This window comes from Cupriavidus laharis (assembly GCF_914271435.1).
GTDB lineage: Bacteria > Pseudomonadota > Gammaproteobacteria > Burkholderiales > Burkholderiaceae > Cupriavidus > Cupriavidus laharis.
The window spans coordinates 1-110350 of sequence record NZ_CAJZAI010000009.1 but is presented as its reverse complement, the minus strand read 5'-3'; the positions used below and the strand labels follow the sequence as shown (position 1 = coordinate 110350).

Here is a 110350-nt window from a genome sequence, read left to right as displayed (position 1 = left end):
ACAGCTATGGCGGCATCGTGCTGCACGACGTGATCAGCCTGCGCCATGCCGAGAAGGCGCTGGAAGCCGGCGTGGACGGCCTGATCCTGGTGGCGGCAGGCGCCGGCGGCCATGCCGGCACACTGTCGCCGTTCGCACTGGTGGGCGAGGTACGCAAGATCTTCGACGGCCCGATCGCACTGTCGGGCTCAATTGCCACCGGCGACGCGGTGCTGGCCGCGCAGGCCATGGGGGCCGACTTCGCCTACGTGGGCACGCGCTTCATCGCCTCGCAGGAAGCGCACGCCAGCGAGTCGTACAAGCAGTCGATCACCGACTCGGCCGCCGCGGACATCATCTACACCAACCTGTTCACGGGCGTGCATGGCAACTACATCCGCGAAAGCATCCTGGGTGCCGGCCTCGACCCGGAAAACCTGCCGGTGGCCGACAAGACCAAGATGGATTTTTCGAGCGGCAGCTCCAAGGCCAAGGCGTGGAAGGACATCTGGGGCGCCGGGCAAGGCGTGGGCCAGATCCACGACATCCCGCCCGCCGGCGAGATCATCGCGCGCATGAAGGCCGAGTACGACGCCGCCAAGGCGCGACTGGGCATCGCGCGCTAAGCCTGATTCCTGCCGTTGCAGTCCCAGCGCCGCGACTCCCCTCCCCCGAACCTCGCTGCCGCGGTCGAACTGAGCCGCCGGCAGCGGCTGCTGCGTGCGATGTGGGTAACGTTCGGGGCGTTGAGCCTGCTGCTCGGGATCATCGGCATCTTCCTGCCGGTGCTGCCCACCACGCCGTTCGTGCTGCTGGCCGCGGCCTGCTTCGCGCGCGGCTCGGAGCGTTTCCACGGCTGGCTGATCGAGCATCCGCGCTTCGGCCCGCTGGTCAGCGACTGGCAGCGCCATCACAGCATTCCGCTGCGCGCCAAGTGCCTGGCGCTGGTGATGATGTGGACGTCGATGGGCGCCACGGCGTGGCTGATGCGCGCGCGGCCGCTGGCGTCGGCGGCGCTGATTGCATGCGCGGCGGCGGTGAGCATCTGGATGCTGCGGTTGCCCACACGGCCGCCGGGCGGGCACGGCAACTAGTCCGCCGCGTCAGTCCGCTAGTCGTAGCGGCGCGCGTCCTCGATCAGCTTGCCGTCCTGCGGCAATGAGCCCGTCGGCACGAACGCCACCTCGCCGCGCAGGCGCATCACTTCCCGCAACGACTCCGCCACGGCCTGCTTCAGTCCGTCGTCGTCGCGCGCGGTATCGCAATGCAGCGTCATCACGTCCGCGCCCATGGTGCCGGTCACGACCAGCCGCGCGGCGCGGATTTCCGGATGGCGGCGCAGCACGTCGGCCACCTGGCCCGGATGCACGAACATGCCCTTGACCTTGGTAGTCTGGTCTGCGCGCCCCAGCCAGCCCTTGAGGCGGATATTGGTGCGCCCGCATGGGCTGGCACGGCGCGAGGAATCGGTGACGATGGCCGACAGGTCGCCAGTGCCGAAGCGGATCAGCGGATAGTCGCCGTTGCCGAGCACGGTCACCACCACCTCGCCCGTCTCCCCTTCCGGCATCGGCCGCGTGCCCCCTGGCTCGACGATCTCGACCAGCACGCCTTCGTCCACGACCCAGCCGTCGCCGCCTTCGGTTTCATAGGCGATGAGACCGAGATCGGCCGTGCCGTACATCTGCTGCACGCGAATGCCGCGCTCCTGGAACCAGCCGCGCAGCGATGGCGGCAGCGCCTCGCCCGACACCAGCGCCTTGGACAGGCTGTGGCACGGCGTGCCCATTTCCGCGCCGCGTTCCAGCAGCAGCTTGAGGAAGGACGGCGTGCCCGCATAGGCGGACGGCTGGAGGCTGGCCAGCGCCTGTACCTGTGACTCCGTTTGGCCGACACCCGCCGGAAATACGCAGCAGCCCAGCCTGTGCGCGCCGGTTTCCATCATCATCCCGGCCGGCGTGAAGTGGTAGGAGAACGTGTTGTAGACCAGCTCGCCCGAGCGGAACCCTGCCGCGAACATGGCGCGCGCGATGCGCCACCAGTCGGCGTCGTGGCCGTCCGGTTCGTGGATCGGACCCGGCGACTGGAAGACATGGCGCAGGCCGCCGATTGGCGTGGCGTTGAGCCCGCCGAGCGGGGGCATGGCCTTTTGCCGCACGGTCAGGTCCGATTTGCGCGTGACCGGCAGCGCGGCCAGTGCTTCGCGCGAGGTCAGTGCGGCCGGGTCCACGTCACGCAGCGCCTCGGCGAAGTACGGCGCATGTGCGCGGGCATGCGCGACCTGGCGCGACAGCGCGGCAAGCAGCGCCTGCTCACGGACGTCCGGCGCACGGGTTTCGAGCGAATCGAAGTATTCGGGCATGGTTTGGAATTTCAATCGGTAGCGTGTCAACCTGGTGATGGTCGAAATCGACCACCGTCATTCCCGCGCAGGCGGGAATCCAGCGTCTTTCACGTTCCCCTTGCGGTGGAAAAGTCACTGGGTCCCCGCCTGCGCGGGGACGACGAGCAAACGGGCCTATGCCAGCCAGCGCTTCCTTCGGCGATAGCTCTTCACATCCCGGAACGACTTGCGCTCCCCGCCGTCAGCATCGTTGGCGGCCACGCCAAGGTAGAACTCCTTGACGTCCTCGTTGGTGCGCAGCGACTCGGCGTCGCCATCCATCACCACGCGGCCGTTCTCGAGGATGTAGCCGTAGTCGGCATAGCGCAGCGCCACCATGGTGTTCTGCTCGGCCAGCAGGAAGCTGACCTTCTCGCGCGTGTTCAGGTCGCGCACGATCTCGAAGATCTCCTCGACGATCTGCGGCGCCAGGCCCATCGACGGCTCGTCCAGCAGGATCATCGCGGGCTTGGCCATCATGGCCCGGCCGATCGCGCACATCTGCTGCTCGCCGCCCGAGGTGTAGCCCGCCTGCGACTTGCGGCGCGTCTTCAGGCGCGGGAAGTAGGCGTAGATCTTCTCGAGTTCGTCGCGCGTCTCGCCACGCGACAGGCCGCGCGTGTAGGCACCGGTCAGCAGGTTCTCCTCGATGGTGAGGTGGGCGAAGCAGTGACGGCCCTCCATCACCTGGATCACGCCGCGCCTGACCAGGTCGTTCGGCGTGAGCTGGTCGACACGGTCGCCGCGATATTCGATCGAGCCCTTGGTGACGTCGCCGCGCTCCGCGTGCAGCAGGTTGGAGATGGCCTTGAGCGTCGTGGTCTTGCCGGCGCCGTTGGCCCCCAGCAGGGCCACGATCTTGCCCTCCGGCACTTCGAGCGACACGCCCTTGAGCACCAGGATCACGTGATCGTAGATGACTTCGATGTTGTTGACGGAGAGGAGGGTCATGGTACGGCTCGTGTTGGCATTGCGGTAACTCGGGACTTCACGTTGCATTCGGTTGTCTCCCCTCTCCCGCAAGCGGGTGAGGGGAGACAACCGTCAGAACACAGACAGCATCACGACTTCATGCACCCCGGCGTGATCCCCTTCTCCTTCGCATACTGCGCGGCGGTCGCCTTGAACAGCGGGTGGATCAGGTTCTTGTTGCCTTCGATCCAGTCGGACACCACGACCCACTTGGTGCCATCCCATTGCTGGATCTTCACCTTGCCCGAGCCCTCGTGGTTCTCGCAGCTCGTCTTGATCTCCGGCAGCAGGCCGGTGGCGCCAAGCTGCTGCAGGCGCGCGTTGGTCAGGTTCAGGTTCTCGAACGCCCAGCGCATCTGGTCGCCGGTCATCGGCTTGCCCTTGCCGAACTTCGCCTGCGCCACGCGGATGGCTTCCACGGTCACGACGGCAGCCGAAACGCCACGGTTGTAGAGCACGGAACCGACCTTGTTCTTGTCCTGCATATTGCCCTTGCCCGCGCCGTACACCACCTTGTCGATATCGGCGATCAGCGGCACACTGCGGCCGGCCACGTTCCAGGTGGCGCTCATATAGCCCTTGGAAGCCTCGCCGGCCGGCACGGTGTCTTCTTCCGAACCCGCCCACCAGGAGCCGATCATCTTGTCACGCGGGAAGCCCACCTTTTGCGCGGCCTTCAGCGCGGTCTGGTTCATCACGCCCCAGCCCCAGAAGATCACGTAGTCCGGGTTCTCCTGGCGGATCTTCAGCCACTGCGCGCCCTGTTCATTGCCGGGATGCGCGACCGGGATCTCGACCAGGTTGAACTTGCCGAGCTTCGCTTCGGCCTGCAGCGCCACGATCGGCTCCTTGCCATAGGCGGAGTCGTGATACAGGTAGACGATCTTCTTGCCGGCCAGCGAGCCGCCGCTCTTGCCCGCGAGGTACTTCACGATGGCCGACACCTGCATCTGGTACGTCGTCACGAGCGGGAAGGCATAGGGGAAGACCGAGCCGTCCACCGCATCCGTGCGGCCGTAGCCCATCATCACGAGCGGCACCTTGTCGGAGGCGGTCTTGTCGACCAGCGCGTAGGAGATGCCCGTCGACATCGCGTGGTAGGCGGTGCCCTTGGTGGTGGCGTTCTTCGACTTCAGGCGCTCATAGCACTCCACGCCCTTGGCGTTGTTGTACTCGGTCTCGCATTCTTCCCAGCTCAGCTTGACGCCGTTGACGCCGCCATCCTTCAGGTTGACGTAGTTCAGGTAGTCGATGAAGCCGCCATACCAGGACTGCCCGTTGGCGCCATACGGGCCCACACGGTAGCTGGGCAGCGCCACGAACTGCTCGTTGGCCTGCGCCAGCGCGGTTGCCGCCGGCGCCATCAGCGCGGCCGCGGCACTCACGGCCAGCACGGCACGCTGCACATTGCGAATCAGGGTTGTCATGACAGTCTCCTTCACCTTGGCAGGTGCGTTTGTTATGGGGTACCCGTTTGATCGAAAAGCTACACCAGAAAGCGGTTGATACGATTAGTGCGGGAACGGCCACAGCCTCAGCTTCTCCTTGGCGATCTGCCAGAGCCGCGCGAGTCCGTGCGGCTCCACGATCAGGAAGAAGATGATCAGGCCGCCGAACACCATCAGCTGGATGTGCGACACCGTGGCATTCGTGAACGGCAGGTGCAGCAGCGATGCGAGCGGCGGCAGCACGTTGTCCAGGAAGATCGGCAGCAGCAGGATGAACGCCGCACCCAGGAAAGAACCCAGGATGCTGCCCACGCCGCCGATGATGATCATGAACAGCACGCGGAACGACAGGTCCAGCGAGAAGCCGTCCGGTTCGACCGAGCCGAGGTAGCAGAACGCGTACAGCGCACCGGCCACGCCGCAGTAGAACGAGCTCACCGCAAAGGCCAGCAGCTTGGTGCGCATCAGCGGGATGCCGATCACCTCGGCCGCCACGTCCATGTCGCGCACCGACATCCACGCACGGCCGGTAGCCGAACGCACGAGGTTCTTGGCGATCAGTGCGAGCACCGTGACGAGGGTCAGCACGAACAGGTACTTCTTCACCGGTGTGTCGATCGCGATGCCGAACAAGTCCAACCGCTGCGCCGTGATCACGCCCGACGAGCTGTTGTTGGAGAACCAGGGGAACTTGGTCAGCGCCCACACCACGAAAAACTGCGCAGCCAGCGTCGCCACCGCCAGGTAGAAGCCCTTGATGCGCAGCGACGGCAGGCCGAACGCCACCCCGACCACGGCGGCAGACAGGCCTGCGAGAATGAACGTGAGCAGCACCGGGAGCCCTTCGATGCGCAACTGGAAGTTATAGGCGGCATAGGCACCCACTGCCATGAAGGCCGCCGTGCCCAGCGACAACTGCCCGGCATAGCCCGTCAGGATGTTCAGGCCCAGCGCGGCCAGCGCAAAGATCAGGAACGGGATCAGGATGGCCGAGAACCAGTATTCCGACCCGACGAACGGAATCACCAGGAAGGCCACCGCCATCAGCACAGCAAAGCCGATGCGGTCCTGGCGGATGGGGAAGATCTGGCTGTCGGCAACGTAGCTCGTCTTGAACTGGCCGGCTTCACGATAGAACATCTTTGTCTCCTTCCTGCTCGTCGCTCCCGCGAAGGCGGGAGCCCAGCGGCTTTGATGCGTTGGCGGTAAAAGTCACTGGGTTCCCGCCTTCGCGGGAACGACGGGCTTAAACGCGGTCGATATGCTTTTCACCAAACAAGCCTTCGGGCCTGACCAGCAGGAACAGCAGCGCGAAGACATACGGGAACCAGCCTTCGATGCCGCCGAAGTTGCCGCCGAACGCCGACTGGAACACCGGCGGGATGTAGATCTCGGCAAGCTTCTCCGACGCGCCGATGATCAGGCCGCCAACGATGGCGCCCGGCACCGAAGTAAAGCCACCGAGGATCAGCACCGGCAGCGCCTTCAGCGCGGTCAGCGTCAGTGCGAACTGCACGCCATTGCGCGAGCCCCACAGCATGCCGGCCACCAGCGCGACAAAGCCCGCCACGCCCCACACGATCGCCCAGATGTGCTGCAGCGGAATGCCCAGCGACAGCGCGGCCTGGTGGTCGTCGGCGACGGCACGCAGCGCGCGGCCCACCTTGGTGTACTGGAAGAACAGGGCCAGCGAGCCTACCAGCACGCCCGCGATCGCGGCGGCGGCGATATCGAACTTGGAGAGGACAATGTTGAAACGCGTCAGGATCGCCTCGATCGGCTCGTCGACGATGCCGAGGTTGATCGGGCGCACTTCGTTGCCGAACAACAGCGGCCCCAGCCCTTCCAGGAAGAACGACAGGCCGATGGTGGCCATGAACAGCGTGATGGGCGGCTGGTTGACCAGCTTGCGCAGCACGAAGCGCTCGGTGCTCATGCCCACGATGATCATCACAACGAAGGCGCCGATCACGGCGGCCCACATCGGCAAGCCCTTGTCCATCAGGCCCACCACGGCCAGCGCGGCGAAGTAGACCATCGCGCCCTGCGCGAAGTTGAACACGCCCGAGGCCTTGTAGATCAGCACGAAGCCCAGCGCCACCAGCGAGTACATCAGGCCCGACAGCAGGCCGCCGAGCAGGATTTCAATGAAGAACGTCATGGTTCATTCCCACCATCGGTTTCAACTTCGTCGTCCCCGCGAAAGCGGGGACCCAGCGTCTCTTGCTTTCGCCTTTCGGGAAGGGAACGCGAAAGACGCTGGATTCCCGCCTACGCGGGAATGACGGTGGCTAATCAGTGCGACGTGCCCAAATACGCCTTGATCACGTCCGGATTCCCCTTCACCTCGTCCGGCGTGCCATCACCGATCTTCTTGCCGTAATCCAGCACCACCACGCGGTCCGAGATATCCATCACCACGCCCATGTCGTGCTCGATCAGCACGATGGTGGTGCCGAACTGCCGGTTCACGTCCAGAATGAAGCGGCACATGTCCTGCTTCTCTTCCACGTTCATGCCGGCCATCGGTTCGTCCAGCAGCAGCATCGACGGCTCGGCCGCGAGCGCGCGCGCCAGTTCCACGCGCTTTTGCAGGCCGTACGGCAGGCGCCCGACCGGCGTCTTGCGGATCGACTGGATCTCCAGGAAGTCAATCACCTCTTCCACCTTCTGCCGGTGCCGCATCTCCTCGTTGCGCGCCGGGCCCCACCACAGCGCATGCGCCAGGAAGCCGGTGCGGAACTGCGTGTTGCGGCCGGTCATGATGTTGTCCAGCACCGTCATGCCCTTGAACAGCGCGATGTTCTGGAACGTACGGGCAATGCCTTGCCGCGCGGCGGCGGTCGGATGCATCTGGCGGCGTTCCTCGCCGCGGAACACGATGCGCCCCTGCTGCGGGTGGTACACGCCGTTGATCACGTTCAGCATCGAGCTCTTGCCCGCGCCGTTCGGTCCGATGATGGCGCGGATCTCGTGCTCGCACACATCGAACGAGATATCGGTCAGCGCCTTCACGCCGCCGAACGACAGCGAGATGTGCTGCAGGTCCAGGATCACCTCGCCGCCGGTGCGTGCCTGCTCATGCGTCTGCTGCGATTGCTGCGCACCGGTCTGCAGGCCCATGTCGGCCAGCGGCGCGCCAGGCGCCATCGGGCCGCTCGGCGCAATGGCCCCGCCGCCGGGAATGGCACCTGATGCATCCGTGCGCGCCATGCCGCTCCATTCGGGTTGTCCGCCGCGCTGCCCCGCGGGCACGCGGTCCGTTCCTTGCCAGGCCACTTGCGTCATGCTCTTGCTCCCCTGCTCACGCCGCACGTGCCGACGGCGGCAGGCGTTTGGCATCCACCAGCTTCAGCGTGGCCGACACGCTGCCCTCGCGACCGTCCTCGAACTTGACGCGCGTCTCGATGAACTGCTCGGTCTTGCCCGCATACAGCGCATCGACCAGCACGCCATACTTTTCCGCGATGAAGCCGCGCCGCACCTTGCGCGTGCGCGTCAGCTCGTCATCATCCGGGTCCAGCTCCTTGTGCAGGATCAGGAAGCGCGCGACCTGCGAGCCGGCCAGCATGGCATCGTTGGCCAGGTCGGCATTCACCTGCTCGACGCATTCGCCGATCATCGCGATCACGTCGGGCTGGCCAGCCAGGTCGATGTAGCCCGCATACGGCAGGTGGCGGCGCTCTGCCCAGTTGCCCACCGCATCGAAGTCGATGTTGATGAACGCGCAGACCTGGTCGCGGCCGGTACCGAAGGCCACCGCTTCCTTGATGTACGGGAAGAACTTGAGCTTGTTCTCGATGTACTTGGGCGCGAACATCGAGCCGTCGGCAAGCTTGCCCACATCCTTGGCACGGTCGATGATCTTCAGGTGGCCGTCGGCGTCGATCACGCCGGCGTCGCCTGTCATGAAGTAACCCTCGTCGTTGATGGCCTCTCGCGTGGCATCGTCGCGCTTGTAGTAGGACTTGAGCAGCCCCACGCCGCGCACCAGCACCTCGCCGTTCTCGGCGATGCGGATTTCCATGCCCGGCGCTGCAGGGCCAACGGAATCGAACTTCACATGGCCGTCCGGCTGCAGGCAGACATAGGCGCAGGTCTCGGTCTGGCCATAGAACTGCTTGAGGTTCACGCCGATCGAGCGGTAGAAGCGGAACAGGTCCGGGCCGATGGCCTCGCCCGCGGTATAGCCCACGCGGATGCGGCTCATGCCGAGCACGTTGCGCAGCGGACCGTAGACCAGCAGCTCGCCAGCAGCATGGCGCACGCGGTCGGCCAGGCCCACCGGCTTGCCGTCGAGGATGTCGGCACCGCAGCGCCGCGCCACGCCCATGGCCCAGTGGAACAGCTTGCGCTTGACCCAGCCCGCGTCTTCCATGCGGATCATCACCTGCGTCAGCAGGCCTTCATAGATGCGCGGCGGCGCGAAGTAGTAGGTCGGGCCGATCTCGCGCAGGTCCGTCATCACGGTTTCGCGCGATTCCGGGCAGTTCACGGTGAAGCCCGCCACCATGGCCTGCGCGTAAGAGAACAGGTTGTCGCCGACCCACGCCATCGGCAGGTAGGACAGTACATCGTCCTTCGCCGTCAGGCCATCGAAGCGGCATCCGTTCTGCGCGGAGCCGATCAGGCCACGGTGCGCGTGGCACACGCCCTTGGGCTTGCCGGTGGTGCCCGACGTGTAGAGGATGATGGCCGTGTCCTCGGGCGAGCCCGCGGCAATCGCCTCGTCGTAGAAGCCCGGATGCGCCTGGTCATATTCGCGGCCGATCTCCTGCAGGCGCTGGTACGACATCAGCGACGGATGATCGTAGTCGCGCAGCCCGCGCGGGTCTTCGTAGATGACGTGGTGCACGCGGCGGCCGGATTCGGCAAGCTGCGCTTCGACTTCGAGCAGCTTGTCCACCTGCTCCTGGTCTTCGACGATGGCGAAGTCGATCTCCGCATCGTTGAGCACATAGACCATTTCATTGGCAATGGCGTCCTGGTACAGCGGCACCGGCACGCCGCCCAGTGCCTGGGCCGCGGTCATGGCCCAGTACAGGCGCGGGCGGTTGTCGCCGACCACCGCCAGGTTCATGCCGCGCGTGAAGCCCAAAGCAGCGAGCCCGCATGCGAGCGCCCGAACCTCCTGTGCCGCCTGTGACCAACTGTATGTCTGCCAGATGCCGAGATCCTTTTCGCGATAGGCCGGATGCGCCGGGCGTAGCCGGGCGTGCTCCAGCAGCAGTCGCGGGAAGGTCGTCGCCGACGATTCCTGCATCGCTGTCTCCTGTCCCTCCGCCGTGGGGATCCACGCGCGGTGTCAAGCGCCGGTCCGGGTCGTTATACTTGGCCTGTTTTGCCTGGCGGCAGTCATGCCGCAGCGCATCAAGCCCGTCGTGCCTTGTTTGCTGACTTGTCTTGCGGCACTTGCCGGCTCCGTGGTGATCGTAAGATAGCCGATGCCTTCCCCCCGGGTTGTCACGCCGGTGACAATTCCGGGTTAATCCCTACAGGATCCTTTTCAGGCCATGCTGAACGATTTCGTCGACCGCTGCGTATGGGCCGCGGACCTCAGTCCGGAGCAGCGTGATCGCGTCCGCCGCGCGATGTTCGTGCACGAGTACACGCAGGGCGACTACGTCTGCCACAAGGGCGACATGGCCGAGCACTGGATGGGCGTGCTCGAAGGCATCGTCAAGATCACTACCGTGTCGCCATCCGGCAAGTCCGTCACCTTCACCGGCGTGCCGACCGGCGGCTGGTTCGGCGAAGGCGCGGTGCTCAAGTCGGAGATCCGCAAGTACGACGTGATGGCGTTGCGCCGCTCGACCATCGCGTTCCTGCCGCGCGAGACGTTTCTGTGGTTGCTGGATACCAGCCTGCCGTTCACGCGCTTCCTGCTCACGCAGTTCAACGAGCGGCTCGGCCAGTTCATCGCCGCGGTGGAGTACGAGCGCCTGCTCGACATCGACTCGCGCGTGGCCCGCGCGGTGTCGTCGCTGTTCAATGAGCATCTCTATCCTGGCATCGGCAAAACGCTGGAGATCTCTCAGGAAGAAATTGGCCTGCTCGCCGGCATCTCGCGCCAGCGCGCCAACCAGGCGCTCAAGGTGCTCGAACAGCAGGGCCTGGTGCGGGTGGACTATGGCGTAATCGAAGTGCTGGACCTGGACGGGCTCCGCCAGTACGGCGAGTGACACCATGCCAGCGCGCTCCGCGATCGATGACGCCACGCTGCGGGCCTATCGCGAGACCGAGTATCGCGTGCATGGCGAGGCGCCGCTCACCCTGAAGGTCGATCAGCGCAGCGCGCCGCTGGCTGCGTTGCATGCGCGCCTGCATGTGGCATCGAGCGCGTTCATCACCGCGGCGAATCCATTCAGCCAGCCATGCGATGCATCGCACAACGACGCGCGGCAGCAGGCGTTGGCCGATGAACTCGCGCAACTCGGCTTTTCGGCCATCCCGGGCATCGGCCAGCATCCGGACAACGGCTGGCCGGGCGAGCCCAGCTTCCTGGTACTTGGTATATCGCTCGACACTGCCAGCGCACTTGGCACGAAATATGGCCAGAACGCCATCGTCTGGAGCGGTGCCGATGCCGTGCCGCGGCTGATCCTGCTGCACTGAACGTGCGCCGTGCCTTCCCTCTTGCCTGCCGCCTGCTGAGCTGCGCAGCCGCATTGGGAGCCGCCTCGTGCGCGCCGCTGCCGCCGGCGCCATCCACCACACCGGCCGTTCCGGCTGCCGCCATGATCGACGTGGTGGCGCGCGACTGGCACACCGATATCTGCCTGCGCAGCGAGGACGCGGACCCGGGCGTGCGCAGCCTCGCCAGCGGATTCGAGGATGTGCGCTATCTCTGCTTCAGCTTCGGCGACCGGTCCTACGTGGTCCGGCGCAATCATGGGATCGGAACCATGTTGCTGGCGCTGGTGCCAGGGCGCGGCGTCGTGCTGATGACAGCGCTGCGCGCGCCGCCAGCCGATGCATTTGGAACCGAGCATGTGGTCCGCCTGGCAGTCGGCAAGGCCGGGCTTGAAGGATTGCGGGCCTATTTGCGCAATGCCGTGCAAAGGAATGCGGACGGCAGCGCCATATCGCTTGGCGCCGGCCCCTATGAAGGCGGCGCTTACCTGTCGGCAACGGCCGCCTATAGCCTGCTCTACACGTGCAATACGTGGACGGCCGACGCGTTGCGCCACGCCGGGCTGCCGCTGGCACCGATCGCGGCGTTTGCGGAGGACGTCATGGTGCAGGTGAGGCGGATCGCCGTGGAGCAGTCAGCTTCGGGGCGGGCGCCCTGAACGCTGCCGGATGACTAGTAGCACGGCGCCTGCGGACACGTGACCGTGGTACCTGACGACGGTCTCGCCGCCGCGTTGTTGGCGGGAGGATTGGGGTCGCTGCTGCTGACAGAAACGCAGCCAGCGAGCGACAGGGTCAGGAGCAGGACAGCCAGACAGGTTCTTTGCATTGCCGTCTCCGGTGGTGAGTTCCGCATTGAGAGTTATAGCTGAAACGGCACCAAAGGCTGTCCCGCCGATTACGCGGACATCAATCGTCGTGATGGTGGCGGCCATGGCCATGACCATAGCCATGGCCACGGCCGTGGCCATACCATTCGTTGCGGCCCCACCAGCGCCGGCCGTCCCAGTAGCGGTCGCCGTGCCAGCCGATCACCATGGCGGGCGCGACCACGACCGGCGCCGGACCGTAGGCCACAGGCGGGGGACCGTAGACGACGGGCGGCGGTGGCGCCACATAAACCGGTGGCGGTGGCGCCACGTAGACGGGGGCCGGGGCCGGTGCTACATAGACCGGCGCGGGCACCCCAATACTGACGCCGACATCGACCCGGGCCATGGCCGGGCTGGCTGCCGCCAGCGACAGCGCGCCAAGCGTAAGGGCAGCAAAAACGGGGCGGATCATCTCATTCCTCTTTAGTCTTGAATCCATGATTCACTCTAACGCGGCAGTCGCGTAACGGGTGACGGGGAATTGTTTCTGCATATGAATCCGTGTAAGCGGCTTTCGCGCCGCGCCGCCGGGGCCCGAATTCACGTCAAAAACAAACCGGCCGCCTGAATGGCGGCCGGCGATTACTGCACATGGAGCGTTGCGTCACAGCAACGCGCGTGAGCCGTAAGAATTACTTGCTGTAGACGTACACCCCACGACCAGTCTTGCGGCCCAGGTAACCAGCAGCCACCATCTCGCGCATCAGCATGGCCGGGCGGTATTTCGGATCGGCAAATTCCGTGTACAGCACTTCCATCACGGCCAGCATGGTGTCCAGGCCGATCATGTCGGCCAGCGCCAGCGGCCCGATCGGGTGATTGCAGCCGAGCTTCATGCCTTCATCGATTTCTTCCGGCGACGCCAGGCCTTCGCCCAGCACGCAGAAGGCCTCGTTGATCATCGGGCACAGGATGCGGTTGACCACGAAGCCCGGGCTGTTCTTCACGGTGATCGGGTACTTGCCCAGTTCCTTGGCCAGCGCCTCGACGTCGGCGTGGGCGGCGTCGCTGGTCTGCAGGCCGCGGATCAGTTCCACCAGGGCCATCACCGGCACCGGATTGAAGAAGTGCATGCCGATGAAGCGGTCGGCGCGGCTGGTCACGGCGGCCAGCTTGGTGATCGAGATCGACGAGGTGTTCGAAGCGATGATCACGTTCTCGCCAACGATGCCGTCGATCTGCTTGAGAATCTTGACCTTCAGGTCATAGTTCTCGGTGGCGGCCTCGATCACGATGTCGGTCTTCTTCAGGTCCTCATATGCGGTGGAGCCGTGGATGCGCGCGAGCGCGGCGGCCTTGTCGGCTTCGCTGATCTTGTCCTTCTTGATCAGGCGGTCCAGGCTGCCGGCGACGGTGGCGATGCCCTTCTGCACCGCTGCGTCGCTGATGTCCACCATCACCACGTCCAGGCCGACTACCGCGCAGGCCTGTGCGATGCCATTGCCCATGGTGCCGGCACCGACGATGCCCACTGTCCTGATTGCCATCTCTTTCTTCCTCGTTTCTGGTTAGGTATTCGTTGTCCGTGGCCGCTCATTCAGCCTGCTCGCGCAGCGCAGCGATGATGCGCTCGGCGTGGCCCTTGAGCAGGTCCGGGTCCTGCATGTCGCGTGCATGGCCGCGCAGCGTCTGGTCGGCATAGCGCGGCACGATATGGAAATGCACGTGCGGCACGGTCTGGCCGGCCGCGGCGCCGTTGAACTGGCCGATGGAAATCCCGTCCGGCCGGAAGGCCTGGCGCACCGCGCGCGCCACGCGCTGGGTGGCGCGGATGGCGGCCTGGGCGCCGGCCTCCGACAGGTCGAACAGGTTGACCGCGGCTTCCTTGGGCACTACAAGGGTATGGCCGTCGGATTGCGGCATGATGTCCATGAAGGCGATGGTGTCGTCGTCCTCATAGACCTTGATGCACGGCATTTCGCCACGCAGGATCTTCGCAAAAACGTTGTTCGTGTCGTACTGGCTGTTCATGATCGGTTGCGGCGGTCGTTCCGGAGTCCGGCGGAGCCTTCGAGTTTAACGCACGGGGGCCGCCGTGGCCGTGACAGCCACCCGCCGCCGCCCGATTTCAGGCCCGGTTTCCTGTCTCTTGTTTCACATATTGCGGCGGTACTGGCCCCCCACCTCGAACAGCGCGTGCGTAATCTGCCCGAGGGAGCACACGCGCACCGCGTCCATCAGCACCGCGAACACGTTCTCGTTGTCGATCACGGCCTGGCGCAGCCGCTGCAGCATGGCGGGCGCCTCGTCCGCATGCGCCTGCTGGAACGCGGCCAGGCGGTCGAGCTGGCTCTGCTTCTCGGCTTCGCTGGAGCGCGCCAGTTCCAGCTTTCGTGGAATCGGGTCGCCTTCCGGATTGCGGAACGTGTTCACGCCGATGATCGGCAGCGTGCCGTCGTGCTTGCGCTGCTCGTAGTACAGCGACTCCTCCTGGATCTTGCCGCGCTGGTAGCCGGTTTCCATCGCGCCAAGCACGCCGCCGCGCTCGGCGATGCGCTCGAACTCCTGCAGCACGGCTTCTTCCACCAGGTCGGTCAGTTCCTCGATCAGGAAACTGCCCTGGTTGGGGTTCTCGCATTTGGCCACACCCCATTCGCGGTTGATGATCAGCTGGATCGCCAGCGCGCGGCGCACCGATTCGCCGGTAGGCGTGGTGATGGCTTCGTCGTACGCATTGGTGTGGAGCGAGTTGCAGTTGTCGTAGATCGCGATCAGCGCCTGCAGCGTGGTGCGGACATCGTTGAAGTCGATCTCCTGCGCGTGCAGCGAACGGCCCGAGGTCTGGATGTGGTACTTGAGCTTCTGGCTGCGCTCGTTGGCGCCGTACTTGTCGCGCATCGTCACCGCCCAGATGCGGCGCGCGACGCGGCCCAGCACGCTGTACTCCGGGTCCATGCCGTTCGAGAAGAAGAACGACAGGTTGGGCGCGAAATCGTCGATATGCATGCCGCGCGCGAGGTACGCCTCCACGTAGGTGAAGCCGTTGGCGAGCGTGAAGGCGAGCTGCGAGATCGGGTTCGCGCCGGCCTCGGCGATGTGGTAGCCCGAGATCGACACCGAGTAGAAGTTGCGCACCTGGTGATGCACGAAGTACTCGGCGATGTCGCCCATCACCTTGAGCGAGAACTCGGTCGAGAAGATGCAGGTGTTCTGGCCCTGGTCTTCCTTGAGGATATCGGCCTGCACCGTGCCGCGCACGTTCTGCAGCACCCACGTGCGGACCTTCGCCTCTTCATCGGCGGTCGGCTCGCGGCCGTTGTCCGCGCGGAACTTGTCGAGCTGCTGGTCGATGGCGGTGTTCATGAACATCGCCAGGATGGTCGGCGCCGGGCCGTTGATGGTCATCGATACCGAGGTGCTCGGGCTGGTCAGGTCGAAGCCGTCGTACAGCACCTTCATGTCGTCGAGCGTGGCGATCGATACGCCGGAATTGCCGACCTTGCCGTAGATATCCGGTCGCAGGTGCGGGTCTTCGCCATACAGCGTGACCGAATCGAACGCCGTGGACAGGCGCTTGGCCTCCATGCCCTCCGATACCAGCTTGAAGCGCCGGTTGGTGCGGAAGGCATCGCCCTCGCCGGCAAACATGCGGGTCGGGTCTTCGTTCTCGCGCTTGAACGCGAACACGCCGGCGGTGTAAGGGAAGCTGCCGGGCACGTTCTCGCGCATCAGCCACTTCAGGATCTCGCCATCGTCCTCGAAACGCGGCAGCACCACCTTGTGCACCTTGGTGCCGGACAGCGTGGTGGTCACCAGCCGCGTGCGCAGTTCCTTGTCGCGGATCTTCACCACATAGTCGTCGCCGCTATAGGCCTGCTGCATCTGCGGCCACATGGCCAGCAGCTTGCGCTCCAGCGCGCCGAGCGCGGCGTCGCGCTCCGCGGCGAGGTTGTCCAGCGCAGCCACGCCCTCGCCCTGCGCTTGCGCGAGCATGCGGCTGCACGCGCGCAACTGCTGGCGCTCGCGCGCGATGCGGCTCTGTTCCGCCACGCGCTGATGGTAGCCGCGCAGCGTATCGGCCAGCTCCGCGAGGTAGCGGCTGCGCTGCGGCGGCACGATGACGTTCTGCCCCGTGGAAATGCGGCCGGTCAGCGCCGGCAGCGTGCCCGCTTGCAGCCTCAGTCCCTTCGCGGCCAGCGCCTCGCGCAGGCCCTGGTACAGCATGGTCACGCCGTCATCGTTGAAGCGCGAAGCCTGCGTGCCGTACACGGGCATGTCCTCGGGCTTGCCATGCCATTGCTCGCGGTTACGTTGCACCTGCTTGGCCACGTCGCGCCAGGCATCCTGCGCGCCCTTACGATCGAACTTATTGATCGCGACGAAGTCGGCGAAGTCGAGCATGTCGATCTTCTCGAGCTGGCTCGCGGCGCCGAATTCGGGCGTCATCACATAGAGCGACAGGTCCACGTGCGGCACGATGGCGGCATCGCCCTGGCCGATGCCGGAAGTCTCCACCACCACCAGGTCGAACCCGGCCACCTTGCACGCAGCGATGACATCGGGCAGCGCCTGCGAGATCTCGCTGCCTGCCTCGCGCGTGGCCAGCGAGCGCATGAAGATGTTCGGGTGGTTGATCGCATTCATGCGGATGCGGTCGCCCAGCAGCGCGCCGCCGGACTTGCGCCGCGACGGGTCGATCGAGATCACCGCGATGCGCAGCGTGTCCTGCTGGTCCAGGCGGATGCGGCGGATCAGTTCGTCGGTCAGCGACGACTTGCCGGCGCCGCCGGTACCGGTGATGCCGAGCACGGCCACCCTGGCCTTGCCAGCCTGCGCATGCAGGTCCGCCACCAGCCCCGGATCGGCCTTGCCGTTCTCCAGCGCGGTAATGAGTTGCGCCAGCGCGCGGCGATCGCCAGCAGTCACGGTGTCGAGCATCGTCGGTGCATAGCGGCTCAGGTCGATATCGCAGCGCTGCACCATGTCGGCAATCATGCCGGCCAGGCCCATGCGCTGGCCGTCCTCCGGGCTGAAGATGCGAGCGACGCCGTAGGCCTGCAGCTCGCGGATCTCGTCCGGCACGATCACGCCGCCGCCGCCGCCGAAGACCTGAATGTGCTCGCCTCCCTTCTCGCGCAGCAGATCGACCATGTACTTGAAGTACTCGACATGCCCGCCCTGGTAGCTGGAAATGGCAATGCCCTGCGCGTCTTCCTGCAGCGCGGCGGTCACCACCTCGTTGACTGAGCGGTTGTGGCCAAGGTGGATCACCTCGCAGCCCTGGGACTGCAGGATGCGCCGCATGATGTTGATCGAGGCGTCGTGGCCGTCGAACAGCGAAGCCGCCGTGACGAAACGCACCTTGTTGACGGGGCCGCGCGCCGGGGCCTGAGGCGCGTCGCGACGGACATCGCGCACATCGGAAAGGTCGGTCATTGTCTCCACCGCTCGCTGGTATGGGCTGGCGGCCGCTTGCCGGCCTTGTGCGCCGATCTGGTGTCGGCTGGGCCGTGCATGCGGGCGTGGTCCCCGGCTGGCACGACGGGGGCCAGTCGATTATATGGCGTTGACGTTTCCGTAACCTCAATCCGCTAGCGTGCCACGGACCAATCACATCACCACGCACGCTTAATAACGTCTTGCGTTATTAACGCAATGCGTTATCATGCCCATGATTACGTCGTTCAGTTGCCGGGACACGGCCTTGCTCTTCACCGGCATCAGGGTTGCCCGGTTCGCAAATATCGAGCGGGTCGCCATCCGCAAGCTGCAGCAAATCCATGCTGCGGACAGCCTGAGCTTCCTGCGCGTTCCCCCGAACAACCGCCTGGAAGCACTCGGCGGGGACCGCGCCGACCAGTTCAGCATACGGATCAACGATCAGTGGCGCATCTGCTTCCGGTTCGCCAATGGCTACGCAAGCGACGTAGAGATCGTCGACTATCACTAAGCACCATTAGGAGCAGGCAATGACTCGTGAAGTACCTCTTGCCACCCCAGGCGAGATTCTCCAGGCAGATTGGCTTGAGCCGCTCGGCCTGTCTCAGTACGCGCTGGCAAAGGCCATCGACGTACCGCCACGTCGCATCAACGAGATCGTCAAAGGCGAACGCGCGATCACCGCGGACACGGCGGTGCGCCTGGCGGCTTTCTTCGGCACCGATGCGCAAAGCTGGATGAACTTGCAGACTTACTACGACACCGAGATGGCGAAGGAAAGGATCGGTGCCGCCAAGCTGGCGGAGATTCGGCGCCACACGGTTGCAGGCCAAGCTACATAGTGACGAAGGCCGCCCGGGGCGGCCTTCGCTATGCCGGTCGGCGTCATCACCGCACACTCAGCCGCGGACATTCCCCGAACGCGTCCGTCTTCCACTCGCCCCAGCGGTGCGCCAGCGCCCGCAGCCATCCACCCAGTCGCCGCCATGACAGTGGCGCCGACACGGCAGCCAGCGTGAAGCGGGCCGCCCCACCCTCGCCCGACAGCCAGAAACGCTCGCCCTCGGCCAAGGCAAACACCTCGCCCGGCTGCAGCCAGACATCGGCCACGCTGCCTTCCACCGTGACCCACAGCCGGCCCTCCATCACCTTCACGCTTTGCCCGTAGCCGGCGCGCAGGCTCACCGGCTGCCCCGGCTCATCCAGTTCAAACACCCTCAGTTCACGCATGTCACCACTCCTTGTCTGCCCGGCGGCACCCATCTCCGCCACGCTTCCATTATTCGCATCCGTGGCTACAATCCCATGTACAGTTGTGAACAGTTTTTGATGAACTGTTCAGCAGTTTTCCCTGACAGTTTGCGCGCCGCCTCATGAAGCTGATTCTCGACCCCGCCACCGGCATTCCGCTGACCGAGCAGATCATTGAAGGCGTGAAGGCATGGATCTGTTCGAGCGAGTCGCGCCCGGGCGCGCGCCTGCCGTCGATCCGGCAACTCGCGGCCGACAACGGCATCAGCCGCTTCCCGGTGATCGAGGCCTATGACCGGCTGGTGTCGCAAGGCCTGCTGGATTCGCGCCAGGGGTCGGGCTTCTATGTAGCAGACAGCCCGCTGGCGAGTCGTTCGGCACGTGGCTGGTCGGACCCGAGCCTGGCGGAGGATCTGTCCGACCATATCCTCGAGCAGTTCAACCACCCCAGCAGCACGCTCAAGCTGGCCGGCGGCTTCGTGCCCGAGACCTGGCGCGACGTGGAGGGACTGACCCAGGCGATCCGCGCGGTCTCTCGCAACGAGATCGACAGCGTGATCCACTACGCCACGCCGCTGGGCCACCCCGAACTGCGCCGGCAAGTGCTGCACCGCGTGCGCCAGCTCGGCATCGCGGCGGAACTGCCGCAGGTGCTGATCACCACAGGTGCCAGCCAGGCACTGGACCTCGTGGTGCGCCATCTGCTCAAGCCCGGCGATACGGTGTTCGTCGAAGACCCCGGCTACTACAACCTGTTCGGCCTGCTGCGCCTGCATGGCGTGCAGCTGGTGGGCGTGCCGCACACGCCGTCCGGCCCCGACCCCGACGCCACCGAAGCGCTGCTGCGCCAGCACAAGCCCAAGCTGTTCTTCACGAACAGCGTGCTGCAGAACCCGACGGGCTCGACCCTTGCGCCGCCGGTCGCGTTCCGGCTGCTGGAGCTGGCGCGCCGCCATGGCTTCCGCTTCGTCGAGGACGACATCTTCTCGGACTTCCAGACACACTTCACCGACCGGCTGGCCACGCTGGACCAGCTCGAGCATGTGATCTACATCGGCGGGTTTTCCAAGACGGTGTCGGCCTCGCTGCGCATCGGCTACCTGGTCGCCGACAAGGCGCTGGTAAAGGATCTTGTCGATGTGAAGGTGCTGACCAGCGTGGCCGGTTCGCACTTCGCGGAAGCGGTCACCGCCGCGCTGCTGGAGCGCGGCGGCTATCGCAAGTACGTGGAACGGCTGCGCCTGCGCGTGAGGGAGGCGTCGGCCAACGCGGTGCGCCAGCTCGCGGCGTGCGGCTGGGAAATATTCTGCGAGCCGGCGGGCGGCAACTTCCTGTGGGCGCGCCCGCCCGGCATTGACGATTCACGCGAACTGGTCACGCTGGGCGAGCAGTTCGGTGTGACGCTGGCACCCGGCAACTACTTCCGGCCGGGCGGCGAGACCTCTGCGTGGATCCGCATCAATACCGCCTATGCCAACGAGCCCCGCGCCGTGGCCTTCCTGCGCGAGGCCGCTTCCCGGGGCTGAAGCTCAGCCGCCGTGGTTGTGCAGCACGGCGTTGCGCCGCGCATAGAGGAAATAGATCGCCAGGCCGATCACCAGCCACACCAGGAATGCGGTCCACGTCAACGCCTGCAGGTGCGCCATCAGGAACAGGCAGAAGCCGGCCGACAGCAGCGGCACCACGGGCACGCCGGGGCAGCGGAACGCGCGCGGCAGGTCCGGGCGCGTGCGGCGCAGCACCAGCACGGCAATCGAGATCAGCGTGAAGGCCGCCAGCGTGCCGATATTGATGAGTTCGGCCAGCACGTTGAGTGGCACAAAGCCGGCAATGGCGGCAAACACGATGCCCACGGTCCAGGTGGCGAAATACGGCGTGGCATGCACGGGGTGCACCGACGAGAGCCGCTCGGGCAGCAGGCCGTCGCGCGACATCGCGAAGATGATGCGGGTCTGGCCGTAGGTCATCACCAGGATCACCGTGGTCATGCCGAGGATGGCGCCAAGATCGACAAAGCCCGCCACCCAGTTCTGTCCCGCAAACTGCAGCGCCAGCGACACCGGGTGGTCGACACCCGCGAATTTGGCGAAGGGCACGATGCCGGTCATGATCGCCGCCACCACCACGTACAGCACCGTGCAGACCGCCAGCGAGCCGATGATGCCGACGGGCAGGTCACGGCTGGGGTTGCGCACCTCTTCGGCGGCCGAGGTCACGGCGTCGAAGCCGATGAAGGCAAAGAACACGAGCGCCGCCGCATTGAACACGCCGCTCATGCCGAACGGCGCGAACGGCTGCCAATTGACCGGCTTCACGTGCCACACGCCGACAGCGATAAACAGCAGCACCACGCTGACCTTGATCGCCACCATCACATTGTTCAGCCGCGCCGATTCGCGCACGCCGTACGACACCACCCATGTGATCGCCAGCACGATCAGCACGGCCGGCAGGTTCACCATGGTCTCGACGCCGGGCACGGCACCCGGCGCCGCCGTGAGCGCCGCCGGCAGCTTCAGGCCGAAACCGGCCACGAGCGACTGGAAGTAGCCCGACCAGCCGACCGACACCGCCGACGTGGCCAGCCCGTATTCGAGCAGCAGGTCCCAGCCGATCATCCACGCGATGATCTCGCCAAGCGTGGCGTAGCTGTAGGTATAGATCGATCCCGATACGGGAATGGCCGAGGCAAATTCGGCATAGCAGAGTGCGGCAAACCCGCACGCCATGGCGGCGATCACGAACGACACCGTCAGCGCGGGCCCGGCAGTCAGCGCGCCGGTGCCGGTCAGCACGAAGATGCCGGTGCCGATGATGGCGCCGATGCCCATCATCACGAGATCCATCGGGCCGAGCACCTTCTTCAGGCCGTCATCGTGCGCCACGGCGAGCATGGCGTCGATATTCTTGGTGCGGAACAGACTCATCAGAACAACTCCTGCGGCAGCCGTCTTGTGAACGACCTCGCCTTTCCTGGAAAGGGCAGGAGTTTACTCCGGTGAGACTAGCGCCTTCGTCACTTTTGGGCGGGTACCGGTGCCGAACCTGGCCCCGGCACCGCTCTCTCTTACTTCGCCACAGGCATCGTGAACTCGGCGCCCTTCGCGATCGAGTCCGGCCAGCGCTGCATCACGCTCTTGTAGCGCGTATAGAAACGCACACCCTCTTCGCCGTACGCGTGATGGTCGCCGAACAGCGAGCGCTTCCAGCCGCCGAACGAGTGCCACGCCATCGGCACCGGGATCGGCACATTGATGCCCACCATGCCCACCTGGATCTGCCGTGCGAACGCGCGCGCGATGCCGCCGTCGCTGGTGTAGCAAGACACGCCGTTGCCATACTCGTGCGCGTTGATCAGCGCCACCGCCTCGGCAAAGTCATGCACGCGCACCACCGACAGCACCGGGCCGAAGATCTCTTCCTTGTAGATCGTCATGTCCGGCGTGACGTGGTCGAACAGCGTGCCGCCGACGTAGAAGCCGTTCTCGTGGCCTGCGACCTTGTGGCCACGACCGTCCGTCACGAGCTTCGCGCCTTCCTGCACGCCCTTCTCGATATAGCCTTCGACCTTCTCCTTGTGCGCGCCGGTCACCAGCGGACCCATCTCGGCGTCGGCCTCCATGCCGTTGCGGACCTTCAGCGTCGCGGCGCGCTCGGCCAGGCGCGGCACGAGCTTGTCTGCCACGTTGCCCACCGCCACTGCGACGGAGATCGCCATGCAGCGCTCGCCAGCAGAGCCGTAGGCGGCGCCTACCAGCGCATCCACCGCTTGATCGAGGTCCGCGTCGGGCATCACCACCAGGTGGTTCTTCGCGCCACCCAGCGCCTGCACGCGCTTGCCGTGCTTCGTGCCTTCTGTGTAGATGTACTCCGCAATCGGCGTCGAGCCCACGAACGACAGCGCCTGCACGTCCGGGTGCGCAAGCAGCGCATCGACGGCGACCTTGTCGCCCTGCACGACGTTGAACACGCCGTCGGGCAAGCCTGCCTGCTTGAGCAGGTCCGCGATCAGCAGGCTCGGCGACGGGTCGCGCTCACTTGGCTTCAGCACGAAGGTATTGCCGCACGCGAGCGCCACCGGGAACATCCACATTGGCACCATCACCGGGAAGTTGAACGGCGTGATGCCGGCCACCACGCCCAGCGGCTGGCGCAGGTTCCAGTTGTCGATGCCGCCGCCGACGTTATCGGTGAAATCGGTCTTGAGCAGGTTCGGGATGCCGCAGGCAAACTCCACCACCTCGATGCCGCGCGTGACCTCTCCCCTGGCGTCGCTGAACACCTTGCCGTGCTCGCGCGTGATCAGCGCGGCCAGGTCGTCGTGGTGCTTGTCGAGCAGCTCCTTGAACTTGAACAGGATGCGCGCGCGGCGCAGCGGCGGCGTGTCGGCCCAGGCCGGGAACGCGGCCTTCGCGGCGGCGACGGCATCGGCCACGTCCTGCGCCGCGCCCAGCGTCACACGTGCGGCCACCTCACCGGTGGCAGGGTTGAATACGTCGGCAAAGCGCGCGGACGCGCCTTGCCGGACGGTGCCACCGATGTAGTGGTGGATTTCGGCGATCTGCCGGTTCTCTGCAATATTCACTTTCGACGTCCTTCGTTACTGCACTTCCTGCAGGGCCTGCTTGACGGTATCAAACAGCTCGGCAATCTGCGCCTCGCTGATGATCAGCGGTGGCGAGAACGCCAGGATGTCGCCGGTGTAGCGCACCAGCACGCCACGCTCCAGGCACTTGAGGAAGGCCTCGTACGCACGCGCGCCGGGCTGGCCGGGGCGCGGCTCCAGTTCGATGCCGGCCACCATGCCAAGGTTGCGGATGTCCTTCACATGAGGCGCTTCGCGTACGCTGTGCACGGCGGCCTCGAACACCGGCGACAGCTCGGCGGCGCGGCCGAACAGGTTCTCGCGCTGGTACAGGTCCAACGTAGCGACCGCTGCGGCGGCGGCCAGCGGGTGGCCCGAATAGGTATAGCCATGCGCGAGTTCGATCGCGCCCGGCGCGGCCGCGTTGATTACGGTGTCATGCACTTCGCGGCGCACGGCCACGGCCCCCATCGGCACGGCGGCATTGTTGATGGCCTTGGCCATGGTGATCAGGTCCGGCGTGACCTTGAAGCGCTCCGCCGCCGTGGCGGTACCCAGGCGGCCGAAGGCGGTGATGACCTCGTCGAAGATCAGCAGGATGCCGTGCTTGCTGGTGATCGCGCGCAGCTTGTCCAGGTAGCCGACCGGCGGCACCAGCACACCGGCGGAGCCAGCCAGCGGCTCGACGATGACCGCGGCAATGGTGGACGGGTCATGCAGCGCGACGATGCGCTCCAGCTCGTCCGCCAGGTGTGCGCCCCATTGCGGCTGGCCCTTCGAAAATGCCGCTTCTGCAATGTTCAGTGTGGCCGGCAAGTGATCGGTGCCGGGCATCAGGTTGGCCGAGAATGCCTTGCGGTTCGGCCCGATGCCGCCCACCGCCATGCCGCCGAAGCCCACGCCGTGGTAGCCGCGTTCGCGCCCGATGAAACGGGTGCGCTGGCCTTCGCCGCGCGCGCGGTGGTACGCCAGCGCGATCTTCAGCGCGGTGTCGACCGACTCCGAACCGGAGTTCGTGAAGAAGATGCGGTCCAGCCCCTGCGGCATGATGGCCGCCACCTTGGTGGCCGCTTCGAACGACAGCGGATGGCCCATCTGGAATGGCGGCGCGTAATCGAGCGTCGCGGCCTGGCGCGCTACAGCCTCGGCGATTTCCTTGCGGCAGTGGCCGGCAGCCACGCACCAGAGGCCCGCGCAACCGTCCAGGATCTGGCGTCCGTCGTGGGTGGTGTAGTACATGCCGCTGGCCGAGGCCAGCAGGCGCGGCGCCGCCTTGTACTGGCGGTTCGCGGTAAAGGGCATCCACAGGGCATCGAGATCGGGAATCACGGTCTTGGCGGCGTCCATACGTCCTCCTCTGGGCAGTCGGGTTGGCGCGCGCTGTCACGGCGGATTGCGTGCAGCGGCATGGATGTCGGCCACTCTACCGGCGGCGCAAAGGCGACAAAATATACAGTCCGGACAACGTCGCCTTACCGTACAGTTTAGACAAGTGAAACCGTACAGGATTGTGCCAGTGCAGCAGCGGGCCCCGGGCAGTCTGGCAGAGCCGGCCATGCGGCACCGTACGGCCTCACACATTGCACTGCGTCATTTCTGGTATCACCGTCAGCGCCCGGGCTTGACGCATTCGCGCAGCCGCTAAACTGTACAGGTCGGAACCCGTCTGAAGTGCCGCATGCTGACCCTGGACCTTACCCGCAGCCGCCGTGGCGGCGAAACCCTGACCGAACAGATCGTGGCCGGCATCGCCGCGCTGGTGGATCGCCGCGCGCTGCGCGCCGGCTCGGCGCTGCCGTCTGTACGCCGCTTTGCGCAGCAGCACGGCATCAGCACTTTTACGGTTGCCGAGGCCTACGGCAGGCTCACCGCGCTCGGCTACCTGGCCGCGCGCCCCGGGTCCGGCTACACCGTCGCCCACCGCCACGCGCCGGCCGGCGGCATGCGCGCGCCGCAGTGGGAAGCGCCCGGGCTCAATGCGGCGTGGCTGTTGTCGGATGTGTTCGCCGATCATTCGGTACCGATCAAGGCCGGCGCAGGCTGGCTGCCGGGCGACTGGCTCAACGAAGAAGGCCTGCACCAGGCCATGCGCGCGGCGGCGCGAGTGCCGGCCGCCCAAGTGTCGGGCTACGGCCATCCTTATGGCTATGCGCCGCTGCGCGAACATATTGCCGCGGGCCTTGGCGAGTACGGCATTCCGGTGCAGGCGCAACAGGTGGTACTGACGCAGGGCGCCACGCAGGCGCTCGACCTGGTGGTGCGCACGCTGCTGCGCACCGGCGATACCGTACTGGTCGAAGCACCCTGCTACTGCAACCTGCTGCAGATCCTGCGGCTCGCCGGGCTGCGTGTAGTGGGTGTGCTGCGCACTGCGGCCGGGCTCGACACCGATGCGCTCGAAGACGCTATCCGCACGCACGCGCCGCGTGCACTCTTCGTCAACACCGTGCTGCAGAACCCCACCGGTGCCAGCCTGACCAGCATGAATGCGTTCCGCGTGCTGCAACTGGCCGAGCAGCACCGCCTGCTGGTGGTGGAAGACGACATCTACCGCGAACTGGCGCCGGCGGGCTCGCCGATGCTGGCCGCCATGGACGGGCTATCGCAGGTGGTCTATGTCAACGGGTTTTCCAAGACCATCACGCCGTCGCTGCGGGTTGGCTACCTGGCCGCCAGCGCGGATCTGGCCAAAGCCTTCGCGCGAACCAAGATGGCGGTCGGCCTGACATCTTCGGAAGTGACGGAGCGGCTGGTGTATTCCGTGCTCACCAGCGGCCACTATGGCCGGCATGTGGCGGCGCTGGCCGAACGGCTGCGCGCGCAGCAGGACCGCGTGACGGAGAAGATGGAAGCCCACGGCCTGGAAGTGCTGCTGCGGCCGGAAGGCGGGATGTTCGCGTGGGCCCGTGTGCGCGACGCACTGCCCGATGGCGTGCCGATGACGGGCAACCGGCTGGCCACACTGGCGCTCGAACACGGCATCTGGCTGGCGCCCGGATCCTACTTCGAGCCCGATGAAACCGATTCGCCGTGGATCCGCTTCAATGTGGCGACTGGCGATGCGCCACAGTTGTGGGAGTTCTTTGACAGCCTTGCCGGCCAGCCGCGTGCGGTACGCGCCGCCTGAACCGGCCGCTGCCGGTAGTCAGCTCCAGAGGCGCTCGACCACCCATCCGGCTGTGGCGCAGACGCCAATCCAGACCGCCATGCAGACGGCGATGAAGCGGTAGGTCATATCGGAATCGACAACAGAAGTGAGACGGGGGCGTGAACAATTCGTGAAATTATACATGCACTCATGAATGTATGTTTGCGGCGTCGATGACCGCATGGCGAAAGGGGCATCTGATCCGAGGCGGCGCCCTTTCTCCATCTGCTACGCTTGCAATCACGCTTCCGGGCTTGCCCGAACCGATTCCACTACACGCCGATGCACACCGAGAATCTTTCCTCCTGGACCCACAGCCACGTCTTCGACACTGGCAACCATGCCGCCGAGCGCGGCACGCGGCTGGTGATGCTGATCACGGCCGTCACCATGGTCGTGGAGATCGCTGCCGGCTGGTGGTTCAACTCCATGGCGCTGCTGGCCGACGGCTGGCACATGAGTTCGCACGCGTTCGCGATCGGCCTGACGGCCTTTGCCTACGCTGCCGCCCGCCGCTACGCATCGGATGCGAGCTTTGCCTTCGGCACCTGGAAGATCGAAGTGCTGGCGGGCTTTGCCAGCGCGGTGTTCCTGCTGGGCGTGGCCGCGCTGATGGCGCTCGGCTCCGTGGAGCGGCTGTTCAGCCCGCAGGCCATCCACTATCGCGAAGCCATGGCCGTTACGGCGCTCGGGCTGCTGGTGAACCTGGGTTGCGCGCTGATCCTCGGCGGTGCGCATCATGGCCATGACCACCACGGGCACGCGCATGATCATCATGACGGCCATCACCACGCCCATGGGCATGGCCACCATCACGACATCAACCTGCGCTCCGCCTACCTGCACGTGCTGGCGGATGCCGCGACATCGGTGCTGGCCATCGTCGCGCTGGCCGGCGGCTGGTGGCTGGGCTGGAGCTGGCTGGACCCGGTGATGGGCCTGGTCGGCGCGGCACTGGTGGGCCGCTGGGCGCTTGGGCTGCTGCGCCAGAGCGGCACCGTGCTGCTGGACCGCGAGATGGACCACCCGGTGGTCGATGAAGTGCGCGAGGTACTGGTCGAATTCGAGCACGCCGGCAACGACCGCGACGCCACGCGCGTGACCGACCTGCATGTCTGGCGCGTGGGCAAGCAGCAGTTCGCCTGCATCGTCTGCCTCGTCACACATGACGTCACGCTGACTCCGCTGCGCGTGCGCGAGGCGCTGTCCGTGCATGAAGAGCTTGTGCACGTGACGGTGGAGATCAGCGTCTGCTGCGACGACGACGGACAAGCCATGCCGGCGGCGCGGCACGCCTGAGCGGGAACTGCGGCGGGAAATACTGTTGAGGTTTCTCCCTTCTCCCGCGCAAGTGGGAGAAGGGAGAAACCATTGAGCGCCTTCGACCGCCTTCAGGACAACAACACAATCGCCCCTGTAGTCGCCCGCGCCTCCGCCATGGCATGCGCCTTCGCAACATCCTCCAGCGGGAAGCGCGCGCCAATCTCGATCTTCACATGGCCGGCGGCCACGGCATCGAACAGGTCCTTCGCATTGGCCTTGAAGGTATCGGGATCGGCGTTGTGCGGGAATACCGAAGGTCGCGTCAGGAACAGGCAGCCCTTCTTGTTCAGCAGCTCGGGTTCGATCGCCGGCGCCGGACCAGACGCGGCGCCGTACAGCACCACCAGGCCGAACTGCTGTGCGCAATCGAGCGAGCCGAGGAAGGTGTCTTTGCCGACCGCGTCATACACCACGCGTACGCCGCGCCCGCCGGTGGCGTCGCGCACCGCCTTGACCCAATCGCCGTTGCGGTAGTCGATCGCCACGTCGCAGCCCATCCGGCGCGCCAGGTCACACTTCTCCGGCGAGCCCGCGGTGCCGATCACATAGGCGCCGAGCGCCTTGGCCCAGCTGCTCAGGATCTGGCCGACGCCGCCCGCGGCGGCATGCACGAGCACGGTATCGCCCGGCTTCACCGCATGGGTATGGCGCACCAGGTATTGCGCGGTCATGCCCTTGAAGATGACGGCGGCCGCCTGCTCGTCGCTGATGCTGTCCGGCACGCGCACCAGCTTTGCCGCCGGCACGTTGCGATAGTCGGCATAGGCGCCAAGGCCCGCATTCATGTAGGCCACGCGGTCGCCTGGCACAAGCCCGCTCACGCCTGCCCCCACCGCCTCGACCACGCCGGCGGCCTCGTGGCCGAGCCCGGTGCCCGCCGGCAGGGGATATATACCGCGGCGCTGGTAGATATCGATGAAGTTGAAGCCCATGGCGGTCTGGCGCACCAGTACTTCGCCTTCGGCGGGCGGCGCCAGCTCGATGCGCTCGAGCTGCATCGCTTCGGGTGGGCCAAATTCGTGAACGCGTATGACGCGGGCGGTCGGCATGCCGGGTCTCCTCATATTGGGAAGGCCCGATTATTTCCCGTTTTGCGAAAACTTGCCGGCGCTCACACGTGCGGCTTCAGGTCAGCTCGCAGCACATGCACAGCGGCGGCGTGTCGGTATGCCTGTGGAATTCTTTCGAAGACAGCACCTCGGCCGGCAAGCTGGAGACAGCGACCAGCGAGAAGCCATAGCGTGCGAAATAGCTCGGACAGGTGGGCGTCAGCAGCACGGCACGCTTGACGCCATTGGCACGCGCCCGCATCAGCACCGCGCGCACCACATGGGTGGCAACGCCCCGGTCGCGGAATTCGGGCAGCACCGCGACCGAGCAGATCACCACGGTCTCGCCAAAACGCTCGCCGGCGCCGCAGCCAACGATTTGCGATTCATGTACGGCAACGTGGAAGTGCTCCAGCAAACGAAGCACATTATCGGTCGGCAGGTCGCAGCGTTCCAGCACCGCGCCGACCGCAGGCGCATCCGGGGGCAGTGCCGCCCGGATTCGCAATTCTCTGATCATCTGGAGCCTCTTGTTCTTGCGTCACTTGATTGCGACAACACACGGAAGCCCTGCATGGTTGTCATGTGCCGCTACGTAAAGTGCGCGCCGTGCGTCGACACGCAGCTGCGCCATCACAGTACCTCAAACCGCGAGGTTGTTCCAGACAGAAAAACGTAGGCAGCGCACACCAGCACCGGTTGCACCGTGACAGACGGCGCTCCCAAACGGGTGAGATGCGCAAGGGGAAGACAGGAATGCGTGTGCCGCGTCACGACACCGCGAGAACCCGGCGCAAGGGGTGCGCGGAGGGAGACTGGAGGCGGGGATACGGAATCGAACCGTCGTAAACGGCTTTGCAGGCCGTCGCATCACCACTCTGCCACCCCGCCGTGGACGAACAAATCGTGCTGCGGGGCGCAGTGTAGCGGGAAACCGGAAAGTCTGCAGGAGCCGTGCTCGCGGCGCGGCTACTCGATGTCGCCCATGCCGGACTGGATGTAGTTCTGTATGCCGACCTTGCCGATCAGTTCGATCTGCGATTCGATCCAGTCGATATGTTCTTCGGTCGCTTCCAGGATGTCGACGACGACTTCGCGCGATACGTAGTCGCCCACCGATTCGAAGTACTTGATCGCATCCTTGCAGCTGGCCTGTGAAGTCTGTTCCAGCTTGAGGTCGCAGGCCAGCATTTCCTCGGTGTTTTCGCCCAGCAGCAATTTGTCGAGATCCTGGAGATTCGGCAGGCCATCGAGCAACAGGATGCGCTCGATCAGCTTGTCGGCATGCTTCATTTCCTCGATCGATTCCTCGTATTCATGCTTGCCGAGCGCATTGATGCCCCAGTGCCGATACATGCGCGCGTGCAGGAAATACTGGTTGATCGCGGTCAGTTCGTGCCTGAGCTGGGTATTGAGGAGCTGGATGACCTTCTTGTCTGTTTTCATGGCATATTCCCTTCCCCCCGGCTGCTGGAAACCTTGTCTCTCCCATTTTCCGTCGCGCCCGGCTGTTGCCGGTGTGTTTTCATGGTAGCCCCGATTGGTGCGACATCAAGCGATACGGCAAAATGCGACGGAAAATCGCCGCTTTATGCAAGTGATATCGCGAATGCGTATGGTTTTGATTTTCACCGTGATTATCAGTCACGCATAAAAAATGCGAAAAATGCCATGACTGCCAAATCGCGGACAGCGAGGCACAAAGAGGGGCACGCCAATGACCAGACTCAGAGTGAACTGTTTCACGCTATCCCTCGACGGCTACGGTGCCGGCCCGGACCAGAGCCTCGACAACGCGCTGGGCGCCGGTGGCGAGGCGCTGCATGAATGGGCGGTCGCGACACGCCGCTTCCAGGCCATGTTGGGTCGTGAAGGCGGCAGCACCGGCATCGACAACGACTTTGTCGAACGCAGCTTCGACAACGTTGGCGCCTGGATCCTCGGCCGCAACATGTTCGGCCCCGTGCGCGGGCCCTGGCCCGACGAGAACTGGAAAGGCTGGTGGGGCGACAACCCGCCCTACCATGTGCCGGTGTTCGTACTGACGCACCACGCGCGGCCTTCGATCGAGATGGACGGCGGCACCACTTTCCATTTCGTCACGGACGGCATCCATGCGGCACTGGCGCGCGCACGCGAAGCCTCGCAGGGCCGCGACGTGCGGCTGGGCGGCGGCGTGGCGACGATCCGCCAGTACCTGCAGGCCGGCCTGATCGACGAAATGCACCTTGCCATCGTACCGAAGCTGCTCGGCAGCGGCGAAGCGCTGCTGGCCGGCCTGGACCTGCCGGCGCTGGGCTATGCCTGCGGCGAGCATGTGAGCACGCCAGCGGCACTGCACGCCGTACTGGAAAAACTGGCGTAGGGCCGAACCATCTTGACCAGCATCTGCACCGCCACTGCGGTGCAGATACCGGCTCGAGATTGATGAAGAACAGCCCGTGCCAAGAGAAGTTGTCGGCGAGGCCGATGCACAGGCGTGCATCGAAGTGCACCGTGGGATGTCCACTCGTTCTACTTGCAAATAGTATATTTGTTTATATACTATCAAGAACGAAACTGTGGACTCCCATGGACCAGCCCCACCCCACCATCGACCTCGGCACCATGCAAGCCGCCGCGACCCGCGCCTGCGCCTTGCTCAAGGTGCTCGCCAATCCGGACCGCTTGCTGCTGATGTGCCGGCTATCCCAAGGCGAACTGTCTGTCGGCGAGCTGGAAGAGCAGCTTGGCATCCGGCAGCCGACGCTGTCCCAGCAGCTCGGCGTGCTGCGCGAGAACGGCCTGGTGGCAACACGCCGCGACGGCAAGAACATCTATTACTCGGTGGCGAGCGGCCAGGCGCTTGCCGTCATGGCCGTCCTCTACGAACAGTTCTGCGCCAACCCCGACCAGGAGCCGGCATGCTGATCGACCTTGCCAACTTCACGCCCGGGCTGTCGCTGGCCGGCGGGCTCGTCATCGGCGTTGCAGCCGCAGTGCTGGTGCTGTTCAACGGCCGCATTGCGGGCATCAGCGGGATCCTCGGCGGCCTGCTGAGCCTGCCGCGCAAGGACATGGCGTGGCGCCTGGCCTTCCTTGCCGGCCTCATTGGCGCCCCGGTTATCGCGAGCTTGCTTGGCAAACCCGCGACTGCCGACATCCAGGCGAGCTGGAACGAGATCATGGTCGCCGGTTTCCTCGTCGGCCTCGGCACGCGCTACGCCAGCGGCTGCACCAGCGGCCACGGCGTGTGCGGTATCTCCCGTGGCTCGATTCGTTCGCTGGTCGCGACCCTGACGTTCATGGCCGCCGGCTTCCTGACCGTCCTCGTGCAAAGACACCTGATCGGAGGCTGACATGACTGCCGTGACCGCTTTGCTTGCAGGCATGCTCTTCGGCATTGGCCTGATGGTTTCCGGCATGGCCAATCCGGCCAAGGTGCAGGGCTTCCTGGACCTGGCGGGCAACTGGGACCCATCGCTGGCCTTCGTGATGGCCGGTGCCATCGCCATCGGCTCGGTCGCGTTCCTGATCGCCAGGCGCCGCAAGCGCTCGTTGCTCGGGCTGCCTATGCAGCTGCCGGCCAGCACGGCCGTGACGCTGCGCCTGGTGCTTGGCAGCGCCGCGTTCGGGGTCGGCTGGGGCCTGGCGGGCTTTTGCCCGGGCCCGGCACTGGTGGCGCTGGGAGCGGGCTACCCGAAAGCCATTGGCTTCGTGGCCGCCATGGTGGCCGGCATGGCCGTGTTCGAGATCGTCGAGAGGACGCCATCGAGCACACGGCGAGTCTGAGCGCGGCGACGCTCCATCCCTTACCGGAAGTTGTTCCAGATCAAGAGCGGACGGCCGGCGAGGCGCAATATCGGTTTGGCAACCTCGCCTCAGGCGCCAGGTTCATCGAGCTGCGGGACCATCCGCATTTCACTCCACACCCGATTTCACACAGGCAAGGAGCCTGCCATGCAAGCAAATGTTGGAACCATTGATCGAGTACTCCGGATTGTCATCGGACTGGCCTTGATCGTCCTGGCCGCAACGGGGCACATCGGCGTCTGGGGATGGATCGGCATCGTACCGCTCGTGACGGGCATCGTGCGCGTCTGCCCTGCCTACAGCATCCTGGGCGTGAAGACATGCCCGGCATCCAGGCGCGATGCCAAGTAACTACGCATCGCCCCGCAAGCAGAACACTGTGAAGGATTTTGCATGCGCCTTGCGCCATGCACCGGGGAAGGAGGATTCATGAGCGGACTGCCCGATTTCAAAAGCGTGGTCAAGGATGTGTCGGCACAAATGCGCAGTCTGCGCGAAAGCCAGCCGGAGCTGATGACGGCCTTCAGCCAGCTGGCCGCGGCCGGCACCAGGGACGGTGCGCTAAGCAAGAAGACGCGCGAACTGGTGGCGCTCGGCATTGCCGTGGCGAGCCGCTGCGACGACTGCATCGGATTCCACGTGCAGGCGCTGGTCAGGCTGGGTACCACGCGTGCCGAACTGGAAGACGTGCTGGGAACCGCCGTCTATATGGGCGGCGGGCCATCGATGATGTACGCGACGCACGCGCTTGCTGCGTTCGACACGTTCTCGGTGTAGCCGCGCCTGCAAGCGGGCCAGCCTCGCCTCCGGGCACAAGACAACAGGGGCCACACGCTGGTGTGGCCCCTGTTGCAGACGGCAAATCCATGAAGAAGTGCCACCGGAAGCGGCAAAGGTTGCGCCGCGATCGCCGGCAACTCAGTCAGGGGGAGCTGGAAGTGGGCCGCCCCGGCTTTATTCCACCGTCACCGACTTAGCCAGGTTCCGCGGCTTGTCCACATCCGTACCCCGCGCACACGCCGTGTGATACGCCAGCAACTGCAGCGGCACCACGTGCAGGATCGGCGACAGGTCGCCATAGTGCTCGGGCATACGGATCACCTGGATGCCGTCCGTCGACTGGATGTGCGTGTCGCTGTCGGCGAACACATAGAGCCGCCCGCCACGCGCGCGCACTTCCTGGATGTTGGACTTGAGCTTTTCGAGCAGCGTGTCATTCGGCGCCACGGTGACCACCGGCATCGCTTCGGTCACCAGCGCGAGCGGGCCGTGCTTGAGTTCGCCGGCCGGATAAGCCTCGGCGTGGATGTACGAGATTTCCTTGAGCTTGAGCGCGCCTTCAAGCGCGATCGGGTAGTGCATGCCGCGGCCCAGGAACAGCGCGTTCTCGCGGCGGGCGAACTCTTCCGACCACGCAATGATCTGCGGCTCCAGCGCCAGCACGCCATGCAGCGCGGCGGGCAGGTGGCGCAGGTTGGCCATGTCCTTGGCCTCGGCTTCTTCGGACAGGAAGCCGCGCACCTTGGCCAGCGCCAGCGTCAGCATGTACAGCGCGGCGAGCTGGGTGGTGAAGGCCTTGGTCGACGCCACGCCGATTTCCGTGCCCGCGCGCGTAAGGAAGCGCATCTCGGTTTCACGAACCATGGCACTGGTGGCTACGTTGCAGACCGCCAGCGTGTGGGTATGGCCCAGCGCGCGCGCATGGCGCAGTGCGGCCATGGTGTCGGCGGTCTCGCCGGATTGCGAGATCACCACCACGAGGGCGCGCGGATTCGGCACGGTCTCGCGGTAGCGGTACTCGCTGGCGACTTCGACCTGCGTGGGGATCTTCGCAATGCTTTCGAGCCAGTACTTGGCCGTGCAGCCGGAGTAGTAGCTGGTGCCGCAGGCAAGGATCAGCACGCTGTCGACGTCGGGAAAGACCTCGGCTGCACGGTCGCCGAACAGCGCCGGCGAGATGCCTTCGACGCCTTCGAGCGTGTCGCCGAGCGCGCGCGGCTGCTCGAAGATTTCCTTCTGCATGAAGTGGCGGTACGGACCAAGGTCCACCGCGGCGGCGTGCGCCTCGACCACGCGAACCTCGCGCTCGACCGGGTGGTCCTGGCCGTCGCGAATGGTCACGCCTTCACGCGTGACTTCGACGACATCGCCCTCTTCCAGGTAGATGATGCGGTTGGCGGTGCCGGCCACGGCCAGCGCGTCGGAAGCCAGGAAGGCCTCGCCGTCGCCAAGCGCCACCACCAGCGGCGAACCGGCGCGGGCGCCGACCACGCGCTCGGGCTGGTCCTTGGCGAAGACGGCGATGGCGTAGGCACCGTGCAGGCGCTTGGTCACGGCGCGCACCGAGGCAAACAAGTCGCCGCGCGTGGCGCTGCTCGGGTAGCTGTAGGCCTGGTGGATCAGGTGGGCCACGACCTCGGTGTCGGTCTGCGACTCGAAGCCGTAGCCGGCCGCACGCAGCTCTTCGCGCAGCGGCTCGTAGTTTTCGATGATGCCGTTGTGCACCAGCGCGATGGTCTCGCCGGACAGGTGCGGGTGTGCATTGACGGTATCGGGCTTGCCGTGCGTGGCCCAGCGGGTGTGCGCCACGCCCGTGGTGCCGGCCAGGCCCGACGCCTGCGTCTGGGCGTCCAGATCGGCCACGCGCGACACCGTGCGTGCACGCTCGACCGCGGCATCGCGCACAACGGCAACGCCGCAGGAGTCATAGCCGCGGTACTCGAGGCGGCGCAGGCCTTCGATCAGGACCGGAACGATATTGCGCGTGGAAACCGCGCCGACGATGCCACACATGCTGTACCCCCGTGCTCGGCGCCGATACTGGCGCCTGTTTCAATGCCGGCGGCGGCATCGATTGCCGCGCCGGTGCGGCCGCAGCTACGGCGACCGCCCTCTGGTGTCGATCCGTGACCACCGCCCGCGGCGGCCACCGTGCTTACTGCTTCGGCTGCTTGACCGGGCGCTGCCAGGCGTCGATGGTCGTCTGCCTGGCGCGCGACAGCGTCAGCTTGTCGGCCGGCGCTTCCTTGGTCAGCGTGGTGCCCGCGCCGATGGTCGCACCGCGGCGCACCGTCACCGGCGCCACCAGTTGCGTATCGGAGCCGATGAAGACATCGTCCTCGATCACCGTGCGGAACTTGTTCGCACCGTCATAGTTGCAGGTGATGGTGCCGGCGCCAATATTCACGCGCGAGCCGACCGTGGCGTCGCCCACATAGGCCAGGTGGTTGGCCTTGCTGTGTGCAGCGACCTGCGCGTTCTTCACTTCGACGAAGTTGCCGATATGGACGTCCTCGCCCAGTTCGGTGCCGGGCCGCAGGCGTGCGTACGGGCCGATGCGGCCGTCCGCGCCGATCTTCGCGCTGTCGATATGACAGAACGGCTGTACTTGCACGCCGGCCTCGATGCTGCTGTTGCGGATCACGCAATTGGCGCCGATCTGCACGCCGTCGCCCAGATGCACGCGGCCTTCGAACACGCAGCCGACGTCGATGGCGACATCGCGCCCGCAGGTCAGCTCGCCGCGCACGTCGATGCGCGCCGGGTCGGCCAGCGTCACGCCGGCTTCGAGCAGGCGCTGGGCCTGGTTGCGCTGGTGGATGCGCTCCACTTCGGCCAGTTGGACCTTGCTGTTGACGCCGAGCGTCTCCCACAGCGCCGCAGGCTGTGCCGAGACGATCTCGACGCCTTCGGTTGCCGCGCGTTCCACGGTGTCGGTCAGGTAGTACTCTCCCTGCGCATTATCGTTGCGCAGTGTGGACAGCCAGCGGCGCAGATGCCCGGTCGGACACACGATGATGCCGGTATTGATCTCGCGAATGGCCCGCACCGCCTCGCTGGCGTCCTTCTGCTCGACGATCCGGACGATGCTACCCGCGGCATCGCGCACGATGCGGCCATAGCCGGTGGGATCCGGCATCTCGACGGTCAGCACGCCGAAGCGCGTGCTGCCGGCTTCGTCCACCAGTGCCTTGAGCGTCGCCGCCGTAGTCAGCGGCACATCGCCATAGAGAACCAATGTAGGCTGGTCGTCGTCCAACTGAGGAAGTGCCTGCATCACCGCATGGCCGGTACCCAGTTGCTGGGCCTGCTCGGCAAAGGTGACATCATCGGCGCTGACCGCCTCGCGCACATGCTCCGCCCCGTGGCCGACCACAACCACAAGCCTTGAGGGCGACAGCGCACGTGCCGTATCGATGACATGCGCGAGCATCGGGCGGCCGGCAACGCGGTGCAGGACCTTGGGCAAATCGGAATGCATCCGCTTGCCCATGCCAGCGGCGAGAATGACGATATTCACAAGGAGACCCCTTGGTGCGTGTGTCGGGAAATATATTCTTAAAAGCGCCAGCCGGGTGTTCGATAGCCGGCTTCCGCCAGCCCGCCGGCGGTGGCTTCCGGCTTCCTGGAAACCGCTGGAACCCTTGTCAGGACTGGGCTCGCGGGCAATCCGGCAACCCTGGCGAGATGCGCGCCGATTTTAACATGACGGTTTCTGCCCAATACGACACTGTTTCCGATTTTCACAATCGGTGGTTACGCCGCATATTGGTGATATTTGCCACGGTCATTCTTTGCGCCTGCAGCGCGATGAAGACCGGCTACCAGCAAGGCGGCCGCCTGGCCTATTGGTGGATCGACCATTATGTCGACGTCAGCGACGCCCAGGAGCCGCCTACGCGCGACGCCATTGCCCGCTTCTTTGCGTGGCACCGGCAGTCGCAGCTGCCGGAAATCTCCGCGCTGCTGACCCAGGCCCGCAGCCAGGTCCAGCAACCGGTCAGCACCGCGGCCGTCGCGCAGTTCCAGGAGGCCAGCCAGCGGCTGGCGCGGCAGTCGTTCGACCAGGCCATTCCCGACGTGGCGGACCTGCTGCTCACGCTGAGCCCGGCGCAGATCGACCGCATAGAGAAGAAGTTCGACGAGAGCAACACCAAGTACCGCAAGAAGTACCTGAACGGCAGTGCCGAGGACCGCGAGTCGGCGCGCTTCGACAAGGTGATGGATTACGCAAAGCTGATCTACGGACGCTTTTCCGATGAGCAGGAGAAGGCCATCCACGCCGCCATGGGCCCGCTGATGCAGGGCGCCCAGGCGCGCTACGCGGAGCGACTGCGGCGCCAGGAGGAATGGCTGGCGCTGGCACGGCAGGTCCAGCAGACACATCCGCCCAAGGCGCAGGTCGTCGAACTGCTGCGCCGCTACGGCGATCACTGGCAACATCCGCCGGGCCAGATGCGCGCGGCCAGCTATGAGGCCAACAACCAGGCCGGCGTGACACTGGCGGCGACCATTGCCAACCTCACCACGCCAGCGCAGAAGGCGCATGCCGCCGAGCGCTTCCAGAAGTGGATCGACGACACGCGCAGCCTGATGCGCGAGCGCCAGGGCAAGACCGCGCAGGCCGCCAACCAATAGGAATGCCCAATGCAAAACGCCCGCGTGGCGACGCAGGCGTTTTGCTGTCTGGCCGGCCGGATTACTCCACGCTGGCCTGCCGGACCGCCGCCGGTGCCTGCGGCGGGCGCTCGAAGCGCACGAACTCCATCCGGTTCTCTTCGCTGCTGCCGGCAAACATCAGCGGCTGCTGTGTGAACGTGGTCTCACCGAACAGCGAAGCCTCGTCCACCTTGGCCAGGCCGGTGGCGAGCCCGGTGAACGGGAACAGTTCGGTGTCGGCCAGGTGCGACGGCACCACGTTGCGCAGCGCCGAGAAGATGTTGTCGATGCGGCCAGGGTTCTCGCGCTCCCAGGCCTGCAGCATTTCGCTGACCTTCTTGCGCTGCAGGTTCTCCTGCGAGCCGCACAGGTTGCACGGGATGATCGGGAATTCCATCGCGCGCGCATAGGCAGCGATGTCCTTCTCCGAGCAGTACGCAAGCGGCCGGATCACGATGTGCGCGCCGTCATCCGTGGCCAGCTTGGGCGGCATGGCCTTCATCTTGCCGCCGAAGAACATGTTCAGGAAGAAGGTGTTGACGATGTCGTCGCGATGGTGGCCCAGCGCGATCTTGTTGGCGCCGAGTTCCTTGGCGGTGCGGTAGATCACGCCGCGGCGCAGGCGCGAGCACAGCGAGCACGTGGTCTTGCCCTCGGGCACCTTCTCCTTGACGATCGAGTAGGTGTCCGCCTCCACAATCACATATTCCACGCCCAGCGACTTCAGATACTCCGGCAGCACATGTTCCGGAAAACCGGGCTGCTTCTGGTCCAGGTTCATCGCGATCAGCTTGAACCGGATGGGCGCGCGCTTCTGCAGCGCCATCAGGACCGACAGCATGGTGTACGAGTCCTTGCCGCCACTCATGCAGACCAGCACGGTATCGCCATCCTCGATCATGCCGAAGTCGCCGATGGCCTTGCCTGTTTGCGATTGCAGCCTCGTCTCGAGGCGGTAGAAGTTATTGGAGTGGCTCATGAGGCATACCTGATCGTTGCGGCCGCCCGGATGAAATGGCCGGACGGCTCGGAAGGGCCAAGATTTTACTAGCGCCTGGCCGGTTCTGCTCAGTCCCGCTTGATGTGGAAGACTTCCACGCCCACCGAATCGCAGTCCGGGTAGACATCCGGCTTCTCGGTCGACACGCGCACGGCGCGCACCTTCGGGTGCTTGAGCATGGCGCGCGCCACGTCGTCGCACAGCGTTTCCTGCAGGTGCACGTGGCCCTGCGCCATGCGCTCGGCCACGGTGTTGCGCATGAAGTCGTAGTCGACCACCTCTTCCAGCTTGTCGGCGTGCGGCGTGCTGGCGGCCAGCGGCACGAACAGGTCGATGTTGATCAGCACGCGCTGCTCGCCCTTTTTCTCGAATTCGTGCACGCCGATATTGATCTGGACTTCGTAGTTGCGCAGGAACATGCGACGGCAGTCTTGCAGGCTGGGGTGGGAAAGGGCGGCGAGCATGGTCATGGCAAGCGGGGGAAAGGTAATTCGGGAGGGGTGGGAGTTGCCGCGCCCGGGGACATGGCGCGGCAGCGTGGTCACATCATTCGGTCAGGAACATCACGTCGCGCGACAGCGGCATCAGGTGCTGGCCGCCGTCGACGTAGAGCGTGGTGCCGGTCACGGCGTTCGCGCGTGCCAGGTAGGCCACGGCCTGGGCAATGTCCTCGGGCGTCGAAGACTTGCCCAGCGGCGTGACACGGTGGGCGCGGCGGAAGCTCTGCTCCGACTGCTCGCCCGACACCAGCGTGATGCCGGGCGCCACGCCCACCACGCGCAGGCGCGGCGCGAAGGCCTGCGCCAACTGTACGGTGGCGGTCTGCAGCGCGGCCTTGGACAGCGTGTACGACAGGAAGTCCGGGTTCAGGTTATCCAGCTTCTGGTCCAGCAGGTTGATCACGACGCCACGCGGATCGGCTGCGGCCGGATCGGCACTCAGTGCCTTGTACATCTCACGGGCCAGCAACAGCGGCGCCGCCACGTTGGTGCGCATATGCGTGTCCAGCGACGCGTACGAGAAACTTGTGGCCACGTCGTACTGGAACAGCGAGGCGTTGTTGACGAGGCAGGTCGGTACGCCAAGTTCGTCGGTGCAGGCGGCGATCAGCTTCGCGGTGGCGGCTTCGTCAGCCAGGTCGGCCTGCAGCACCGCGGCGCGGCTCCCGCCGGCACGGATCTGTGCGGCCAGCGCCTCCGCCTCGTCGCGCGAGCGGTGGCAGTGCACGGCAATGTCCCAGCCTTGCCCGGCCAGTTCGAGCGCGATGGCGCGGCCAAGCCGGCGCGCGCCGCCGGTGACAATGGCCACGCCGCGCGCGGCGGCTGCTTGCGTCTGGGCAGGCGTGCCGGCAGGTTGATTGGATTCGGGCATTGCTACAATCGAGGCATGCAGAAAGCCGTTAGTTTACCCCTTCCCCCAGCCGACGCGCTGGCCGCCTCTGACTCGCTGGCCACCCTGATCGGCGAAACGATCGATACGGCCGGCGGCTGGATCGGCTTCGACCGCTACATGTCGCTGGCGCTGTACGCGCCCGGGCTGGGCTACTACAGCGGCGGCGCCGCCAAGTTCGGGCGCGATGCGCGCGACGGCAGCGATTTCATCACCGCGCCGGAACTGACCCCGTTCTTCGCCCGCACGCTCGCGCGCCAGTTCGCGCCGATGCTGGCGCAAGGCCTGCCGCGCATGCTCGAATTCGGCGCCGGCACCGGCCGCCTGGCGGCTGACCTGCTGCTGGCGCTGGAACAGGAAGGACAACTGCCCGAGACCTACGGCATCATCGAACTGTCGGGCGAGTTGCGCGCGCGCCAGCAGGGCACGCTGGCGCAGCGCGCGCCGCACCTGGCGCCACGCGTGCAATGGCTGGACACCCTGCCCGAGCGCTTCGAGGGCATCGTGGTCGGCAACGAAGTGCTGGACGCCATGCCGGTGCGCCTGTTCGCGCGCACGGGCGGACGCTGGCATGAACGTGGCGTGGCCCGCACGGTAGCCGGAGACGACAGCACCGCCGCGCATGCCTTCACGTTCGAAGACCGCCTGCTTGCCGCGGACGCCATCCCCGAGGCGCTGCACGCCATGCCGGGCGACCATGACATCGTCACCGAAACCCACGCCGAAGCCGACGGCTTCGCACGCGCGGTGGGCGCCATGCTGGCGCGCGGAGCGGCCTTCTTCATCGACTACGGCTTCCCGGCCGGCGAGTACTACCACCCGCAGCGCACCGGTGGCACGCTGATGTGCCACTACCGCCATCATGCGCACCCGGATCCATTCCTGTACCCGGGGCTGCAGGACATCACGGCCCACGTCAACTTCAGCGGCATCGCGCATGCCGCCGTCGATGCCGGCCTGGCCGTGTCGGGCTTCGCCTCGCAGGCGCGCTTCCTGATGAATGCGGGCATCACCGACCTGTTGATGACGCTGGACCCGTCCGACACGCGCGCCTTCCTGCCCGCCGCCAACGCGGTGCAAAAGCTGCTTTCCGAAGCCGAGATGGGCGAGTTGTTCAAGGTGATCGCGCTGACTCGCGGCCTGGACGACAACGAGCCGCTGGCCGGCTTTGCGCGCGGCGACCGCTGCCACACGCTCTGAGCCATTGCCGCCATGCTGCGCTGGACACTCACCATCTTCCTGAGCGTGGTCGTGCTGTCGGCGGCACTGCCCTGGCTGCAGAAGCTCGGCATCGGCCGGCTGCCCGGCGACGTGCGCTTCCGGCTGTTCGGGCGAGACTACATGCTGCCGTTCGCCTCGACGATCCTGCTGTCGCTGCTGGCGCTAGTGATCGGCAAGCTGATCTATTGAGCTTTCCCTATTTCACGACAACATCAAAGCAACCACCGTCATTCCCGCGAAGGCGGGAATCCAGCGTCTTACAAGTCCCCCGAAGGGGGACAAAAAGTCACTGGGTCCCCGCCTGCGCGGGGACGACGAATATTTTGCGTTGTCATGAATTCTGGAAACATCAATAGTGTCCTGAATTGCAAGTTCGTTGCAATTCAGGACACTAGGCGAGCCTCGACCGCCTGCACTCGTGCCTCGTGCACGCGCTCCTTGATCTTGCTGACATCATCAGCGGATGCCTTCGCGATGGCGCCGGCGTCCACCCTGGCAGCGGCATCGAGCGCCGCAAGCAGGCGCGTCCGCTGCGGATAGGTATCCGACTCGAATCCCTTGCGGCCGCGTTTGTCGGCCTCGCACGCGAGCAGCACGTCCGCAAAGCGCGCGGGCTTGCGCAGCGCATCGCAGCGCTCGAGCAGGCGCGTGACCGCGGCTGCGCCAAACTCCATGGAACGGTGGATATTGCCGTGCTCGCGCGCCACCACCACCGCCAGATCACGGCAGTCGTTAGGCACACGCAGGCGCTTGCAGACATCCTCGAGCAACTCGACACTGCGGCCCTCGTGCCCCAGATGGCGCGGCAGCACGTGGTCCGGCGTCGTCCCCTTGCCAAGGTCATGGACCAGCGCCGCGAAGCGAACGGCAAGCGGCGTGCCCATGGCGGCGGCACAGTCGATCACCATCATCACATGCACGCCGGTATCGACTTCCGGATGGTAGTCGGCGCGTTGCGGCACGCCCCACAGCCGGTCCAGCTCGGGCAGCAGGCGCGCTAGCGCGCCGCACTGCCGCAGCACCTCGAACATGCGCGACGGGCGCGCCTCCATCAGCCCGCGGGCGAGTTCCTGCCAGACGCGCTCGGGCACCAGTGCGTCGACCTCGCCGGCGTCCACCATCCGGCGCATCAGCGCCTCGGTCTCGGGTGCGACGGTGAATTCATGGAAGCGCGCGGCGAAACGTGCCACGCGCAGGATGCGCACCGGGTCTTCGGCAAACGCTTCGGACACATGCCGGAACTGCCGCGCTTCGAGGTCGCGCTGGCCGCCGTGCGGATCGATGACGGGACCGGCGAGGTTGCCGTCGGCGTCCACCGCGCGCGCCATGGCATTGATGGTCAGGTCACGCCGGACCAGGTCGTCCTCGAGCGTGACATCGGGCTCGCAATAGAACGCGAAACCCTTGTAGCCCATGGCGGTCTTGCGCTCGGTGCGCGCGAGCGCGTATTCCTCTTTCGTGCGCGGATGCAGGAAGACCGGAAAGTCCTTGCCCACCGGCTTGTAGCCGGCGGCTTCCATCTCGGCCGGGGTGGCCCCCACCACGACATAGTCGCGGTCCTGGCTGGGCTTGCCCAGCAGTTCGTCGCGGATTGCGCCGCCGACGGCGTACACCTGCATTGTTCTGCCTCGCTGTGGTGCGCCGCCGGCACGGCGCTCAATGGTGGATGATTATCGCATCGGCACGATCTGGCGCCAGGCGATACGGCTCATCGTCCGCCAGGAAGTCGCGCTCTTCGCGCGCGGCGGCGATCCATTCCTGCATGGCCGGCAGCTCCAGCATGAAGTCCGCGTACGCCTTGGCCGTATCGGGCAGGTGGATGCCGTACGTCGCGAAGCGGCTGACCACCGGCGCGAAATATGCGTCGGCGATCGTAAAGGCCCCGAACAGGAACGGGCCCGCATCGCCATGGCGTGCCCGCAGGTCGGTCCAGATCTGCGCGATACGGTCCACATCGCGCTGTACCGCGACGTTCCAGCCGCGGCCGGGCAGCACCGCGGCCACGTTCATCGGCAGCTGGTTGCGCAGGTTGGTGAAGCCGGCATGCATCTCGGCACAGATCGAGCGCGCAAAAGCACGCTCGGCGCGGCCGGCGGGCCAGAGCGCTTTCTCCGGGAAGCGCTCTGCCAGGTATTCCACAATCGACAGCGTGTCCCACACCGAGATGTCGCCGTCCACCAGCACCGGCACCTTGCCGGCCGGCGAATACTGCGCGATCTCGGCGGCAAAGCTGCCAGTGAACAGCCGCACCTGCACTTCTTCGAAGTCAATGCCGGCATGGCGCATCAGCAGCCACGGGCGCAGCGACCAGGACGAATAGTTCTTATTGCCGATGACAAGCTTCATCGCGGGATCCTTGGGGCGAGATGGAGGAGAGCCGCCGGGCAGCAGGTACCGGCTTGCCCGGAGACCAGCGCGCCCGCTTGCTTCGCGCGGACGCGCCAAACCAGTGATTCTGCCAGCGCCGCGTGGGGTCTCAAAGTGAAAAGGTCTCGCAACCGCTGTGAATCCTGGTCACATGCCGTGCGCGAAATCGCCGGTTCGGGCCGCGCTACCGGTGCACGCTCGCACGCATGACCGTCAGTTGCGAATCGCGCGTGCGGCCGGACAGCACGTCGGTCATCACGGATTCCAGTCCGACCGGATGCAGGCCAAGCTCGCTGGCCATGGGCTCGTGCAGCACGTTGTCGAGCTGCATCGAATCGAGGTTGTCCCGCGAGAGCAGCGGGTCGCCCGGCATGTGCTCCATCACCGCGGCCTGCACGCGCGCCAGCGCGTCGGGCAGCGCGATCACCGGGCGCGGGTGGCCGGAGGCACTTCCGGCAAAGCGCACCAGTTCCTCCAGCGTGTACACCTGCGGCCCGCCCAGGTCATAGCCACGGCCGATCGTCGCGGGCGTGACCATGGCATTGACGAAGGCCTGCACCACGTCCAGCACATAGATCGGCTGGAAGCGCGCGTGCGCGCAGGCCAGCGGCACCACCGGCGCGATCTCCTGCATATGGGCGAACAGGTTGAGGAAGTGGTCGTCCGGCCCGAACACCACCGACGGCCGGAAAATGGTCCAGTCCAGTCCGCTGTTGCGCACGATGCGCTCGCCGTCGCCCTTGCTGCGCAGATACATCGACGGTCCCCGGTTGTCGGCGCCAAGCGCACTCATATGCAGCAGGCGCCGGACGCCGGTGCGCAGGCATGAGCCGACGATCTGGTGCACGATCTCGACATGGGCCTCCGCGAACTCCGGCCCGTAAGGGTCGCCACGCTCGCCGTGCAGCACGCCAACCAGGTTGACGACGATGCCGTCCGTGCCGAGCGGCCCGATCGCATCGTCGAGCGCCGCATTGTCGGCCAGCCCCAGTTCCGCCACCTCCACGCGCGGCAGCAGCAGCAGGTGCTGCGCATGCTCCACGTTGCGGCTGCCGATCACGATGCGCTCAGGCGCGATGGGGGAATCAGGATTGGAGCCCGGCTCCAGCGGCGCGCCGGACGCCGACGCAGCGCCGGCCAGCCGGGAAGCGAGATGGCTGCCGATAAAGCCAGAGCCACCGACGATGAGGACATTGCTGGTCTGCATGGATGCCTCCGTGCGAAGAAAACGGCACGCGGCGGCAGACCGGACATGGCACGCGCCCCGGCAAGGCGGGGCGCTCACCCGCTCAGGGCAGGCTGGTGGTAGTCACCGCCGACGGTGCAACCTGCCCCAGGCGCGATTTCAGCGACTGCGGCTGGCCACTCATCAATGCAGCATAGTACGTGGCGTTGGAAAGCACATTCTTAACGTACGTGCGCGTTTCGTTGAACGGAATGGTCTCGGCGAAGATCGCGCCCTCGACCGGCCGCGACAGCGTACTGCGCCAGGCCTTGGGGCGGCCCGGGCCGGCGTTGTAGGCCGCCGACGCCAGCGTCCACGAGCTGTCCAGGTCCGTCAGCACCATGCTCAGGTAGTTGGTGCCCAGCAGGATGTTGATGTTGGGGTCGCCCATCATCGACGGCGAGAAGTCCGTCATGCCGATCTTGCGCGCCACGTACTTCGCCGTGGCCGGCATCACCTGCATCAGGCCGTGCGCGCCGGCGGAGGAACGCGCACTCATGATGAAGCGCGATTCCTGGCGGATCAGGCCGTAGGTCCATGCCATGTCGAGGCCGACGTCGTCAGTCGCGCGCTGCATGATGCTGCGGTACGGCATCGGAAAGCGCAGCGAGAAGTCATGCTCGGCACGCGTGCGGTCCGCGGTATTGACGGTGCGGTCCAGCAGCTCGATGCGGCGCGCGTACTCGGCCGCGGCCAGCAGCTCGCGGTCGCTCATGCCGCGCAGCTCCCAGTTCCATTCGCGGGTACCCTCGAAGCGCAGGTTCAGGTTGTAGAACTTCTGCGCGCGCTGGAAGCCCGCGCGGCTGCGCATGGCCATGGCCTCGGCATCGCTCACCGTGGTGCGCGCCGGCAGCGTGATGCGGTTGCCAAGTTCCTCGCTGGCCAGCTGGCCGTAGAAATTGAACTGGCCGGCGATCTGCTGGAACTGCTGCTGGGCCTCGGCGTCGCGGCCGTCGGCCTTCAGCGAGCGGCCGTACCAGTAGGTCCATGCCGGATCCTTCGCGCGCAGCTCGGCGCGCATCATCTCGATGGCCTGCCGCACCTGTTTCCAGTCGCCCTGGCGCAGCGCGGCGCGCACACGCCATTCCTGCGTCTCGTCGGACAGCCACTGGTTGCCGCCCAGGTCCATCTGGCGGCGGTAGTAGAAGGCGGCGTCGGGCAGCAGCTTCTTGGCCGCGTACTGGCCGATCACGCCCCACGCCGCGCCCTGCTCGTCGCGCGACAGGCTGCCGCCGCTTGCGGTGAGATAGGCCACGGCCTGCGACGGATCATTGCGCGCCATCTTGACGATGGTGGCCAGCGTGTCGCTGTCCACGCGCGCATCGGGCACCGTGGCCGCGATCTTGCCGGCCAGTGTGATGAGGTTCTGCTCCAGCGCCTGGCGCGCCTGGAAGGCGACATCGCTGCGCTGGATCTGCTGGCTTTGCGCCAGGTAGCTGATCAGGTCGACGCAGCCTTCGCCGTAGTAGCGCACATCGCTGAGCACGTTGCGCACATCGGCCGCCACATTCTGGCCCTTGAGCGCGCGCGACAGCAGCGCATAGCACTCGACCTGGGTGTCGTCCTTGAGCACGAACTGCGGATACTCCGCGTCAAAGTTGGCCCAGTCGCGCTTCTTGCCGAGTACCAGCAGCCAGTCGTTGCGCATGCGGTCGGCAATGGCCTCTCCCTTGTAGCGCTGCAGGAAGGCGCGAACCTGGTCGTCGGGCGCGTCGATGCGCGCCAGGCCGCTTGCGTCGAACATCTGCGGCTTGATGCGGAAGTACTCGACGTATGACGGGATCGGGTAGTCCACCAGCGTCGCCGACAGCGCGTTGGCGCGATCCACGTCGTTCTTTCGGGCAGCTTCGCGCAGCGCGGTGAAGGCATCGTCCGGATCGGACGGGATTGCCGGCGGCTGGGGCGCGCGCACGGCCGGTTGCTGCGAGCGCTTCTGCGCCAGCACGGGGGTGGCAAGCAAGGCACACGCCACGGCGACCCATGCGGCCTGGCCGGCACGCCGCAGATATACTCCCTTCAGCATTCTTTGCTTCCTTGTTGTTGACGTCGGCCGCGCCATGCATGCCCGGTACGCTTGGCCAAGCGCGCAGCCGCCGTCAGTGTTGGTTCGTTCGCAGGCATTATCCCACGCCATGTCAGCCCATCATCCGCCTTCGACGCCACCCGACGCAGGTGTGGAGGAAGACCGCCGCGCCCTGCGCGCCCGCCTGCTCGCTCTGCGCGCCGCCCTGCCCGGCCGCGCCGGCGCCGACGCACGCATCGCCGCCATTCTCCTGCCGCTGCTGGAGCGGCTCGCCGTACGCTGCGTTGGCTTCTACTGGCCCATCCAGCAGGAATTCGATGCCCGCGCGGTGGTGGCGCAGTGGCTCACCACCGACACCGGCCGCTGCGCCGCGCTACCCGCAGTGAGCCGCCCCGGCGCCCCGCTGGACTTCCACCTGTGGACTCCGCAAACCCCGATGGTCAAGGGGCACTACGGCATTCCGGTACCGGACGGCACTGCGGCGGCGCAGCCCGACGCCCTGCTCATTCCCTGTGTCGGGTTCAGCCCCGACAAATTCCGGCTGGGCTACGGTGGCGGCTTCTACGACCGCACGCTGGCCGCGATGCCCACGCCGCCAGTCGCCATCGGCATCGGCTTCGAAGCCTGCCGCATCGCGCTGCAGGCCCAGGAGCACGATCTGCCGATGGACTGGATCGTCAGCGAAGCGGGTGTGTTCTGACGCTGAGACTAACGGTGAAACACCGCGAGGCTTGAGGACTCAGCCGGTGCGCACCAGTTCATCCACGAGCGCGCGCATGCAGCGCCAGTGCGAACCTTCCCAGAACACGCGCCGGCAGTGCTCGCAGGTGACAAAGCGATTGTGGCGCTCGAGCACGGCCGGCGGCACACGCCCCGACACCGCTTCGCGCGCCAGCGGCTGCAGCGGCACATTGCAGTCCAGGCAGAGCGAGAACGGCCTGGCGCTGCGGGCCAGGTCGAGCCGGCTGAAAATCTCGCGCACCTGCGGCGTGGACTTGATCGCGCGAACATAGCAGCCATGCGTGATGCCGCGGCGCTTGAGCAGTTCGCGGTCGCGCGTCAGCACGATGCGGCCTTCATGCGCGGCGATGCGTTCGATCTCGCTGTCCTCGAAGTGGTTGTCGTAAAGGGTGTCGAAGCCCATCATGCGCAGCAGGTGGGCCAGGCCACCCAGGTGCGCATCGGCCACGAAACGCATGACCCGCAGCGGGTGGGCGCGTACCCGCAGCAGCGGGGAGACATCGAGGCATTCGAACTTGGGATAGACCGAGACGCGGTCGCCGTCCGTCAGCAATCGGTCGAAGCCGGAAGACTCGCCGTTGACCAGGATGAGTTCCACCTCGGTATGCGGCACGCCCAGCGCCTCGATCATGTGCTTGACCGTGGCAGCGCGCGCGCACGGGCACGACAGGTCACGCCGGCGCTGGTCCGGCGCGAGGAAGTCGTTCAGTTCCTCGTAGAAGCGGAAGGTGGCGGTGACCATGGCGCTGAGTATGACACCGTTGGCACCGTGTCGGCACTCAACCCTTCTGGTTCGCCAGCCGCAGCGCCGCTTCCACCGCCATCTGCGCCCACGGCGTCATCGCCGCCGGCGATTCCAGGCATTCCGGCGGCAAACTCAGGTAGTGGCGCAACGCCACCTCGCCCCTTGACGACTGGTAGCGAAAAGCATGGCTGCCCTCTGCCTCGAAGCGCGGCAGGGTCTTGTCATCAGCCTTGAGATAGCACTGCCCGCCGCTGACCAGCGCGAACATCAGCCCGTCGTAGAACAGGCCGTGCCCGCCGAACATGCGGCGCGCGGAAATCGCGCCGATGCGCGCCGCCAGCGGCCCCATCAGTTCGAGCAGGTGCTCGACAAAGGGATCGGGACGGCGCGCGGCCACGGTCAGAGCTTCAGGCGCTGCCAGATCGCCTTGGTCGCGCCGGCCGCGTTGAGCGTGTAGAAATGCAGGCCCGGCACGCCGCCGGCCAGCAGCCGTTCGCACAGCGCCGTGACCACGTCCAGGCCGAAGGCGCGGATCGACTCGCGGTCGTCGCCGAAGCCCTCGAGCCGCTTGGCCACCCAGCGCGGCACTTCGGCGCCGCACATCTCGGAAAAGCGCATCAGCTGCGAGTAGTTCGTGATCGGCATGATGCCCGGCACGATCGGCACGTCCACGCCCATCGCGCGCGCGTCATCGACGAAACGGAAGTACGCGTCGGCGTTGAAGAAGTACTGCGTGATGGCGGAGTTCGCGCCGGCCTTCACCTTGCGCACGAAGTTCTCCAGGTCGTGGCGCGGCGATTTCGCTTGCGGATGGTATTCCGGGTAGGCCGCCACTTCGATCTGGAACCAGTCGCCGGTCTCGGCGCGGATGAACTCCACCAGCTCGTTGGCGTAGCGGAATTCGCCGATCTCGCCCATGCCCGACGGCATGTCGCCGCGCAGCGCGACGATATGGCGGATGCCGCCGTCGCGGTATTGCTGCAGGATCGCGCGGATGCTCTCGCGAGAGGAACCGACGCAGGACAGGTGCGGCGCGGCCTCGATGCCTTCACGCTGGATCTCCAGCACGGTGTCCAGCGTGCCTTGCTGCGTGGTGCCACCGGCGCCGAACGTCACCGAAATGTATTTCGGGTTGAGCGGAGCGAGCTGCGCGCGCGTGTTGCGCAGCTTCTCGACGCCCTCCGCCGTCTTCGGCGGGAAAAATTCAAAGCTGTAGTAGCGGTCTTGCATGATGGTGGCGCGCCGCGTTGGCGCGGCGCGCGTGGTAGGACCCGCGGCGTTACGCGGCCGTCAGGCCGTGCGTTCGCCCAGCAGCAGGCTGGACAACAGCCACGAGATCACGCTGTACAGGATGGAGCCCAGCAGGGCCGCCCAGAAACCGCCGACCGTGAAGCCCGACAGCAGGTTGCCGACGAACAGGAACAGCAGCGCGTTGATCACGAAGATGAAGAGCCCCAGCGTCAACAGCGTCACCGGCAGTGTCAGGATCACCAGGATCGGCCGGATCAGCGTATTGACCAGGCCCAGCACCAGTGCGGCCAGCATCGCCGAGCCGAAGCTCTTGATGTGGATCGACGGCAGGATGTACGGCAGCACGAACAGCGACACGGCGTTGATGATCCAGACGATCAGCAGTCTCATGGCGGCTCCTTGTTGGACTCTGTTGGCGGTGTTCTCCCCTCTCCCGCGAGCGGAAGAAGGGAGTCGTCCCTGGGATTAATAACGGTAGTGATCCGCCTTGTACGGGCCTTCCTTCTTCACGCCAATATACGCGGCCTGCTGTTCAGTCAGCTCCGTCAGTTGCGCGTTCAGCTTCCTGAGCTGCAGGCGTGCAACCTTCTCGTCCAGGTGCTTCGGCAGCGTGTATACCCCCACCGGGTACTTGCCGCTCTCACGTTCCTGCCAGAGCTCGATCTGCGCGATGGTCTGGTTGGCGAACGACGAGCTCATCACGTACGACGGGTGGCCTGTGGCGCAGCCCAGGTTCACCAGGCGGCCCTTGGCCAGGATGATGATCTTCTTGCCGTCCGGGAACTTGACGTGGTCGACCTGCGGCTTGATCTCGTCCCACTCGTACTTCTCGATCGAGGCGATGTCGATCTCGTTGTCGAAGTGGCCGATATTGCAGACGATGGCCTGGTCCTTCATCTTCGCCATGTGCTCATGCGTGATGACGTGGTAGTTGCCGGTGCACGTCACGAAGATATCGCCGTGTTCGGCAGCGTAGTCCATGGTCACCACGCGGTAGCCTTCCATGGCGGCCTGCAGCGCGCAGATCGGGTCGATTTCGGTGACCCACACCTGCGCCGACAGTGCGCGCAGCGCCTGCGCGCTGCCCTTGCCCACGTCGCCGTAGCCGGCCACGATGGCGATCTTGCCGGCGATCATCACGTCGGTGGCGCGCTTGATGCCGTCCACCAGCGATTCGCGGCAGCCGTACAGGTTGTCGAACTTGCTCTTGGTGACCGAGTCGTTGACGTTGATGGCCGGGAACTTCAGGTCGCCCTTCTGCGCCATCTGGTACAGGCGGTGCACGCCGGTCGTCGTTTCCTCGGTCACGCCGCGGATGGCGGCCAGGTTGCGGCTGTACCACGACGGGTCCTTGGCCAGCTTTTCCTTGATGGCGGCGAACAGGAAGGTCTCTTCCTCGCTACCCGGCTTGGCGATCAGCGAGGCATCCTTCTCGGCCTTCGCGCCCAGGTGCAGCAGCAGCGTGGCATCGCCGCCGTCATCCAGGATCATGTTCGGCGTGCCGCCGTCGGCCCAGTCGAAGATGCGGTGCGTGAAGTCCCAGTATTCCTTCAGCGACTCGCCCTTGAACGCGAACACCGGGGTGCCGCCCGCGGCGATCGCGGCAGCGGCGTGATCCTGCGTCGAGAAGATGTTGCACGAAGCCCAGCGCACGTCGGCGCCCAGCGCCTTGAGCGTCTCGATCAGCACGGCGGTCTGGATCGTCATGTGCAGCGAGCCGGCGATGCGTGCGCCCTTGAGCGGCTGCGCGGCGGCGAATTCGTCGCGGATCGCCATCAGGCCCGGCATTTCGGTCTCGGCAATGGCGATTTCCTTGCGGCCCCAGCCGGCCAGGTTGATGTCGGCGACGAGGTAATCTTGCTTGAGGTCAGTCACAGCGTTCATGTATCACTCCCGGTGAAGAGTGGACGACAGTGACGGGCGGGAAATCAGGCCGCACTCCCCGGACGCATGAACCGATATGCGGATATGGGTAAAGCGGGCGGATAGGTCGACTCGCCACCGTGCGAACCACGGATCAGCGAGCGCCGTTGAAGACAGTCCGAGCCTGGCGGAGGGCATGTTACGCCACGATCCGTTGCAACGCTCCTCGGAGTGGCGGTATTGTAGCCTGCCCGGCGCGAACGAGTACAAGCGCCACCGGCTTTTTTTCCGCTCATTTCTCTCACATGACCCCGACACCACCCCGCACCCTCACCATCGCAGGTTCCGACTCGGGCGGCGGCGCCGGCATCCAGGCCGACCTCAAGACGTTCTCGGCGCTTGGCTGCTTCGGCATGAGCGCCATCACCGCGATTACCGCCCAGAACACGCTGGGCGTGACCGGCGTGCATGCGATTCCCGCCGACATGGTGGCGGCACAGATCGACGCGGTGGCAAGCGACATCGGCGTCGACGCAGCCAAGACCGGCATGCTGGGCACCGCGGCCATCGTCGAGGCTGTGGCTGCGGCGGCGGACCGCCACGGCATCCGCAAGCTGGTGGTGGACCCGGTGATGATTTCCACTTCGGGCGCCACGCTCTCCGACGACGCGACCAGCCAGGCCATGGTGCGCCTGCTGTTCCCGCGCGCCGTGCTGGTGACGCCCAACCTGCCGGAGGCCTCCTATCTGCTGGGCCGCCCGATCACGCGCCGCGCCGAGATGGAGCAGGCCGCCGCGGACCTGATCGCAATGGGCTGCGCCGCGGTGCTGCTCAAGGGCGGCCACCTCGACGACGATGGCCCTGCGAGCGCGAGCGGCGCACTGGACGACTTGCTGATGCTGGCCGATGGCACCGTGCGCGTGTTCACGCATCCGCGCATCGACACGAAGAACCTGCATGGCACCGGCTGCACGCTGGCTGCTGCCATCGCTTCGCAGCTGGCACGCGGCGACACACTGGAAGACGCGGTGGGCAAGGGACTCGACTATGTGGCGCAGGCGATTGCCGCCGGCGCTGGCCTGAGACTTGGTGCGGGCAACGGCCCGCTCAACCACGCCTTCGCACCGCGCGTGCTGGGCTGAACGGAGCCGATATGCAGCCACTGACCGACATCGACCTGCGTGAGGACCCCGCTGCCGCGCGCTACGTCAAGGAAGAGCAGGTACAGGTGATGTTTGCCGCGAAAGCCGGCGAACTGGAGAGCCGCGAAGGCCCCAACCGCTACCGCGTCGGCGATGCCATTGTCACTGGCGCGACCGGCGACCGCTGGGTCGTCTCGCGCGAGCGCTTCGATCCGAAATACGTGGCATTGGAGCCCTCTGCACACGGCGAGGACGGCCCTTACCGCAACAAGCCGGTACCCGTGCTGGCCCGCCGCATGGAAGAGGCGTTCAGTATTGCGCGCTCCGATGGCGGCGATGTGCTGCACGGCAAGCCCGGCGACTGGCTGATGCAGTACGCGCCCGGCGACTATGGCATCACAGAGCAGGCACGTTTTGCGGCGGTGTACCGCCGCCTGCCTGACTGATCAGTTGCCGCCGCTCGACAGCGGCACCAGCTTGAAGGCCGCGCGCGCGACGCACACCACCGTGCCCGAAGCGTCCTTCACCTCGCCCTCGCAGAAGGCAATGCGGGCGCCGCGGCGCATGCAGCGGGCTTCAAGCGTCAGCTCGCCGCGCGCCGCGGCCAGGAAATGTGTGGACATATCGATTGTGATCACGCCGGTTTCCGTCGGTGCGTGCGAACGCGCCGCACCGCTCAGCGTGAAGTCCAGCGTTGCCATCAGCGTACCGCCGTGCACGTCGCCGCGGCTGTTCACGAGTTGCGGGTGCGCGGGGAGGCGCGTGCGGCAATAGTCCGCTTCGATCAGCTCCGGCTGCAGGCCGAAATAGCGCATCAGCGGGACGTCGATGCCGAAGTACGGTTTTTCGGGCGTGCCGGGGGCGGCGGGGATGATCTCGATCGGGCTGGACATGATGGGGAACGCTGGGTGATTGGCCGGGGATGCAGCACGACATGATAGCGGGGGGTCTGAACTGGCTCCCAACGCTGGGCGAATGTCGCACAAATATTGCCCACTGCGTTTCCCGCAACATCAGCAGTAAACATCCTTGCGATTGCCCAACCGCAGCACCACCACCGTAATGCGCGAATCTTCGATCTGGCAGATCAGCCGCCACTCCCCGACGCGGTATTTCCAATACTCACCGAGTTCGCCGCCCTTCAAAGCCTGGCCAAGCGAGCGCGGATCATCGGCGACTGCGATCCGCTCGCGCAGGAATGCGACCAGACGCCTGGCGACAGGACGATCCAGCTTGGCAAGTTGCTTCTCAGCCGTTTGCGTAACTTCAATCCGCCAGGCCAAGCCGCGCCTCCAGCTCATCGAGTGTTACCGTCGATTCTTCCCCTGCGTGGACACGGGCGGCAATCTTGTCTGCCAGATACAGGTCTTCGAGATCGTCCAGGTGTTGCACGATGGCTTCGCGCGCATAAAAGGTCTTCGTGCGACCTGTCCGCTTGGCCAAGGCTTCGAGGCGCTCCTCGATTTCGTCAGGTAATCGGATGGCAAGCATGACGGGCTCCAAAGTTGCTATACAAGTATAGCGCCATTGGATATCCCGTCAAAGCATGCTTAGTCGGCGGGGAACAGGCCGACCAGATGCGCCACGGCTGCCGGGACGTCGTGGGCCTCTGTGATCGCCCGTACAACGGCAGCGCTGCCGACACCAATGGCGAGCACTTGCTGCATGTTCGATGCATTGACTCCGCCAATACCAACCAAAGACGGAATCACCGGCTGCATCAGCTTCACATACGCTTGGAAGCGCCCCATTCCCTGCGGCGCCGTCGGCATGACCTTGGTGGTAGTCGGGAAAATCGCCCCGAGCGCCAGATAACTTGGCCGGATCGCCGCCACGCGCACCATCTCCGCATAGCCATGCGTGGACACGCCCAAGCGCAGGCCGGACGCACGCAGGACATCGAGATCAGCCTCTTCCAGGTCTTCCTGGCCGAGGTGGATGCCATAGATCCCGCTATCGCCACCGCTGGCGGCATGCAGTTCGACAGCAACCCGCCAGTGGTCATTGATAAACAACCGCGACTGCGACCCCTTTGCAGCCTTCGCCGCGCGCGCCACTTCCGCGCGGACAGCGCCAGGATCATCCGACTTGAAACGCAACTGCACAGTCGGCACACCCAGCGGCACCAGCTTCTCGATCCATTCTGCGCTAGGCACCACGGCGTAGAGACCAAGCGCCGGCGGGCACGGCGCAAAGGCCGGCACCGAGGCTTCAGGCGCCACCAGCGCAGCATGGCGCACGCGCGGGAAGCGCTCGAACTCGGTCGGCCATTCGGCCGAGCCCGGACGCCACGCGCGTGCCAGGCACAGCGCGTCATGCGCGGGGAAATGCAGCGACAGGCAGGCCAGCAGCACCGCGACGAACGCCGGCGAGTGCGCCTGGTCATCGTCCGCGCGAACGGAAAGCACCCACGTGCCCATCGGCGAATGCACCGTGTCGATCCACTTCCCGCCTTCGCGGTCGGTCTCGATCAGCGTAGCGCCAGCGGCGGCAACGCGTGCGACCAGGTCGGCATCGGCCTCGCCATCGGACAGCAGCACGTCGCAGGCACCAGGGCTGGCGGGCGCGTCGGCGAGCCGCCACGCCTGCCACGGGTGATCGGACACGCCAAAAGTCTCGCCATAGTGCTCCAGCACAGCCTGGCGCAACGGGCCGTCGCTCGCGGCATGTACCGCGTGGCGGGTCATGCCCGGTTCTCCGCGCCTTCGGCGTGCCAGAACGGCATGCCGACCACCGGGGTGCTGGCCTGCGCGACTTCGCGCTCGGGCATCGGCCCCGCCAGGTAGGCGGTACGGCCCGCTTCCACGGCCTGCGCGAACGCGCGTGCCATGTTGACCGGATAGGCGGCCTGCGCCACGGCGGTGTTCAGCAGCACGCCGTCATAGCCCCACTCCAGCACCTGCGCAGCATGCGACGGCAGGCCCAGGCCGGCATCGACGATCAGCGGCGTGTCGGGCAGGCGCTCGCGCAGCACGCGCATGGCGTGCGGATTGATGGCGCCACGACCGGTGCCGATCGGCGCGGCCCACGGCATCAGCGCCTGGCAGCCCACGTCGAGCAGGCGGCGGCACAGCACCAGGTCCTCGGTGCAGTACGGCAACACCTTGAAGCCTTCCTTGATCAGCGTTTCCGCCACGGCGGGCAGGTTCAGCGTGTCGGGCTGCAGCGTGTAGTCGTCGCCGATCAGTTCCAGCTTGATCCAGTCGGTCTCGAATACCTCGCGCGCCATCATGGCAGTGGTGATGACCTCTTGCGGGGCAAAGCAGCCAGCAGTGTTGGGCAGCACTGGCACGCCCAGTCCCTTGAGCATCTGCCAGAAGGCCTGGCCGCCCTCACCTTCGCCCACCGCGCCCTGGCGGCGCAGCGCCACGGTCACCATGGCCGGGTGCGAGATCTCGACGGCCGCCTGCAGCGTGGCCGGCGACGGATAGCGGGCCGTGCCCAGCAGCAGGCGCGAGCCGAAGGACTCGCCATAGAGCACGAACGGGTCGCGCAGGGTTTCTGTCGGTTCGAATGTCATGGGGTCAGCCTCCCGTCACGGGTTGGACGAGGTCGATGCGGTCGCCGGCCGCGAGTGGCGTGGCCGCGTGCGCCGCGCGCGGCACGAATTGGCCGTTGACCGCCGCGGCGAACGGCGGGGCAATCTTGGCCGCAACCACCGCGTCCGCCAGCGTGGCGGCGTCGGCGACAGCGAAGGGGCGGCCGTTCAGCAGGATATCCATGGGTTCAGCATCAGTGCAGCAGGCCGGAGTGGTCCACAGGGGCACCGGCGAGCGCGGGTGTTTCCGTCACGGCCTCGATCATGCCGGGCCAGCGCAGCGCGGCCGGCACCGCGTGCGCGGCCGGGTCATCATTGAGCAGGGCCTTCACTACCGCGCAGGCTGCTTCGGTAACCGCGGGCGCGATCAGGAAGCCGTGGCGGTACAGACCGTTCACGCGCACCACGCGCGCCTGCTGGTCCACGCGGATCGCAGGCAGGTGGTCGGGGCGCGTGGGACGGCGCTGCACGTTCAGTTCAAGCACGCGCGCCTCGCCGAACGCGGGGTGCAGCGAGTGCGCGGCCGACAGCAGCTCCAGCGCGGAACGCACGCTCACCGGGGAATCGTCCTCGCTTTCCAGTTCGGTGGCGCCGATCACGTACAGGTCGTTGGGCTTGGGCGCGATATAGATCGGATAGCGCGGATGCAGCATGCGCACCGGGCGATGCAGCTTCACGTCGGGCGCATGCACGCGTATGACTTCGCCACGCAGCCCGCGCAGGCCCGGCATCGCGCCGTGGCCGCCCTTGCCCGGCTCGGCCGGCCATGCGGCGCGCGCGCCCAGGCCGCGGCAGTCGAGCACCACGCGTGCGCGGATACCGAGCGACGGCAGGCAGGCAACGTCGGCCTCGCCCGCTTCCCAGACGCAATGCACGCCTTCGCTGACCGCGCAGGACAGCAGCGCACGCAGCGCACCACGGTTGTCGAGCTGGCCTTCGCCGGCCAGCAGCAGGCCCTGCGTGAAGCGGCCCGCCAGCGCGGGTTCCACTTCGCCCACGCCCTTGCCGTCCAGCGCGCGCATGCGCTGCGCCACCAGTTCCGGCGGCGACACCGCGCGCACGCGGCTCGTGAACAGCGACATCTCGCCACGGTCGCGCGCATGCCAGACCACCAGCGTGCCGTCCTCCTGGAAGAACACCGGCTCCGGCAACTGCGCGAGCCACGCGCGCCACAGGTCGACGCTGGCGATGCCAAGATCGACGATGCGGCGCTCGGCAATGGCCGACTCCGCCAGCGGCGCCAGCATGGCGGCGGCCACGTGCGCGGCGGAGCCGGACCCGTCCGGGCTGCCGCGCTCGACCAGCGCCACGCGCGCGCCCTGGCGCACGAGCTGCCATGCGGCCAGGCGGCCGGCCAGGCCGGCACCAAGGATGGCGACATCAAAGGACTGCACTGCTGTCATGAGTTGCGTGCCGCAGGACGGCGCATCGGTGCGCGCCGCCTGCGGCCTCCTGTTATCCGATTGCCCGCGCGCGAGGCGCTGCGCGACGGGCGAATAGAACGCGGGCATGGGTGCGAACCATGCCCGAACTGCCTTACGAGTAGATCTTGCTGCCCTTCTTCAGGAACTCGATCGACTTCTCTTCCATGCCCTGCTGCGCTTCCTTCGGCAACGAGGCCGCGTAATCGCGCACTTCCTGCGTGATCTTCATCGAGCAGAACTTCGGCCCGCACATCGAGCAGAAGTGGGCGATCTTGGCGCCCTCGGCCGGCAGCGTGGCGTCGTGGTACGAACGCGCGCGTTCCGGGTCCAGGCCCAGGTTGAACTGGTCTTCCCAGCGGAACTCGAAGCGCGCCTTCGACAGCGCGTTGTCGCGCAGCTGCGCACCCGGCCAGCCCTTGGCGAGATCGGCAGCGTGGGCAGCGATCTTGTAGGTGATGATGCCCTCGCGCACGTCTTCCTTGTCCGGCAGGCCCAGGTGCTCCTTCGGCGTGACGTAGCACAGCATGGCAGTGCCCATCCAGCCGATGTTGGCCGCGCCGATGCCGCTGGTAATGTGGTCGTAGCCTGGGGCGATGTCGGTCACGAGCGGTCCGAGCGTATAGAACGGCGCTTCGTAGCAGTGCTTGAGCTCTTCATCCATATTGGCCTGGATGCGCTGCAGCGGCACGTGGCCCGGACCTTCGATCATCACCTGCACGTCATGCTTCCACGCCTTGGCGGTCAGTTCGCCCAGCGTGCGCAGTTCGCCGAACTGGGCGTCGTCGTTCGAGTCCGCGATGCAACCCGGACGCAGGCCGTCGCCGAGGCTGAACGACACGTCGTACGCCTTCATGATCTCGCAGATCTCGTCGAAGTGCGTGTACAGGAAGTTTTCCTTGTGATGCGCCAGGCACCACTTGGCCATGATCGAACCGCCGCGCGAAACGATGCCCGTGACGCGGTCGGCCGTCAGCGGTACGTAGCGCAGCAGCACGCCGGCGTGGATGGTGAAGTAGTCCACGCCCTGCTCGGCCTGCTCGATCAGCGTGTCGCGGAACATCTCCCAGGTCAGGTCCTCGGCGATGCCGCCGGTCTTGTCCAGCGCCTGGTAGATCGGCACCGTGCCGATGGGCACCGGCGAATTGCGCAGGATCCATTCACGCGTTTCGTGGATGTGCTTGCCGGTGGACAGGTCCATGATGGTGTCGGCGCCCCAGCGGATCGACCACACCATCTTTTCCACTTCCTCGGCCAGCGACGAGGTCACTGCCGAGTTGCCGAGGTTGCCGTTGATCTTGACGCGGAAATTGCGCCCGATCGCCATCGGCTCCAGTTCGGTGTGGTTGATGTTGGCGGGGATGATGGCGCGGCCCGAGGCGATTTCCTGGCGCACGAATTCCGGCGTGATGTCTTCCGGACGCAGCGGCAGGCCCGCGCCCAGCGCATTGCCCGGGTGCTGGCGCAGCAGCGCCTTGTATTCTGGCTTGTCGTACAGCGCTTGCAGGTTCAGCGATTCGCGCAGCGCCACGTATTCCATTTCCGGCGTGATGATGCCCTTGCGCGCATAGTGCATCTGCGACACATTGGCGCCAGCCTTGGCGCGGCGCGGGTTGGTCAGCTGGGCAAAGCGCAGGTGCGCGGTGGCCGGGTCATTGGCGCGGTCGCGGCCGTATTCCGACGACAGGCCGGGCAGCACTTCGGTGTCGCCGCGCTCGTCGATCCACTTCGCGCGCAGCGCCGGCAGGCCGGCCTTCAGGTCAATGTGCACGTCCGGGTCGCTGTACGGGCCCGAGGTGTCGTACACCGGGATCGGCGGATTGGGCATGTCGCCCTTCTCGGTACGCGTGGACGTCTGCAGGATGGTGCGCAGCGGCACGCGGATATCCGGGCGGGTGCCGGTCAGGTAGGTCTTGCTGGAAGCCGGATAGGCGAATTTCTGGTCGAGGTCGCTCTCGAGCGATTCGAAGGAAGCTGCGGGGGCAGTACGGGCCATGGGTGTCGTCCTCTCTCTTGCGGGGTGGACGAAACCAGGAGCCCTGTGAGCGCCGCCGTGGCCTGGGGCCAGGAGGCGAGTCCCGGAGGGACAAGAGCGTTTGGTCTTGCTAGAAACTTCCCACGCCGGTACTAACCGGATCGGGTTCGAAGGGACTCTCTCAGCTCGCACGGCCCATCCGTACGGCACCCCTGTTTCATCCAACGGGGTGAATTTAAGCACAAGCCCCCGGCCGGCGCCAGTGCCAGTTCCCACTCATTCGTGGTGCCACAGCTGTGCGCAGGAGTATCGAATTGCCCATGCTGCACCGCAAGAATCGTCGACAGGGGCACCGCAGCGCACTCGTGGGGCTCGCTACGTGCTCTACCATGCAATCAAAGGCAAGCCGATCCAGGAGACATCATGACCGACGCCGCCACGCACCGCGTCTTCAACCAAGTGCCGGATCTCGCGCACTACAACCTCTTTGGCTGCGACCCCATCGTCAGCGACGCGCTGGAGCGCCTGGGCGGCGGCTGGCACGCCGCGGCGCTGACCAGCTACGGCGCTCGCCTGGGCGAGCCCGAGGTGCTGGCCTGGGGCGCCGATGCCAACCGGTACGTGCCCGAGCTGCATACGCACAACCGCACCGGCGAGCGCATCGACCAGGTCACTTTCCACCCGAGCTGGCATGCGCTGCTCTCACTGCTGCGCAGCCAGCAGCTGCAGGCGCTGCCGTTTGCCGAGCCGCGCGCGGGTGCCTGGATGGCGCGCACGGCGGGCTATTTCCTGCAGGCGCAGGTCGAGTCGGGATCGCTTTGCCCGACCACCATGACCTTCGCAAGCATTCCCGTGCTGCGCAAGGAAACCGCGCTGTTCGCCGAACTCGAGCCGCGCCTGTACGCGAAGGACCATGACGCGCGCGACCTGCCATGGCGCGACAAGACCGCGATCATGATCGGCATGGGCATGACCGAGAAGCAGGGCGGCTCCGATGTGCGCGCCAACAGCACGGTGGCCCGCCCCGTGCGTGGCGAAGGCCGCGGTGCCGAGTACCTGCTGACCGGCCACAAGTGGTTCTTCTCGGCGCCGATGTGCGACGCACACCTCGTAGTCGCGCGCATGGGCGCCGAAGACGGGCCGCTGTCGTGCTTCTTCGTGCCGCGCTTTCGCGACGACGGCAGCAAGAACCCGGTCCAGATCCAGCGCCTGAAGGACAAGCTTGGCAACCGCTCCAACAGCAGCAGCGAAGTCGAGTTCCGCGAGGCCAGCGGCATCCTGATCGGCAAGGAAGGCCGCGGCATCCCGACCATCATCGAGATGGCCACCAATACACGGCTCGATTGCGTGATCGGCAGCGCCGCGATCCTGCGCGCCGCCTACGTACAGGCGCTGCACCACACGCGACACCGCAGCGCCTTTGGCCGGCTGCTGGCAGACCAGCCGCTGATGCGCAACGTGCTGGCCGACCTCGCGCTCGAAAGCGAGGCCGCCACGCTGCTGATGGTGGAACTGGCCCACGCCTTCGAGCATGCCGACAGCGACCCGCTTGCCGCGGCCTGGAAGCGCGTGGTCACGCCTGCAGCCAAGTTCTGGATCTGCAAGCGTTCGATCGAGGCCACCGGCGAGGCCATGGAGGTCTGGGGCGGAAACGGCTATGTCGAAGACGGCCCGATGGCCCGCCTCTATCGTGAAGCGCCGGTCAACTCGATCTGGGAAGGCTCGGGCAACATCATGTGCCTGGACGTGCTGCGCGCGATCCAGCGCACCCCCGATGACGCGGCCCTGCTGCTGCAGGACCTGTCGCGCCGCGCCACGGCACACCCTGCCGTGCGTGCGGAACTGGCCTCGCTGCAGGCGATGCTGCGCGAGCCCGCGGAGCAGCTCGAAGCCAATGCACGGCGCTTCGCACAGGGGCTGGTGCTGACCGCGCAGGCCGCGCTGATGCTGTCGCATGCCGACGCGGAAAACGCCGAGGCCTTCGTCGCGAGCCGGCTGGGCCGGCAGCACGGGCGCGTGTTCGGCACGCTCGACATGGAGGCCGAAGCGCTGAAGCGGGTGTTCGAGCGCGGCTGGAGTGCCTGACAGTCCCGCTCCTCAGGCTTCCATGGTCTCGCGAATCCGCAGCAGCACGCGCGGCGCGTAGCGGATCAGGTCGTGCGCGCGCTCGCCGATCATGATGGCGGGCGCATTGGTGTTGCCGCCAACCAGCGTCGGCATGATCGAGGCGTCGACCACGCGCAGGCCCTCGACCCCGCGCACGCGCAGTTGCGGATCGACCACCGCCAGCGCATCCATACCCATGCGGCACGTGCCCACCGGGTGGTAGATGGTGTCCGCGCGCTCGCGGATCATCTCGCGCACGGCCGCGTCGTCGCTGCCATCGGCACGCAGGTGCGCGGAATACAGCTCCCGGCCGCCAAAGCACGCAAGCTGCGGCTGCGCAAAGATCCGGCGCACGATCTTCACGCCGGCCACCATGTCGTCGAGGTCGCGCGCATCGGAAAGATAGCCGGGATCGATGCGCGGCGGCCGCCGCATGTCGGGTGAGGCCAGCCGGACTTCTCCGCGGCTGCGTGGGCGCAGCACGCACACGTGGCATGAATAGCCATGGCCGAAGCGGATCCTGCGCATGTGGTCGTCGGCCATGCCCACCACGAAATGCAGCTGCAGGTCGGGCTCGGCCAGGTCGGGACGGCTGCGAATGAACGCGCCCGCCTCGGCAAAATTCGAGCTCATCATGCCCGCGCGCTCGCGCCGGTAGCGCAGCATCTCGGACAGCAGGTGCAAGGCGCCGCCCAGCGACAGGCCGAACAGCTCCGGCGCGGCCAGGCGCTTCTGCAGGATGATGTCGAGGTGGTCCTGCAGGTTGCCGCCCACACCCGGCAGGTCATGCACCACCGGTATGCCAAGCTCGCGCAGGTGCGCCGCCGGCCCGACACCGGATGCCATCAGCAGTTGTGGCGAGCCGAAGGTGCCGGCCGACAGGATCACGTCATGGCGCGCGCGCAGCAGGTGCTGGCGGCCATTGCGGACAGCCAGCACGCCCACCGCATGCCTGCCTTCGAAAACAATACGCAGCACCTGCATGCCGGTCAGCACGTGCAGGCCGGCACGTCCGCCGTTACAGGCCTTGTCGCGTGCGTTTCCGCCATGCAGGTAGGCACGCGCGGCGTTCCAGCGCTCGCCTTCGTGCTGCGTGACCTGGTACCAGCCGACACCTTCCTGCTCTTCGCCGTTGAAATCGTCGTTGCGCGCGTAGCCGGCCTGCTGCGCGGCGTCGATGAAATGCTGGCCGAATGGATTGGGCGTGCGCAGGTCGGACACATGGAGCGGGCCAGTACCGCCGTGCAGCGGATCGTCGTCGCTGCCGGCCACGCGCGCGTTGCACTCGGCGCGGCGGAAATACGGCAGCACGTCGTCCCAGGACCAGCCATCGCAGCCCGCCGCGGCCCACGCGTCGTAGTCCGCCGGCCGGCCGCGCGTGTAGATCATGGCATTGATCGACGAGCTGCCGCCCAGCCCGCGTCCCCTTGGCTGGAAGCCGCGCCTGCCGTTCAGCCCCGGCTGCGGCACGGTCTCATAGGCGTAATTGCGCGCACCGGCGCGCGGCAGCATCACTGCGGCGCCCGCAGGTGTGCGCACCAGCACATGGTGGTCGTGACGGCCTGCCTCGATCAGCGCAATACTGTCGCTGCCGCTGTCGGCCAGGCGCCCGGCCAGCGCGCACCCGGCCGAACCCGCGCCGACAACGACATAGTCATACGTGGTTTCCATCTGTCTCCCCGCGACCCCGGAGATTGCGGCGGGGCGTGCGCCCTCTGCCCGCTCCGGAGGATGGCAAGCCTGAAGACCAGTGTAGGCGCTGCCCCCGCGGGAAGTGAAGGCCGGCGGCCGGCGGAAGCCAGAGCGTTGCCGCCCACCAGGCGTGCCTGGACGGCGCCGGCCTGCTCGCGCCGCCCTACGGCAAGCGCTTCGAGACCATGCTGAAGATGCTGCTGTGCCGAACGCTCAGGGCTCTCAGGAGACCAGCATCGGCCGGCCCAGCATGCGCGAGAGCACGGCTTCCGGCGAATGGGTATGGTCGGAGATGGCCTTCGGATCCAGGTAGATGGTCTGCTCCATCATCGCGCGGCCGCGCATGGCCGCGTGCAGGAGCTGATCGCTGAAGACGATCCACGTCGATCCCGGCGGGAACTGGAATTCCTGCTGGGGCACGCTGGCCTGGTAGTCCAGGTCGGCCTTGGCCAGGTCGTGCAGTTGCAGCATGCGGTGGTCGTATTCCGAACGCTTGCGCTTGGTGATGTGAAGTTGCTTCATCAGCCACGCCTGGCCGGGCCACATGCCGTGGGTCTTCGGCACGAAGCGTTGCGCAAAATCGGCGAACGGCTCGCCCACGCGCCAGACGCGCGGCGCCGCAGGGTCGATGTTGTGGAACACGCGCAGCAGGCGCTGGCCCAGCAGCGGGTTCGATGGGAAGGAGTCGACATGCAGGCGCGTGTCGTCCTTGCGCCAGCTCACCGGGCGGCCGGCGATCTCGCTCGGGCGCAGCGACGTGCCGGCGCGCGTCATGTACGGGCCGTACTCCGGGAACAGAGACAGCACCAGCTTTTCGCTGAACTCGGCATAGCGGCGGATCAGCCGGTACAGGTCGGCGAGATCCTGCCCGGTGCCCTGCGCGCCGCGCACGGCGGTGTCAGTGGCGCGCAGGTTGATGTTCTTGGACTTGCCGTCCGAATAGCGGCTGTCGAGGAAACGCTCCTCGCCCGGCTCGAAACGGAAGTGCAGATCCGGGAAATAGAGCACCGCGCCCTGCTCGAGCTGGCGGCGCAGATCCGCCTGCGTCGCGGCATCCACCTCGGGCGACCAGTCGGTGTACGGCTGCGGGCGGATCAGGTCGAGTTTTGCTGAGGGGGTGGAAGCGGATGGCATGGGCTTTCTCGGTTTGCCGGATGGGGGAATTTTACGCGCTATTTTTTGGTGATGAATTGATCACAGGCACGCGATCAGCAAAGACATCCAACAAAAAACCCCGCCGGCCAGCGGCCAACGGGGTTTCACACCAGAACAGCGAATGCTTACAGACCAGCCGCTGCGCGCAGAACCGCTGCCTTGTCCGTCGCTTCCCACGAGAACTCCGGCTCCTCGCGGCCAAAGTGGCCGTAAGCTGCGGTCTTCTCGTAGATCGGACGCAGCAGATCCAGCATCTGCACGATGCCCTTCGGACGCAGGTCGAAGTGTTCCTGCACCAGTTCGGCGATCTTCGCGTCGGGGATCTTGCCGGTGCCTTCCGTGTAGACGGTCACGTTGATCGGGCGCGCCACGCCGATGGCGTAGCTCACTTGTACCTGGCACTGGCGTGCCAGGCCCGAGGCCACCACGTTCTTGGCCACGTAGCGCGCGGCGTAGGCAGCCGAGCGGTCGACCTTGGACGGATCCTTGCCCGAGAACGCGCCGCCGCCGTGCGGTGAGGCGCCGCCGTACGTATCGACAATGATCTTGCGGCCGGTCAGGCCGCAATCGCCCTGCGGGCCGCCGATCACGAAGCGCCCGGTCGGGTTCACCAGGTATTTGGTGTCCTTGAGCATCTCGGGCGGCAGCACCGGCTTGATGATCTCCTCGATCACCGCCTCGCGGATCTGCGCCTGGGTGATATCGGGCGCATGCTGCGTCGACAGCACCACGGTGTCCACGCTGTGCGGACGACCGTCGACATAGCGCACGGTGACCTGCGACTTGGCGTCCGGACGCAGCCAGGGCAGGCGGCCGTCGCGGCGCAGCTGCGACTGGCGCTCGACCAGGCGGTGCGAGTAATAGATCGGGAACGGCATCAACTCCGGGGTCTCGTCGCAGGCATAGCCGAACATCAGGCCCTGGTCGCCGGCACCCTGGTTCAGGTAGTCGTCGGACGCGCGATCCACGCCCTGGGCGATGTCAGGGGACTGCTTGTCATAGGCGACCAGCACCGCGCAGCCCTTGTAGTCGATGCCGTATTCGGTGTTGTCGTAGCCGATGCGCTTGATGGTGTCGCGAGCGACCTGGATATAGTCCACGTTGGCCGTGGTGGTGATTTCCCCGGCCAGCACGACCAGCCCGGTGTTGCAGAGCGTCTCGGCAGCCACACGCGCGTACTTGTCCTGCGCCAGGATGGCGTCCAGGACAGCGTCGGAAATCTGGTCTGCGACCTTGTCGGGATGGCCTTCGGAGACGGACTCCGAAGTGAAAAGGAAGTCGTTTGCCACGAACTTGTTCTCCAGGTTGGCTATTGCGTGCCAGCCTGTCGGGTCATGGCGGCGACGCTTTAGCGGTATTTTCAGGCCGCTCGGTTAGAGCGGTATCGCCCCGCAAGTTGTCAGTTAACTCGGCGATACACGCTATTATACGCGCCTGCCGGCACAATGCAGCCAGTGGCTTCGGGGCCACCGTGTGCCGGCGCACGCCGATCTGATACATGGTTAGCGGCAGGAACCAGCCAGTTCCTGAGCCCTGAACGACGGCTTGCGGCCGCATTGCCGACCTTCCCGCAAGGGACCGCCATCCACCGCCACACGATGACTTTCCTGTTCTGGCTGATCTCCCGCTTCCCACTGCGCCTGCTCCAGGCCATGGGCGGCGCGCTCGGCCTGCTGGCGGCCCGCCTGCCGGGCCGCTACGGACGCCGCCTGCGGGAAAACTTCCTGCTGGCCTTTCCGGATGCCACCGAGCAGATGATCGCCGAAGCGGCCCGCTCAAGTGGCCGCATGATCCTGGAAATGCCGTACTTCTGGAGCCGAAAGAAGATCCGTGCCCGCCTGTACGGTTTCGACGACTACCTGTGGCCGGAACTGGAAAAGCTGCAGGCGCGCGGCAACGGCATCATCATCCTGACGCCTCACCTTGGCTGCTTTGAAGTGCTGCCACAATCGCACGCGCTGCTGCGCCCGGTGACGGCACTATTCAAGCCCCCCCACCAGCCGTGGCTGCGCGACTGGATCGAGCGCATGCGCACCCGTCCCAACATGGCCATGGCTCCGGCCACGCCGCGCGGCGTGCGCATGCTGGTCAAGGCGCTCAAGCGCGGACAGGCCGTCGGCATCCTGCCCGATCAGGTGCCCAGTGGCGGAGAGGGCAACTGGGCGCCCTTCTTCGGCCAACCCGCCTACACCATGGCACTGGTTCACCGCCTGCAGCAACTCACGAACGCCCCGGTGGTTGCCATCTTCGGCGAACGCCTGCCGCGCGGAGCCGGTTATCGCGGCCACCTGCGCATCGTCAACGATGGCGGCATGTTGCCGGAAGATCCCGCGGAAGCGGCCGCCATCATCAACCGTACCGTGGAGGAACTGGTCGCCATCGCGCCCACGCAGTACCTCTGGGGCTACAACCGCTACAAGACCCCGTCCGGCGTGCAGCACCCGGCGCAGGACACGCTGGCGGCCACCGAATCCTCCCACTCATGAGCCGACTCTTCACGTGGCTCGGCATCGGCCTGCTGACCGTGCTGGGCAAGCTGCCTTATCCACTCGTTGCGCGTTTCGGCGAAGGGCTGGGCGGACTGCTTTACCTCGTACCCAGTAGCCGGCGCCGCATCGTGCAAGCCAACCTGCGCGCCTGCTTCCCCGACAAGAGCGAAGCCGAGATCGACGCGCTGTCGCGCGAATCCTTCCGCACCGTGTTCCGCAGCTTTGCCGAGCGCGGCATCTTCTGGACGGGCAGCGAGGCACAGATGCGCCGCTGGGTGCAGATCGACGACCAGGCCGATCTCGTGGCCATGGACGGTACGCCGCACATCCTGGTCACGCTGCACCTGTCCGGCGTCGAGGCCGGCGCCATCCGGCTGACCATCCACCTGCGTGACCACGTGGGCCGTTCGGGGGCATCGCTGTACACCGCCCAGAAGAACAAGCTGTTCGATGGCTTCCTCAAGCACGCACGCGGCCGCTTCGGCGCGAAGATGATCTCGCGCAATGACAGCGCACGCGACATCCTGCGTTGCCTGAAGAAGGGCGAGGCGCTGCAGCTGATCGCCGACATGGACTTCGGCGAACGCGATTCGGAATATGTGCCGTTCTTCGGTGTGCAGGCGCTGACGCTGACCTCGGTGTCGCGACTGGCGCGGCTGACCGGCGCCAAGGTGGTGCCGATCTACACGGAGATGCTGCCCGACTACCAGGGGTATGTGCTGCGCATCCTGCCGGCATGGGAAAACTACCCCGGCGACAGCGTCTCGGAAGATACGCGCCGCATGAACGCCTTCTTCGAAGACTCCATCCGCCCGCGCGTGGCCGAGTACTACTGGGTGCACAAGCGCTTCAAGAACCGCCCGCCAAGCGAACCGTCGATCTATTGACCGCGGCCGGCAGGCCCGGCCCTGCGCGGCTACAATTTGCACCATGAAACTTCAGTTCACCAAGATGCACGGTGCCGGCAACGACTTCGTCGTGCTCGACGGCATCCACCAGAAGCTCGACCTGACTACCGAGCAGTGGCGCGCGCTCGCCAGCCGGCATTTCGGCGTGGGCGCCGACCAGATGCTGATTGTGGAAAAACCCACGCGCGACGACGTGGACTTCCGCTACCGCATCTTCAATGCCGACGGCAGCGAGGTCGAGCACTGCGGCAACGGCGCGCGCTGCTTCGTGCGCTTCGTCACCGACAAGGGCATGACCGACAAGCGCTCGGTCCGCGTGGAGGTCATGAACGGCGTGATCACGCTAACCTTGCAGGATGACGGCCAGGTCACGGTGGACATGGGCGCGCCCGAACTGGAACCGGCCCGCGTACCGTTCCGTCCCGATGGCCTGCCGACGCGCGCCCAAGGCGAAGACACCGCCTACGGGCTGGAGATCAACGGCCGCACCGCGTGGATTTCCGCAGTGTCGATGGGCAATCCGCATGCCGTGCAGGTGGTGGACGACGTCGAGAACTTCCCGGTGCTGCAGGACGGCCCGCTGATCGAAAACCATCCGACCTTCCCCAACCGCGTGAACGCCGGCTTCCTGCAAGTGGTCGACCGACACACCGTCCGCCTGCGCGTATTCGAACGCGGCGCGGGCGAGACACTGGCCTGCGGCACGGGCGCCTGCGCAGCCGTCGTGGCCGGCATCCGCCGGGGCCTGCTCCACTCTCCGGTGAAGGTCCATACCCACGGCGGCGACCTCAGCATTGCCTGGGACGGCGGCACGGCGCCCGTGCGCATGACCGGCCCGGCCACCACCGTGTTCGAAGGCACCATTGACCTGGCTGCCCTGCCGGCCTGACTATAGGGGCCTGTGCGCCCCGCTTCGCTTCACCACGGCCTGACTGCGGCGGGGATTCCGAACGTTCCGTGCGGCGTCCTGCCGCCGGCCGAACCGATGGAGCACCCATGCCGCTGGATGATTACCGCATCACTTCGGGCAAGCGTTTCAGCCTTGCCGGCTTCGACCCGGGGAGCAAGCCGGTGTCGCAGGGCGACAAGCAGGCCGATCTGGCGCGCATCACACAACTGAGCGACGAGCTGGACCTCCAGCAGGACATCTTCTACGCCGAACACCGGCGCAAGATCCTTGTGGTGTTGCAGGGCATGGACACCAGCGGCAAGGACGGCACGGTGCGCTCAGTCTTCCGCAGCTTCGATCCGCTCGGCATCCGCGTGGTGAGCTTCAAGGCGCCAAGCCCCGAGGAACTGGCGCGCGACTACCTCTGGCGCGTGCACCTGCAGGTGCCCAAAGCCGGCGAGATCGTGCTGTTCAACCGCAGCCACTACGAAGACGTGCTGATCACGCGCGTGCATGGCTGGATCGATGACGAAGAGTGCGAGCGCCGCTACCGCCAGATCCGCGCGTTCGAGACGCTGCTGACCGAGACCGGCACCACCATCGTGAAGTGCTTCCTGCATATCTCGAAAGACGAGCAGAAGGCGCGGCTCGAAGCGCGGCTGGCCGATCCGCAGAAGCACTGGAAATTCGACCTGACCGACCTGGCCGAGCGCAAGCACTGGAAGGCCTACATGGATGCCTACGAGTCGGCCATTGCCGCCACCAGCACCTCGGAATGCCCGTGGTACATCGTGCCGTCCGACTCCAAGACCCATCGCAACCTGATGGTGGCCGAGATTCTGACCGACGTGTTCCGCCGGCTCAGGCCGACCTACCCGCCGCCGCGGCGCGAGCTGGCCGGGGTCAAGGTCGAGTAGTCCTGCCGCAGCGGCACGCGCGCCGCGTCACTCGTGGTCGCCGTTGCCGCGATGCACGTCGTGGGTGACGAACGGGTGTTCACGGCTCGGCATGGCCAGCCAATGGGAGTGGCGCAAGGTCTGGCGGATATCGTCCAGCCCGCTGGTCCAGTGCTCGTGCATGGCGAGCGAACCGAACTGGTAGTCCTTGGCATGGTTCTCGAAGGACTTGTCGCGGTAGATCAGCTGGATCACATTGCGGCGCGCGTCGCACGCATGCTCGGCCGCGCGGCGGTACCACGCATCGTCGCGCCTGGAGGGCGGCACCAGCGCCATCACCTCGGCGAGCATGCGGCGGAAGTTCTGCTGCTCGCGCATGTGGTCGGTGATCGCGCGGGTGCGGCTGGAGTACTGGATATCCTTTTGCCGCTCCGCCACGTCCGCCAGGTCGTGCGGCAGCTTGCCGCGTGCGCTCCACAGGTCTACCTGGAAGATCAGCGCATCGCGGCGCGGCTGGGCGGTAAGCACTTCGGCCAGCGGCGTGTTGGAAACCAGGCCGCCGTCCCAGTAGTACTCGCCGTTGATCTCCACCGCGGGGAAGCCCGGCGGCAGCGCGCCGGAGGCCATGAAATGCTCGGGACGCAGCGTTTCGCGCGTGTTGTCAAAGTAGGCGAAGTTGCCGGTGCGGATATTGACCGCGCCCACCGACACCCGCATCTCCTTGGGCCGGTTGATCAGGTCGAAGTCGGCAAAGCGCTCCAGCGTGGCCTTCAGCGGCGTGGTGTCGTAGTAGCTGGCGCGGGTCGGGTCGGTGTAGCGGGTCACCAGTTCCAGCCAGTTGCGCGGCTGGAAGAAGCCGCGCTGGCCCTCGAACATCGCACGTGCGGCGTGCAGGCTGTCGAACCAGATGCGCACCGGCTCCGGCCAGGTGTCCGCATTCTCGAACATCCAGGCCTGCGACAGGCTTGGCAGCCATGGCTGCACGCAAATGTACTCCCAGAAGGCGCGCAACTGCTCCACGCGGCGCTCGGGCGGGTTGCCGGCGATGATCGCCGCATTCAGCGCGCCAATGGAAATCCCCGCGACCCAGTTCGGGTAGACGCCGCCTTCGGCCAGGCCCTGGTAGACGCCCGCCTGGTAGGCGCCAAGCGCGCCGCCGCCCTGCAGGACCAGCGCGCGCACGGCGTAGGCTTCATGCGCCGGGCGGCCCGCGGCGGTGCCCTCAGGCAGGTCCTCCGCCCCGCAATTCAGTGCCGGCGCCTTGCGCGCCCGCGCGGGCTTTTCGGATCTTTCGGATCTTTCGGACTTTGCGGGCCTTGCCCGCCGCCCAGCGCCTTCCTGGATTTCCTGCCGCTCCTTGCCCGCCACGCCGTGCTCCTTGCCAAGTGAAGAGTGCTGCTATTGTGCTCGGCCGGAGGCTACCCTCCGGCAACCGCACCGTGTTTCCCGTCAGACGCCGTAGCGCTGCCGGTAGGCGGCCACGGCCTCGCGCGAACCCGACAGCGCCGGATCGTTGGACGCGTCGAGGTAGGCCAGCAGGTCCTTCAGGCTGGCAATGGCGATCACGGGCACGCCGTATTCACGCTGCACGTCCTGCACGGCTGAATGCGTGCCGACCTGGTCGGCAGTGCCGCTTTTCTCCATGCGGTCCAGCGCGATCAGCACGGCTGCAGGTTCGGCGCCAGCCGCGCGGATCATCTGCATCGATTCGCGCACCGAGGTGCCGGCGGAAATCACGTCGTCGATGATGACGACCTTGCCCTGGAGCTTCGCCCCGACCAGTGTGCCGCCCTCGCCGTGATCCTTGGCTTCCTTGCGGTTGTAGGCGAAGCCGACGTCACGGCCCATGCCCGCCAGCGCCACGGCGGTGGCCGACGCGAGCGTGATGCCCTTGTAGGCCGGCCCGAACAGCACGTCGAACTGCACGCCCGAGGCCAGCAGGGTTTTCGCATAGAATTGCGCCACCTGGCCCAGCATCGCGCCCTGGTTGAACAGGCCGGCGTTGAAGAAGTACGGCGACTTCCGGCCCGCCTTGGTCACGAACTCGCCAAAGGACAGCACGCCGGCGTCCAGCGCGAAGCGGATGAAGGTCTGGCTGAGATCCGGCTGGCCGGCCTGCTGCGCGGTGGAAGGCGTCGTCTGCTGCGTCATCTTTTCTCTCTGAATTCAAAAATTTCCCGCATGTTACGGATTATCAGCGCCAACCTCAACGGCATCCGCTCCGCGTCCAAGAAGGGCTTTTTCGAGTGGATGGGCAAGCAGGACGCAGACATGGTCTGCGTACAGGAGCTCAAGGCGCAGGCCGCCGACATGACTGAAGCGTTCCTGGCGCCACATGGCTACCACGGCTTCTTCCATTACGCGGAGAAAAAAGGCTACAGCGGCGTCGGCCTCTACACGCGCCATAAGCCGGAGCGCGTGATTACCGGCTTCGGCAATGCGGAGTTCGACAGCGAAGGACGCTATGTTGAGGTGCAGTATCCGCACCTCGCGGTCATCTCCGTCTACGTGCCATCCGGCTCGAGTTCGGAGGAGCGTCAGCAGGCAAAGTTCCGCTTCATGGAAGCTTTCCTGCCCCATCTGCTGCAACTGAAGGCCACCGGGCGCGAAATCGTCCTGTGCGGCGACGTGAACATCGCTCACAAGGAAATCGACATCAAGAACTGGAAGGGCAACCTGAAGAATTCAGGCTTCCTGCCAGAAGAACGGGCCTGGATCGGCGAACTCTTCGACACGCACGGCTACGTGGACGTATTCCGCCAGCTCGACCCGCGCCCCGAGCAATACACGTGGTGGAGCAACCGCGGCCAGGCCTATGCCAAGAACGTCGGGTGGCGCATCGACTACCACCTGGCCACGCCGAAGATTGCCGGCACGGCGCATGTGTGCTCGATCTACAAGGATGAGAAATTCAGCGACCACGCGCCGCTGTCGATCGACTACGACTATCCGCTGTGAGAGCGTCTTCAGACCGCCCGGACTTCCGCCAGGAGTTCCGGGTGGCGGTCGAGCAGCTTCAGGAGCTTGACCAAGGCTAGCGGCGGCTTGGTCTTGCCAGTTTCGTAGCGCGAGAACGCGTTGACGCCGCCACCGAAAATGTCGGCGGCTTCGCGCTGATCGAGGCGGAGTTTCTTGCGGACTGCGGTTATATATGTCGGATCCACGAGCGACGCATTGACCTGCTTGTTGAAAGCCAGCATCGCCTGGCTAACCCTGTCGCCATCCTCATCCAGTACACCATCACCACATTTGTCACACCACTCGCCCAGCACATCAGGAATCATGGTTGTTTCGCTGCGATACGTATAGGGCACATCACGCACGCCTTTTACCAGTTCTGCACCACCGCAAACAGGACACCTCATCCGCCACTCCTCTGTCAGCCAGGACCACGTCTATCTGGACTTGAACGACACCACAAGCACCTTGTCCGCCATCGTCAGCTTTACATACAAGCCACCATATCGTGTGGCAGGGCGGTACACATCCTGCCAAACCCGGTGATCCTGATACGTTGTCATACTCTTGTAGAAATCGGCAGGCACAAGGTCTAGCAGAATGTCGCACACGCCGCCCCAGTCCAGATTCATCGCCGCGCTCCGGCATACGCTACATACGTCATTTTCATCTTGCCTGCCGCAAGCATGGCCTTTACATGCTGCAGCTTGTAATGCGCCGTACCTTTCTCCATGCAAACTAACCTAGTAGGTTAAATTCCGCAAGCCGAAAATCATCCAGAATTGAACGAAATCAATCGGTGTATTCCCCTGCGACTGACCCCCAAGCCCGCTACAATGCAGGTTCGCCCCTGCACCCGGCAGGAGATATTTCGCATTCCCGCATTTCAAAGAGCGAGTCCGCCATGGTTTTCAAAGTGTTCGTCGATGGTCAGGAAGGCACCACCGGTCTCCGGCTGCTTGACTATCTTTCCGGTCGTTCCGACGTGGAACTGCTGCGCATTGCAGACGACAAGCGCAAGGATCCGGCTGAGCGCGCACGCTTTCTGAACGCCGCGGATGTCGCCTTCCTGTGCCTGCCGGACGTGGCCTCTCGCGAGGCCGTGTCGCTGGTGACCAATCCGAATACGTGCGTGATCGACGCCAGCACGGCGTTCCGCACCGCCGACAACTGGGCCTACGGACTGCCGGAACTGGTGCGCGGCCAGCGCGAGAAGATCCGCGCGAGCAAGCGCATCGCCGTGCCGGGCTGCCACGCCAGCGCTTTCGTGATGGCGGTGCGCCCGCTGGTGGACGCGGGCGTGCTGCCGCGCGACTACCCGGTGTCTGCGTTCTCGCTGACCGGCTACAGCGGCGGCGGCAAGAAGATGATTGCCGACTTCGAGGCCGGCGGTAACCCGAAGCTGCACAGCCCGCGTCCGTACGCGCTTGGCCTGCAGCACAAGCACCTGCCCGAGATGCGCGTGCAGGGCGGCCTGGCGGCAGACCCGATCTTCAACCCGATCGTTGGCAACTTCCTGAAGGGCCTGGCGGTGACGGTGCCGGTCTTTGCCGACCGCCTCGCGCGCAAGGTTAGCCCGGAGCAGATCGTCGACATTTACCGCAAGCACTATGAAGGCGAGCAGTTCGTGCGCGTGCTGCCGTACAACAGCGACGCCAATCTCGATGACGGCTTCTTCGATGTGCAGGCCAACAACGACACCAACCGGGTCGACCTGTTCGTGTTCGGCACGCCCGAGCGCCTGAACCTGGTCGCGCGCCTGGACAACCTGGGCAAGGGCGCGGCCGGCGCAGCGGTGCAATGCATGAACGTGCATGTCGGTGCCGATGAGGCTACCGGGCTGCAGGCCTGACCGCTCTTCCCCTGAAGCAGAAAAGCCGGCATTGCCGGCTTTTTTGTTGTCCGCGGAATCGATTAACGTTTGAGCGGCCGCTGGCGGTCGTCGTCGCCGGCATCGACCGGCGCATCGCCAAGGTTGGCCATATTGGCGCGGTACGGCGGCAGCCGGTCCACCGTGGTGTTGATGGCACGCGCGTAGAGCGGCAGCACCTCCGGCATGTGTTTTTCGAGATCGGCAATGCGGGTGCGTCCCGACGGGTGCGTGGACAGGAAGTCGGCGCCGGACTGCGTGACCTTGGCCATCTTCTGCCATAGCGTCACGGCGGCGCGCGGGTCATAGCCGGCGCGTGCCGCGATGTCCATGCCGATGAGGTCGGCCTCGCTCTCGTCCGCGCGCGAGAAGCGCAGCGTCAGCAGCTGCGCGCCGGTGCCCAGTGCCATATTGCCTAGATTGCCGAAGCCGAACAGCTGCGAGACGACATTGGCGCCAAGGTTGGTGATCTCCGACTTGGCAGCGCGCTCGCGCGCGTGCTCCTGCAGCGCGTGCGCGATCTCGTGCCCCATGGCCATGGCGATTTCGTCGTCGGTCAGCTTGAGCTGGTCGAGCAGGCCGGTGTAGAACGCGATCTTGCCGCCCGGCATGCAGAAGGCATTGACCTGCTTCGAGCCGATCAGGTTGATCTCCCACTGCCACTGGCGCGCGCGCTCGTTCCAGCGCGCGGTTTCCGGCAACAGCCGCTTGCCGATGGCGCGCAGGCGTTGCAGCTGCGTATTGCCGTCGCCGGCCAGCGCATGCTTGGCGATCGCTTCCTGCTTGATCTGCTCATACTCCTGCGCGGCCTGCTGTTCGATGACCTCGACCGGCACGATCTTGCGCACCGAGGAACCGCCACGCTGCAAGCGGATGCCATCTTCCTGGCCGCCATCCTGCTGGGCCAGCGCCAGCGGCGCCGTCGTCATTGCCACGCCCACGGACAGCGCACAGGCCAGTCGGGACAGGACAGGACGCGGAACACCTGGCAGGCGGCGGGACATGTTCGGTTCCTTGGGGGGCGGTAGGGTAAGCCGGGGGCAGTCGGGCAAGGAGCGGGCAAACGGGTGATGCAATAATACACGGCGCCCACGCAGCCGCGCGGCGCCATCCGCCCATGCCATCCATGAATTTCCAGGACTACCTCGACATCTTCCGCAACCGCCGCATCGGCGCCATGCTGGCGCTGGGCTTCGCCTCCGGGCTGCCGCTGGCGCTCACGTCCGGCACGCTGCAGGCCTGGATGACAGTGGAAGGGCTCGATATCAAGACCATCGGCTTCTTCTCGCTGGTGGGCCAGGCTTACATCTTCAAGTTCCTGTGGGCACCGCTGATGGACCGCTACACGCCGCCGCTCATGGGCCGGCGCAAGGGCTGGCTGCTGGTCACGCAAATTGGCCTGGTGCTCGGCATCGCCGCCATGGCGTTCTGCCCGCCGCGTGAAGCCCTCTGGACGCTGGCGGCCCTGGCCACGCTGGTCGCATTCCTGTCGGCGTCGCAGGACATCGTTTTCGATGCCTACAGCACCGACGTGCTGCGCCCGGCCGAGCGTGGTGCCGGCGCGGCCGTCAAGGTGCTGGGCTACCGGCTGGCGATGCTGGTCTCCGGCGGGCTCGCGCTGTGGCTGGCGGACCGCGTGATGGGCTGGCCGCAGATGTACCTGCTGATGGCCGCGCTGATGGGCGTTGGCATCGTCACGCTGCTGTGGGCACCCGAGCCCGACGTGCCGGCGCGCGCGCCGCGCTCGCTCGAAGAAGCCATCGTGGGCCCGCTGCGCGATTTCTTCTCGCGGCCCGGCGCATGGTGGCTGCTGCTGCTGATCGTGCTGTACAAGCTCGGTGATGCCTTTGCCGGCAGCCTGTCCACGACCTTCCTGATCCGCGGTGTCGGCTTTTCCGCGGGCGAGGTCGGCATCGTCAACAAGACGCTGGGGCTGGCCGCGACGATCGTCGGCGCGCTGTTCGGCGGCACGCTGATGGTGCGCCTGGGGCTGTACCGTTCGCTGATGCTGTTCGGCGTGCTGCAGGCGGTGTCCAACCTGGGCTACTGGATCCTGTCGGTCACGCCGCCGCACCTGTGGTCGATGGGTGCCACCATCGCGGTCGAGAACCTCTGCGGCGGCATGGGCACGGCGGCATTCGTGGCGTTGCTGATGACGCTGTGCAACCGCTCGTTCTCGGCGACCCAGTACGCGCTGCTGTCGGCGCTGGCCTCGGTCGGCCGCGTCTATGTCGGGCCGACGTCCGGATATATGGTGGAAGCCTGGGGCTGGGCGCCCTTCTACCTGGGCACGGTGCTGGTGGCGCTGCCCGGCGTGCTGCTGCTCTGGGCCATGCGCCACACCGTCCATCGCTACGAGGCCCAGGCGCGCGAAGCGATCGCCTGAGCCTCATCCCGCGAACTTTTCCTACTCCTTGTAGTACACGATCTGGTGCGACGTGGCGAGCAGCTCGCCGCCCGCGCTCCAGACCTGCGCGCTCTGGTCGAAAAAGCCCTGGCGGAACACCTGCGCCTGGGCGCTGCACAACACGTGGCTGTCGCCGAGGGCGGCCAGCGTAGCCGCGTCGGCGTGGAAGTACGTGGTCAGCGACACGGTACCGGCGGGCACGAAGCCGGCGCGCTTGAGGAAGATGCGCGGATAGAAACTGTCGCACCAGGCCGCCACGGCCGCGAAATCCGGCGTGCGCGGTGGCTCGTCGCGCAGCCAGAACTGCGTCAGGCTGTCGGGATGCTCCGTGCCCGGCTCCGTCGCCGGCCTGGCGCCGCGGAATGGCCGCATGTCATAGGACTTGAGCCAGCGCACCGGCGCAAACCCGGCCATGGCCGGCACTTCGTTCGCCGGCGGCGCCTCCGGGCGCACGGCCTCATCGCATGACCATGTCTCGCGCCGCAGCGAGAACACCGCGGTGGCCGTGGTGGCCACCGCATCGCCCTGGCGCAGCTCGATCTGCCAGTGCTGGGTCGAACGGTTGGTGCGCGTCGGACGCGCCTCGATCTCGAACGCCCCTTCGGCAATCGGCCCGGCGAAGTTCACTGTCAGCGCGAGTGGATCGCCCAGTCGCTGCGGATGCTGCAGCGCCGCCTGCAGCAGCGTGGCCGCCGTGATGCCGCCGAACGGCCCGATCATGTTCCAGTATTCGGGCGTGGTACGGCCCAGGAAGCGATGCTCGCTGGCCGGCTCGAGCACGAGCGCGTCGTCAAAGGGATGAAGCAGCGTGCCGGCGGCAGCGGCGGTAACAGTCTGGAGCGCGGAGGTCATGGCGAATAGCACGGTCGTTCGATCACCTGCCTACACTAACCATAGTCAGGGTCGGCGTCAATGCATATCCACAATCAGCCCTTGGCGCGTATCCGCAACGGCACGCTCCAGCCAAGCTGGTTGGCGATCACGCCCAGCAGGACGAGCGCCATGCCGGCAAGTTGCAGCGGCCCCAACACCACATTGAAGACCGCCACATCGATGATGATGGCCACCAGTGGGTAGACAAACGACAACGTCGCGATCGACACCACGCTCAGCCGCTGGAAGGCGCCATACAGCAGCGTGTACATCACCCCGGTATGAACGAGCCCAAGCGCCAGCAGGGCACCCCAGGCGCGCCCATCGAAGGTGGCCACGGCCGGATGCGCCAGTGGCGCCAGCATCAGTACGCCGATCACCATCTGCAGGCCGGCGATCTGTCTCGGCGGGATGCCCTGCAACCGCCGCGTGGCCATGGTGGTGACGGCGTACAGCAGCGCCGCCAGCATGGCCAGCCCGATCCCGGCCAGCATGGACATGCCTTGCGCGCCGTGTTCCAGGCCGGTGATCAGCATCACGCCCGCGAATGCCAGCACCAGCCATGGCAGCCGGCCGAACGGGAACGGCTCGCGCTGGAACAAGGCCGTCAGGATCAGCAGGAAGAACGGCTGGGTGTGATAGACCACCGTGGCAATCGAAATCCCGCTGTAGGCATAGGCCGAGAACAGGCACAGCCAGTTGAGGATCAGCGTAACGCCGCCCAGCGCCAACCAGCCCAGCTGCGCCTTGTCCAGCCGGACCCAGCCGCGCTGCAGTGTCAGCGCGCCCAGCAGCGATGCGCCCCCGAACAGGCAGCGGAAGAACACCACATCGATGGTCGGCTGGCCGCTCGTGACCACAAACCAGCCAATGGTGCCCGACAGCGCCATCGCGGCGACCATGCGCCAGGTACCGCCAGCGCCCGCTTGTTGAGATGCCATGAAATGCTCCGGTTCCGGTAAATCCATGAAGGCATTGTTCCATCACGCTCTGAGATCAACAATCTGGAAGATACTCAATTAATATTTGACTACACGTCAAAGAAAGCGGAGAGCCGGATGCAGGCACCCCCACTGAATGCCATGGCGGTCTTTGCACGCGTGGTGGAATGCGGCAGCTTTTCCGCCGCCGGGCAGGACCTGGGCATGACCCCGTCCGCAGTCAGCCGACATGTCTCGCGGCTGGAAGCCACGCTGGGTGCCAGCCTGCTGCAGCGCACCACGCGGGCCTTTGCGCTGACAGAACTGGGCCACGCCGTCTATGCGGCCTGCGCGCGCATGACGGCAGCGGCGCGCGAGGTCTCTGCGCTTGGCACCGACCATGCCGGCGAACCGCACGGGGTGCTGCGCGTGAGCGCCTCGGTCGTGTTCGGGCAGGCCTGGCTGGCACCGCGCCTGCCCGCGCTGCTCGCGCGCTACCCGGCGCTGGAGCTGCAGCTGACGCTGGCCGACCGCATGGTCGACCTGGTGGAAGAAGGGCTGGACGTGGCGATCCGCATTGCGCGCGAGCTGCCGCCGGGCCTGGTAGCGCGGCCGCTGCGCGACGTGCATTACCAGTTGGTGGCTTCACCGGCATGGGTGCGCCAGCACGGCGCGCCGGCGAAGCCGGCGGACCTGCCGCACGCACGCTGCCTGTACCTGGGCTATGGCGCCTTCGGCGAGCGCTGGTCCCTGCGGCACAAGGCCTCGGGCGATGACGTCACCGTGCGCATCCCGCCGCGCTTCACGCTCAACAACAGCGTGGCGATCGTCACCATGGTGGAACGCGACGCCGGCATCGGACTGGTGCCCGACTTTTCCGCCGCGGACGGCCTGGCGGCCGGGCGGCTTGTCACAGTACTGGATGACTGGGACATCCTGGAGCCCTATGTGGGTACCGCCTACGCGGTGTACACGCCCACCCGGCACGTACCGCCGAAGGTCAGAGCCTTCGTCGACCACCTGATCGAGACCGCGTCAGCCCCCTGACGCCAGTCCGGTCAGGCCGAGCAGACCCGGTACACGGCAAGACTGCCGCGCCAGTTCACACCCCAGTTCACGGTGATGCCTTCATGCATGACCACGCGGTCGAGCACGCGCAGGCCCACCTTGGGTGCCAGCGCCTCGAAGTCGCTGATGGTCAGCACCCGCACGTTCGGGGTGTCGTACCACTGGTACGGCAGCGATTCCGATACCGGCATGCGCCCGCGGAACACCGACAGGCGGTGCGGCCAGTAGCCGAAGTTCGGGAACGAGACAATGCATTCGCGCCCGACGCGCAGCGTGTCGCGCAGCACCTGCGCAGTGTTGTGGATGGTCTGCAGCGTCTGCGACAGGATCACCGTGTCGAAGCTCTTGTCCTCGAAAAGCGCCAGTCCGCCCTCCAGGTTCTGCTGGATGACATGGACGCCCTTCTGCGCGCACGCCAGCACACCTTCGTCGCGGATCTCGATACCGTAGGCCTGCACTTCGAGCTCGTCCTGCAGGACGCGCAGCAGGCTGCCGTCACCACAGCCGAGGTCGAGCACGGTGGACTTGGGTTCGACCCAGCGGGCAATCGCACGGAAGTCCGGCCGCAGCGCCAGGATGTTCGGATTGGCGAGGGCGTTCATGCGCCGATCTCCTCTGCGATGCGGTCGTAGTAGGCGCGCATCAGGTTGTGGTAGCGCGGATCGTCCAGCAGGAAAGCGTCGTGGCCGTGCGGCGCGTCGATCTCGGCGTACGAGACCGGACGCTTGTTGTCGAGCAGCGCCTTGACCAGTTCGCGGCTGCGGTTGGGGGCAAAGCGCCAGTCGGTACTGAAGCTCGCCACCAGGAAGCTGGCCTGCGTCTGCGCCATCGCGCGCGTCAGGTCGCCGCCATAGGCCAGCGCCGGGTCGAAGTAATCCAGCGCGCGCGTGATCAGCAGGTAGGTGTTGGCGTCGAAGTACTCGGCGAACTTGTCGCCCTGGTAGCGCAGGTAGCTCTCCACCTGGAACTCGACGTCGAACGAGAAGCGGATGTCCTCGGACTTCAGCTCGCGGCCGAATTTCTCGGCCATGTCCTCATCCGACAGGTAGGTGATATGGCCGATCATGCGGGCCACGCGCAGGCCGCGCTTGGGCTTCACGCCATGCGCGTAGTAGTTGCCGCCGTGGAAGTCGGGGTCCGACAGGATGGAGCTGCGCGCCACTTCGTTGAACGCGATGTTCTGCGCCGACAGCTTGGGCGTGGACGCGATCACGATGCAGTGGCGCAGGCGCTGCGGGTACATCAGGCTCCAGGCCACCGCCTGCATGCCGCCGAGGCTGCCGCCCATCACCGCGGCGAACTGCGTGATGCCGAACGCGTCAGCCACGCGCGCCTGCGCGTTGACCCAGTCCTCCACGGTCACCACCGGGAACATCGCGCCATAGGGCTCGCCCGTGGCGGGGTTCGTACTCATCGGCCCCGTGGAGCCGAAGCACGAGCCCAGGTTGTTCACACCGATGACAAAGAAGCGGTTGGTATCCAGCGGCTTGCCCGGGCCCACCATGTTGTCCCACCAGCCCACGTCGCGCGGATCATGCGCGTAGACGCCCGCCACGTGGTGCGAGGCGTTCAGCGCGTGGCAGACCAGCACGGCATTGGAGCGGTCGGCGTTGAGCGTGCCGTAGGTCTCGACCATCAGGTCGTAGCCGGCGATCGACGAGCCGTTGCGCAGCTTCAGCGGCTCCTGGAAATGCATGCGCTGCGGCGTGACGACACCGACGGAATCGTTCGGCAGCGCGAGTGCGGCAGGCGGCAAGGCGACATCTGTCATGGAATCGACCCGCGTAAAGCGGGCATAAAAAAACCCGACCGGCAGTGCGTATGAAGCGTCGCAGCCAAGTCGGGCATTCGCGGTGTTCCGCGTGCCGGCGTGGATCCCGAACCTGCCTGGGGGCGCCGACCCAACCTCTTTAGCCGCATTTATATTCGCAGTCGGAAAATCCTCGGACCATCCGGCTGCCGCGCGCCCGCAAGCCAGTCATCAAATCGGCGCGACCGGGCAATTATAGAGCAATTGGCCCGGCGTGACGCAGCAGGCTATCCGAGCAATACGCGCAGCTGCGCGTCCACGCGCTCGCCCGGCGACTTGCGGAAGCCGCTCTTGGCATAGCGGTGCCACTGGCCCTGCACGTAGGCCATGACCAGCGCGGCGCGCAGCGCGATATCGGCATCGGCCGGGAACGCGCCCTGCGTCACGGCCATCTTCAGGCACTGGCGCAACGAGGCCTCGATGCGGTCGACCATCTGGTTGATGCGGTCCTGCAGGCGCTCATGCTCGCCCACGAGCGCCTCGCCGGTCAGCACGCGCGTCATGCCCGGGTTCTTCTCGGCAAACGACAGCAGCATGCGCACGATGGCCTGCACCTGGCGCAGGCCGTGCTCTTCGTTCGTCGTGATCTGGTTGATCAGGCCGAACACGGTCTGTTCGATGAAGGCGATCAGGCCTTCGTACATCTGCGCCTTGCTGGCGAAATGGCGGTACAGCGCCGCCTCCGACACGCTCAGGCGCGCCGCCAGCGCAGCAGTGGTGATCTTTTCCCCGCGCGGATGCTCGAGCATGGCCGCCAGCGTCTGCAGGATCTGGACGCGTCGCTCGCCCGGCCGCGGGCGCTTGCGCGCCGGCGGCGTGCTTTCGCTGGCCGCCGCTGCATCCTGCCCGTCCGGCAGGAGCGCTTCCGGCGGGGTTCCATTGCTTTCCGTCATGACCCGGTTCTCCGCAATCTTCGTTGTAGTTGATGCATCGATTGTACTTTTATGTCCACATAGGCCGGCCGCTTCGGCACACGCGCCCGGACGCGCGGTGCGTGATCGGGCTGCGACTGCGGGGACAGCGCTGCGCCGCCCGCCGCCGGAGGGACCTGCGATTCGGCCGCAACCAGCGTCACCGAATGTTCCTGCGCGGCATGGCTGGCGTGCCGGCGGTCCTCGGCATCGAGCGTTAAGCGCACCGCCGCATCGCGGCGGCTGCCGGCCGTCTCCGGCACGGGCACCGCGTGCGGACGCGACGGCGCGATCGTGCGCAGGTAGCCCGTCACCCAGGCGGTGCGGATGCCCGTGCCGGCGTAGCGCTTGAGATGCGACAGCGTGTCTTCGACCAACACCGCCCTGTGTGGCGCAATGCCGGTCTGCACCAGCAGGCGGCGCAGCATGCGCCGGTCAGGCTTGGGGCGCAGGTGCCCGTGCACCCACATCTGCTCGATCGCCACCACGCGCTCGAAGCAATGGCCGATGCCGGCAATGTCCAGCACTGCGCGCGCATAGGCCTGCGGCGCATTGGTGACGAGGATCTTGCGCCCCGGCAGCCGGCGCAGGTGCGCGGCCAGCCCGCGCCGCACACGTACCATGCCGGCCAGTTCCGGGAACTCGTGCGCGGCGCGCAGGAAATCCGCCGGGTCCACGCCGTGGTGCCGGATCATGCCGAGCAGCGTCGCCCCGTAGCGCTGCCAGTAGTCCACGCGCACGCGGCTCGCGGTGGCCTCGTCGCAGCCGAGCACGCGCGCCACGTAGGCGGTCATCAGCCGGTTGATTGCCGGGAAGATGGCGTGCGAGGCGTCGTGCAGCGTGTTGTCCAGGTCGAACAGCCACACCGTGTCGCCGGACTGGTCGCCAGCCGGACGCCGGCGCAGGCGCGCCTGGATGCGGCGCGAAGTGGGAAGACTGGAAGGCACGCCGGACTGGTGGGATGGCAATGGGGAGAAGACAGCGGACGGCGCGCCAGGCGGGCGCCGCCCCGTGGATGCCGCTCAGTGCGAGCGGATCATGGTGCCGAACGCTTGTTCGGTCAGGATTTCCAGCAGCAGCGAATGCTCGATGCGGCCGTCGATGATGTGCACCGAATGCACGCCGCTCTTGGCGGCGTCGAGTGCCGACGAGATCTTCGGCAGCATGCCCCCCGAGATGGTCCCGTCGGCGAACAGCTCCTCGATCTCGCGCGCGGACAGGTCGGTCAGCAGGGTACCCTTCTTGTCCATCACGCCGGGGATGTTGGTCATCATCACCAGCTTCTCGGCCTTCAGGATCTCGGCCATCTTGCCGGCGACCACGTCGGCGTTGATGTTGTAGGCCTGGCCATCGTCGGAGAAGCCGATCGGCGAGATCACCGGGATGAAGGCATCGTCCTGCAGCGCCTTGACCACGGCCGGGTTGATCGCCTCGATATCGCCCACGTAGCCGATGTCGATGAAGGCGCCCGGATTCTCGCGGTCGGGCATCTGCAGGCGCTTGGCGCGGATCAGGCCGCCATCCTTGCCGGTCAGGCCCACGGCCTGGCCGCCGTACTGGTTGATCAGCATCACGATGTCCTGCTGGACCTCGCCGCCGAGCACCCACTCGACCACTTCCATGGTCTCTTCGTCGGTCACGCGCATGCCCTGCACGAAGGTGCCGACCTTGCCGACCTTCTTCAGCGCTTCATCGATCTGCGGGCCGCCGCCGTGCACCACCACCGGGTTCATGCCCACCAGCTTCAGCAGGATCACGTCGCGCGCGAAGCCGTGCTTGAGCTTTTCCTCGGTCATGGCATTGCCGCCGTACTTGACCACGATGGTCTTGCCGTGGAACTTGCGGATATAGGGCAGCGCCTCGGCAAGGATCTCGGCCTTGAGGGCGGGGGCGATGGCGGCCACCGCGGTTGCGGCAGGTCCGGGGTTGTCGGCGTTCATGGCTGGGGACATCCGTGAGATTCAACAGGTATGATGGCAAATCTGCCGCAGACCTGGCGGGGAAACTCGCGGGGATCGCCCGAAAGTGCACCATAGGGCCACGGCAGGCGCCGATTTTACAAGAATCCGCGAGGTGCGCGGGCGCCGGGCCCCAGGGGCCGGGCACAAGCCGGGCCGATGCGCCGCGTGGCGCACGACACGTGCCCGCCAGCGTCATCTTTGCGCAACAGGCCCCGAGCGTTCCTCGCCCTTCTCCGCCCCTTCGCCGCGATGCCCCACGACACCGCCGACCTGCAGGCCCTGCGCCCCCACCTGCTGCGCTTCGCCCGGCTGCAGCTGCGTGACGAGGCGCTGGCCGAAGACGCGGTGTCCGAAACCCTGCTGGCGGCGTTGGAACACCCGGAGCGCTTTGCCGGCCAGTCGGGGCTCAAGACCTACCTGATCGGCATCCTCAAGCACAAGATCATCGACCTGCTGCGCAGCGGCCGGCGCGAGGTGCGGCTGGCGCTGGCCGCCGACGAGGACGGCGAGACCCAGTCCGAGCAGGACGCCTTCGACGCACTCTTCACGCGCAACGGCCACTACCAGGACATGCCGTCCGACTGGGGCAGCCCCGACCGGACGCTGGAACGGCGCGAGTTCTTCGAAGTCCTGCAGGCCTGCGTCGACCGCCTGCCCGCCAAAACGGCGCGTGTCTTCATGATGCGGGAATGGCTGGAGCTCGAGACCGAAGAAATCTGTCAGGATCTGCAGGTCAGCGCGACCAATGTCTGGGTCATCCTGTACCGCGCCCGCATGCGCCTGCGCGAATGCCTGGAACTGAACTGGTTCGGGCAGCAGCCCGGTGCCGGCAAGGCGCGCTGAACCGCTCTCAAGGAACCCATGCCCGATTCGTCCCGCTCCCGCCGCCTGCTACCCAACTGCGAGGAGGTCCATCACCTGACCATGAAGGGAATGGACCGCCCGCTGAGCTGGACCGAGCGCCTGCGCGTGGGCAGCCACCTGATGATCTGCGGCGCCTGCACGCGCTTCAGCGCGCAGATGCGGCTGATGCGCTCGGCCATGAGCCGCCTGGGCCAGGACGGTCAGGACGATGACAGGCCGGGAAGCCTGCGATGACCGACCCGTCCACTGTGCTCACCGGCCAGCTTCGGCCCGTGGAACACTGCAGCGAGTGCGGCGCGGGCTTCGTCTGTGGCTACGTGGCCGGGCTGCCCGAATGCTGGTGTGCCAGCCAGCCGCTGCTGCCCGCGCGCAGGATCGTGCCGAACCAGCATTGCCTGTGCCCGGCCTGCCTGCAAAGGCGACAAGCGGACGCTCAGGCACCGGATTGAAGCGGCATTGCAGCGTGAGGCCGTGCCTCATGCGCCACGCTCCACTGCATCACCGCCATCCCAGCGAGGATCAGCGCCGCGCCGGCCACCCGCGCAGGTGTCAATGCGCGCACGGCGAAGCCTGCCAGCCCGAAGTGATCGACGAGCAGCGCGGACGCCACCTGCCCCGCGACCACGGCGGCGATGAAGCCGCTGGCGCCAAGGCGCGGCGCCATGAGCAGCGCCGCCGTGATATAGAAGACACCGAGCACCCCGCCGATCCACATCCAGACCGGCAGGCGTCCGGTCAGCGGAAGCACAGGCAACGGCACCTTCAGCATCCAGAGCAGCGGCAGGATGGCGGCCAGGCTGACCAGCAGCGACACCACGGCTGCCCATAACGGATGCCCCAGCGCCCGGCCCAGCGTGGCGTTGGCGCCCGCCTGGAGCGGGATGGCCGCGCCGGCCAGCACGGCGGTGGCGAGGGGAAGAAGGAGGTTGGTAGGCAAGGTCGTGCCTGACATGGGACGCTCCGTAAGGCAATATTCGATGCCTGACAGTGTGAAATATCGCAGAATGAATTTCCAATTCTGATTTCATACGTTTAATATTTGTGGCATGAATACTTTACGCGGAATCGACCTGAACCTGTTGGTGGTGCTGGAAGCGCTGCTGGCCGAACGCCATATTTCCCGCGCCGCGCTGCGCCTGCACCTGAGCCAGCCGGCGGTCAGCCACGCCCTTGGGCGCCTGCGCCAACTGCTGGATGACCCCATCCTGGTACGCGGCAAGGGTGGCCTGGTACCGAGCGCCCGCGCCCACGAAATTGCCGGACCGCTGGCCGAAGCGCTGGCGCAGGTGCGCATCCTGCTCGGGCCCGGCGGATTCCAACCCGCCACGGCGCGCCGCACGTTCCGTCTGGCAATGTCCGACTACGGCGCGCTGGTGGTGCTGCCGCGGCTGCTGCGCGCGGTGCGCAAGGCCGCGCCGAACATCGACCTGGTCGTGACGCAGGCCAGCCGCGAAGCCATGACGGCGCAGGTGGCCGACGGCGAGATCGACATGGCGCTGGGCGTTTTCACGCAGCAGCCGGAAGGCGTGCGCATGGCTGCCCTGTTTGAGGAACGCTACGCCTGCGCCGTGGATGCGGCCACCGTTCGTGATACCGGCCGGCTGGACCAGGTGGCTTACCTGGCGCGTTCGCATGTGCTGGTGGCCACGCACAGTGAGCGCGTCGATGCCATCGACGCAGCGGTAGCCAAACTCGGGGGACGGCGCAAGATCGCCTGTGTAGTGCCGCACTGGAGCGTGGCGCCGGCGCTGATCGCGGGCACCAACCTGGTCCTGACCACGGCGCGCCGCAGCTTGGCTGCGCTGGAAGCAGACCCGCGCTACGCGGTGTTCGATCCGCCGTTCGGACTCGAAGACTTCACCTTCAGCATGATCTGGCACGACCGCACGGACGCTGACCCGGGCCACACCTGGCTGCGCGAACGCGTGCGGGCCGCCGCGGCCAGTCAGGAATCGGACGAGTCAATCAGCTTGCGCGGCTGACGCGGAGACGGTGCCTTGCCGCCAGTCTGCGGCGGGCCGGACTTGCGGACCGGCCCCTTGCCGTGCGGCGACGGCTGCAAGCCCGTGCCGCCGCGGAACACGAGCTTCTGGCGGGTACCGAGCTGCTTGTTGGCCATCGATTCCCCCACAGCCCGATCGATTTAGTGCTTGTGATCGCCGTGGCCGCCCTGGTTCGCGGCGCTGGCGGTCATGTCGCGCACTTCGGCATTGACCTTCTGCTCGATCACCTTGCCGCCCTGCTCGATCTTCAGCGTGATGGGCACGGTGTCTCCCTTCTTGAGCTGGGACTTCAGGTCCATCAGCATCACGTGGTAGCCGCCGGGCTTGAGTTCCACGGCCTGCATCTTCGGCAGGTCCAGCGACTGGATCTGCCGCATGCGCATGACGTTGCCTTCCATCTTCATTTCGTGCAGCTCGGCCACCGCGACCGGCGACGACACGCCAACCAGCTTTGCATTCTCATGTGCGTGAAGCACCATGAAGGCGCCCGACGCCGTCTGGGCCGGCACCGTACCGCGCACCCAGGCGTTGCTGACGTCGACCTGCGCCAGCGCGGCGCCCGAGGCCAGCATGGCGAACGATGCGGCCAGCGTGGCCGCGCGGAATTTGGCTTGCATGTAACGCTCTCCAGAAAGCAGACATTAGACCATGCCACGGCCGACGGGTGCCGGCGGCGGCGCAGATAACCGGATAGTCTGGCAGCGCCTGCGCCAGTCGACCAATGCGGCAAGGTGTCGCACATGCCGGCGCCCGCGGGCCGCATTGATACACTCGCGGCATGCATGCCGCTCCCGCCGTGACCCGCCCACCAGCCTTCACCGCTTCACCGCCGCTTCCGGCCGGCCCCGCCGCGCGCCCCAGCCTGGTGAGCCTGCGCCGGCTGTTCTGGCTGCGCTGGGCGCTGCTGGCCGGGGAGGCGATTGGCCTGCTGTCGTGCGAGCCGGTCATCGGCGTCGCGCTGCCGACCAACCCGCTGCTGGTGGTCTTCGCGCTGCAGGCGCTGTTCAATGTGCTGACCGGCCTGCGCCTGCGGCTGCACACCGCACACGGCACGGCGCCCGGTGAAGCCGAGCTGATGGGCCAGCTGCTCGTGGACCTGACGGCGCTGTCCGCGATCCTGTTCTATACGGGCGGCGCCACCAATCCCTTCGTGTCGTTCTACCTGCCCGGGCTGGCCATTGCCGCGGCCATCCTGCCGTGGCGGCAGGTGGTGGCGCTCGCGTGCTACGCACTGGCCTGCTACACCGTACTGCTGTTCGAATACCTGCCGCTGGACCTGCACGATCCGGACAAGGCGGTGAACTACCACCTCGCCGGCATGTGGCTCAACTTTGTGGCCAGCGCGGTGATGATCGCGCTGTTTGTGGCACGGCTTTCGGGCGTGCTGCGCCAGCGCGAAGCCCAACTCCACCTCGCGCGCGAGCAGTTGCTGCGCGAAGCGCGCGTGGAAGACCTCAATGCGCAGGCCGCAGCCGTCGCCCATGAGATCGGCACACCGCTGGCGACACTGGCCGTCATTGCCGGCGAACTGCGCGGCGATGCGTCGGACCGCGCGCGCGGCGCCACGCCTGTGGCTGACTACCTCCCAGACCTGCTGACCATGGAGCAGCAGCTGGAACTGTGCCGCACCATCCTGGCGCGCCTGCGCGAGGATCCGGCCACGCTGGAGCTCCAGCGCATCGACGCCTGGCTGGGCAGCTTCGCCGAACGCTGGCAACTGCGCCACCCCAATGCCACGCTGCAGGCCAGTGCCACGCCACAGGCAGGCGCAATGGCCATCGAGCCCGCCCGCGTAGGACAGATCCTGACCATCCTGCTCGACAACGCCGCGCGCAGCCAGCAATCCGCCGGCCACGGGCAAATGCCGCTGCAACTGGAGATTGCGCTCGTGCAGGGCGGCCTCGCGTTCCGCGTCAGCGACCACGGCGACGGCATCCCGGCGGCACTGCGCGCGCAACTGGGCGAGGCACCCGTGGCCAGCCCGCATGGCGGCCAGGGCATCGGCCTGTACCTGGCGCAGAGCGGCGCGCGGCAGATGGGCGGCGGGCTCGCCTGGCAGGATCGCCCTGGCGGCGGCACCATCGCCGAGCTGCGCGTGCCGGCCTCCCCTTCCCTTGCCGTCAATCCGTCATGACCGCTACCCACCACCCGGTTCCCGAATCGACCGCACCGGCAGGCACGCCCTTCCTGGTGATCGACGACGATGCCGTCTTCTCCGGCACGCTGGCCCGCGCGTTGACGCGCCGCGGCTACGCCGTGCAAGTTGCGCACAACAGCAGCACGGCGCTGGCGCTGGCCGCGCGCACGGCGTTTGCATACGTCACGCTGGACCTGCACCTCGGCCCGCCGCCCGAAGCGGGCAGCACGGCGGCAGCCGAATCAGGGCTGCAGTTGGTGGGGCCACTGCGCCAGGCCTTGCCGGACGCGCGCATCCTCGTCCTGACCGGCTACGCGAGCATTGCCACCGCGGTGGCCGCAGTCAAGCAAGGGGCCGACGAATACCTGGCCAAACCCGCAAACGTGGATTCGATCCTCACCGCCCTGATGGCGGGCATCTCGGAAGATGCGGCGGAAGCCGCGATGGAAGAGCCGGTGCCGCTGTCGGTGGCCAGGCTCGAATGGGAGCATATCCAGCGCGTGCTGAACGAACATGGCGGCAATATCTCGGCGACCGCGCGCGCGCTCAACATGCACCGGCGCACGCTGCAGCGCAAGCTGGGCAAGCGCCCGGTATCGCGCTGAGCCTGCGGTGGTCGGTTACAGGCGCAGCTGCACGTAGTCCCACTCGAGCGCATCGCCTGCGCCGTCGGGACCGTCGCCCTGCGCGACGACGCGCAGGGCATCGCTGGCGTGGCGGTCCGCCAGTGTGAAAAGCTCCCCGGCTTGCAGTGCCAACGTCGCTGCGGCAACGGCCGCGGCGCCCAGGCTGCCGTGTTGCGGAACGCCCGCGGCTGCATCCACCGGACGCATGCACAGGAAGGCAGTCGCCGCAGCAAGTGCGGCCAACAGGCCGGCGGTTACGATCACCACGCGGCTGAATTGTGTCTTCACCATGTTTTCCTCCTGCCAGTAGGTTGTTCGAATGCGGCGGCTCCCGCATTTGCCATTCGGCTCAAGGTGCGCAAGGGTCGCATTGTGCGGGCGATGTGCGCCAGCGTGCTTACCAATGCTTACCAACCTTACCGGCATGTGGCACCCCGATACGCCCTGACATGAGGCGCTGACATAAGGCACTGACATGGACAACTGTGGCACTACGCCGCATCGGGCACCGGCGTGCAGCGCCGTGCGCGACGCTAGACTGGCGGGCAGACAACAGATCTCTGGCTTGGGCTCCAGGCGAAAAGAAAAGGGGCAGCCGCGGCATCCGGCTGCCCCTTCCTTATCCAGATACAGATTACAGATCTGGAACGACCGTATCTGCTGGTAGTGTTTAACGCTAGTGAATCTGCATGCCGCGCATGGCATGAAGCCGGTCGTGGTGCTGCCGCAGCGAGTCATACTGGCGCTGGACCGCAGCCGTAGTTTCCGGCGGGAGCGGCTTCATCAGTACGGACTGGTACTGGCGCCTGGCCGCTTCTTCCTCACGCTCGCACAGCCCCAGCACGGCATCGTCATCGTTCGGCGAGATCATATGGCGCAAGGCCATCCAGCTACGCGCGAACATGCCGTTCATGCTGCCCCGGTCCGATGGTTCGCCGCCCATGGCGCTGACCATCGATTGCAGTTCCCTGGCCGAGGCGCGGCAGGTTTCCGCAGTACTGGCCAGAATGTCGCGAAGCTCCGCATTGTGCACCTCACGGGCACCGGCCATGCAGGCCAGTTCGCTGTCCCTGTCGACCTCGATCAGCTGGTTCAGGGCGATCACGGTTTGTTTCTGGTTGACGTCCATGGAATTCTCCCAACACGCCCGGAGAACGGCCTTTCCGTCATTTTCCAGGCTCCGCAAGAAAAGGAGTCACCCGGCACTGCCGACACTGGGTGCATCGTTCGCGAACCCCGACGCTACCGACGAGCCGGTTGCCGCTGGACCCGATTGCCTGCGCCGTCACTGCGTCGGAGATCGGGCGCCTTTCCATCATAGGAAATGCATGGCGTGTGGATGAGGCTGGCCTGGCATGAGCCAGATGCGGCACAAAAAAAGGGCGCACTCCGGTGCACCCTTTTTTGATGGCTGCCCCGCTATCCACTTACAGCACGTATCGGGACAAATCCTCGTTGACGGCAAGATCCCCCAGCCGCTCGTTCACATAAGCCGCATCGATCGTCACGGTCTCGCCCGAAGACTTGCTGGCGTGGAACGACAGGTCTTCCAGCAGCCGCTCCATCACCGTGTACAGACGGCGCGCACCGATGTTCTCGACCTTCTCGTTGACCGAGAACGCGATCTCGGCCAGGCGGCGAATGCCGTCCTGCGCAAACTGCAATTCGACCTCTTCGGTCTTCAGCAGCGCCTGGTACTGCTTGGTCAGGCTGGCGTCGGTCTGCGTCAGGATGGCCTCGAAGTCCTGCACGGACAGCGACTCCAGCTCGACGCGGATCGGGAAACGGCCCTGCAGTTCCGGGATCAGGTCGCTCGGCTTGGACAGGTGGAACGCGCCCGAGGCAATGAACAGGATGTGGTCGGTCTTGATCATCCCGTACTTCGTGCTCACGGTGGTGCCTTCCACCAGCGGCAGCAGGTCGCGCTGCACGCCCTGGCGCGACACTTCGCCGCCGCCCAGCTCGCTGCGGTTGGCGATCTTGTCGATCTCGTCCAGGAACACGATGCCGTTCTGCTCGACGTTGGTGATGGCCTTGTGCTTGAGCTCCTCGTCATTGACGAGCTTGGCGGCCTCTTCGTCGATCAGCAGCTTGAAGGCTTCCTTCACCTTCATCTTGCGGCGATGCTTCTTGCCCTGGCCCATGCCGGCGAACATCGAGCGGATCTGCTCGGTCATTTCCTCCATGCCCGGCGGGCCCATGATGTCCATGCTCGGCAGGCCGGCGGCGACTTCGAGCTCGATGTCCTTGTCGTCGAGCTGGCCTTCGCGCAGCTTCTTGCGGAACACCTGGCGCGTGTTGGAATCCTTCTCTTCCGGTTGCGAGAAGCCGATGTCGCGCGGCGGCGGCAGCAGCACGTCGAGCAGGCGGTCCTCGGCCGCGTCTTCGGCCTTGGTGCGCACCTTCTTCATCTCGGACTCGCGCGTCTGCTTGATGGCCATCTCGGCCAGGTCGCGCACGATGGTGTCGACATCGCGGCCGACGTAGCCGACTTCCGTGAACTTGGTGGCCTCGATCTTGATAAACGGCGCATCGGCCAGCTTGGCCAGGCGGCGCGCGATCTCGGTCTTGCCGACGCCGGTCGGGCCGATCATCAGGATGTTCTTGGGCGTGATTTCCTGGCGCAGCGGCTCGGCCACCTGCTGGCGGCGCCAGCGGTTGCGCAGCGCCACGGCCACGGCCTTCTTGGCCTTGTTCTGGCCGATGATGTGCTTGTCGAGTTCGGAAACGATTTCCGACGGGGTCATGGTATGCGGCATGGTATCCGTTCAGTAGGGCTCGCCGGCCCGTGCGCGGGCCGGCCGGTGCTCATTCCAGCGTTTCGATGACGAAATTGGTGTTGGTGTAGATGCAGAGCTCGCCGGCAATGGTCAGGGCCTTCTCGACCACATCCTTGGGCGCGAGCTCGGTGTTCTCCACCAGCGCCTTGGCGGCCGACTGCGCGTACGCGCCGCCCGAACCGATCGCGGCAATGCCGCCTTCGGGGTCGAGCACGTCGCCGTTGCCCGTAATGACCAGCGTGGTATCGCGGTCGGCGGTAATCAGCATGGCCTCCAGCCGGCGCAGCGCGCGGTCGGAACGCCAGTCCTTGGCGAGGTCAACCGCGGCGCGGGTCAGGTTGCCCTGGTACTTTTCCAGCTTGGCTTCGAAGCGGTCCAGCAGCGAAAACGCGTCGGCGGTGCTGCCGGCAAACCCGACCAGCACCTTGCCGTTGTAGATGCGGCGCACCTTGCGCGCGGTGCCCTTCATCACGATATTGCCGAGAGTGACCTGGCCATCACCGCCCAGCGCGACCTGATTGCCGCGGCGGACGCTGACGATGGTAGTGCCGTGATACTGTTCCATGGTGGCTTCCGTGAATATGTCAGGACGGTAGGTGGCGACGCATCGTGCTGGTTTCAAGGGCCAGTCCCCGGCCACGCAGCCAGGCTGGCAGAGGCGCAGTCAGACCAATATAGGACGCTGCAATGCCCTATGCGGTTCGGAAGCCCGCAAAACAAAAAAGCCATGCGCAGCGGCATGGCTTTTTTGCTTGCATGAGGCCAAGGCACCGACTGGCGCCCCGGGGCTCTCATATCACTCAGTCAGCATAGACGCCAGCCTTCTTGATGATCGGCGTCCACTTGTTGATTTCCGCGCTCAGGAAGGTGCGCAGCGAATCCGGCGTAGCGCGCTGCGCCGGCACGGCTTCGGCGCCGAGCTCGGCCATCTTGGCGCGGAAGTTCGGGTCAGCGACGGCCTTCTGCAGCGCAGCAGAGAGCTTGTCGATCACCGGCTTGGGCGTACCCTTGGGCGCGTACATGGCATGCCAGATCTTCACTTCGACACCCGGCAGGCCCTGCTCGGCCGCGGTCGGGATGTCCTTGAACGCCTCGACGCGGCGCGACTGCATGGCCGCATACGGCTTGAGGGCGCCAGCCTTGAGCTGCCCGGCGATGTTGGTGGTCTGGTCGCACATCAGGTTGACCTGGCCGCCGAGGATGTCGGTCAGCGCCGGCGCGGTGCCCTTGTACGGCACGGTGGTCAGCTCGGTCTGGATCGCGCTCTGGAACAGCAGGCCGCACAGGTGAGAGGCCGAGCCGAGGCCGGCATTGGCCATCGACAGCTTGCTGGCGTTGGCCTTGATGTACGGCAGCAGGTCCTTGAAGGTCTTCGGCGGCAGGTTCTTGTTGCCGACCATCACCATCGGCACGTCGGCGATCTCGCCGATCATTTCGAAGTCCTTGAGCGGGTCGAAGCCCAGGTTACGGTACAACGCCGGCGCCGTGGACATGCCGATGTGGTGGATCAGGATGGTGTAGCCGTCATTCTTGGCCTGTGCCACCTTCTTGGCACCGATGGTGCCGCCCGCGCCGCCCAGGTTCTCGATCACGATCTGGGTGCCCAGGTGCTTGGACATGATCATCGTCAGCTCGCGCGCGACCTTGTCGGTCGGACCGCCGGCGGCGAACGGCACTACGGCCGACACAGGCTTGCTGCCCGGATAATCCTGCGCCTGTGCGCCGGAAAATGCGCTCATCGCGCCCATTGCCGCGACTGCGGCGACCAATTTTGCAACTCGTTTCATAGTGCTCTCCTGTTCCTTGCTTCCGTCTGCAAAGCGCCGCCGGTGCCGGATGCCGCGTGTCATGACGCGGTCTGTGCGCAATCTGCGGGGGAGTTCCGTTGCGCGATCTACCATGGATGGCTGTTGGCAGCGCCGCCCGTCCGCTGTACGGCGACCCGGGCCGGGGGTCGATGTTAGCAACTGCAGACATCCAGGCGGAATCAGGGCTAACCCGCGCGCATCCTGATGTCACAACAGGAAGGTGGCTGGCAGAACGAGGCTAACGGAAGAAGGCGAGCATTTCCTCCAGCAGCAGTTGCGGCGCTTCCTCCGGGATGTAGTGGCCGCAGTCCAGCGCCTTGCCGCTGACGCTGGTGCCGAGCGCTTCCCACAGGGCCAGCGGCTCGAAGCAGCGCGCCACCACGCCGTGCTCGCCCCACAGCACCCGCAGCGGCATTTCCAGCCCGCGCCCGGCTTCGCGGTCGGCGCGGTCGTGTTCGAGGTCGATGGTCGCTGCCGCGCGATAGTCCTCGCACATGGCATGCACGCGCGCCGGCTCGCGCATGGCCGCGGTATAGGCGGCCATGGCATCCGGCGAAAACGGCGACAGGCCGGCGTGGCGCAGCCCCATCAGCTTGCTCAGATAGAAATCGGGTTCGGCGTTGATCAGCGTTTCAGGGAACGGCGTGGGCTGGATCAGGAAGAACCAGTGCCAGTAGGCGGCGGCGAACGCCATGCTGGTGCGCTCGTACATGTCCAGCGTCGGCGCGATGTCGAGCAGCATCAGGCGTTCGACCACCTGCGGATGGTCCACGGCAAGGCGGTGCGCCACGCGCGCGCCGCGGTCGTGACCGCACAGCGCAAAGCGGTGAAAGCCGAACGCGGCCATGACGGCAACCTGGTCCTGCGCCATGGCACGCTTGCTGTAGTTCTCGTGCCCGGCGTTGCCGGCCGGCGCCGAACTGCTGCCGTAGCCGCGCAGGTCGGTGGCAATGACGGTGAAATGATCGGCCAGCACCGGGGCGACCTTATGCCAGATCAGGTGGCTTTGCGGGTGTCCGTGCAGAAGCAGCAGCGGCGGGCCGGAGCCGCCCTGCACGCCGGCGATCTCGATTTCGCCCGCCCGGCCCACCCGGCGCCGGAAGGGTTCGAAATTGGGGAACAGCAACGCGCTTGCATCGTTCAGCATCGCTTGTCTCCGGTCTTGGCGGTTGGTGACAGCTGGTGGCGGCGTGGACTCCTTGCCGATCATAGGCGCAATCCAATGGATTGGTGTGCGGCGCAGGCAACCTGCGATCCCGGGCCGCCGGCTCACCGCCCCACACGCAACTGAATTGCAACAGCGCGGGGCCTATGGTTAAATCCCCGGCATGACCCGCCTCACCCCGAGCCAGCCCGCCCCCCCGCCGGCCGTCTTCGAAGCTGCCCAGGAGCGCCTGCGCCGACTTGGTGCCCGCGTGACCCAGCCGCGGCTGTGCATCCTCGCCTGCCTGATCGGCAGCGACGAGGCCCTGACCCACCAGGCCGTGATCGACCGCCTGCCCGGACAAGGCGAGGCCATCGACCGCGTCACGGTCTATCGCGTACTGGACTGGCTGGTGGAACAAGGCGTGGCGCAAAAGCGCGCCGGCAACGACCGCGTGTTCCGCTTCAGCCTGGTCGAGCACGAGGCTGCCCGCGCCGAGGTGCATCGCCAGCACAGCCATTTCCACTGCACGCGCTGCGACCGCACATTCTGCCTCGACGACGGCAGCATGCCGGCGCAGCCCGCCACCCCGCGCGTGCCCAGCGGCTTTGCCATCGAACATGTCGAACTGACCGTGAACGGCGTGTGCGCCGACTGCGGCGCGCGCCTGGCGCAGCGCCCCGACAGCACGTCCTGAGATCACCCCTGAGGCCCCCTATTCCCCGGAGAACCCACCCATGTCCAAACTGATCCCGGTCACGATCCTGACCGGCTTCCTCGGCAGCGGCAAGACCACGCTGCTCAAGCGCATCCTCAACGAGCAGCACGGCATGAAGATCGCCGTCATCGAGAACGAATTCGGCGAGGAGAACATCGACAACGAGATCCTGGTGCAGGACGGTCGCGAGCAGATCGTGCAGATGAGCAACGGCTGCATCTGCTGCACCATCCGGGGCGACCTGGTACAGGCGCTGTCAGACCTGATGACCCGGCGCGACGCCGGTGAAATCGGCTTCGACCGTGTGGTCATCGAAACCACCGGCGTGGCCAATCCGGGCCCGGTGGCGCAGACCTTCTTCATGGACGACGAGATCGCCTCGCGCTACCTGCTGGATGCGGTGGTCACGCTGGTCGACGCCAAGCATGCCCACCTGCAGCTCGACAAGCAGGAAGAGGCGCAGCGCCAGGTCGGCTTTGCCGACGCGATCTTCATCACCAAGTCGGACCTGGTCAGCGAAGGCGAAGTGGCCGACCTGCGCCACCGCCTGCTGCACATGAACCCGCGGGCGCCGATCCGCCAGGCCAACTTTGGCGAAACGCCGATCGACACCATCTTCGACCTGCGCGGCTTCAACCTGAACGCCAAGCTCGAGATCGACCCGGAATTCCTCGGCGCAGACGACCATGACCACGAGCACGAGCACGGCGAACATTGCGGCGCGGACTGCGGCCACGACCATAGCCATGACCACGGTCACGACCACCACCACCACCACCACACCGACCGCATCGCATCGTTCGTCTTCCGCAGCGACAAGCCGTTCCACTACGGCAAGCTCGAGGAATTCCTGTCCGGCATCCTGGCCGTCTACGGCGAAAAACTCTTGCGCTACAAGGGCGTACTATATATGGAAGGTGTGGACCGGAAAGTCGTGTTCCAGGGGGTCCACCAGCTGATGGGCAGCGACGTCGGCGCCAAATGGGAGGACGAGACTCCCGGCACCAAAATGGTGTTCATCGGCGTGGACCTGCCCCGGGATGCCATTCTCAAGGGCCTGGCCAACTGTCTGGCCTGAGTGCGGCAGCCGCCCTACGGCGGCCCCTCGCCACGCGTCGCCTCCGGCATGTCCCCCCGTTCGGGGTACCGGGGAAACACCGAAGCCATGGCTCGGCCTTTCCCGTATCTCGAAAAAATTTGTTCAAGTACAATAGGCCGGATTTGATACTGGCGGCGCACCTTTTTCCCGCCGCCGGTATGGTCCACTGAACCAGGTGGACGGCAGGGCGGCGGTTGTCGTCAGCATGAGGCAGGCCGCCGGCAGGTGCGGTCGCAGGGCTTCGTGCGGAGACCGCCCTCCGCTTGGGGTACCCGACACGCGCCGTTCCATACCGACGCGAGAGAGAGGTGTCCCCATGACAGCCGCAACAAAGACGAAAGAAAGCCGCAGCAAGACAGGTAGTGCCGCGGCAGAGACGCTCAAGGCGCAGTCGGTGAAGGCTGCGCCAGCTCCCCGCGGCGGTACGGCTCACGCCGGCGCGGGCGAGGCCAAGGGAGGCCCGCGAAGCAGCAAGGCTGCAGCCAGCCAGAGTGAAACGTCCGCCCCGCGCAAGCACGCGGACACAGCACCCGAGCGGACACAGACGCCGCCGGTCGGATCAACAAGAGAATCAGCAGCAACCATGAGCAGCAACAAACTTCTGACTGAAGCTGAAATCCTGAAGATGAGCGACAAGGATTACATGAACGAAGCGCAGCTCGCTTTCTTCAAGAATCGCCTTGAACAGCTGCGTGACGAAATCCTGAAGAACGCGGACCAGACCACGGAACACCTGCGCGAAACGGTCATCGTGCCGGATCCGGCTGACCGCGCCACGATCGAGGAAGAGCACGCCCTGGAGCTGCGTACCCGCGACCGCGAGCGCAAGCTGCTCAAGAAGGTGGAACAGTCTCTGGCCCGTATCGAAGCCGGCGATTACGGCTGGTGCGAGGAAACCGGCGAGCCGATCGGCGTGCCGCGCCTGCTGGCCCGCCCGACCGCCACGCTGTCGCTGGAAGCCCAGCAACGCCGCGAACTGCGCCAGAAACTGTTCGGCGACTGAGCCGGGCGCCGGCGCGCGGCCGGCTACTGGCAACCCTGACGGCCCGGATCTCCGGGCCGTTTTGCTTTGTCGCGGCACGGCGACGGCACTACCATGGTGGAAGCCTGTCGCTGTTGGCGGCAGTCCCTTTCTGGTACAGTCGCAACCTTGTTGCAATAGCACTGGGTATGCCTGACGGCGTGCCCTGTGCGCGTCCTCTTTCATTCCCATGGCCGATCGCCTGCCCCTCACCGTGCTGTCCGGATACACCGGTGCCGGCAAGACCACCTTGCTGCAGCATATCCTTGCCGCCACCAGTGGCAAGCGCGTGGGCGTGGCCGGCAGCCTGCCGGAGGCCGGCAAGCTGGCCGGCAGCGGCGGCTTCGACCATCTGCTGCTCGAAACCTCGGGAACGGATGATCCCATGGCAATCGCCGAGGCCGTCCTCTTCGAGGATGAGCATGGCGCGGGCACGGCGCTGCGTCTGGACACGCTGGTCACGGTGGTGGATGCGTCGACGTTCCTGCGCGACGTCAACGATGCGGAATTCCTGCAGGACCGCGGCGAACCGCATGCTGACGATGGCGATAAGGACGATGAGGACGACCGCACCGTGGTCGATGTGCTGATCGCCCAGGCCGAGTTTGCCGACGTGATCGTACTGAACAAGGCGGACCTCGTCGGCACGGACGCGCTGGCGCAGCTCGAGGCGATCCTTCGCGCGCTCAATCCGCGCGCCAGCATCATCGCGACGAGCTTCGGCCATGTCGCTACCGGGCAGATACTGGGCACCGGCCAGTTCGACTTCGAGGACACCGCCAGCGCCCCAGGCTGGCTGGCCATGCAGCGCGGCGAGTCGCTGCCCGAATCCCATGGCGTCAGCGGCTTCATGTACCGGCGCCGCCGCCCGTTCCACCCTGGCCGCTTTGCCGACCTGATCCACACAGAATGGATGCGCGAGCATGGCAACGTGCTGCGCTCCAAGGGCCTGTTCTGGCTGGCCAGCCGCATGGGCATCGCCGGCGACTGGGCCCAGGCCGGCGGCGTGTGCCGTCCGGCCGCGGCCGGCGCGTGGTGGGCCTCGCTCGACCCGTCCGAATGGCCGACCGATGCGGCAGACCGTGCCGCGCTCGACGCCGACATGCTCGACAATGGGCAGCTGGCCCCCTACGGCGACCGCCGCCAGGAACTGGCGCTGATCGGCCTGGACCTGGACCGCGTCGCGCTCGAAGCCCTCCTCGACGCCTGCCTGCTGACCGACGCGGAAATGACGGCCGGCCCCGATGCCTGGGCCGCGTATCCGGACCCGTTCCCCACCTGGGAAGACGCCTTCGACGACGAGGGCCACGATCACGACCATGGCCATCATCACGGCCATGACCACGCGCATGGCGACTGCGACTGTGGCCACCCGCATGATCGCTGAGATCACCGGGCGCTTCGCCCGCCTGCGCGCGCGCGGCCCGGGGCTGTGGATGACCCTGTGGCTGGCGCTGTGCCTGCTCGTTGCGCAGCACGCGGGCCTGACGCACCGCATCGTGCACGGCGGCCTGATGGGCACGCCGCTGCCGGCCATGGCAGCCGAAGCGAGCGCTGCCGACCATGGCGATGCCAGCCCGTTCGCGCAGAAGCTGGCTGGCCACTCATGCGTGCTGTTCGATGGCGCCACCGTCGCCGACAGCCATTGCGGCCAGATGCCGGCAGTCACGCTGGCCTTCTGCAAACCGGTCAAGCCGGCCAACCTGGCCTGGCGCTGGCCCGATCTTCCTTCCGCCTACCCCTTCCGCTCGCGCGCGCCACCGGCGCACACGCCCGCCTTCGCCTGATTCCGGGCCGCGGCCATGCCGCCGGCCCCAGTACGAACGCGCGCGTCCACGCCGGCCGGCTTTCCGCACGGGCCCGCACTGCATCGTGCGGGGCTCCCGCCATGCCGGCATTGGCACGGCCGTCCGCCCGATTGCCATCGCATCGAATCGCGAGCCATGTCTTCTACCCTGCAACATCACATGCTGCGGCGCACGCCGCTGGCAGCCATTGCTGCCCTGATCGTCTCCACCGGCGCGTTCGCCCAGACCGCCAGCGAACCGGCCGCCACCACCACGCCCCCTGCTGCAACCCTCAAGGAGGTTGTGGTCACCGCCAACCCGCTCGGCAGCGAGCTCAACGACATGGTCGCGCCGGTCTCCGCGCTGAGCGGCGACGCGCTGTCGCTGCGCCAGAACAGCACGCTTGGCGAAACGCTGGACAAGCTGCCGGGGGTGTCGTCGAGCTACTTCGGCCCCAATGCCAGCCGTCCCGTAATCCGCGGCCTCGATGGCGACCGGATCAAGGTGCTGCAGAACGGGGGATCAACGGTCGATGCCTCGACGCTGTCCTACGACCATGCCGTGCCGATCGACCCGCTGGTGGCCGAGCGCATTGAAGTCGTGCGTGGTCCGGCTGCACTGATGTACGGCGGCAACGCCATCGGCGGCGTGGTCAACGTGATCGACAACCGCATCCCGACCGAGCCCATCGAAGGCATCGGCGGCGCAGTCGACGCCAGCGCCACCGCCGGCGGCGACGTGGCGCGCAACGCCAGCGCGCTGGTCGAAGCCGGCAACGGCCAGTTCGCAATCCACGCCGATGCGTTCGCGCGCAAGACCAGCGACCTGCATATCCCGGGCTTTGCGCGCAGCGACCGCCTGCGCGCCAGCCAGCCCTTGCCCGAGGGCGAGACCGAGGCCAGCGGCCGCCTGCCCAACACCAGCGCGCAGCAGGACGGCGGCTCCCTGGGCGGCTCCTACACCTGGGCCGACGGCTTCATCGGCGCCAACTACAGCGCCTACCGCAACGAATACGGCACGCCGGCCGAGGACGATGTACGGCTGAAAATGCGCCAGGACCGCTTCGCGCTTGAAGGCGAGGCGCGCAACCTGCAAGCCAATACCTCCGGCATCCTGGAATCCGTCAAGGGCAAGTTCAGCTACACGGACTACGAGCACAAGGAAATCGAGAACGGCGAGACCGGCACCATCTTCAAGAACCAGGGCTGGGACGCGCGCTTCGAGGCCAGGCACGCAAAGATCGGCCGGATGAGCGGGGTGGTCGGCACGCAGTTCGGCCACACGCAGTTCTCCGCGCTCGGCGAGGAAGCGTTCGTGCCGAGCACCGACACCGACAACGCCGCGTTGTTCGTGTTCGAGGAACTGCCGCTCGACAGTGCCGGCGACTTCAAGCTCAACTTCGGCGGGCGGCTGGACCACAGCAGCATCGCGGCCAGCGCCAACGGCAACGACCGCTTCAGCGACGCCAACCGCAGCTTCAACGCCACCAGTGCCTCGGCGGGCCTGCTCTACAAGCTGAATTCGCTGTGGTCGCTGACCAGCAATGTGTCGTACACCGAGCGCGCGCCGACCTTCTACGAGCTGTACGCCAACGGGCCGCACGTCGCCACCGGCGCATGGGAGCTGGGCGATCCCAATGCCAGCAAGGAGCGCGCCACCTCTGTCGACCTCGGCATGCGCTACAAGTACGGCCCGCACAGCGCGAGCGTGTCGGGCTACTACAGCCGCTTCGCCAACTACCTCGCGCTGATGTCCACGGGCCGCGCGCGCGACGAGGCTGGCGATGTCGTCGCTTCGGGCAGTCCCGACTCGCTACCGGAGTTCCAGTACCTGGGCGTGCCTGCCACGCTGTATGGCTTCGAGGCCGAAGGCAAGGCGCGGCTGTTCCAGAAGATGCTGACGTCGAGCGATACGCTGGACTTCGAGGCACGGGCGGACTATGTGCGCGGGGAAAACCGCGACACCGGCGAGCCGCTGCCGCGGCTGGCGCCTTTGCGCCTCGGCGGCGCACTGGTCTATGGCGCTGGCCCGTGGGGTGCGCGTGTGGATGTAACTTACGCCGCCAAGCAGACGCGCGTGCCGGTCAACGACACGCCTACCGATGCCTACACGCTGTTGAGCCTGGCATTGACCTACAAGTTCAAGACCTCGGGCACGCAGACGCTGGTCTACCTGCGTGGTGACAACCTGACCAACCAGGAGGCACGGAATGCGTCGTCGATCCTGCGGGATATTGCGCCGCTGCCAGGGCGAAGTGTGAAGGTGGGGTTCAGGACGACGTTTTGAGTTTTGTGGCCTGACTGGGTTGTTGTGCTTGGCAAGCGTGGCTGTTTCACCGGCGTAGCCGGCGACCTACTTCTTGTCCGAGCGACAAGAAGTAGGCAAGAAACGCGTCGCCTGGCGGCTGGCCATCAACGGTGCGCTTCTATGGTTCCAGCGGCTTTGGTCTCACGAGGCTTGGCTATTGTTCCAACCTGCTACGCGCAGTGAGTCAGAACCAGTGCCTCCGATAACCGGCTTTTGTACGATCCCCAAGTTGGACTCGGGTACAGCGTTCCAACAGCGTCATCGGTGGGACACCTTCGGCTGCGCTGCGCGCGCGTCCTAGTCGGACAGGAGGCTCATCACTCTCGCTGGCGCCACGAGGCCTGCTTCGTTACCTCGCGCATGGCACATGCGCCAAGCGCTTCGTCACCAGATCGTGGTTCGGGCCGCGCCCCCGAAACCCAGACTCCGAGCCGCGCGCAGCGCAGCCGTAGGCGTCCACGCGATATCGCTGTTAGAAGGGACCACTCCGTAATCCGGGTTCGCTCGCACGCCCTCTCCCATCCTAATCATCTACGCGGCAGGCAGTCTGGTTATGCCACTGGACCGTCAGCACGTCGGCCCTTCGTCAGCCACAAAAACGCGCTTTTTGGTTCCTTTTTGTCGCTTGGACAAAAAGGAACTCGCCGGCTACGCCGGCGAAACAGCCGCGCCCGCCAAGCACACCAGCAGCAAAATCAGTCCACATTCACCACCACCTCCCCCTCAACAACCAACGCCCTAACCCCGGCCAACGCCCGCAGCGTCTGCGACAGAATCTCCTCCATCGACTGGTCAGCCATAAAGCGTTGGTGAATGGCCGCCATCAGTGGCGCCCCCTGCATCCAGGCCAACAATGCATCGCGACGGATCCGCTGCGCCTCCAGCAGCTTGAACTTGACCAGCACCTTGACCGCGTGGCTCGCATTGCGTTGCGGATCCCCGCCGAGGTAAGCAAGCCGGCCACGCGCACGCTCAACGGCGGCGGCCACGTCAGTGAAGGGACGCCCGTGGCCGGGAATCACCACGTGCGCATCCAGCTCCACGATGCGCTCCAGTACCGCCGCCTGCTCGGCAAACCCGCTCTCCCCCTCCAGCTCGGGAAAGATCACCCCGAAGCCGTTTTCCCACAACGCATCGCCGGCAATCAGGATGCGCGGCTGCGGCGCGAACAGCATCACGGCATGCGGATCGTGCCCCGGTGCAGCGACGACCTGCCAATCGATGCCACCAAGGCGCAGCGTGTCGCCGTCATGCAGCAGCGTATCGAACGTGAAGCGGTCGCATTGCTGGCCGGTGGCCTTGTAAGTCAGTGCATCGACATCCCATGCCGAGACGGCAGCCGCCTCGGCGGCGGGAATCGACGTTTGCGGCTGCCAGCGCGCCTGCAGCGCGGCATTGCCGCCGCAATGGTCGGAATGCAGATGGGTGTTGATGAGCCGCTTCAGCGGACGCCCCTGCAATGCCGACTCCACCAGTGCCACCGTCTGCGGCGCGTGCGTGACGTAGCCGCTGTCCACCAGCGCGGTGTCGCCGCCGTCGACGAACAGGATGTTGTTGGCCGACAGCCAGCCGCGCTCGAAGACGCGCAGGGTGGCCGGCAACTGCGGGGGCGTGGTGTCGCTCAAGGCAATGGTCTCCTATCCGGCCAGCCAGGCGGCGCGCTGCGGCAGTTGCGCCCAGATGCGGCGCTTGTCGTCCTCCGACATGGCCGACCAGCCGGCAATCTCTTCGATGGTGCGCAGGCAGCCTTCGCAATAGCCGCTGGCCGCGTCCATGCGGCATACGTTGCGGCATGGCGAAGGCACCGGCTGCGCGGTCTGCGCCGAGCGTGCGCGGCGCGTGATGTCCTTGATGAGGGCGGCCGGCAGCGCCATCGTCTCAGCCAGCGGCCCGGACAGCCTTGGCGGCGATCTTCTGGTTGAAGCGCTCGGCATCGATCACGTGGCGCTCGTGCACGCCTTCCGAGATCTTGTCTTCACCATCCCAGGCGCTCAATTCGAAGCGCAGCCTGCGCCCGTCCACCTCCACCAGCCGGCCCTTGACCGTGACGGTCATACCCGGCGGCGTGGCGGCGAGATGCGAAAAACTGACCAGCGTGCCGAGCGTCTGCTCGCGCGGCCAGTCCAGGTGGTCGCGCAGTGCCTGCAGGCAGGCACACTCCATGATGCCGACCATGTACCCGGTGGCCAGCACGTCCGGCATCTCCGTGCACATCGGGATGTCGTCGTAGAGGCGCGGCACGGTGGCCTTGGCCGGCACCGTGTACTGCCACGTGAACTCGAAGCCGGGCCGCAACTCGGGGCTCATGCCGCCGCCCCCTGTGCCACATCCGCTACTTCCGCGCCGGTCATCTGCTGCAACTGCTGCGGCGTCAGGTTGAACACCGCGTGCGGATGCCCAGCGGCGGCCCACAGGCGTTCATAGCGGAACAGGTCCTGGTCGAGCAGCATCACCGGTGGCACCGCATGGCCGATCGGGCAGACACCGCCGATGGCATAGCCGGTCTTCTCGCGCACGAACCTGGCATCGGCCTTGCCCAGTGCGCCGACGCGCGCCGCCACCTTGGCTTCGTCCACGCGATTGCTGCCGCTGGCGATCACCAGCACCGGCGCATCGTCTTCAACGCGGCGGAAGATGATCGACTTGGCGATCTCCGCCACGCTGCAGCCCAGGCCCGCAGCGGCCTCGGCAGAGGTCTTGCCGGTGGCCGGCAGCATCACCACGGGACGATCATGCCCGAGTTCGGCCAGCAGGCCTGCGACACGCTGTGCGGATTCCGGCAATGCTTCGGCCTGGGCGGCGCTGCCCTGGTCAACGGACTGGCTCATTCTCGCTCCTTGATTTCCTGGTGTCGTTGACTCACGCGCACGCGGGCGTGGCTTCGCTGGCTGCCGCCCACTTGGTCAGCAGCGCCCGGCCCACGCGCGAGCTGTTGGTACGGCCGATCGCTTGCGAGATGTAGTCGCCCGTACGCACCACGGCCTCGAGGTCGATGCCGGTATGGATGCCCAGCCCGTGCAGCATGTACAGCACGTCCTCGGTCGCCACGTTGCCGGTCGCGCCCTTGGCGTAAGGGCAGCCGCCCAGGCCAGCCACCGACGCATGGAAGATCGAGATGCCCACTTCCAGGCTGGCCAGGATGTTCGACAACGCCTGGCCATAGGTGTCGTGGAAATGTCCCGATAGGCGGTCGAGGGCGAATTCCGCCGACGCCGCGCGCATCACGTCCTGCACCTTGCCCGGCGTGCCCACGCCGATGGTATCGGCAATGTCGATCTCGTCGCAGCCCAGTTCGCGCATGCGGCGCACCACGTCCACCACGGCGCTCACCGGCACCTCGCCCTGGTAGGGGCAGCCCAGCGAGCACGAGATGCTGCCGCGCAAGCGGATGCCCTTGTCCTTCGCGGCGGCGGCCACGGGCTCGAAACGCGCGATCGATTCGGCGATCGAGCAGTTGATGTTCTTTTGCGAGAACGCCTCGCTCGCGGCGCCGAAGATCACCACCTCGTCGGCGCCTGCTGCGACCGCGCCCTCGAAACCCTTCATATTGGGCGTGAGCACCGAGTACAGCGTGCCGGGACGGCGCTGGATGCGCGCCATCACGTCTGCGCCGTCGGCCATCTGCGGCACCCACTTGGGCGAGACGAAAGACGCCGCCTCGATATTGACGAAACCGGCCTCGGTCAGCTGGTTGATCAGCGCCACCTTGACGTCGGTCGGCACCATGGCCTTCTCGTTCTGCAGGCCGTCGCGCGGTCCGACCTCGACGATCTTCACGTAGTTGGGCAGGTTCATGGCTGTCTCCAATGTCTGATGTTTTCTTCGTTGCGGCGATTCAGTAGCCGCGCTGCAGGTCGACCACGCCCGCGATCGGCTGGCCTGCCCGCAGTGCGCGGATCTTGCCCGCGATCTGCGCGATGCTGTCCTCGCGCAGCGTCAATGCCGAGATATGCGGTGTGATGGTGATGCGAGGCTCCTGCCAGAACGGGTGCCCGGCAGGCAGCGGCTCGGTACGGAATACGTCGAGCGTCGCGCCCGCGATCTGGCCGGCCTGCACGGCCGCAAGCAGGTCCTCTTCGGCCAGGTGCTGGCCGCGCGCGACATTGATCACGTAGGCGCCTTTCGCCAGCTTGCCGAACAGTTCGCCATTCAGGATGTTCTCGGTCTGCGGGGTCAGCGGCAGGACATTGACCAGCACACGCAATCCGTCCAGGAATGGCGCGCGGCCGGCGTCACCATGGAATCCCACCACACCCTCGATGGCACGCGCGGTGCGGCTCCAGCCGCGCACCGGGAAGCCGAAACCGGCCAGCGTGCGCGCGATATGCGTGCCGAGCGTGCCGACACCCATCACGCCAATGGTGAAGTCCGCACGGCGGTGCGGCTTGAGGAATTTCCAGTTGTCGGCCTGCTGCTGGGCGGCGTAATCGTCCAGCCGGCGGAAATAGCGCAACACGGCATAGGTGACGTATTCGGCCATCTGCGCGGCCATGCCGGCATCGTCCAGCCGCACGATCGGCACACCGGCGGGCAATGCGTCCGGGTCCTCGTCGCGCAGGCGCAGGATGCCGTCCACGCCGGCGCCGAGGTTGAACACCGCCTTCAGGTCGGTGCGGCCACGCAGCATTTCCACGGGTGGGCGCCAGACCACGGCGTAATCGGCGGATTCGCCACGGCTGTCGTCCCAGATCACGCATTCGGCTTCCGGCAGCGCCTCGGCGAAGCCTTCGATCCAAGGATCGTAACGGCCGTCAGGGACATACAACTGCAACTTCATGGTGTCTCCAGCGATTTTGGGGGTTCAAAGAGCTATTTTGGCAGAGGAATGCGCCGCGGGGGCGAATGGCGGGAAACCGGCTCCCCGCAGCGTGCACGCTTGCGGCTTGTCCACCTCCGCCGAAGACGACAAGCCGCCAATGGAAATGCCCCGCACTGGCGGGGCATTTCCTCTGTTCCCGTACGCCCGGCCGCCGAAGCGCATCGGCGCAAGGCGGACCGGCGGCAACTACTGGTAGTTCATGTTCAGCGTCGCGATGGCGTTCACGCTTCCGCTGGTCACGACCTGGCTGGTCTTGTAATACCGTGCGGCCATCGGAATGCTGACCGTCTCGTTGTCCCTAGTGGTTCGGATATAGGGAGACGACACTGCGCCGAGCGTGACTGGCGCGTTTCCTTGCAGGACCTGTACGCCGACGCCGGTAGCCATCCCGCTCCCCGCCTGGTTTGCCAGGACGCCGGGAGCATTGGATGCGTCCGCTGGCCCGTCCAGTTCGTAGGCAACGTTGATGCCTGCATCGCAAACCAGCGGAATGCTGAAGGCGGTGGTCCCTTGTGTCGATCCGACGCCGCTGAAGCCCTGCGCGCTTGCCTTCGGAAGATTGACGGTGATGTTGCTGTTGGTGACACGGCAACCTGCCGTCTTGATATTGACCTGCGTACTGGTGAAGTTGGTTGAGGTGGCAACAATGCCACCATATATCGACGTCGCGATCGGGTTCTGAAACGCGATGACGCCGGGTGCGATATCCCCCGTCTTGATAAGCTGGACACGATACAGAGCGGGCGGCAGGTATGCGCCTTTGATATTCGGAAGCGTCAGCTGCATGCGCGGCCAATCCTGAATCATTGCCTGGGTGATGTCGCCAGGCCGCACGCCGAGCGTGTTCGACCATCCGGTCCTGACGCCGATGCCCTGGACGCTGGTTTCATAGACGCCACCGCTTGCCGTCGGGGTCATCGGCACGGAATAGCCGTAGCTCCATGTATCCAGCGGATCGCATTGGATATAGGCAGAGCTGTTCCCGACCCAGCCTGTGTCGTAGATGATGCTCCCGGCCGGCAAGTCTCGCGGGACGGTAAGGCTGGCGGGCAGCGCGACGGTTGACGTGACCCCGTTTCCGGTACACGTTGCGCGGGCCGAGGTGGCTGTCAGCAAGGCCCAGAGAAAGATCTGGCAGAACGCTCGAAACATGGGGGATACCGGGTGACATGCTGGGATCGGGCGATTCTAGCCACAGCGCATTGAGCCACGCGTAGGAAAAGCCTTATTTTCACGCGGGGAAAAGTCATACCGTGGCCGCCGCGACTGTCGCACTACGGCATGGTCCGGTCCAGCCAGCAGACGCGATGAAATCTGCTGGCTGCTTCCCACGAAGCCGGCAGGGCAGACTACCTACTTGCCTTCAAACGCCAGCAGTTGCGCCCCTTCCGCCACCTGCTCGCCCACGCCGTACAGGATCTCGCTGACCACCCCGTCGGCCGGTGCGCTGATGGTGTGCTCCATCTTCATCGCTTCCATCACCAGCAGCGGCGTACCACGCGTAACCGTGCTGCCGGGCTCGACCATGACGGCGATAACCTTGCCCGGCATCGGCGCGGTCAGCTTGCCGCCCTCGCCCTCGGTCTCGCCCGCGTGCGCGAGCGGGTCGAGCCAGCCGAGCACCGCGTGGCGCCCTGCGTTGAAGACGTGGAAATCATCCCCCTCCACGTGGACCTGCCCATGCGCTCGGCGGGTGCCAAGGTCCACGCGGATATCGTCGGCCTGGCACGATGCCCGGAACGGTGCCGCCTGGTCGGCATAGATCAGCGTGCTGCCCCGCTCGTTCGCGGTCAGCGTCACGTCCAGCGTGTGGCTGCCATAAGCGAAGCGCAACGTGCGCGTGGCACCGCCATTGAGACGCCACGCACCGGCATGCGTCCACGGCGAATGCTGGTCGGCCGCGTCGATGCGGCGCTCGCGCGTTTCGCGGTCGAGCAGCGCGGCAGTCGCCAGCGCGATGATCTCCATGCCGACCGGCGCGGGCGGCGGGAACAGCGCGGCCTCGTTGCGCTCGATCAGCCCCGTGTCGAGGTCGGCCGTGCGGAACGCCTCGGACTTCACCAGCCGCTGCAGGAAGGCGACGTTGGTCGACAAGCCCACCACGTGGTACGCCGCCAGCGCCTGGCGCATGCGCGCGAGCGCTTCGTCGCGGTCCTTGCCCCACACGATC

Annotated in this window: 116 protein-coding genes, 1 tRNA gene and 2 riboswitches (1 of these 119 cut by a window edge); of the genes, 43 read left to right on the top strand and 74 right to left on the bottom strand. The window is 66.2% G+C overall.

Translation table 11 applies throughout. The annotated features are described in order from the left end of the window. Positions 1–605: the 3' portion of an NAD(P)H-dependent flavin oxidoreductase gene (locus LDO29_RS18500; RefSeq protein WP_224081254.1), read on the top strand. Its footprint begins 373 nt before the window's first position; the window shows 605 of its 978 coding nt (coding positions 374–978); its start codon lies off the left edge, out of view; it ends in the stop codon at positions 603–605. A gap of 99 nt (positions 606–704) precedes the next feature. Further along, positions 705–1073 (top strand): YbaN family protein, encoded by a 369-nt coding sequence (locus tag LDO29_RS18495; RefSeq protein ID WP_224081372.1) that lies wholly within the window; start codon positions 705–707, stop codon positions 1071–1073. Between the two features lie 17 nt (positions 1074–1090). Here the strand turns inward: LDO29_RS18495 and LDO29_RS18490 are convergent, their stop codons facing one another. The 7 genes from LDO29_RS18490 to LDO29_RS18460 all read right to left on the bottom strand — a co-directional run bounded on the left by LDO29_RS18490 (position 1091) and on the right by LDO29_RS18460 (position 10045). Beyond that, on the bottom strand, positions 1091–2341 hold the full coding sequence (locus LDO29_RS18490) for a phenylacetate--CoA ligase family protein (RefSeq protein ID WP_224081371.1): 1251 nt from the start codon (positions 2339–2341) through the stop codon (positions 1091–1093). 156 nt (positions 2342–2497) lie between these two features. Continuing rightward, positions 2498–3313, bottom strand: a complete 816-nt coding sequence (locus LDO29_RS18485) for an ABC transporter ATP-binding protein (RefSeq protein ID WP_224081253.1) — start codon at positions 3311–3313, stop codon at positions 2498–2500. 110 nt (positions 3314–3423) lie between these two features. Then, complete coding sequence (locus LDO29_RS18480; protein ID WP_224081252.1) at positions 3424–4761, bottom strand: ABC transporter substrate-binding protein; 1338 nt, start codon at positions 4759–4761, stop codon at positions 3424–3426. 84 nt (positions 4762–4845) lie between these two features. Continuing rightward, positions 4846–5922, bottom strand: a complete 1077-nt coding sequence (locus LDO29_RS18475; protein WP_224081251.1) for a branched-chain amino acid ABC transporter permease — start codon at positions 5920–5922, stop codon at positions 4846–4848. A gap of 106 nt (positions 5923–6028) precedes the next feature. Beyond that, entirely contained in the window at positions 6029–6943 is a 915-nt protein-coding gene (locus LDO29_RS18470) for a branched-chain amino acid ABC transporter permease (RefSeq protein WP_224081250.1), read from the bottom strand. Between the two features lie 134 nt (positions 6944–7077). Continuing rightward, a complete protein-coding gene (locus LDO29_RS18465; protein WP_224081249.1) occupies positions 7078–8070 on the bottom strand; it encodes an ABC transporter ATP-binding protein in 993 nt (330 codons plus the stop codon). A gap of 16 nt (positions 8071–8086) precedes the next feature. Beyond that, the gene (locus LDO29_RS18460) at positions 8087–10045 is read right to left on the bottom strand and encodes an AMP-dependent synthetase/ligase (RefSeq protein WP_224081248.1); all 1959 of its coding nucleotides are present in this window, start codon (positions 10043–10045) and stop codon (positions 8087–8089) included. Positions 10046–10295: 250 nt separating this feature from the next. Between LDO29_RS18460 and LDO29_RS18455 the strand changes: the two genes are divergently transcribed. Genes LDO29_RS18455 through LDO29_RS18445 form a run of 3 tightly spaced genes read left to right on the top strand, consistent with a single transcriptional unit; the run spans position 10296 to position 12074 of the window. Continuing rightward, the gene (locus LDO29_RS18455) at positions 10296–10964 is read left to right on the top strand and encodes a Crp/Fnr family transcriptional regulator (protein ID WP_224081247.1); all 669 of its coding nucleotides are present in this window, start codon (positions 10296–10298) and stop codon (positions 10962–10964) included. Positions 10965–10968: 4 nt separating this feature from the next. After that, positions 10969–11397 carry a DUF3293 domain-containing protein gene (locus LDO29_RS18450; RefSeq protein ID WP_224081246.1) on the top strand — a complete coding sequence of 143 codons (429 nt, stop codon included), beginning with the start codon at positions 10969–10971 and terminating at the stop codon, positions 11395–11397. A 53-nt stretch (positions 11398–11450) separates the two neighbouring features. Continuing rightward, positions 11451–12074 (top strand): DUF2459 domain-containing protein, encoded by a 624-nt coding sequence (locus LDO29_RS18445; protein ID WP_224081245.1) that lies wholly within the window; start codon positions 11451–11453, stop codon positions 12072–12074. A 14-nt stretch (positions 12075–12088) separates the two neighbouring features. On the opposite strand, the gene LDO29_RS18440 is transcribed toward LDO29_RS18445, so the two are convergent. From LDO29_RS18440 to icmF, 5 genes are all read right to left on the bottom strand, one after another. Further along, positions 12089–12244, bottom strand: a complete 156-nt coding sequence (locus tag LDO29_RS18440) for a hypothetical protein (protein ID WP_224081244.1) — start codon at positions 12242–12244, stop codon at positions 12089–12091. A gap of 80 nt (positions 12245–12324) precedes the next feature. Beyond that, the gene (locus LDO29_RS18435; protein WP_224081243.1) at positions 12325–12699 is read right to left on the bottom strand and encodes a hypothetical protein; all 375 of its coding nucleotides are present in this window, start codon (positions 12697–12699) and stop codon (positions 12325–12327) included. Positions 12700–12919: 220 nt separating this feature from the next. Then, entirely contained in the window at positions 12920–13774 is an 855-nt protein-coding gene (locus LDO29_RS18430; protein WP_224081242.1) for a 3-hydroxybutyryl-CoA dehydrogenase, read from the bottom strand. A 46-nt stretch (positions 13775–13820) separates the two neighbouring features. Next, positions 13821–14258, bottom strand: a complete 438-nt coding sequence (locus LDO29_RS18425; RefSeq protein ID WP_224081241.1) for an HIT family protein — start codon at positions 14256–14258, stop codon at positions 13821–13823. 123 nt (positions 14259–14381) lie between these two features. Beyond that, positions 14382–17663: a fused isobutyryl-CoA mutase/GTPase IcmF gene (gene icmF, locus LDO29_RS18420; protein ID WP_224081240.1), complete on the bottom strand. Its 3282-nt coding sequence runs from the start codon at positions 17661–17663 to the stop codon at positions 14382–14384. Between the two features lie 235 nt (positions 17664–17898). On the opposite strand from icmF, the gene LDO29_RS18415 reads away from it, so the two are divergent. Together LDO29_RS18415 and LDO29_RS18410 are read left to right on the top strand one after the other, a co-directional pair. After that, a complete protein-coding gene (locus LDO29_RS18415; protein ID WP_224081370.1) occupies positions 17899–18177 on the top strand; it encodes a type II toxin-antitoxin system RelE/ParE family toxin in 279 nt (92 codons plus the stop codon). 19 nt (positions 18178–18196) lie between these two features. Further along, a complete protein-coding gene (locus tag LDO29_RS18410) occupies positions 18197–18508 on the top strand; it encodes a HigA family addiction module antitoxin (protein WP_224081239.1) in 312 nt (103 codons plus the stop codon). A gap of 46 nt (positions 18509–18554) precedes the next feature. Here the strand turns inward: LDO29_RS18410 and LDO29_RS18405 are convergent, their stop codons facing one another. After that, positions 18555–18896 carry a DUF2917 domain-containing protein gene (locus LDO29_RS18405; protein ID WP_224081238.1) on the bottom strand — a complete coding sequence of 114 codons (342 nt, stop codon included), beginning with the start codon at positions 18894–18896 and terminating at the stop codon, positions 18555–18557. Between the two features lie 143 nt (positions 18897–19039). On the opposite strand from LDO29_RS18405, the gene LDO29_RS18400 reads away from it, so the two are divergent. Next, complete coding sequence (locus LDO29_RS18400) at positions 19040–20443, top strand: aminotransferase-like domain-containing protein (protein ID WP_224081237.1); 1404 nt, start codon at positions 19040–19042, stop codon at positions 20441–20443. Between the two features lie 3 nt (positions 20444–20446). Here LDO29_RS18400 and LDO29_RS18395 read toward each other — a convergent pair whose 3' ends face one another. The 3 genes from LDO29_RS18395 to LDO29_RS18385 all read right to left on the bottom strand — a co-directional run bounded on the left by LDO29_RS18395 (position 20447) and on the right by LDO29_RS18385 (position 24849). Beyond that, entirely contained in the window at positions 20447–21844 is a 1398-nt protein-coding gene (locus LDO29_RS18395) for an amino acid permease (protein WP_224081236.1), read from the bottom strand. 140 nt (positions 21845–21984) lie between these two features. Beyond that, positions 21985–23502, bottom strand: coding sequence for a CoA-acylating methylmalonate-semialdehyde dehydrogenase (locus LDO29_RS18390; protein WP_290369598.1), 1518 nt, complete (start codon positions 23500–23502; stop codon positions 21985–21987). A 15-nt stretch (positions 23503–23517) separates the two neighbouring features. Further along, positions 23518–24849 carry an aspartate aminotransferase family protein gene (locus LDO29_RS18385; protein ID WP_224081235.1) on the bottom strand — a complete coding sequence of 444 codons (1332 nt, stop codon included), beginning with the start codon at positions 24847–24849 and terminating at the stop codon, positions 23518–23520. Positions 24850–25180: 331 nt separating this feature from the next. Between LDO29_RS18385 and LDO29_RS18380 the strand changes: the two genes are divergently transcribed. Together LDO29_RS18380 and dmeF are read left to right on the top strand one after the other, a co-directional pair. Then, the gene (locus LDO29_RS18380; protein WP_224081234.1) at positions 25181–26629 is read left to right on the top strand and encodes an aminotransferase-like domain-containing protein; all 1449 of its coding nucleotides are present in this window, start codon (positions 25181–25183) and stop codon (positions 26627–26629) included. Positions 26630–26932: 303 nt separating this feature from the next. Then, positions 26933–27949, top strand: a complete 1017-nt coding sequence (gene dmeF, locus LDO29_RS18375; protein WP_224081233.1) for a CDF family Co(II)/Ni(II) efflux transporter DmeF — start codon at positions 26933–26935, stop codon at positions 27947–27949. 92 nt (positions 27950–28041) lie between these two features. Here dmeF and LDO29_RS18370 read toward each other — a convergent pair whose 3' ends face one another. The 4 genes from LDO29_RS18370 to bfr form a co-directional block, all read right to left on the bottom strand. Continuing rightward, positions 28042–29022 carry a quinone oxidoreductase family protein gene (locus LDO29_RS18370; protein ID WP_224081232.1) on the bottom strand — a complete coding sequence of 327 codons (981 nt, stop codon included), beginning with the start codon at positions 29020–29022 and terminating at the stop codon, positions 28042–28044. 76 nt (positions 29023–29098) lie between these two features. After that, positions 29099–29542 carry a GNAT family N-acetyltransferase gene (locus tag LDO29_RS18365; protein ID WP_224081231.1) on the bottom strand — a complete coding sequence of 148 codons (444 nt, stop codon included), beginning with the start codon at positions 29540–29542 and terminating at the stop codon, positions 29099–29101. 296 nt (positions 29543–29838) lie between these two features. Next, positions 29839–29913: transfer RNA gene (locus LDO29_RS18360), tRNA-Cys, on the bottom strand. A gap of 78 nt (positions 29914–29991) precedes the next feature. Next, on the bottom strand, positions 29992–30468 hold the full coding sequence (gene bfr / locus LDO29_RS18355) for a bacterioferritin (RefSeq protein WP_224081230.1): 477 nt from the start codon (positions 30466–30468) through the stop codon (positions 29992–29994). A gap of 271 nt (positions 30469–30739) precedes the next feature. On the opposite strand from bfr, the gene LDO29_RS18350 reads away from it, so the two are divergent. The 6 genes from LDO29_RS18350 (at position 30740) to LDO29_RS18325 (ending at position 33591) form a co-directional block, all read left to right on the top strand. After that, positions 30740–31387, top strand: coding sequence for a dihydrofolate reductase family protein (locus LDO29_RS18350; protein ID WP_224081229.1), 648 nt, complete (start codon positions 30740–30742; stop codon positions 31385–31387). Positions 31388–31593: 206 nt separating this feature from the next. Next, complete coding sequence (locus LDO29_RS18345; RefSeq protein ID WP_224081228.1) at positions 31594–31932, top strand: ArsR/SmtB family transcription factor; 339 nt, start codon at positions 31594–31596, stop codon at positions 31930–31932. Next, positions 31926–32360, top strand: coding sequence for a YeeE/YedE family protein (locus LDO29_RS18340; protein ID WP_224081227.1), 435 nt, complete (start codon positions 31926–31928; stop codon positions 32358–32360). The genes LDO29_RS18345 and LDO29_RS18340 overlap by 7 nt, the downstream gene beginning before the upstream one ends. 1 nt (position 32361) lies before the next feature. Then, a complete protein-coding gene (locus LDO29_RS18335) occupies positions 32362–32793 on the top strand; it encodes a YeeE/YedE family protein (RefSeq protein WP_224081226.1) in 432 nt (143 codons plus the stop codon). Positions 32794–32961: 168 nt separating this feature from the next. Then, positions 32962–33165, top strand: coding sequence for a YgaP family membrane protein (locus tag LDO29_RS18330; RefSeq protein ID WP_224081225.1), 204 nt, complete (start codon positions 32962–32964; stop codon positions 33163–33165). A 78-nt stretch (positions 33166–33243) separates the two neighbouring features. Beyond that, a complete protein-coding gene (locus tag LDO29_RS18325) occupies positions 33244–33591 on the top strand; it encodes a carboxymuconolactone decarboxylase family protein (RefSeq protein WP_224081224.1) in 348 nt (115 codons plus the stop codon). Positions 33592–33768: 177 nt separating this feature from the next. On the opposite strand, the gene glmS is transcribed toward LDO29_RS18325, so the two are convergent. Both glmS and glmU read right to left on the bottom strand, forming a co-directional pair. After that, entirely contained in the window at positions 33769–35607 is a 1839-nt protein-coding gene (gene glmS / locus LDO29_RS18320) for a glutamine--fructose-6-phosphate transaminase (isomerizing) (protein WP_224081223.1), read from the bottom strand. A gap of 142 nt (positions 35608–35749) precedes the next feature. Beyond that, complete coding sequence (gene glmU / locus LDO29_RS18315; RefSeq protein ID WP_224081222.1) at positions 35750–37114, bottom strand: bifunctional UDP-N-acetylglucosamine diphosphorylase/glucosamine-1-phosphate N-acetyltransferase GlmU; 1365 nt, start codon at positions 37112–37114, stop codon at positions 35750–35752. A gap of 290 nt (positions 37115–37404) precedes the next feature. On the opposite strand from glmU, the gene LDO29_RS18310 reads away from it, so the two are divergent. After that, positions 37405–38232, top strand: a complete 828-nt coding sequence (locus LDO29_RS18310; RefSeq protein WP_224081221.1) for a DUF6279 family lipoprotein — start codon at positions 37405–37407, stop codon at positions 38230–38232. 61 nt (positions 38233–38293) lie between these two features. Here the strand turns inward: LDO29_RS18310 and ttcA are convergent, their stop codons facing one another. From ttcA to LDO29_RS18295, 3 genes are all read right to left on the bottom strand, one after another. After that, positions 38294–39232 (bottom strand): tRNA 2-thiocytidine(32) synthetase TtcA, encoded by a 939-nt coding sequence (gene ttcA / locus LDO29_RS18305; protein WP_224081220.1) that lies wholly within the window; start codon positions 39230–39232, stop codon positions 38294–38296. Positions 39233–39321: 89 nt separating this feature from the next. Continuing rightward, positions 39322–39723: a dihydroneopterin aldolase gene (locus tag LDO29_RS18300; protein ID WP_224081219.1), complete on the bottom strand. Its 402-nt coding sequence runs from the start codon at positions 39721–39723 to the stop codon at positions 39322–39324. Between the two features lie 76 nt (positions 39724–39799). Beyond that, positions 39800–40624 carry an SDR family oxidoreductase gene (locus LDO29_RS18295; protein ID WP_224081218.1) on the bottom strand — a complete coding sequence of 275 codons (825 nt, stop codon included), beginning with the start codon at positions 40622–40624 and terminating at the stop codon, positions 39800–39802. A gap of 15 nt (positions 40625–40639) precedes the next feature. Here LDO29_RS18295 and LDO29_RS18290 point away from each other — a divergent pair, with 15 nt between their 5' ends. Together LDO29_RS18290 and LDO29_RS18285 are read left to right on the top strand one after the other, a co-directional pair. Continuing rightward, the gene (locus tag LDO29_RS18290; protein WP_224081217.1) at positions 40640–41842 is read left to right on the top strand and encodes a class I SAM-dependent methyltransferase; all 1203 of its coding nucleotides are present in this window, start codon (positions 40640–40642) and stop codon (positions 41840–41842) included. Positions 41843–41854: 12 nt separating this feature from the next. Next, the gene (locus tag LDO29_RS18285; RefSeq protein ID WP_224081216.1) at positions 41855–42052 is read left to right on the top strand and encodes a DUF2905 domain-containing protein; all 198 of its coding nucleotides are present in this window, start codon (positions 41855–41857) and stop codon (positions 42050–42052) included. Positions 42053–42246: 194 nt separating this feature from the next. Here LDO29_RS18285 and LDO29_RS18280 read toward each other — a convergent pair whose 3' ends face one another. The 4 genes from LDO29_RS18280 to LDO29_RS18265 form a co-directional block, all read right to left on the bottom strand. Continuing rightward, positions 42247–43482, bottom strand: a complete 1236-nt coding sequence (locus LDO29_RS18280) for a multifunctional CCA addition/repair protein (RefSeq protein ID WP_224081215.1) — start codon at positions 43480–43482, stop codon at positions 42247–42249. Positions 43483–43519: 37 nt separating this feature from the next. After that, positions 43520–44209 (bottom strand): glutathione S-transferase family protein, encoded by a 690-nt coding sequence (locus LDO29_RS18275; protein WP_224081214.1) that lies wholly within the window; start codon positions 44207–44209, stop codon positions 43520–43522. 205 nt (positions 44210–44414) lie between these two features. Further along, positions 44415–45437 (bottom strand): complex I NDUFA9 subunit family protein, encoded by a 1023-nt coding sequence (locus LDO29_RS18270; protein WP_224081213.1) that lies wholly within the window; start codon positions 45435–45437, stop codon positions 44415–44417. A gap of 82 nt (positions 45438–45519) precedes the next feature. Continuing rightward, entirely contained in the window at positions 45520–47478 is a 1959-nt protein-coding gene (locus LDO29_RS18265; protein WP_224081212.1) for a lytic transglycosylase domain-containing protein, read from the bottom strand. A gap of 109 nt (positions 47479–47587) precedes the next feature. Between LDO29_RS18265 and LDO29_RS18260 the strand changes: the two genes are divergently transcribed. Next, positions 47588–48178 (top strand): 5-formyltetrahydrofolate cyclo-ligase, encoded by a 591-nt coding sequence (locus LDO29_RS18260; protein ID WP_224081211.1) that lies wholly within the window; start codon positions 47588–47590, stop codon positions 48176–48178. Between the two features lie 39 nt (positions 48179–48217). Here LDO29_RS18260 and LDO29_RS18255 read toward each other — a convergent pair whose 3' ends face one another. The 5 genes from LDO29_RS18255 to ahcY form a co-directional block, all read right to left on the bottom strand. After that, positions 48218–48961, bottom strand: a complete 744-nt coding sequence (locus tag LDO29_RS18255) for a Mut7-C ubiquitin/RNAse domain-containing protein (protein WP_224081210.1) — start codon at positions 48959–48961, stop codon at positions 48218–48220. A gap of 37 nt (positions 48962–48998) precedes the next feature. Next, complete coding sequence (locus LDO29_RS18250) at positions 48999–49361, bottom strand: TfoX/Sxy family protein (RefSeq protein ID WP_224081209.1); 363 nt, start codon at positions 49359–49361, stop codon at positions 48999–49001. Positions 49362–49363: 2 nt separating this feature from the next. Further along, the gene (gene metF / locus LDO29_RS18245; protein ID WP_224081208.1) at positions 49364–50194 is read right to left on the bottom strand and encodes a methylenetetrahydrofolate reductase [NAD(P)H]; all 831 of its coding nucleotides are present in this window, start codon (positions 50192–50194) and stop codon (positions 49364–49366) included. A gap of 60 nt (positions 50195–50254) precedes the next feature. Further along, positions 50255–50605, bottom strand: a complete 351-nt coding sequence (locus LDO29_RS18240) for a phage holin family protein (RefSeq protein ID WP_224081207.1) — start codon at positions 50603–50605, stop codon at positions 50255–50257. A 75-nt stretch (positions 50606–50680) separates the two neighbouring features. Next, the gene (gene ahcY / locus LDO29_RS18235; protein WP_224081206.1) at positions 50681–52099 is read right to left on the bottom strand and encodes an adenosylhomocysteinase; all 1419 of its coding nucleotides are present in this window, start codon (positions 52097–52099) and stop codon (positions 50681–50683) included. Positions 52100–52230: 131 nt separating this feature from the next. After that, positions 52231–52312: riboswitch (S-adenosyl-L-homocysteine riboswitch) on the bottom strand. A gap of 71 nt (positions 52313–52383) precedes the next feature. Between ahcY and thiD the strand changes: the two genes are divergently transcribed. Both thiD and LDO29_RS18225 read left to right on the top strand, forming a co-directional pair. Continuing rightward, positions 52384–53220 (top strand): bifunctional hydroxymethylpyrimidine kinase/phosphomethylpyrimidine kinase, encoded by an 837-nt coding sequence (gene thiD, locus LDO29_RS18230; RefSeq protein ID WP_224081205.1) that lies wholly within the window; start codon positions 52384–52386, stop codon positions 53218–53220. Positions 53221–53231: 11 nt separating this feature from the next. Continuing rightward, entirely contained in the window at positions 53232–53666 is a 435-nt protein-coding gene (locus LDO29_RS18225; protein WP_224081204.1) for a PGDYG domain-containing protein, read from the top strand. Here LDO29_RS18225 and LDO29_RS18220 read toward each other — a convergent pair whose 3' ends face one another. From LDO29_RS18220 to thiC, 8 genes are all read right to left on the bottom strand, one after another. Next, on the bottom strand, positions 53667–54113 hold the full coding sequence (locus LDO29_RS18220) for a PaaI family thioesterase (RefSeq protein WP_224081203.1): 447 nt from the start codon (positions 54111–54113) through the stop codon (positions 53667–53669). Positions 54114–54233: 120 nt separating this feature from the next. After that, complete coding sequence (locus tag LDO29_RS18215; protein WP_224081202.1) at positions 54234–54503, bottom strand: type II toxin-antitoxin system RelE family toxin; 270 nt, start codon at positions 54501–54503, stop codon at positions 54234–54236. Further along, positions 54487–54711: a type II toxin-antitoxin system RelB family antitoxin gene (gene relB, locus LDO29_RS18210; protein WP_224081201.1), complete on the bottom strand. Its 225-nt coding sequence runs from the start codon at positions 54709–54711 to the stop codon at positions 54487–54489. The genes LDO29_RS18215 and relB overlap by 17 nt, the downstream gene beginning before the upstream one ends. Positions 54712–54770: 59 nt before the next feature. Continuing rightward, on the bottom strand, positions 54771–55907 hold the full coding sequence (locus LDO29_RS18205; protein ID WP_224081200.1) for a thiamine phosphate synthase: 1137 nt from the start codon (positions 55905–55907) through the stop codon (positions 54771–54773). Continuing rightward, entirely contained in the window at positions 55904–56740 is an 837-nt protein-coding gene (locus LDO29_RS18200; RefSeq protein WP_224081199.1) for a thiazole synthase, read from the bottom strand. Before LDO29_RS18200 ends, LDO29_RS18205 begins: the two co-directional genes overlap by 4 nt. A gap of 4 nt (positions 56741–56744) precedes the next feature. Further along, a complete protein-coding gene (gene thiS / locus LDO29_RS18195; protein ID WP_224081198.1) occupies positions 56745–56942 on the bottom strand; it encodes a sulfur carrier protein ThiS in 198 nt (65 codons plus the stop codon). Between the two features lie 10 nt (positions 56943–56952). Beyond that, positions 56953–58161: an FAD-dependent oxidoreductase gene (locus tag LDO29_RS18190; protein ID WP_224081368.1), complete on the bottom strand. Its 1209-nt coding sequence runs from the start codon at positions 58159–58161 to the stop codon at positions 56953–56955. Between the two features lie 133 nt (positions 58162–58294). Then, positions 58295–60175: a phosphomethylpyrimidine synthase ThiC gene (thiC, locus tag LDO29_RS18185; protein WP_224081197.1), complete on the bottom strand. Its 1881-nt coding sequence runs from the start codon at positions 60173–60175 to the stop codon at positions 58295–58297. Between the two features lie 100 nt (positions 60176–60275). Continuing rightward, positions 60276–60378, bottom strand: a riboswitch (TPP riboswitch). A gap of 199 nt (positions 60379–60577) precedes the next feature. Here thiC and LDO29_RS18180 point away from each other — a divergent pair. After that, the gene (locus tag LDO29_RS18180) at positions 60578–62239 is read left to right on the top strand and encodes an acyl-CoA dehydrogenase family protein (RefSeq protein WP_224081196.1); all 1662 of its coding nucleotides are present in this window, start codon (positions 60578–60580) and stop codon (positions 62237–62239) included. Positions 62240–62251: 12 nt separating this feature from the next. Here LDO29_RS18180 and LDO29_RS18175 read toward each other — a convergent pair whose 3' ends face one another. The 3 genes from LDO29_RS18175 to metK form a co-directional block, all read right to left on the bottom strand. Then, positions 62252–63931 carry a GMC family oxidoreductase gene (locus LDO29_RS18175; protein ID WP_224081195.1) on the bottom strand — a complete coding sequence of 560 codons (1680 nt, stop codon included), beginning with the start codon at positions 63929–63931 and terminating at the stop codon, positions 62252–62254. Positions 63932–64174: 243 nt separating this feature from the next. Continuing rightward, positions 64175–65086 (bottom strand): Kdo hydroxylase family protein, encoded by a 912-nt coding sequence (locus LDO29_RS18170; protein WP_224081194.1) that lies wholly within the window; start codon positions 65084–65086, stop codon positions 64175–64177. Positions 65087–65232: 146 nt separating this feature from the next. Beyond that, positions 65233–66396, bottom strand: a complete 1164-nt coding sequence (metK, locus tag LDO29_RS18165; protein WP_224081193.1) for a methionine adenosyltransferase — start codon at positions 66394–66396, stop codon at positions 65233–65235. A gap of 309 nt (positions 66397–66705) precedes the next feature. Between metK and LDO29_RS18160 the strand changes: the two genes are divergently transcribed. The 4 genes from LDO29_RS18160 (at position 66706) to LDO29_RS18145 (ending at position 70310) form a co-directional block, all read left to right on the top strand. Further along, on the top strand, positions 66706–67593 hold the full coding sequence (locus LDO29_RS18160; RefSeq protein WP_224081192.1) for a lysophospholipid acyltransferase family protein: 888 nt from the start codon (positions 66706–66708) through the stop codon (positions 67591–67593). Beyond that, complete coding sequence (locus LDO29_RS18155; RefSeq protein WP_224081191.1) at positions 67590–68483, top strand: lipid A biosynthesis lauroyl acyltransferase; 894 nt, start codon at positions 67590–67592, stop codon at positions 68481–68483. Before LDO29_RS18160 ends, LDO29_RS18155 begins: the two co-directional genes overlap by 4 nt. 43 nt (positions 68484–68526) lie before the next feature. Continuing rightward, positions 68527–69393: a diaminopimelate epimerase gene (dapF, locus tag LDO29_RS18150; protein ID WP_224081190.1), complete on the top strand. Its 867-nt coding sequence runs from the start codon at positions 68527–68529 to the stop codon at positions 69391–69393. Positions 69394–69500: 107 nt separating this feature from the next. Next, positions 69501–70310 (top strand): polyphosphate kinase 2 family protein, encoded by an 810-nt coding sequence (locus tag LDO29_RS18145; RefSeq protein ID WP_224081189.1) that lies wholly within the window; start codon positions 69501–69503, stop codon positions 70308–70310. A 27-nt stretch (positions 70311–70337) separates the two neighbouring features. Here the strand turns inward: LDO29_RS18145 and LDO29_RS18140 are convergent, their stop codons facing one another. Both LDO29_RS18140 and pyrE read right to left on the bottom strand, forming a co-directional pair. Further along, positions 70338–71540 (bottom strand): patatin-like phospholipase family protein, encoded by a 1203-nt coding sequence (locus LDO29_RS18140; protein ID WP_396022692.1) that lies wholly within the window; start codon positions 71538–71540, stop codon positions 70338–70340. A gap of 198 nt (positions 71541–71738) precedes the next feature. Beyond that, complete coding sequence (pyrE, locus tag LDO29_RS18135; protein ID WP_224081187.1) at positions 71739–72440, bottom strand: orotate phosphoribosyltransferase; 702 nt, start codon at positions 72438–72440, stop codon at positions 71739–71741. A gap of 30 nt (positions 72441–72470) precedes the next feature. Between pyrE and LDO29_RS18130 the strand changes: the two genes are divergently transcribed. Beyond that, the gene (locus tag LDO29_RS18130; RefSeq protein WP_224081186.1) at positions 72471–73247 is read left to right on the top strand and encodes an exodeoxyribonuclease III; all 777 of its coding nucleotides are present in this window, start codon (positions 72471–72473) and stop codon (positions 73245–73247) included. Positions 73248–73255: 8 nt separating this feature from the next. Here LDO29_RS18130 and LDO29_RS18125 read toward each other — a convergent pair whose 3' ends face one another. Further along, positions 73256–73654: a type II TA system antitoxin MqsA family protein gene (locus tag LDO29_RS18125; protein ID WP_224081185.1), complete on the bottom strand. Its 399-nt coding sequence runs from the start codon at positions 73652–73654 to the stop codon at positions 73256–73258. A 30-nt stretch (positions 73655–73684) separates the two neighbouring features. Next, the gene (locus LDO29_RS18120; RefSeq protein ID WP_318035509.1) at positions 73685–73879 is read right to left on the bottom strand and encodes a type II toxin-antitoxin system MqsR family toxin; all 195 of its coding nucleotides are present in this window, start codon (positions 73877–73879) and stop codon (positions 73685–73687) included. A gap of 272 nt (positions 73880–74151) precedes the next feature. Between LDO29_RS18120 and argC the strand changes: the two genes are divergently transcribed. After that, complete coding sequence (gene argC, locus LDO29_RS18115) at positions 74152–75099, top strand: N-acetyl-gamma-glutamyl-phosphate reductase (protein WP_224081184.1); 948 nt, start codon at positions 74152–74154, stop codon at positions 75097–75099. A gap of 62 nt (positions 75100–75161) precedes the next feature. Here argC and LDO29_RS18110 read toward each other — a convergent pair whose 3' ends face one another. Next, positions 75162–76121 (bottom strand): M48 family metallopeptidase, encoded by a 960-nt coding sequence (locus LDO29_RS18110; RefSeq protein ID WP_224081183.1) that lies wholly within the window; start codon positions 76119–76121, stop codon positions 75162–75164. A 122-nt stretch (positions 76122–76243) separates the two neighbouring features. Here LDO29_RS18110 and LDO29_RS18105 point away from each other — a divergent pair, with 122 nt between their 5' ends. Continuing rightward, on the top strand, positions 76244–77503 hold the full coding sequence (locus tag LDO29_RS18105) for a muropeptide transporter (protein WP_224081367.1): 1260 nt from the start codon (positions 76244–76246) through the stop codon (positions 77501–77503). Between the two features lie 21 nt (positions 77504–77524). Here LDO29_RS18105 and LDO29_RS18100 read toward each other — a convergent pair whose 3' ends face one another. Both LDO29_RS18100 and LDO29_RS18095 read right to left on the bottom strand, forming a co-directional pair. Continuing rightward, positions 77525–78376 (bottom strand): acyl-CoA thioesterase, encoded by an 852-nt coding sequence (locus LDO29_RS18100; protein ID WP_224081182.1) that lies wholly within the window; start codon positions 78374–78376, stop codon positions 77525–77527. Positions 78377–78450: 74 nt separating this feature from the next. Next, complete coding sequence (locus LDO29_RS18095) at positions 78451–79338, bottom strand: DMT family transporter (protein WP_224081181.1); 888 nt, start codon at positions 79336–79338, stop codon at positions 78451–78453. 117 nt (positions 79339–79455) lie between these two features. Here LDO29_RS18095 and LDO29_RS18090 point away from each other — a divergent pair, with 117 nt between their 5' ends. Next, complete coding sequence (locus LDO29_RS18090; RefSeq protein WP_224081180.1) at positions 79456–80364, top strand: LysR family transcriptional regulator; 909 nt, start codon at positions 79456–79458, stop codon at positions 80362–80364. 11 nt (positions 80365–80375) lie between these two features. Here LDO29_RS18090 and metW read toward each other — a convergent pair whose 3' ends face one another. From metW to argB, 5 genes are all read right to left on the bottom strand, one after another. Next, complete coding sequence (gene metW, locus LDO29_RS18085; protein ID WP_224081179.1) at positions 80376–80987, bottom strand: methionine biosynthesis protein MetW; 612 nt, start codon at positions 80985–80987, stop codon at positions 80376–80378. Continuing rightward, on the bottom strand, positions 80984–82156 hold the full coding sequence (gene metX, locus LDO29_RS18080) for a homoserine O-succinyltransferase MetX (RefSeq protein WP_224081178.1): 1173 nt from the start codon (positions 82154–82156) through the stop codon (positions 80984–80986). The genes metW and metX overlap by 4 nt, the downstream gene beginning before the upstream one ends. Positions 82157–82422: 266 nt before the next feature. Continuing rightward, a complete protein-coding gene (slmA, locus tag LDO29_RS18075) occupies positions 82423–83088 on the bottom strand; it encodes a nucleoid occlusion factor SlmA (RefSeq protein ID WP_224081177.1) in 666 nt (221 codons plus the stop codon). Then, positions 83085–84053 (bottom strand): pyrimidine 5'-nucleotidase, encoded by a 969-nt coding sequence (locus LDO29_RS18070; RefSeq protein WP_224081176.1) that lies wholly within the window; start codon positions 84051–84053, stop codon positions 83085–83087. The genes slmA and LDO29_RS18070 overlap by 4 nt, the downstream gene beginning before the upstream one ends. 75 nt (positions 84054–84128) lie before the next feature. Next, positions 84129–85046, bottom strand: coding sequence for an acetylglutamate kinase (gene argB, locus LDO29_RS18065; RefSeq protein ID WP_224081175.1), 918 nt, complete (start codon positions 85044–85046; stop codon positions 84129–84131). 270 nt (positions 85047–85316) lie between these two features. Between argB and LDO29_RS18060 the strand changes: the two genes are divergently transcribed. From LDO29_RS18060 to LDO29_RS18050, 3 genes are read left to right on the top strand one after another with little or no spacing between them, the layout of a single operon-like run. Beyond that, on the top strand, positions 85317–85910 hold the full coding sequence (locus LDO29_RS18060; RefSeq protein ID WP_224081174.1) for a sigma-70 family RNA polymerase sigma factor: 594 nt from the start codon (positions 85317–85319) through the stop codon (positions 85908–85910). 18 nt (positions 85911–85928) lie between these two features. After that, complete coding sequence (locus tag LDO29_RS18055; RefSeq protein ID WP_224081173.1) at positions 85929–86165, top strand: zf-HC2 domain-containing protein; 237 nt, start codon at positions 85929–85931, stop codon at positions 86163–86165. Next, positions 86162–86380 (top strand): cysteine-rich CWC family protein, encoded by a 219-nt coding sequence (locus LDO29_RS18050; RefSeq protein ID WP_224081172.1) that lies wholly within the window; start codon positions 86162–86164, stop codon positions 86378–86380. The genes LDO29_RS18055 and LDO29_RS18050 overlap by 4 nt, the downstream gene beginning before the upstream one ends. Here LDO29_RS18050 and LDO29_RS18045 read toward each other — a convergent pair. Further along, positions 86365–86883 carry a DMT family transporter gene (locus tag LDO29_RS18045; protein WP_224081171.1) on the bottom strand — a complete coding sequence of 173 codons (519 nt, stop codon included), beginning with the start codon at positions 86881–86883 and terminating at the stop codon, positions 86365–86367. The two genes, LDO29_RS18050 and LDO29_RS18045, sit on opposite strands and share 16 nt — an antisense overlap. A gap of 94 nt (positions 86884–86977) precedes the next feature. Between LDO29_RS18045 and LDO29_RS18040 the strand changes: the two genes are divergently transcribed. Continuing rightward, positions 86978–87913 (top strand): LysR family transcriptional regulator, encoded by a 936-nt coding sequence (locus LDO29_RS18040; protein WP_224081170.1) that lies wholly within the window; start codon positions 86978–86980, stop codon positions 87911–87913. On the opposite strand, the gene LDO29_RS18035 is transcribed toward LDO29_RS18040, so the two are convergent. Continuing rightward, positions 87877–88050: a hypothetical protein gene (locus LDO29_RS18035; RefSeq protein ID WP_224081169.1), complete on the bottom strand. Its 174-nt coding sequence runs from the start codon at positions 88048–88050 to the stop codon at positions 87877–87879. The two genes, LDO29_RS18040 and LDO29_RS18035, sit on opposite strands and share 37 nt — an antisense overlap. 24 nt (positions 88051–88074) lie before the next feature. Further along, positions 88075–88551 (bottom strand): copper chaperone PCu(A)C, encoded by a 477-nt coding sequence (locus tag LDO29_RS18030; RefSeq protein WP_224081168.1) that lies wholly within the window; start codon positions 88549–88551, stop codon positions 88075–88077. Between the two features lie 161 nt (positions 88552–88712). Between LDO29_RS18030 and LDO29_RS18025 the strand changes: the two genes are divergently transcribed. Both LDO29_RS18025 and LDO29_RS18020 read left to right on the top strand, forming a co-directional pair. Continuing rightward, the gene (locus LDO29_RS18025; RefSeq protein WP_224081167.1) at positions 88713–90068 is read left to right on the top strand and encodes an ATP-binding protein; all 1356 of its coding nucleotides are present in this window, start codon (positions 88713–88715) and stop codon (positions 90066–90068) included. Then, complete coding sequence (locus LDO29_RS18020) at positions 90065–90676, top strand: response regulator transcription factor (RefSeq protein WP_224081166.1); 612 nt, start codon at positions 90065–90067, stop codon at positions 90674–90676. The genes LDO29_RS18025 and LDO29_RS18020 overlap by 4 nt, the downstream gene beginning before the upstream one ends. 15 nt (positions 90677–90691) lie before the next feature. On the opposite strand, the gene LDO29_RS18015 is transcribed toward LDO29_RS18020, so the two are convergent. The 6 genes from LDO29_RS18015 to LDO29_RS17990 form a co-directional block, all read right to left on the bottom strand. Continuing rightward, positions 90692–90988, bottom strand: a complete 297-nt coding sequence (locus tag LDO29_RS18015) for a hypothetical protein (RefSeq protein ID WP_224081165.1) — start codon at positions 90986–90988, stop codon at positions 90692–90694. A gap of 385 nt (positions 90989–91373) precedes the next feature. Further along, entirely contained in the window at positions 91374–91826 is a 453-nt protein-coding gene (locus tag LDO29_RS18010) for a PA2169 family four-helix-bundle protein (RefSeq protein WP_224081164.1), read from the bottom strand. 298 nt (positions 91827–92124) lie between these two features. Continuing rightward, a complete protein-coding gene (hslU, locus tag LDO29_RS18005) occupies positions 92125–93456 on the bottom strand; it encodes an ATP-dependent protease ATPase subunit HslU (RefSeq protein ID WP_224081163.1) in 1332 nt (443 codons plus the stop codon). 49 nt (positions 93457–93505) lie between these two features. After that, on the bottom strand, positions 93506–94042 hold the full coding sequence (gene hslV / locus LDO29_RS18000; protein WP_211946918.1) for an ATP-dependent protease subunit HslV: 537 nt from the start codon (positions 94040–94042) through the stop codon (positions 93506–93508). A 235-nt stretch (positions 94043–94277) separates the two neighbouring features. Continuing rightward, positions 94278–95264, bottom strand: a complete 987-nt coding sequence (locus tag LDO29_RS17995; RefSeq protein ID WP_224081162.1) for a tripartite tricarboxylate transporter substrate-binding protein — start codon at positions 95262–95264, stop codon at positions 94278–94280. A gap of 259 nt (positions 95265–95523) precedes the next feature. Beyond that, positions 95524–96432, bottom strand: a complete 909-nt coding sequence (locus LDO29_RS17990) for an alpha/beta fold hydrolase (protein ID WP_224081161.1) — start codon at positions 96430–96432, stop codon at positions 95524–95526. A 181-nt stretch (positions 96433–96613) separates the two neighbouring features. Here LDO29_RS17990 and LDO29_RS17985 point away from each other — a divergent pair, with 181 nt between their 5' ends. The 6 genes from LDO29_RS17985 (at position 96614) to LDO29_RS17960 (ending at position 103340) form a co-directional block, all read left to right on the top strand. After that, the gene (locus LDO29_RS17985) at positions 96614–97126 is read left to right on the top strand and encodes a Fur family transcriptional regulator (RefSeq protein WP_224081160.1); all 513 of its coding nucleotides are present in this window, start codon (positions 96614–96616) and stop codon (positions 97124–97126) included. A gap of 40 nt (positions 97127–97166) precedes the next feature. Beyond that, entirely contained in the window at positions 97167–98225 is a 1059-nt protein-coding gene (locus tag LDO29_RS17980; protein ID WP_224081159.1) for a CobW family GTP-binding protein, read from the top strand. Positions 98226–98829: 604 nt separating this feature from the next. Beyond that, positions 98830–99249, top strand: coding sequence for an RNA polymerase-binding protein DksA (gene dksA, locus LDO29_RS17975; RefSeq protein WP_224081158.1), 420 nt, complete (start codon positions 98830–98832; stop codon positions 99247–99249). 208 nt (positions 99250–99457) lie between these two features. Beyond that, on the top strand, positions 99458–100654 hold the full coding sequence (locus tag LDO29_RS17970) for a GTP-binding protein (protein WP_224081157.1): 1197 nt from the start codon (positions 99458–99460) through the stop codon (positions 100652–100654). Then, positions 100587–101054, top strand: coding sequence for a hypothetical protein (locus tag LDO29_RS17965; RefSeq protein ID WP_396022686.1), 468 nt, complete (start codon positions 100587–100589; stop codon positions 101052–101054). Before LDO29_RS17970 ends, LDO29_RS17965 begins: the two co-directional genes overlap by 68 nt. A gap of 156 nt (positions 101055–101210) precedes the next feature. Beyond that, complete coding sequence (locus tag LDO29_RS17960) at positions 101211–103340, top strand: TonB-dependent receptor (protein ID WP_224081156.1); 2130 nt, start codon at positions 101211–101213, stop codon at positions 103338–103340. 716 nt (positions 103341–104056) lie between these two features. On the opposite strand, the gene LDO29_RS17955 is transcribed toward LDO29_RS17960, so the two are convergent. The 8 genes from LDO29_RS17955 to LDO29_RS17920 form a co-directional block, all read right to left on the bottom strand. Further along, a complete protein-coding gene (locus tag LDO29_RS17955) occupies positions 104057–104962 on the bottom strand; it encodes an MBL fold metallo-hydrolase (RefSeq protein WP_396022685.1) in 906 nt (301 codons plus the stop codon). A 36-nt stretch (positions 104963–104998) separates the two neighbouring features. Beyond that, entirely contained in the window at positions 104999–105235 is a 237-nt protein-coding gene (locus LDO29_RS17950; protein WP_224081154.1) for a DUF1289 domain-containing protein, read from the bottom strand. Positions 105236–105239: 4 nt separating this feature from the next. Beyond that, entirely contained in the window at positions 105240–105668 is a 429-nt protein-coding gene (locus LDO29_RS17945) for a thioesterase family protein (RefSeq protein WP_224081153.1), read from the bottom strand. Next, positions 105665–106189 carry a YbaK/EbsC family protein gene (locus LDO29_RS17940; protein WP_224081152.1) on the bottom strand — a complete coding sequence of 175 codons (525 nt, stop codon included), beginning with the start codon at positions 106187–106189 and terminating at the stop codon, positions 105665–105667. The genes LDO29_RS17945 and LDO29_RS17940 overlap by 4 nt, the downstream gene beginning before the upstream one ends. A 31-nt stretch (positions 106190–106220) precedes the next feature. After that, complete coding sequence (locus LDO29_RS17935; protein WP_224081151.1) at positions 106221–107156, bottom strand: hydroxymethylglutaryl-CoA lyase; 936 nt, start codon at positions 107154–107156, stop codon at positions 106221–106223. Between the two features lie 40 nt (positions 107157–107196). Continuing rightward, positions 107197–108138 carry a 2-hydroxyacid dehydrogenase gene (locus tag LDO29_RS17930; RefSeq protein ID WP_224081150.1) on the bottom strand — a complete coding sequence of 314 codons (942 nt, stop codon included), beginning with the start codon at positions 108136–108138 and terminating at the stop codon, positions 107197–107199. Between the two features lie 228 nt (positions 108139–108366). Beyond that, entirely contained in the window at positions 108367–109332 is a 966-nt protein-coding gene (locus LDO29_RS17925) for a fimbrial protein (RefSeq protein WP_224081149.1), read from the bottom strand. 201 nt (positions 109333–109533) lie between these two features. Beyond that, positions 109534–110350, bottom strand: an 817-nt coding sequence (locus LDO29_RS17920) for an acetyl-CoA carboxylase biotin carboxyl carrier protein subunit (RefSeq protein WP_290369596.1), incomplete at its 5' end; no start/stop codon positions are given.

Coding starts and splice junctions, on each gene's coding strand:
- LDO29_RS18495 (WP_224081372.1), top strand. CDS start 705: ATGTGGGTAACGTTCGGGGCGTTGAGCCTGCTGCTCGGGATCATCGGC.
- LDO29_RS18490 (WP_224081371.1), bottom strand. CDS start 2,341: ATGCCCGAATACTTCGATTCGCTCGAAACCCGTGCGCCGGACGTCCGT.
- LDO29_RS18485 (WP_224081253.1), bottom strand. CDS start 3,313: ATGACCCTCCTCTCCGTCAACAACATCGAAGTCATCTACGATCACGTG.
- LDO29_RS18480 (WP_224081252.1), bottom strand. CDS start 4,761: ATGACAACCCTGATTCGCAATGTGCAGCGTGCCGTGCTGGCCGTGAGT.
- LDO29_RS18475 (WP_224081251.1), bottom strand. CDS start 5,922: ATGTTCTATCGTGAAGCCGGCCAGTTCAAGACGAGCTACGTTGCCGAC.
- LDO29_RS18470 (WP_224081250.1), bottom strand. CDS start 6,943: ATGACGTTCTTCATTGAAATCCTGCTCGGCGGCCTGCTGTCGGGCCTG.
- LDO29_RS18465 (WP_224081249.1), bottom strand. CDS start 8,070: ATGACGCAAGTGGCCTGGCAAGGAACGGACCGCGTGCCCGCGGGGCAG.
- LDO29_RS18460 (WP_224081248.1), bottom strand. CDS start 10,045: ATGCAGGAATCGTCGGCGACGACCTTCCCGCGACTGCTGCTGGAGCAC.
- LDO29_RS18455 (WP_224081247.1), top strand. CDS start 10,296: ATGCTGAACGATTTCGTCGACCGCTGCGTATGGGCCGCGGACCTCAGT.
- LDO29_RS18450 (WP_224081246.1), top strand. CDS start 10,969: ATGCCAGCGCGCTCCGCGATCGATGACGCCACGCTGCGGGCCTATCGC.
- LDO29_RS18440 (WP_224081244.1), bottom strand. CDS start 12,244: ATGCAAAGAACCTGTCTGGCTGTCCTGCTCCTGACCCTGTCGCTCGCT.
- LDO29_RS18435 (WP_224081243.1), bottom strand. CDS start 12,699: ATGATCCGCCCCGTTTTTGCTGCCCTTACGCTTGGCGCGCTGTCGCTG.
- LDO29_RS18430 (WP_224081242.1), bottom strand. CDS start 13,774: ATGGCAATCAGGACAGTGGGCATCGTCGGTGCCGGCACCATGGGCAAT.
- LDO29_RS18425 (WP_224081241.1), bottom strand. CDS start 14,258: ATGAACAGCCAGTACGACACGAACAACGTTTTTGCGAAGATCCTGCGT.
- icmF (WP_224081240.1), bottom strand. CDS start 17,663: ATGACCGACCTTTCCGATGTGCGCGATGTCCGTCGCGACGCGCCTCAG.
- LDO29_RS18415 (WP_224081370.1), top strand. CDS start 17,899: ATGATTACGTCGTTCAGTTGCCGGGACACGGCCTTGCTCTTCACCGGC.
- LDO29_RS18410 (WP_224081239.1), top strand. CDS start 18,197: ATGACTCGTGAAGTACCTCTTGCCACCCCAGGCGAGATTCTCCAGGCA.
- LDO29_RS18405 (WP_224081238.1), bottom strand. CDS start 18,896: ATGCGTGAACTGAGGGTGTTTGAACTGGATGAGCCGGGGCAGCCGGTG.
- LDO29_RS18400 (WP_224081237.1), top strand. CDS start 19,040: ATGAAGCTGATTCTCGACCCCGCCACCGGCATTCCGCTGACCGAGCAG.
- LDO29_RS18395 (WP_224081236.1), bottom strand. CDS start 21,844: ATGAGTCTGTTCCGCACCAAGAATATCGACGCCATGCTCGCCGTGGCG.
- LDO29_RS18385 (WP_224081235.1), bottom strand. CDS start 24,849: ATGGACGCCGCCAAGACCGTGATTCCCGATCTCGATGCCCTGTGGATG.
- LDO29_RS18380 (WP_224081234.1), top strand. CDS start 25,181: ATGCTGACCCTGGACCTTACCCGCAGCCGCCGTGGCGGCGAAACCCTG.
- dmeF (WP_224081233.1), top strand. CDS start 26,933: ATGCACACCGAGAATCTTTCCTCCTGGACCCACAGCCACGTCTTCGAC.
- LDO29_RS18370 (WP_224081232.1), bottom strand. CDS start 29,022: ATGCCGACCGCCCGCGTCATACGCGTTCACGAATTTGGCCCACCCGAA.
- LDO29_RS18365 (WP_224081231.1), bottom strand. CDS start 29,542: ATGATCAGAGAATTGCGAATCCGGGCGGCACTGCCCCCGGATGCGCCT.
- bfr (WP_224081230.1), bottom strand. CDS start 30,468: ATGAAAACAGACAAGAAGGTCATCCAGCTCCTCAATACCCAGCTCAGG.
- LDO29_RS18350 (WP_224081229.1), top strand. CDS start 30,740: ATGACCAGACTCAGAGTGAACTGTTTCACGCTATCCCTCGACGGCTAC.
- LDO29_RS18345 (WP_224081228.1), top strand. CDS start 31,594: ATGGACCAGCCCCACCCCACCATCGACCTCGGCACCATGCAAGCCGCC.
- LDO29_RS18340 (WP_224081227.1), top strand. CDS start 31,926: ATGCTGATCGACCTTGCCAACTTCACGCCCGGGCTGTCGCTGGCCGGC.
- LDO29_RS18335 (WP_224081226.1), top strand. CDS start 32,362: ATGACTGCCGTGACCGCTTTGCTTGCAGGCATGCTCTTCGGCATTGGC.
- LDO29_RS18330 (WP_224081225.1), top strand. CDS start 32,962: ATGCAAGCAAATGTTGGAACCATTGATCGAGTACTCCGGATTGTCATC.
- LDO29_RS18325 (WP_224081224.1), top strand. CDS start 33,244: ATGAGCGGACTGCCCGATTTCAAAAGCGTGGTCAAGGATGTGTCGGCA.
- glmS (WP_224081223.1), bottom strand. CDS start 35,607: ATGTGTGGCATCGTCGGCGCGGTTTCCACGCGCAATATCGTTCCGGTC.
- LDO29_RS18310 (WP_224081221.1), top strand. CDS start 37,405: ATGAAGACCGGCTACCAGCAAGGCGGCCGCCTGGCCTATTGGTGGATC.
- ttcA (WP_224081220.1), bottom strand. CDS start 39,232: ATGAGCCACTCCAATAACTTCTACCGCCTCGAGACGAGGCTGCAATCG.
- LDO29_RS18300 (WP_224081219.1), bottom strand. CDS start 39,723: ATGACCATGCTCGCCGCCCTTTCCCACCCCAGCCTGCAAGACTGCCGT.
- LDO29_RS18295 (WP_224081218.1), bottom strand. CDS start 40,624: ATGCCCGAATCCAATCAACCTGCCGGCACGCCTGCCCAGACGCAAGCA.
- LDO29_RS18290 (WP_224081217.1), top strand. CDS start 40,640: ATGCAGAAAGCCGTTAGTTTACCCCTTCCCCCAGCCGACGCGCTGGCC.
- LDO29_RS18285 (WP_224081216.1), top strand. CDS start 41,855: ATGCTGCGCTGGACACTCACCATCTTCCTGAGCGTGGTCGTGCTGTCG.
- LDO29_RS18280 (WP_224081215.1), bottom strand. CDS start 43,482: ATGCAGGTGTACGCCGTCGGCGGCGCAATCCGCGACGAACTGCTGGGC.
- LDO29_RS18275 (WP_224081214.1), bottom strand. CDS start 44,209: ATGAAGCTTGTCATCGGCAATAAGAACTATTCGTCCTGGTCGCTGCGC.
- LDO29_RS18270 (WP_224081213.1), bottom strand. CDS start 45,437: ATGCAGACCAGCAATGTCCTCATCGTCGGTGGCTCTGGCTTTATCGGC.
- LDO29_RS18265 (WP_224081212.1), bottom strand. CDS start 47,478: ATGCTGAAGGGAGTATATCTGCGGCGTGCCGGCCAGGCCGCATGGGTC.
- LDO29_RS18260 (WP_224081211.1), top strand. CDS start 47,588: ATGTCAGCCCATCATCCGCCTTCGACGCCACCCGACGCAGGTGTGGAG.
- LDO29_RS18255 (WP_224081210.1), bottom strand. CDS start 48,961: ATGGTCACCGCCACCTTCCGCTTCTACGAGGAACTGAACGACTTCCTC.
- metF (WP_224081208.1), bottom strand. CDS start 50,194: ATGCAAGACCGCTACTACAGCTTTGAATTTTTCCCGCCGAAGACGGCG.
- LDO29_RS18240 (WP_224081207.1), bottom strand. CDS start 50,605: ATGAGACTGCTGATCGTCTGGATCATCAACGCCGTGTCGCTGTTCGTG.
- ahcY (WP_224081206.1), bottom strand. CDS start 52,099: ATGAACGCTGTGACTGACCTCAAGCAAGATTACCTCGTCGCCGACATC.
- thiD (WP_224081205.1), top strand. CDS start 52,384: ATGACCCCGACACCACCCCGCACCCTCACCATCGCAGGTTCCGACTCG.
- LDO29_RS18225 (WP_224081204.1), top strand. CDS start 53,232: ATGCAGCCACTGACCGACATCGACCTGCGTGAGGACCCCGCTGCCGCG.
- LDO29_RS18220 (WP_224081203.1), bottom strand. CDS start 54,113: ATGTCCAGCCCGATCGAGATCATCCCCGCCGCCCCCGGCACGCCCGAA.
- relB (WP_224081201.1), bottom strand. CDS start 54,711: ATGCTTGCCATCCGATTACCTGACGAAATCGAGGAGCGCCTCGAAGCC.
- LDO29_RS18205 (WP_224081200.1), bottom strand. CDS start 55,907: ATGACCCGCCACGCGGTACATGCCGCGAGCGACGGCCCGTTGCGCCAG.
- LDO29_RS18200 (WP_224081199.1), bottom strand. CDS start 56,740: ATGACATTCGAACCGACAGAAACCCTGCGCGACCCGTTCGTGCTCTAT.
- thiS (WP_224081198.1), bottom strand. CDS start 56,942: ATGGATATCCTGCTGAACGGCCGCCCCTTCGCTGTCGCCGACGCCGCC.
- LDO29_RS18190 (WP_224081368.1), bottom strand. CDS start 58,161: ATGACAGCAGTGCAGTCCTTTGATGTCGCCATCCTTGGTGCCGGCCTG.
- thiC (WP_224081197.1), bottom strand. CDS start 60,175: ATGGCCCGTACTGCCCCCGCAGCTTCCTTCGAATCGCTCGAGAGCGAC.
- LDO29_RS18180 (WP_224081196.1), top strand. CDS start 60,578: ATGACCGACGCCGCCACGCACCGCGTCTTCAACCAAGTGCCGGATCTC.
- LDO29_RS18175 (WP_224081195.1), bottom strand. CDS start 63,931: ATGGAAACCACGTATGACTATGTCGTTGTCGGCGCGGGTTCGGCCGGG.
- LDO29_RS18170 (WP_224081194.1), bottom strand. CDS start 65,086: ATGCCATCCGCTTCCACCCCCTCAGCAAAACTCGACCTGATCCGCCCG.
- LDO29_RS18160 (WP_224081192.1), top strand. CDS start 66,706: ATGACTTTCCTGTTCTGGCTGATCTCCCGCTTCCCACTGCGCCTGCTC.
- LDO29_RS18155 (WP_224081191.1), top strand. CDS start 67,590: ATGAGCCGACTCTTCACGTGGCTCGGCATCGGCCTGCTGACCGTGCTG.
- dapF (WP_224081190.1), top strand. CDS start 68,527: ATGAAACTTCAGTTCACCAAGATGCACGGTGCCGGCAACGACTTCGTC.
- LDO29_RS18145 (WP_224081189.1), top strand. CDS start 69,501: ATGCCGCTGGATGATTACCGCATCACTTCGGGCAAGCGTTTCAGCCTT.
- pyrE (WP_224081187.1), bottom strand. CDS start 72,440: ATGACGCAGCAGACGACGCCTTCCACCGCGCAGCAGGCCGGCCAGCCG.
- LDO29_RS18130 (WP_224081186.1), top strand. CDS start 72,471: ATGTTACGGATTATCAGCGCCAACCTCAACGGCATCCGCTCCGCGTCC.
- LDO29_RS18125 (WP_224081185.1), bottom strand. CDS start 73,654: ATGAGGTGTCCTGTTTGCGGTGGTGCAGAACTGGTAAAAGGCGTGCGT.
- LDO29_RS18120 (WP_318035509.1), bottom strand. CDS start 73,879: ATGAATCTGGACTGGGGCGGCGTGTGCGACATTCTGCTAGACCTTGTG.
- argC (WP_224081184.1), top strand. CDS start 74,152: ATGGTTTTCAAAGTGTTCGTCGATGGTCAGGAAGGCACCACCGGTCTC.
- LDO29_RS18110 (WP_224081183.1), bottom strand. CDS start 76,121: ATGTCCCGCCGCCTGCCAGGTGTTCCGCGTCCTGTCCTGTCCCGACTG.
- LDO29_RS18105 (WP_224081367.1), top strand. CDS start 76,244: ATGAATTTCCAGGACTACCTCGACATCTTCCGCAACCGCCGCATCGGC.
- LDO29_RS18100 (WP_224081182.1), bottom strand. CDS start 78,376: ATGACCTCCGCGCTCCAGACTGTTACCGCCGCTGCCGCCGGCACGCTG.
- LDO29_RS18095 (WP_224081181.1), bottom strand. CDS start 79,338: ATGGCATCTCAACAAGCGGGCGCTGGCGGTACCTGGCGCATGGTCGCC.
- LDO29_RS18090 (WP_224081180.1), top strand. CDS start 79,456: ATGCAGGCACCCCCACTGAATGCCATGGCGGTCTTTGCACGCGTGGTG.
- metW (WP_224081179.1), bottom strand. CDS start 80,987: ATGAACGCCCTCGCCAATCCGAACATCCTGGCGCTGCGGCCGGACTTC.
- metX (WP_224081178.1), bottom strand. CDS start 82,156: ATGACAGATGTCGCCTTGCCGCCTGCCGCACTCGCGCTGCCGAACGAT.
- slmA (WP_224081177.1), bottom strand. CDS start 83,088: ATGACGGAAAGCAATGGAACCCCGCCGGAAGCGCTCCTGCCGGACGGG.
- argB (WP_224081175.1), bottom strand. CDS start 85,046: ATGAACGCCGACAACCCCGGACCTGCCGCAACCGCGGTGGCCGCCATC.
- LDO29_RS18060 (WP_224081174.1), top strand. CDS start 85,317: ATGCCCCACGACACCGCCGACCTGCAGGCCCTGCGCCCCCACCTGCTG.
- LDO29_RS18055 (WP_224081173.1), top strand. CDS start 85,929: ATGCCCGATTCGTCCCGCTCCCGCCGCCTGCTACCCAACTGCGAGGAG.
- LDO29_RS18050 (WP_224081172.1), top strand. CDS start 86,162: ATGACCGACCCGTCCACTGTGCTCACCGGCCAGCTTCGGCCCGTGGAA.
- LDO29_RS18045 (WP_224081171.1), bottom strand. CDS start 86,883: ATGTCAGGCACGACCTTGCCTACCAACCTCCTTCTTCCCCTCGCCACC.
- LDO29_RS18040 (WP_224081170.1), top strand. CDS start 86,978: ATGAATACTTTACGCGGAATCGACCTGAACCTGTTGGTGGTGCTGGAA.
- LDO29_RS18035 (WP_224081169.1), bottom strand. CDS start 88,050: ATGGCCAACAAGCAGCTCGGTACCCGCCAGAAGCTCGTGTTCCGCGGC.
- LDO29_RS18030 (WP_224081168.1), bottom strand. CDS start 88,551: ATGCAAGCCAAATTCCGCGCGGCCACGCTGGCCGCATCGTTCGCCATG.
- LDO29_RS18025 (WP_224081167.1), top strand. CDS start 88,713: ATGCATGCCGCTCCCGCCGTGACCCGCCCACCAGCCTTCACCGCTTCA.
- LDO29_RS18020 (WP_224081166.1), top strand. CDS start 90,065: ATGACCGCTACCCACCACCCGGTTCCCGAATCGACCGCACCGGCAGGC.
- LDO29_RS18015 (WP_224081165.1), bottom strand. CDS start 90,988: ATGGTGAAGACACAATTCAGCCGCGTGGTGATCGTAACCGCCGGCCTG.
- LDO29_RS18010 (WP_224081164.1), bottom strand. CDS start 91,826: ATGGACGTCAACCAGAAACAAACCGTGATCGCCCTGAACCAGCTGATC.
- hslU (WP_224081163.1), bottom strand. CDS start 93,456: ATGCCGCATACCATGACCCCGTCGGAAATCGTTTCCGAACTCGACAAG.
- hslV (WP_211946918.1), bottom strand. CDS start 94,042: ATGGAACAGTATCACGGCACTACCATCGTCAGCGTCCGCCGCGGCAAT.
- LDO29_RS17995 (WP_224081162.1), bottom strand. CDS start 95,264: ATGAAACGAGTTGCAAAATTGGTCGCCGCAGTCGCGGCAATGGGCGCG.
- LDO29_RS17990 (WP_224081161.1), bottom strand. CDS start 96,432: ATGCTGAACGATGCAAGCGCGTTGCTGTTCCCCAATTTCGAACCCTTC.
- LDO29_RS17985 (WP_224081160.1), top strand. CDS start 96,614: ATGACCCGCCTCACCCCGAGCCAGCCCGCCCCCCCGCCGGCCGTCTTC.
- LDO29_RS17980 (WP_224081159.1), top strand. CDS start 97,167: ATGTCCAAACTGATCCCGGTCACGATCCTGACCGGCTTCCTCGGCAGC.
- dksA (WP_224081158.1), top strand. CDS start 98,830: ATGAGCAGCAACAAACTTCTGACTGAAGCTGAAATCCTGAAGATGAGC.
- LDO29_RS17970 (WP_224081157.1), top strand. CDS start 99,458: ATGGCCGATCGCCTGCCCCTCACCGTGCTGTCCGGATACACCGGTGCC.
- LDO29_RS17965 (WP_396022686.1), top strand. CDS start 100,587: ATGGCCATCATCACGGCCATGACCACGCGCATGGCGACTGCGACTGTG.
- LDO29_RS17960 (WP_224081156.1), top strand. CDS start 101,211: ATGTCTTCTACCCTGCAACATCACATGCTGCGGCGCACGCCGCTGGCA.
- LDO29_RS17950 (WP_224081154.1), bottom strand. CDS start 105,235: ATGGCGCTGCCGGCCGCCCTCATCAAGGACATCACGCGCCGCGCACGC.
- LDO29_RS17945 (WP_224081153.1), bottom strand. CDS start 105,668: ATGAGCCCCGAGTTGCGGCCCGGCTTCGAGTTCACGTGGCAGTACACG.
- LDO29_RS17940 (WP_224081152.1), bottom strand. CDS start 106,189: ATGAGCCAGTCCGTTGACCAGGGCAGCGCCGCCCAGGCCGAAGCATTG.
- LDO29_RS17935 (WP_224081151.1), bottom strand. CDS start 107,156: ATGAACCTGCCCAACTACGTGAAGATCGTCGAGGTCGGACCGCGCGAC.
- LDO29_RS17930 (WP_224081150.1), bottom strand. CDS start 108,138: ATGAAGTTGCAGTTGTATGTCCCTGACGGCCGTTACGATCCTTGGATC.
- LDO29_RS17925 (WP_224081149.1), bottom strand. CDS start 109,332: ATGTTTCGAGCGTTCTGCCAGATCTTTCTCTGGGCCTTGCTGACAGCC.